This window comes from Flavobacterium sp., from assembly GCF_043722275.1.
GTDB lineage: Bacteria > Bacteroidota > Bacteroidia > Flavobacteriales > Flavobacteriaceae > Flavobacterium.
The window spans coordinates 1-115343 of the sequence record NZ_JAYSPC010000155.1 but is presented as its reverse complement, the minus strand read 5'-3'; the positions used below and the strand labels follow the sequence as shown (position 1 = coordinate 115343).

General features: G+C 32.4%; 102 protein-coding genes and 2 tRNA genes. 62 read left to right on the top strand and 42 right to left on the bottom strand.

Going from position 1 to position 115343, the window contains the following annotated elements:
- The first annotated feature begins 137 nt into the window (after window positions 1–137).
- From purH to rodA, 6 genes are all read left to right on the top strand, one after another.
- On the top strand, window positions 138–1664 hold the full coding sequence (gene purH, locus ACHZDT_RS19865) for a bifunctional phosphoribosylaminoimidazolecarboxamide formyltransferase/IMP cyclohydrolase (RefSeq protein WP_394776438.1): 1527 nt from the start codon (window positions 138–140) through the stop codon (window positions 1662–1664).
- Window positions 1665–1718: 54 nt separating this feature from the next.
- Entirely contained in the window at window positions 1719–2747 is a 1029-nt protein-coding gene (locus tag ACHZDT_RS19860) for a rod shape-determining protein (RefSeq protein WP_007804822.1), read from the top strand.
- A gap of 109 nt (window positions 2748–2856) precedes the next feature.
- Window positions 2857–3681, top strand: coding sequence for a rod shape-determining protein MreC (gene mreC / locus ACHZDT_RS19855; protein WP_394776437.1), 825 nt, complete (start codon window positions 2857–2859; stop codon window positions 3679–3681).
- Window positions 3674–4180, top strand: a complete 507-nt coding sequence (locus ACHZDT_RS19850) for a rod shape-determining protein MreD (protein WP_394776436.1) — start codon at window positions 3674–3676, stop codon at window positions 4178–4180. The genes mreC and ACHZDT_RS19850 overlap by 8 nt, the downstream gene beginning before the upstream one ends.
- Window positions 4177–6126: a penicillin-binding protein 2 gene (gene mrdA / locus ACHZDT_RS19845; protein ID WP_394776435.1), complete on the top strand. Its 1950-nt coding sequence runs from the start codon at window positions 4177–4179 to the stop codon at window positions 6124–6126. The genes ACHZDT_RS19850 and mrdA overlap by 4 nt, the downstream gene beginning before the upstream one ends.
- 14 nt (window positions 6127–6140) lie before the next feature.
- Window positions 6141–7376 (top strand): rod shape-determining protein RodA, encoded by a 1236-nt coding sequence (gene rodA / locus ACHZDT_RS19840; protein WP_394776434.1) that lies wholly within the window; start codon window positions 6141–6143, stop codon window positions 7374–7376.
- A 234-nt stretch (window positions 7377–7610) separates the two neighbouring features.
- On the opposite strand, the gene ACHZDT_RS19835 is transcribed toward rodA, so the two are convergent.
- The 6 genes from ACHZDT_RS19835 to xrtF form a co-directional block, all read right to left on the bottom strand.
- Complete coding sequence (locus ACHZDT_RS19835) at window positions 7611–8291, bottom strand: DedA family protein (RefSeq protein ID WP_394776433.1); 681 nt, start codon at window positions 8289–8291, stop codon at window positions 7611–7613.
- 130 nt (window positions 8292–8421) lie between these two features.
- Entirely contained in the window at window positions 8422–8811 is a 390-nt protein-coding gene (locus tag ACHZDT_RS19830) for a heavy-metal-associated domain-containing protein (RefSeq protein WP_394776432.1), read from the bottom strand.
- 44 nt (window positions 8812–8855) lie between these two features.
- Window positions 8856–10862, bottom strand: a complete 2007-nt coding sequence (locus tag ACHZDT_RS19825; protein ID WP_394776431.1) for a TonB-dependent receptor plug domain-containing protein — start codon at window positions 10860–10862, stop codon at window positions 8856–8858.
- Window positions 10863–10976: 114 nt separating this feature from the next.
- Entirely contained in the window at window positions 10977–11351 is a 375-nt protein-coding gene (locus ACHZDT_RS19820; protein WP_394776430.1) for a hypothetical protein, read from the bottom strand.
- 69 nt (window positions 11352–11420) lie between these two features.
- Complete coding sequence (locus tag ACHZDT_RS19815; protein ID WP_394776429.1) at window positions 11421–11867, bottom strand: exosortase F system-associated protein; 447 nt, start codon at window positions 11865–11867, stop codon at window positions 11421–11423.
- Window positions 11857–12393 (bottom strand): exosortase family protein XrtF, encoded by a 537-nt coding sequence (gene xrtF, locus ACHZDT_RS19810; protein WP_394776428.1) that lies wholly within the window; start codon window positions 12391–12393, stop codon window positions 11857–11859. The genes ACHZDT_RS19815 and xrtF overlap by 11 nt, the downstream gene beginning before the upstream one ends.
- A 71-nt stretch (window positions 12394–12464) precedes the next feature.
- Here xrtF and ACHZDT_RS19805 point away from each other — a divergent pair, with 71 nt between their 5' ends.
- From ACHZDT_RS19805 to rpe, 13 genes are all read left to right on the top strand, one after another.
- Window positions 12465–12920: a GAF domain-containing protein gene (locus ACHZDT_RS19805; protein ID WP_394776427.1), complete on the top strand. Its 456-nt coding sequence runs from the start codon at window positions 12465–12467 to the stop codon at window positions 12918–12920.
- 165 nt (window positions 12921–13085) lie between these two features.
- On the top strand, window positions 13086–13352 hold the full coding sequence (rpsO, locus tag ACHZDT_RS19800; RefSeq protein WP_041516556.1) for a 30S ribosomal protein S15: 267 nt from the start codon (window positions 13086–13088) through the stop codon (window positions 13350–13352).
- Window positions 13353–13574: 222 nt separating this feature from the next.
- Window positions 13575–15710: a polyribonucleotide nucleotidyltransferase gene (locus ACHZDT_RS19795; protein ID WP_394776426.1), complete on the top strand. Its 2136-nt coding sequence runs from the start codon at window positions 13575–13577 to the stop codon at window positions 15708–15710.
- A gap of 234 nt (window positions 15711–15944) precedes the next feature.
- Window positions 15945–16337, top strand: coding sequence for a hypothetical protein (locus ACHZDT_RS19790; RefSeq protein WP_394776425.1), 393 nt, complete (start codon window positions 15945–15947; stop codon window positions 16335–16337).
- Between the two features lie 276 nt (window positions 16338–16613).
- Entirely contained in the window at window positions 16614–18155 is a 1542-nt protein-coding gene (locus tag ACHZDT_RS19785; RefSeq protein WP_394776424.1) for a tetratricopeptide repeat protein, read from the top strand.
- A complete protein-coding gene (locus tag ACHZDT_RS19780; RefSeq protein ID WP_394776423.1) occupies window positions 18148–18894 on the top strand; it encodes a LytR/AlgR family response regulator transcription factor in 747 nt (248 codons plus the stop codon). The genes ACHZDT_RS19785 and ACHZDT_RS19780 overlap by 8 nt, the downstream gene beginning before the upstream one ends.
- A gap of 193 nt (window positions 18895–19087) precedes the next feature.
- Window positions 19088–19339 (top strand): hypothetical protein, encoded by a 252-nt coding sequence (locus ACHZDT_RS19775; protein ID WP_394776422.1) that lies wholly within the window; start codon window positions 19088–19090, stop codon window positions 19337–19339.
- A 248-nt stretch (window positions 19340–19587) separates the two neighbouring features.
- Window positions 19588–20259: a hypothetical protein gene (locus ACHZDT_RS19770; RefSeq protein ID WP_394776421.1), complete on the top strand. Its 672-nt coding sequence runs from the start codon at window positions 19588–19590 to the stop codon at window positions 20257–20259.
- Window positions 20260–20279: 20 nt separating this feature from the next.
- Window positions 20280–23021, top strand: a complete 2742-nt coding sequence (locus ACHZDT_RS19765) for a carboxypeptidase-like regulatory domain-containing protein (protein ID WP_394776420.1) — start codon at window positions 20280–20282, stop codon at window positions 23019–23021.
- A 5-nt stretch (window positions 23022–23026) separates the two neighbouring features.
- Complete coding sequence (locus tag ACHZDT_RS19760) at window positions 23027–24259, top strand: DUF4249 domain-containing protein (protein ID WP_394776419.1); 1233 nt, start codon at window positions 23027–23029, stop codon at window positions 24257–24259.
- On the top strand, window positions 24247–25974 hold the full coding sequence (locus ACHZDT_RS19755; RefSeq protein ID WP_394776418.1) for a hypothetical protein: 1728 nt from the start codon (window positions 24247–24249) through the stop codon (window positions 25972–25974). Before ACHZDT_RS19760 ends, ACHZDT_RS19755 begins: the two co-directional genes overlap by 13 nt.
- A gap of 99 nt (window positions 25975–26073) precedes the next feature.
- Complete coding sequence (locus tag ACHZDT_RS19750) at window positions 26074–26937, top strand: RNA polymerase sigma factor RpoD/SigA (protein ID WP_140508168.1); 864 nt, start codon at window positions 26074–26076, stop codon at window positions 26935–26937.
- Between the two features lie 445 nt (window positions 26938–27382).
- Complete coding sequence (gene rpe / locus ACHZDT_RS19745; RefSeq protein WP_213294640.1) at window positions 27383–28045, top strand: ribulose-phosphate 3-epimerase; 663 nt, start codon at window positions 27383–27385, stop codon at window positions 28043–28045.
- Window positions 28046–28135: 90 nt separating this feature from the next.
- On the opposite strand, the gene ACHZDT_RS19740 is transcribed toward rpe, so the two are convergent.
- On the bottom strand, window positions 28136–28975 hold the full coding sequence (locus ACHZDT_RS19740; protein WP_394776417.1) for an AraC family transcriptional regulator: 840 nt from the start codon (window positions 28973–28975) through the stop codon (window positions 28136–28138).
- A 77-nt stretch (window positions 28976–29052) separates the two neighbouring features.
- Between ACHZDT_RS19740 and ACHZDT_RS19735 the strand changes: the two genes are divergently transcribed.
- Window positions 29053–30609: an MFS transporter gene (locus ACHZDT_RS19735; RefSeq protein ID WP_394776416.1), complete on the top strand. Its 1557-nt coding sequence runs from the start codon at window positions 29053–29055 to the stop codon at window positions 30607–30609.
- Here the strand turns inward: ACHZDT_RS19735 and ACHZDT_RS19730 are convergent.
- A complete protein-coding gene (locus ACHZDT_RS19730; RefSeq protein WP_394776415.1) occupies window positions 30606–31388 on the bottom strand; it encodes a DNA/RNA non-specific endonuclease in 783 nt (260 codons plus the stop codon). The genes ACHZDT_RS19735 and ACHZDT_RS19730 overlap by 4 nt on opposite strands.
- A 94-nt stretch (window positions 31389–31482) precedes the next feature.
- Complete coding sequence (locus ACHZDT_RS19725) at window positions 31483–33669, bottom strand: carboxy terminal-processing peptidase (protein WP_394776414.1); 2187 nt, start codon at window positions 33667–33669, stop codon at window positions 31483–31485.
- Window positions 33670–33882: 213 nt separating this feature from the next.
- Between ACHZDT_RS19725 and surE the strand changes: the two genes are divergently transcribed.
- The 5 genes from surE (at window position 33883) to ACHZDT_RS19700 (ending at window position 38694) form a co-directional block, all read left to right on the top strand.
- Window positions 33883–34662: a 5'/3'-nucleotidase SurE gene (surE, locus tag ACHZDT_RS19720; protein ID WP_394776413.1), complete on the top strand. Its 780-nt coding sequence runs from the start codon at window positions 33883–33885 to the stop codon at window positions 34660–34662.
- Entirely contained in the window at window positions 34655–34927 is a 273-nt protein-coding gene (locus ACHZDT_RS19715; protein ID WP_213294625.1) for a hypothetical protein, read from the top strand. Before surE ends, ACHZDT_RS19715 begins: the two co-directional genes overlap by 8 nt.
- Window positions 34928–34994: 67 nt before the next feature.
- Window positions 34995–36113: a lipid-A-disaccharide synthase gene (gene lpxB, locus ACHZDT_RS19710; RefSeq protein WP_394776412.1), complete on the top strand. Its 1119-nt coding sequence runs from the start codon at window positions 34995–34997 to the stop codon at window positions 36111–36113.
- A gap of 11 nt (window positions 36114–36124) precedes the next feature.
- Complete coding sequence (locus tag ACHZDT_RS19705; protein WP_394776411.1) at window positions 36125–36616, top strand: C40 family peptidase; 492 nt, start codon at window positions 36125–36127, stop codon at window positions 36614–36616.
- A gap of 56 nt (window positions 36617–36672) precedes the next feature.
- Entirely contained in the window at window positions 36673–38694 is a 2022-nt protein-coding gene (locus ACHZDT_RS19700; RefSeq protein ID WP_394776410.1) for a ComEC/Rec2 family competence protein, read from the top strand.
- Window positions 38695–38705: 11 nt separating this feature from the next.
- Here the strand turns inward: ACHZDT_RS19700 and ACHZDT_RS19695 are convergent, their stop codons facing one another.
- The 7 genes from ACHZDT_RS19695 to ACHZDT_RS19665 all read right to left on the bottom strand — a co-directional run bounded on the left by ACHZDT_RS19695 (window position 38706) and on the right by ACHZDT_RS19665 (window position 46702).
- Entirely contained in the window at window positions 38706–39158 is a 453-nt protein-coding gene (locus ACHZDT_RS19695) for a thioredoxin family protein (protein ID WP_394776409.1), read from the bottom strand.
- Window positions 39159–39417: 259 nt separating this feature from the next.
- A complete protein-coding gene (locus ACHZDT_RS19690) occupies window positions 39418–39864 on the bottom strand; it encodes a thioredoxin family protein (RefSeq protein WP_394776408.1) in 447 nt (148 codons plus the stop codon).
- A 274-nt stretch (window positions 39865–40138) separates the two neighbouring features.
- Window positions 40139–40591: a thioredoxin family protein gene (locus tag ACHZDT_RS19685; RefSeq protein ID WP_394776407.1), complete on the bottom strand. Its 453-nt coding sequence runs from the start codon at window positions 40589–40591 to the stop codon at window positions 40139–40141.
- A gap of 219 nt (window positions 40592–40810) precedes the next feature.
- Window positions 40811–41278 (bottom strand): thioredoxin family protein, encoded by a 468-nt coding sequence (locus tag ACHZDT_RS19680; protein ID WP_394776406.1) that lies wholly within the window; start codon window positions 41276–41278, stop codon window positions 40811–40813.
- Between the two features lie 53 nt (window positions 41279–41331).
- Window positions 41332–42816, bottom strand: a complete 1485-nt coding sequence (locus ACHZDT_RS19675) for a peptide MFS transporter (RefSeq protein WP_394776443.1) — start codon at window positions 42814–42816, stop codon at window positions 41332–41334.
- 1 nt (window position 42817) lies between these two features.
- Window positions 42818–44494, bottom strand: coding sequence for a peptide MFS transporter (locus tag ACHZDT_RS19670; protein WP_394776405.1), 1677 nt, complete (start codon window positions 44492–44494; stop codon window positions 42818–42820).
- Window positions 44495–44530: 36 nt separating this feature from the next.
- Complete coding sequence (locus tag ACHZDT_RS19665) at window positions 44531–46702, bottom strand: S9 family peptidase (protein ID WP_394776404.1); 2172 nt, start codon at window positions 46700–46702, stop codon at window positions 44531–44533.
- Between the two features lie 183 nt (window positions 46703–46885).
- Here ACHZDT_RS19665 and ACHZDT_RS19660 point away from each other — a divergent pair, with 183 nt between their 5' ends.
- Both ACHZDT_RS19660 and ACHZDT_RS19655 read left to right on the top strand, forming a co-directional pair.
- Window positions 46886–48199, top strand: coding sequence for a hydroxymethylglutaryl-CoA reductase, degradative (locus ACHZDT_RS19660; RefSeq protein WP_394776403.1), 1314 nt, complete (start codon window positions 46886–46888; stop codon window positions 48197–48199).
- A gap of 134 nt (window positions 48200–48333) precedes the next feature.
- Window positions 48334–49254 carry a GYDIA family GHMP kinase gene (locus tag ACHZDT_RS19655; RefSeq protein WP_394776402.1) on the top strand — a complete coding sequence of 307 codons (921 nt, stop codon included), beginning with the start codon at window positions 48334–48336 and terminating at the stop codon, window positions 49252–49254.
- Between the two features lie 67 nt (window positions 49255–49321).
- Here ACHZDT_RS19655 and ACHZDT_RS19650 read toward each other — a convergent pair whose 3' ends face one another.
- The 7 genes from ACHZDT_RS19650 to ACHZDT_RS19620 all read right to left on the bottom strand — a co-directional run bounded on the left by ACHZDT_RS19650 (window position 49322) and on the right by ACHZDT_RS19620 (window position 56239).
- On the bottom strand, window positions 49322–49732 hold the full coding sequence (locus tag ACHZDT_RS19650; protein WP_394776401.1) for a hypothetical protein: 411 nt from the start codon (window positions 49730–49732) through the stop codon (window positions 49322–49324).
- A gap of 267 nt (window positions 49733–49999) precedes the next feature.
- A complete protein-coding gene (locus tag ACHZDT_RS19645; protein WP_394776400.1) occupies window positions 50000–52099 on the bottom strand; it encodes a peptidylprolyl isomerase in 2100 nt (699 codons plus the stop codon).
- Window positions 52100–52207: 108 nt separating this feature from the next.
- The gene (locus ACHZDT_RS19640) at window positions 52208–53470 is read right to left on the bottom strand and encodes a hemolysin family protein (protein ID WP_394776399.1); all 1263 of its coding nucleotides are present in this window, start codon (window positions 53468–53470) and stop codon (window positions 52208–52210) included.
- A gap of 2 nt (window positions 53471–53472) precedes the next feature.
- A complete protein-coding gene (locus ACHZDT_RS19635; protein WP_394776398.1) occupies window positions 53473–53667 on the bottom strand; it encodes a hypothetical protein in 195 nt (64 codons plus the stop codon).
- Between the two features lie 2 nt (window positions 53668–53669).
- Window positions 53670–54227 carry an LPS export ABC transporter periplasmic protein LptC gene (lptC, locus tag ACHZDT_RS19630; RefSeq protein WP_394776397.1) on the bottom strand — a complete coding sequence of 186 codons (558 nt, stop codon included), beginning with the start codon at window positions 54225–54227 and terminating at the stop codon, window positions 53670–53672.
- A 52-nt stretch (window positions 54228–54279) separates the two neighbouring features.
- A complete protein-coding gene (locus ACHZDT_RS19625; RefSeq protein WP_394776396.1) occupies window positions 54280–55512 on the bottom strand; it encodes a hypothetical protein in 1233 nt (410 codons plus the stop codon).
- The gene (locus ACHZDT_RS19620; protein ID WP_394776395.1) at window positions 55505–56239 is read right to left on the bottom strand and encodes a type III pantothenate kinase; all 735 of its coding nucleotides are present in this window, start codon (window positions 56237–56239) and stop codon (window positions 55505–55507) included. The genes ACHZDT_RS19625 and ACHZDT_RS19620 overlap by 8 nt, the downstream gene beginning before the upstream one ends.
- Before the next feature lie 98 nt (window positions 56240–56337).
- Between ACHZDT_RS19620 and ACHZDT_RS19615 the strand changes: the two genes are divergently transcribed.
- The 4 genes from ACHZDT_RS19615 to ACHZDT_RS19600 all read left to right on the top strand — a co-directional run bounded on the left by ACHZDT_RS19615 (window position 56338) and on the right by ACHZDT_RS19600 (window position 59466).
- Window positions 56338–56413: transfer RNA gene (locus tag ACHZDT_RS19615), tRNA-Phe, on the top strand.
- A 373-nt stretch (window positions 56414–56786) separates the two neighbouring features.
- Window positions 56787–57203, top strand: a complete 417-nt coding sequence (locus tag ACHZDT_RS19610) for a helix-turn-helix domain-containing protein (RefSeq protein WP_394776394.1) — start codon at window positions 56787–56789, stop codon at window positions 57201–57203.
- 526 nt (window positions 57204–57729) lie between these two features.
- On the top strand, window positions 57730–59226 hold the full coding sequence (locus ACHZDT_RS19605; RefSeq protein ID WP_394776442.1) for an MFS transporter: 1497 nt from the start codon (window positions 57730–57732) through the stop codon (window positions 59224–59226).
- A gap of 12 nt (window positions 59227–59238) precedes the next feature.
- A complete protein-coding gene (locus ACHZDT_RS19600; protein ID WP_394776393.1) occupies window positions 59239–59466 on the top strand; it encodes a DUF6814 family protein in 228 nt (75 codons plus the stop codon).
- Between the two features lie 92 nt (window positions 59467–59558).
- Here ACHZDT_RS19600 and ACHZDT_RS19595 read toward each other — a convergent pair whose 3' ends face one another.
- The 4 genes from ACHZDT_RS19595 to ACHZDT_RS19580 all read right to left on the bottom strand — a co-directional run bounded on the left by ACHZDT_RS19595 (window position 59559) and on the right by ACHZDT_RS19580 (window position 68269).
- The gene (locus ACHZDT_RS19595) at window positions 59559–62435 is read right to left on the bottom strand and encodes an alpha-amylase family glycosyl hydrolase (RefSeq protein ID WP_394776392.1); all 2877 of its coding nucleotides are present in this window, start codon (window positions 62433–62435) and stop codon (window positions 59559–59561) included.
- A 78-nt stretch (window positions 62436–62513) separates the two neighbouring features.
- Window positions 62514–63611, bottom strand: a complete 1098-nt coding sequence (locus tag ACHZDT_RS19590) for a SusE domain-containing protein (RefSeq protein ID WP_394776390.1) — start codon at window positions 63609–63611, stop codon at window positions 62514–62516.
- A gap of 17 nt (window positions 63612–63628) precedes the next feature.
- The gene (locus tag ACHZDT_RS19585; RefSeq protein WP_394776388.1) at window positions 63629–65257 is read right to left on the bottom strand and encodes a RagB/SusD family nutrient uptake outer membrane protein; all 1629 of its coding nucleotides are present in this window, start codon (window positions 65255–65257) and stop codon (window positions 63629–63631) included.
- A gap of 36 nt (window positions 65258–65293) precedes the next feature.
- On the bottom strand, window positions 65294–68269 hold the full coding sequence (locus ACHZDT_RS19580; RefSeq protein WP_394776387.1) for a SusC/RagA family TonB-linked outer membrane protein: 2976 nt from the start codon (window positions 68267–68269) through the stop codon (window positions 65294–65296).
- A gap of 235 nt (window positions 68270–68504) precedes the next feature.
- Here ACHZDT_RS19580 and ACHZDT_RS19575 point away from each other — a divergent pair, with 235 nt between their 5' ends.
- From ACHZDT_RS19575 to ACHZDT_RS19525, 11 genes are all read left to right on the top strand, one after another.
- Complete coding sequence (locus ACHZDT_RS19575; protein ID WP_394776385.1) at window positions 68505–69536, top strand: LacI family DNA-binding transcriptional regulator; 1032 nt, start codon at window positions 68505–68507, stop codon at window positions 69534–69536.
- A gap of 179 nt (window positions 69537–69715) precedes the next feature.
- Complete coding sequence (locus ACHZDT_RS19570; protein WP_394776384.1) at window positions 69716–71071, top strand: MFS transporter; 1356 nt, start codon at window positions 69716–69718, stop codon at window positions 71069–71071.
- Window positions 71072–71089: 18 nt separating this feature from the next.
- Entirely contained in the window at window positions 71090–71743 is a 654-nt protein-coding gene (pgmB, locus tag ACHZDT_RS19565; protein ID WP_394776383.1) for a beta-phosphoglucomutase, read from the top strand.
- A gap of 187 nt (window positions 71744–71930) precedes the next feature.
- Window positions 71931–74234 (top strand): glycoside hydrolase family 65 protein, encoded by a 2304-nt coding sequence (locus ACHZDT_RS19560; protein ID WP_394776382.1) that lies wholly within the window; start codon window positions 71931–71933, stop codon window positions 74232–74234.
- A 27-nt stretch (window positions 74235–74261) separates the two neighbouring features.
- Window positions 74262–76376 carry a glycoside hydrolase family 97 protein gene (locus tag ACHZDT_RS19555; RefSeq protein ID WP_394776381.1) on the top strand — a complete coding sequence of 705 codons (2115 nt, stop codon included), beginning with the start codon at window positions 74262–74264 and terminating at the stop codon, window positions 76374–76376.
- A 182-nt stretch (window positions 76377–76558) separates the two neighbouring features.
- Window positions 76559–78421 (top strand): glycoside hydrolase family 13 protein, encoded by a 1863-nt coding sequence (locus tag ACHZDT_RS19550; protein WP_394776380.1) that lies wholly within the window; start codon window positions 76559–76561, stop codon window positions 78419–78421.
- Window positions 78422–78587: 166 nt separating this feature from the next.
- Window positions 78588–80177, top strand: coding sequence for an alpha-amylase family glycosyl hydrolase (locus tag ACHZDT_RS19545; RefSeq protein WP_394776379.1), 1590 nt, complete (start codon window positions 78588–78590; stop codon window positions 80175–80177).
- A 218-nt stretch (window positions 80178–80395) separates the two neighbouring features.
- The gene (locus ACHZDT_RS19540; protein WP_394776377.1) at window positions 80396–81073 is read left to right on the top strand and encodes a glycerophosphodiester phosphodiesterase; all 678 of its coding nucleotides are present in this window, start codon (window positions 80396–80398) and stop codon (window positions 81071–81073) included.
- A gap of 151 nt (window positions 81074–81224) precedes the next feature.
- Entirely contained in the window at window positions 81225–82433 is a 1209-nt protein-coding gene (locus tag ACHZDT_RS19535; protein ID WP_394776376.1) for an NAD(P)/FAD-dependent oxidoreductase, read from the top strand.
- A gap of 3 nt (window positions 82434–82436) precedes the next feature.
- Complete coding sequence (locus ACHZDT_RS19530; RefSeq protein WP_394776375.1) at window positions 82437–83084, top strand: HAD family hydrolase; 648 nt, start codon at window positions 82437–82439, stop codon at window positions 83082–83084.
- 298 nt (window positions 83085–83382) lie between these two features.
- Window positions 83383–84132 carry a hypothetical protein gene (locus tag ACHZDT_RS19525; protein ID WP_394776374.1) on the top strand — a complete coding sequence of 250 codons (750 nt, stop codon included), beginning with the start codon at window positions 83383–83385 and terminating at the stop codon, window positions 84130–84132.
- Between the two features lie 3 nt (window positions 84133–84135).
- Here the strand turns inward: ACHZDT_RS19525 and ACHZDT_RS19520 are convergent, their stop codons facing one another.
- Window positions 84136–84612 carry a TspO/MBR family protein gene (locus tag ACHZDT_RS19520; RefSeq protein ID WP_394776373.1) on the bottom strand — a complete coding sequence of 159 codons (477 nt, stop codon included), beginning with the start codon at window positions 84610–84612 and terminating at the stop codon, window positions 84136–84138.
- A 151-nt stretch (window positions 84613–84763) separates the two neighbouring features.
- On the opposite strand from ACHZDT_RS19520, the gene ACHZDT_RS19515 reads away from it, so the two are divergent.
- The 7 genes from ACHZDT_RS19515 (at window position 84764) to ACHZDT_RS19485 (ending at window position 90287) form a co-directional block, all read left to right on the top strand.
- Window positions 84764–85876 carry a diphosphomevalonate/mevalonate 3,5-bisphosphate decarboxylase family protein gene (locus tag ACHZDT_RS19515; RefSeq protein ID WP_394776371.1) on the top strand — a complete coding sequence of 371 codons (1113 nt, stop codon included), beginning with the start codon at window positions 84764–84766 and terminating at the stop codon, window positions 85874–85876.
- A 29-nt stretch (window positions 85877–85905) separates the two neighbouring features.
- Entirely contained in the window at window positions 85906–86124 is a 219-nt protein-coding gene (locus tag ACHZDT_RS19510) for a hypothetical protein (RefSeq protein ID WP_394776370.1), read from the top strand.
- A complete protein-coding gene (locus ACHZDT_RS19505; RefSeq protein WP_394776369.1) occupies window positions 86124–86363 on the top strand; it encodes a type II toxin-antitoxin system RelE/ParE family toxin in 240 nt (79 codons plus the stop codon). The genes ACHZDT_RS19510 and ACHZDT_RS19505 overlap by 1 nt, the downstream gene beginning before the upstream one ends.
- A 64-nt stretch (window positions 86364–86427) precedes the next feature.
- Complete coding sequence (locus ACHZDT_RS19500) at window positions 86428–87366, top strand: mevalonate kinase (protein ID WP_394776368.1); 939 nt, start codon at window positions 86428–86430, stop codon at window positions 87364–87366.
- A gap of 71 nt (window positions 87367–87437) precedes the next feature.
- Window positions 87438–88028, top strand: coding sequence for a DUF502 domain-containing protein (locus ACHZDT_RS19495; protein WP_394776367.1), 591 nt, complete (start codon window positions 87438–87440; stop codon window positions 88026–88028).
- Between the two features lie 65 nt (window positions 88029–88093).
- Complete coding sequence (locus ACHZDT_RS19490; RefSeq protein WP_394776366.1) at window positions 88094–89050, top strand: geranylgeranylglycerol-phosphate geranylgeranyltransferase; 957 nt, start codon at window positions 88094–88096, stop codon at window positions 89048–89050.
- A gap of 328 nt (window positions 89051–89378) precedes the next feature.
- A complete protein-coding gene (locus tag ACHZDT_RS19485) occupies window positions 89379–90287 on the top strand; it encodes a pseudouridine synthase (protein ID WP_394776364.1) in 909 nt (302 codons plus the stop codon).
- A gap of 62 nt (window positions 90288–90349) precedes the next feature.
- Here ACHZDT_RS19485 and ACHZDT_RS19480 read toward each other — a convergent pair whose 3' ends face one another.
- Window positions 90350–90952 (bottom strand): DUF937 domain-containing protein, encoded by a 603-nt coding sequence (locus ACHZDT_RS19480; RefSeq protein WP_394776363.1) that lies wholly within the window; start codon window positions 90950–90952, stop codon window positions 90350–90352.
- 264 nt (window positions 90953–91216) lie between these two features.
- Window positions 91217–91717 carry a DUF456 domain-containing protein gene (locus ACHZDT_RS19475; protein WP_394776362.1) on the bottom strand — a complete coding sequence of 167 codons (501 nt, stop codon included), beginning with the start codon at window positions 91715–91717 and terminating at the stop codon, window positions 91217–91219.
- A gap of 49 nt (window positions 91718–91766) precedes the next feature.
- Here ACHZDT_RS19475 and ACHZDT_RS19470 point away from each other — a divergent pair, with 49 nt between their 5' ends.
- Window positions 91767–92150, top strand: coding sequence for a hypothetical protein (locus ACHZDT_RS19470; protein WP_394776361.1), 384 nt, complete (start codon window positions 91767–91769; stop codon window positions 92148–92150).
- A gap of 48 nt (window positions 92151–92198) precedes the next feature.
- A complete protein-coding gene (locus tag ACHZDT_RS19465; RefSeq protein ID WP_394776360.1) occupies window positions 92199–92684 on the top strand; it encodes a hypothetical protein in 486 nt (161 codons plus the stop codon).
- A gap of 416 nt (window positions 92685–93100) precedes the next feature.
- Here the strand turns inward: ACHZDT_RS19465 and ACHZDT_RS19460 are convergent, their stop codons facing one another.
- Window positions 93101–94204: a glycosyltransferase gene (locus ACHZDT_RS19460; RefSeq protein WP_394776359.1), complete on the bottom strand. Its 1104-nt coding sequence runs from the start codon at window positions 94202–94204 to the stop codon at window positions 93101–93103.
- Entirely contained in the window at window positions 94201–95145 is a 945-nt protein-coding gene (locus ACHZDT_RS19455) for a hypothetical protein (RefSeq protein ID WP_394776358.1), read from the bottom strand. The genes ACHZDT_RS19460 and ACHZDT_RS19455 overlap by 4 nt, the downstream gene beginning before the upstream one ends.
- A gap of 140 nt (window positions 95146–95285) precedes the next feature.
- Between ACHZDT_RS19455 and ruvC the strand changes: the two genes are divergently transcribed.
- From ruvC to ACHZDT_RS19420, 7 genes are all read left to right on the top strand, one after another.
- Window positions 95286–95840, top strand: a complete 555-nt coding sequence (gene ruvC / locus ACHZDT_RS19450) for a crossover junction endodeoxyribonuclease RuvC (protein WP_394776357.1) — start codon at window positions 95286–95288, stop codon at window positions 95838–95840.
- Window positions 95841–95911: 71 nt separating this feature from the next.
- Window positions 95912–97063 (top strand): radical SAM family heme chaperone HemW, encoded by a 1152-nt coding sequence (gene hemW, locus ACHZDT_RS19445; protein ID WP_394776355.1) that lies wholly within the window; start codon window positions 95912–95914, stop codon window positions 97061–97063.
- Window positions 97064–97141: 78 nt separating this feature from the next.
- Window positions 97142–97915, top strand: a complete 774-nt coding sequence (locus ACHZDT_RS19440) for a cyclase family protein (protein ID WP_394776354.1) — start codon at window positions 97142–97144, stop codon at window positions 97913–97915.
- A gap of 106 nt (window positions 97916–98021) precedes the next feature.
- Window positions 98022–98420: a GNAT family N-acetyltransferase gene (locus tag ACHZDT_RS19435; RefSeq protein WP_394776353.1), complete on the top strand. Its 399-nt coding sequence runs from the start codon at window positions 98022–98024 to the stop codon at window positions 98418–98420.
- Window positions 98420–98770, top strand: a complete 351-nt coding sequence (locus ACHZDT_RS19430) for a DUF4260 domain-containing protein (protein ID WP_394776441.1) — start codon at window positions 98420–98422, stop codon at window positions 98768–98770. Before ACHZDT_RS19435 ends, ACHZDT_RS19430 begins: the two co-directional genes overlap by 1 nt.
- Window positions 98771–98778: 8 nt before the next feature.
- Entirely contained in the window at window positions 98779–99150 is a 372-nt protein-coding gene (locus ACHZDT_RS19425; RefSeq protein WP_394776352.1) for an MmcQ/YjbR family DNA-binding protein, read from the top strand.
- Window positions 99151–99221: 71 nt separating this feature from the next.
- Complete coding sequence (locus tag ACHZDT_RS19420; protein WP_394776351.1) at window positions 99222–99938, top strand: PH domain-containing protein; 717 nt, start codon at window positions 99222–99224, stop codon at window positions 99936–99938.
- A 118-nt stretch (window positions 99939–100056) separates the two neighbouring features.
- Here the strand turns inward: ACHZDT_RS19420 and ACHZDT_RS19415 are convergent, their stop codons facing one another.
- The 3 genes from ACHZDT_RS19415 to ACHZDT_RS19405 all read right to left on the bottom strand — a co-directional run bounded on the left by ACHZDT_RS19415 (window position 100057) and on the right by ACHZDT_RS19405 (window position 103837).
- Window positions 100057–101157 carry a DUF4407 domain-containing protein gene (locus tag ACHZDT_RS19415; RefSeq protein ID WP_394776349.1) on the bottom strand — a complete coding sequence of 367 codons (1101 nt, stop codon included), beginning with the start codon at window positions 101155–101157 and terminating at the stop codon, window positions 100057–100059.
- Window positions 101158–101545: 388 nt separating this feature from the next.
- Window positions 101546–103150 carry a phosphoenolpyruvate carboxykinase (ATP) gene (gene pckA / locus ACHZDT_RS19410; RefSeq protein WP_394776348.1) on the bottom strand — a complete coding sequence of 535 codons (1605 nt, stop codon included), beginning with the start codon at window positions 103148–103150 and terminating at the stop codon, window positions 101546–101548.
- A gap of 300 nt (window positions 103151–103450) precedes the next feature.
- The gene (locus tag ACHZDT_RS19405; protein ID WP_394776347.1) at window positions 103451–103837 is read right to left on the bottom strand and encodes a DUF423 domain-containing protein; all 387 of its coding nucleotides are present in this window, start codon (window positions 103835–103837) and stop codon (window positions 103451–103453) included.
- Window positions 103838–104028: 191 nt separating this feature from the next.
- Between ACHZDT_RS19405 and ACHZDT_RS19400 the strand changes: the two genes are divergently transcribed.
- Window positions 104029–105393, top strand: a complete 1365-nt coding sequence (locus ACHZDT_RS19400) for a saccharopine dehydrogenase family protein (RefSeq protein ID WP_394776346.1) — start codon at window positions 104029–104031, stop codon at window positions 105391–105393.
- A 305-nt stretch (window positions 105394–105698) separates the two neighbouring features.
- Here ACHZDT_RS19400 and ACHZDT_RS19395 read toward each other — a convergent pair whose 3' ends face one another.
- The 4 genes from ACHZDT_RS19395 to ACHZDT_RS19380 all read right to left on the bottom strand — a co-directional run bounded on the left by ACHZDT_RS19395 (window position 105699) and on the right by ACHZDT_RS19380 (window position 109915).
- Window positions 105699–106922: a M56 family metallopeptidase gene (locus ACHZDT_RS19395; RefSeq protein ID WP_394776345.1), complete on the bottom strand. Its 1224-nt coding sequence runs from the start codon at window positions 106920–106922 to the stop codon at window positions 105699–105701.
- The gene (locus ACHZDT_RS19390; RefSeq protein WP_194620443.1) at window positions 106919–107290 is read right to left on the bottom strand and encodes a BlaI/MecI/CopY family transcriptional regulator; all 372 of its coding nucleotides are present in this window, start codon (window positions 107288–107290) and stop codon (window positions 106919–106921) included. The genes ACHZDT_RS19395 and ACHZDT_RS19390 overlap by 4 nt, the downstream gene beginning before the upstream one ends.
- Before the next feature lie 215 nt (window positions 107291–107505).
- Window positions 107506–107688: a hypothetical protein gene (locus ACHZDT_RS19385; protein ID WP_394776344.1), complete on the bottom strand. Its 183-nt coding sequence runs from the start codon at window positions 107686–107688 to the stop codon at window positions 107506–107508.
- Between the two features lie 838 nt (window positions 107689–108526).
- Window positions 108527–109915 carry a dipeptidase gene (locus tag ACHZDT_RS19380; RefSeq protein WP_394776343.1) on the bottom strand — a complete coding sequence of 463 codons (1389 nt, stop codon included), beginning with the start codon at window positions 109913–109915 and terminating at the stop codon, window positions 108527–108529.
- 108 nt (window positions 109916–110023) lie between these two features.
- On the opposite strand from ACHZDT_RS19380, the gene ACHZDT_RS19375 reads away from it, so the two are divergent.
- Window positions 110024–110105, top strand: a tRNA-Leu gene (locus tag ACHZDT_RS19375).
- Window positions 110106–110331: 226 nt separating this feature from the next.
- On the opposite strand, the gene ACHZDT_RS19370 is transcribed toward ACHZDT_RS19375, so the two are convergent.
- From ACHZDT_RS19370 to ACHZDT_RS19360, 3 genes are all read right to left on the bottom strand, one after another.
- Entirely contained in the window at window positions 110332–110865 is a 534-nt protein-coding gene (locus ACHZDT_RS19370) for a hypothetical protein (RefSeq protein ID WP_394776342.1), read from the bottom strand.
- A 6-nt stretch (window positions 110866–110871) separates the two neighbouring features.
- Window positions 110872–111705 carry a hypothetical protein gene (locus ACHZDT_RS19365; protein ID WP_394776341.1) on the bottom strand — a complete coding sequence of 278 codons (834 nt, stop codon included), beginning with the start codon at window positions 111703–111705 and terminating at the stop codon, window positions 110872–110874.
- Between the two features lie 88 nt (window positions 111706–111793).
- On the bottom strand, window positions 111794–112804 hold the full coding sequence (locus tag ACHZDT_RS19360; RefSeq protein WP_394776340.1) for a hypothetical protein: 1011 nt from the start codon (window positions 112802–112804) through the stop codon (window positions 111794–111796).
- Window positions 112805–112928: 124 nt separating this feature from the next.
- Between ACHZDT_RS19360 and istA the strand changes: the two genes are divergently transcribed.
- Window positions 112929–114476, top strand: a complete 1548-nt coding sequence (gene istA, locus ACHZDT_RS19355; RefSeq protein WP_056249607.1) for an IS21 family transposase — start codon at window positions 112929–112931, stop codon at window positions 114474–114476.
- A gap of 22 nt (window positions 114477–114498) precedes the next feature.
- A complete protein-coding gene (gene istB, locus ACHZDT_RS19350) occupies window positions 114499–115239 on the top strand; it encodes an IS21-like element helper ATPase IstB (RefSeq protein ID WP_056249603.1) in 741 nt (246 codons plus the stop codon).
- Window positions 115240–115343: the final 104 nt, after the last annotated feature.

Sequence of the window (115343 nt, the reverse complement as noted above, 5' to 3'; positions counted from 1 at the left end):
TCAATAATTTAAAATCAAAAACCTAATAAAAGTTAACTTACTCATAAGTAGATTTATTTAGCATAATGTTACATTAATTTTCTTTAAAATAATATTTAAAAAAACTACTTTTGCAGTCTGAAAATCATAACTACACAATGAGCACAACTAAAACAATACAATCTGCATTAATATCTGTTTTTTCGAAAGATGGGCTAGAGCCAATCGTTAGAAAATTACATGAACAAAACGTAACACTTTATTCGACTGGAGGAACAGAAGATTTTATAAAAAACCTTGGAATTCCTGTAGTTCCTGTTGAAGATATTACTTCATTTCCTGAAATTCTTGGCGGAAGAGTAAAAACGTTACACCCAAAAATTTTTGGCGGAATTTTAAACCGTCAGGATAACGAAGGTGATGTTCAACAAATGAAGGAATTTGACATTCCTCAGATTGATTTGGTTATTGTTGATTTATATCCATTTGAAAAAACGGTTGCTTCAGGCGCAAGTGAACAGGATATTATTGAAAAAATTGATATTGGCGGAATTTCATTAATTCGTGCCGGTGCAAAAAATTTCAAAGACACTGTAATTGTGGCTTCGGTAAATGAATATAGCTTGCTTCTTGATTTGATTACAGAACAAAACGGGGCAACAACTCTTGAAAACAGAAGATTGTTTGCTACAAAAGCATTCCACGTTTCATCTCATTATGATGGTGCAATTTTTAATTATTTCAACACTGACGAAACGATATATAAAGAAAGTATTGAAGGTGGTCAAATTTTAAGATATGGAGAAAATCCTCATCAAAAAGGTTTCTTTTTTGGAGATTTTGATGCTGTTTTCAAAAAAGTTCACGGAAAAGAATTGTCATACAACAACCTTTTAGATGTTGATGCGGCAGTAAACTTAATCAATGAGTTCAAAACCGACGGACCAACTTTTGCAATTTTAAAACATAATAATGCTTGCGGTTTAGCTTCAAGAAAAACAATTAGCGAAGCTTATTTAGCGGCGCTTGCTTGTGATCCTACATCTGCTTTTGGCGGAGTTTTGATTGCAAATACTAAAATTGACTTAGCTACAGCACAAGAAATCAACAAATTGTTTTGCGAAGTAGTAATTGCTCCAAGTTATGATGATGATGCAATTGCAGTTTTACAAGAAAAGAAAAACAGAATTATATTAGTTCAAAATGAAGTTGAATTACCTTCAAGACAAGTGAGAACATGTCTTAACGGTTTGTTAATTCAGGACAGAAATAATATTACAGATACTAAAGAGCATTTAAAAACCGTTACAATTAGTGAGCCTACTGCTCAGGAAATAGAGGATTTGATATTTGCATCTAAAATTTGCAAAAACACAAAATCAAATACGATTGTTTTTGCTAAAAACGGAACATTAATTTCTTCCGGTACAGGTCAGACATCGAGAGTTGATGCTTTGGTACAAGCTGTAGATAAAGCAAAAGCTTTTGGATTTGATTTAACCGGCGCTTCAATGGCGAGTGATGCATTTTTCCCGTTTCCGGATTGTGTAGAATTAGCTAAAAATGCAGGAATTACAGCTGTAATTCAGCCCGGAGGCTCGATAAAAGACGAATTAAGCATAAATTATTGCAACGAAAATAATCTTGCAATGGTATTTACAGGAACACGTCATTTTAAACATTAATTTGTTTAACTTTGTTCAAAATAATTTATAACATTTTAAACCCCTAAAAAACTTATGGGATTTTTTGATTTCATGACCGAGGATATTGCGATAGACCTTGGTACCGCAAACACTTTAATCATACATAATGATAAAGTTGTTATTGATAGTCCGTCAATCGTTGCACGTGATCGAATATCAGGCAAAATCATTGCTGTTGGTAAGGAAGCCAATATGATGCAAGGTAAGACGCATGAAAATATCAAAACCATAAGGCCTTTGAAGGACGGTGTTATTGCTGATTTCGATGCTTCGGAAAAGATGATCAACATGTTCATCAAAAGTATACCGGCTTTGAAGAAAAGAATGTTTACTCCGGCTTTACGCATGGTAGTATGTATTCCGTCTGGTATTACTGAAGTTGAGATGCGTGCTGTAAAAGAATCTTGTGAAAGAGTAAACGGAAAAGAAGTTTACTTAATTCATGAGCCAATGGCAGCAGCAATTGGTATTGGTATTGATATCATGCAGCCAAAAGGAAACATGATTGTTGATATTGGTGGTGGTACTACTGAAATCGCAGTTATCGCTTTAGGCGGAATTGTATGTGACAAATCTGTAAAAATTGCAGGTGACGTTTTTACAAACGATATTGTTTATTACATGCGTACACAACACAATCTTTTTGTGGGAGAAAGTACTGCTGAAAAAATAAAAATTCAAATTGGAGCCGCTATCGAAGATTTAGATGGTCCTCCGGAAGACATGTCAGTTCAGGGTAGAGATTTACTTACAGGTAAACCTAAACAAGTTGATGTTTCCTACCGTGAAATTGCTAAAGCATTAGACAAATCTATTCAACGTATTGAAGATGCTGTAATGGAAACGTTATCTCAAACTCCTCCTGAATTAGCTGCAGATATTTACAACACTGGTATTTATTTAGCTGGTGGTGGATCTATGTTAAGAGGTCTTGACAAACGTATTTCGCAAAAAACAGATTTACCTGTTTATATTGCCGAAGATCCGTTAAGAGCTGTAGTTCGTGGAACCGGAATGGCACTTAAAAACATTGCAAAATTCAAAAGCATCTTAATTAAATAAGATTCACATAATCAAATATATTTTTATAAAAGTCAAATTGATCGAATTTGACTTTTATAAAATTTGAAAACTTAATAGCATATCCTGAAACAAAATAACCAAACAAGAAATGCAGCAAATTTTTAATTTTATTATAAGAAACAGTAATCGATTGCTGTTTTTGCTGCTTTTAGGTATTTCGTTGGCTCTCACAATTCAATCTCATTCCTTTCATAAAAGCAGAGTAATCAGTTCCGCTAATTTTTTAAGCGGCGGTGTTTATGAAAAAATTAATCATGTAAATGAATATTTGAATTTAAGAACCGAAAATGACGAACTGGTACTTGAAAACGCAAGATTAAAAAGTCTTTTATTTAATAAAGAAGACACCACAAAAGCACCTTTACCAGACAGCGTTAAAGGTGTAAAACCTGCCGATATTATTGTTTCAAAAGTAATTCATAACTCATACAATACACACGAAAACTTTATTACATTAAATTCAGGATCTAATGAAGGTGTAAAACCGGATATGGGAGTAATAAACAGTTTAGGAATTATTGGTATTGTAGATGATACATCACCAAGATATTCTACTGTAATAAGTATCCTGAATATGAAATCTCAGATTAATGCTAAGTTAAAAAAATCAAATCACTTTGGTTCTTTAACCTGGGATGGTGTTAGTACTGGATTCGTGCAACTTAGGGATGTTCCAAGGTTGGCATCTGTTAGAAAAGGCGATACTATTGTAACAGGCGGACAATCTGTAATTTTCCCGGAAGGAATTAATATAGGAACTGTTGAGACTGTTTATACAGAAGCTAAGACAAGTTTTTATGTTATAAAAGTGAAATTATTTAATGACATGACGAACTTGGGCCATGTTTATATTATCAAGAGTAAGGACAGAGAAGAACTTATTAATTTAGAAAACAAGAAAAAAAATGAATAGCGCTTTGTTAGTCAATATTTTTCGATTTATTATGTTACTAGCAATTCAAATTGTTATTTTCAATAATATGAATTTTTTAGGGTACATAAGTCCCTTTCCATACATCCTATACATTATTTTGTATCCGGTAAACAGCAATAGAGCGGGTTTAATTATCTCTAGCTTTTTACTTGGACTTACAATGGATATGTTTTGCAATTCAGGTGGAATTCATGCAACAGCATGTGTGATCCTCGCCTATTACAGACCGTATATATTTAAATTCTCATTTGGATTGAGTTATGAATATCAAACCATTAAATTAAACGAGTCTTTGACTCCTGAAAGGTTTTCATTTATTTTAGTATCTGTAGTATTACATCATATTGTATTATTTGTACTCGAAGCTTTCCAGTTTAAATTTATTTGGGATATTTTACTCCGAACTTTATTTAGCTCTATATTTACAATAATCACTTCAATTATAATAATTTACCTTATTAAGCCCAATAAACGATGAGAAAAGTTCTGCTGCCCTCTTTAATTATTATCGCAGCATCTTTGCTGGTGATGAGGGTATTCTATTTGCAAATTGTAGATGATTCTTTTAAATTAAAATCAGAAAATAACGCAATAAAGAAACAGTATGACTATCCTGAAAGAGGTTATATTTATGATAGAACCGGCAAATTATTAGTTGCTAATCAGGCTTCTTATGATATCATGGTTATTCCCAGAGAAATCAAGGAAAACCTGAATATTAATGAATTTTGTACTTTACTAAACATCACAAAAGAAGACTACGATAAAAGAATCGCAAAAGCTAAAGTTTATAGTCCGCGATTGCCTTCTGTATTTTTAGCACAATTAAACAAAAATGAATTTGCCGCTTTCCAGGAAAAGATCAGAAAATATGAAGGTTTCTATTTTCAAAAACGTTCTCTTCGTGATTATGAAGTAGATTACGGCGCTAACATTTTTGGTTTCATTACTCAGGTAACCGAAGGACTAATTGCTAAAAACCCATACTATAATAGTGGAGATTTAATAGGTCAGCAAGGAGTTGAGCAAAGTTATGAAGAAATTTTACGTGGTATAAAAGGTGTAAAATACATTCAAAAAGACAAATACAACAGAGAAATTGGTTCTTATAAAGAGGGTAAATACGATACTATTGCTGTTGCCGGAGAAGATATTAATTTAACAATTGATGCTGAACTTCAAAAGTATGGTGAGGAATTAATGATCAATAAAAGAGGAGGAATTGTTGCCATCGAACCTAAAACCGGTGAGATATTGGCATTAGTTACTGCGCCATCTTATGATCCCGGAATTTTAGTTGGAAGACAAAGATCTAAAAACTATACCCTTTTATATCACGATTCAATAGCAAAACCATTATACGACAGAGGACTTTTAGCCGAATATCCTCCTGGTTCTCCTTTTAAAATCTTAACTGGTTTAGTTGCATTACAAGAGGGTGTGATTAACGAGCAAACGACATTTATGTGTCACCACGGATTTAGCTACGGTCGAGGTCGTTTTATGAAATGTCACGGTTTTGGTCCGCATCAATTACATAACGGAATTTACAATTCCTGTAACACATACTTTGCACAGGCGTATATGTTGACTATCAACAAATATAACAATCCGGGTAAAGCAGTTGATGTTTGGAGCGATCACGTAAAAAGTTTTGGGCTTGGTCAGTTTATGGGATATGATTTACCAATCGGTAAAAAAGGAAATGTACCAACATCTAAAACCTATAAAAAAATCTATCCTAACGGAGGTTGGAGAAGCACAACAATTGTATCGAATGCTATTGGTCAGGGTGAAGTTTTGATGACGCCTATTCAATTAGCAAATATGATGGCAACGGTTGCCAATCAAGGTTATTATTATACACCTCATATCATCAAAAAGATTGAAGGAAAAAAAATAGATGCTAAATTTACAACCAAGCACGAAACTACAATCGACAAAAAGTATTTTCCACCGGTTATTAGCGGTTTGTTTGACGTATATAATATGGGAACAGCACACGCGCTTCGTGTAGAAGGTATTGATATTTGTGGAAAAACAGGAACAGCTGAAAACTACGCAAAAATTGACGGAGTCAGAACAAAACTTAAAGATCACTCTATTTTTGTGGCTTTTGCGCCAAAAGACAATCCTAAAATTGCTATAGCAATTATGATTGAAAACGGAGGTTTCGGTGCTACAGTTGCGGGTCCGATTGCAAGTCTGATGATAGAAAAATATCTTAGAAAGAAAATCACACGAAATGATTTAGAAATTCGAGTGCTTAACAAGAGTTTAGTAAGCGAATATGCAAAATTAGGAGGAATGACTGAAGCTAGTGCAATTGAATCTACTCCAAAAGATTCTGTAATGAAAGCCAAAATCGTTAAACCAAAAGTAGAAATTAAAAATATCCCTGTAGACACCACTAAGGAAAACTAATAAGATTATTTCAAATGAAAAATCAAAGTGTAAAAAATAACATTGACTGGATAAGCGTTTTTATCTACATTTCGTTAGTGATATTAGGGTGGCTAAATATCTATTCCTCATCACTATTATCAACGGAAGGAACATATCAAAAACAACTAATTTTCATTGGATGTACTATTCCTTTAATTTTCGTCGTACTTTTTGTTGACGGAAAATTTTATGAAAAATACGCCAGTATCATTTTTGGAGTTTCTTTATTATCATTAGCCGGTTTATTTCTTTTTGGAAAAACTATTGCCGGTCAAAGATGCTGGTACGCAATAGGAAGTTTTACCATACAGCCTTCTGAGTTTGCAAAAGCTGCAACATCATTAGCATTGGCAAAATATTTAAGTGACACACAAATAAACCTAAAAGATGTAAACAGGCAAGTTCAGGCATTGGCTATTGTTTTTTTACCTGTTTTACTGATTTTACCACAACCCGATCCCGGAAGTGCCTTGATATATAGCATCTTTATTGTTGTTTTATATAGAGAAGGATTACCTTCATGGTATGTTTGGACTGGTTTTATTACTATTTTATTATTTGTACTAACACTCGTTTTAGAACCCTATGCCGTTATTTTAATTGCTTTGGGAGTTTTAATTATTATACATTTTAAAGGAAGAGCCGTCGATAGAAACATTCTTTTAAGTGGTATTTTACTCGCTATAATTTCTGCTTTTGTACTATCCGTAGATTATGTTTTTGATAATATTTTCAAGCAGCATCACCGCGATCGTTTTAATATATTATTAGGTAAAACTGTCGATATGAAAGGTATTGGATACAATACAAATCAATCAGAAATCGCTATTGGTTCTGGAGGCTGGATAGGAAAAGGTTTTCTGGAAGGAACTCAAACCAAAGGTGGCTTTGTACCTGAGCAACATACAGATTACATCTTTACCACAGTTGGTGAAGAATGGGGTTTTGCAGGTTCCTTAGTTGTTATAATTCTTTTTGTATGTTTGTTTTTAAGAGTTATTTATTTAGCAGAAAGACAAAAAACAAAATTCAGCAGGGTTTATGGTTATTGTGTTGCCGGAATTTTATTCACTCACTTTTTTGTAAATATAGCAATGGTTATTGGGATTTTTCCAACAATTGGAGTTCCCCTGCCCTTCTTTTCATACGGAGGTTCCGGACTTTGGGGATTCACTATTTTGCTATTTATCTTCCTGAAGATGGATGCAAATAAAGTAAATGAGTGGTAATCTTTTTAAGAAATTCCAATATAAAAAAATTCCAAATTCCAACCAGATCGCGCGTTGTCATTAAGAAAAACAAATAGTCAGTTTTTAATTTTAGTTTGTAGAGCTTTAAATCATTGTTTATACAACCTTTATTATATCTAGACAATCTTTTATAAATGATTTATCAAATCATTTCGAACATAAAAAAGTCCGAAGTTTAAAACTTCGGACTTTTTTTATGCTATATTTTTTTAATTAAATCTTTTCGCTTGGTCTCTTTTTTAAAAGCTTTACCAATACTGGAAATGTAGAAATAATAACAATTATAATAATGATGTATTCAATGTGGTGTTTTAGATCAATTCCTTGTTTTAAAAATACACCATATAAATAATGACCCGCAAAAATCAAGATAAAAGACCATAAAAAAGAACTCAAAACATTAAAAAACATGAACTTCTTTTTATCCATAGAAACTATACCCGCAATAATTGGAGCGAATGTTCTGAATATTGGAAGAAAACGAGCATAAATAATTGCTTTTCCACCATATTTTTCAAAGAAATCTTTTGATTGTAATAAGTACTTTTTCTTGAACCAAAAAGTATCTTCTTTTTTAAATAAGTAATAACCGCTTTTTGCTCCAAACCAATATCCTGTCATATTCCCAAAAACGCCCATTAACGCGACCAAAGTTGAGAGTAAAAAAACATTTATGAAATCAGATGGAATATCAACAACATTGAGCATTAAATCACGACTGTAGATACCTGCCAAAAAAAGCAAACTATCTCCAGGAAGAAAGAAACCTGCAAAAAGTCCTGTTTCAGCAAAAACTATAAACAAAACAATAAATAAACCAATTTGAAAACCTCCGATACTTAATGTTATATAAAATTCGGGGTTGATTAATTGAGTCCAATCAAAATTATTCATAAATGCGTTGGTTATATTTATAAGTTCGTGAAATTAACAATAATTTGCTTCAACACCAATAAAATGCTATATTTTAAAGATAAATTAACTATTGAAAAGCCCAAGTTTTACACTTGGGCTCTCAACATTATTATTCTCTTACATACTTGCAGCAAGAATGTAAATTGTCATAATCGGTTTCTGTTGCCTTAACATCCTTAGTATCATGGCCTACTTTTGCGATCGCATTATTTAAATCTGCCGGAGATGATTTCTCTTCATTTAAAATCACCGCTAATTGATGTGAACTAATATCCCAAGTCGCCGTTTTTACTCCGGGAACACTAAAAGCTGCTTTTTCAATACGCTTTTTGCATTGCTCGCAATTACCATTTACCTCTGTAGTGTATTTTAAATTTTTATTTTTTTTAGTTTGAGCCTGAGCCGAAAATCCTAAAAAAGTTATCATTGCAATTAAAATTAAATTTTTACTCATGCTTTTTATATTGCTTTTTTTGTATTCGTGAATCGCTGATTTCATTTTTATTATATTTATTGTTATTGAAATTGATTTTTGAAATTGAATTATTTTATTTTAAATCGTAAACCTGCATAATACATTTGTCCAAAAATTGGAGCGTATGCAATAGATGCATCAAAATTAGGTCCAAAAGGATCTTCGGAACCTAAAATTGCTTTTTCCTGTTTATAATTCCCAATGTTTTCTCCGCCAGCATAAACTTCTAAAACCGGTGAAATAACTCTAGTAACCTGAACATTCATAACAGCGTAAGAAGGAGAAAAATCATGAAACTGATCTTCAACAGGATTTGATGCCGTATAAGGCAATTGCTGTTTTCCGGACCAATTAAAGGTATAATCAAACTTCCATTGTTTGCCATCGTTCAGATTCGTTTCATATTCCAGATTTCCTAAAAAACGATGTTTAGATTGTAACGGACGCTGAAAAGTTCCGGTTAAATAATCTGTTTGGATATCATAATATTTGTACGCTGTTCTCAAATTAAAATTATGAGCAAGCTCATAGTTAAATTCAATCTGTAAACTATTTGCAAACGAATTTCCTCTTAAATTATAGAAAGAAACCTGCTGTGGACTTTGCATCAAATCAACCACGGCTTGATTCTGAAAATCGGTGCGATAGAAATCAAATCCGGCTTCGGCACTTTTATTGAAAATTTTAAATTTCTGAGAAAAACTTACGCCATAATTCCATGCAATTTCAGGATTTAATCCATAAATTTTTCCGTTTGTATCTAAAATTGAGAACGTTCTTGAACTAGCAAATAACTGTTGATTCTCGGCAAAAATATTGGCAGAACGTTTTCCTCTTCCGGCAGAAAAACGAATTACCCCATCTTTCCACGGGTTGTATCTCATGTGTAAACGAGGTGTCACGAAAAAACCCAAACGATTATGATTATCAACTCTTCCGCCTAAAATCACACTGAAATTATCGGCATTATCATACGTATATTCAAAAAATGCTCCTACTGAGTTATCAATTCTGCTGTAATCATTCACATTTACAAATTCCTGATATTGGTCGTAGGTAAAATTCAAACCGGTTGAGAATTTATGCATCGTGTTGTTGATAATCGAATTGAAAATCAAATTTGAATAAAAGCTATTTTGCTTAATATCATACAAATTTAAACCAAAATAAGAATTTTGATTATGACTATTAAAAGCATTCTGGAAACCAATACTTTGATAAGGCATATCTTTAAAAACATATCCTATTTTTGTAGAAAGATCAAAACGTTCTGTATTGATTTCTGAACCCCAGTAATTTGTTGTTCCGCGATCTCTGTCTTTATCAAAATCAACTTCTCCGGTTTGTTTTTTATCATTCATATATCTGAAATTGATAAAACTCACCACACCGCTATCAGGATTATAATATTGATAACGATTCAAAACATTGATTTGTTTCCCTAACGGATTATCCAGAAAACCATCATCGTTCATGTCATTTTTTGCAACACGGGCATTTCCATGAACAAACAAACTTGTTGCCCATTTATCAGATAATTTTTTATTGAAATGTGTATTTACCTCAAAACGAGCATCGGTTGAACCATATATGTTTAAAAAGAATGGGATATCACTCAAAGGCTTCAAAAGTTCAGTATTAATTTGTCCCGAAATACTTTCGTAACCATTAATAACACTTCCGGCACCTTTAGTAATTTGTACACTTTCTATCCATGTTCCAGGCGTAAATGATAATCCGTAAGCCTGAGAAGCTCCACGAACCGAAGGAATATTTTCTTCGGTAATCATTAAATACGGACTTGTTAAACCAAGCATTTTGATTTGTTTGGTTCCGGTCAAAGCATCAGAAAAATTGACATCGATTGATGGGTTTGTTTCGAAACTTTCTGCCAAATTACAGCAAGCAGCTTTTAGTAACTCTTTGCTCGTAATCATTGTAGTATTGGCGGTAAGCGTATAGGATTTTTTAAGTCCTTTTTGCTTTTTGGTGATTTTCACTTCTTCTAAATCTTCTTGCGAAAAAGCAGAGACAGAAAGTAAAATCATACCCAAAAGCATAATATGTTTTTGCATAAAAAAGATTTTAATGTTAATAGAAAAGCTGCTTTTAAGATAAATTCTCAAAACTGAGAAATAAGCAAACAGCATAATGCAAGCCTATAAATGGCTTGATTCTAAACATTAAAATCAGGAATAAAAAATATATTGACTATATAATTTAAATAATGGAGGTGCATTCGCATCAGAATAATACGATGTGATTTGATTGCTTTTGAAATTCGGGATTGATAAAAAAGCAATTGGTTTAACTTCCTGAATTACGGCTGGAAAGGCAAATTGAAAAAAGAAAAACTTAATAGTTGCATTATCAGATTTTTTCTCAATATGAACCACTTTGTCTTTACAACAAGATGATTTTTTTTGTGATGCGCCACAACATTTCTTCTCAGGAGATGCAGAAACAGAAGTGTTTAATGAAACAGAAGCAATTTTTCCTCCGCAATAATGCACATCAAAAGCAAACCCAATGTTGGAAACCAACAATAGGAACGCTAAAAACAATCCAGTGCACTTTTTAAAATTCATGTTGCAAAACTACCTAAAAGACTTGAAAAAAGATTTAATTATTTGTTATTTTTTAAGATTCTGTTGCTGATAATAGAATGCCGGAATAAATAACAAGACAAATATGGGCTGTATGATGAATCTTCGAACGTAAAAAAGAAGCCAATTTGCCTCAGGGAAATAATTAAGAATGATAAAAAACATTCCTAAAAGTATCACTAAAAAGAATCCATATATTAAGGTACTAAATTTTAAGATTTCAAGATCCTGAAACAAAGTGTAAATTAACAGCAATGATAAAATGGTATTTAATATAAACCGAACTAAAAGTCCGAAAAATAGTTTAAGCGGATCTACTTCGGGAAAAGGCAAGTCTTTAAAATCAGATTCGAAATAAATTAAAAACGGATCATAAAATATTCTATTCTCTAAAGCTCTAATAATTCCAAAACATACTATAATAAGAACCGCAATCAGTATTTTGAATTTATGTTCAATCAGTTTATTTAGCATATTTAGAAAATTTATTTATCCAGATTACCCATAAAATAAAAACTGCTCCATAAATAATTAAGGGAAAAAGAACGCCGTGCAATATATGCTGGTATTGAGGGAAATAAAATAGTAAAACTGCGAGTAAAGCGATTCGGATAACATTAAGGATGTAAATAAACAAAATACCAAACAGGATATAAAGTACTGTCGTTCTTAGTTTTCCTGAAAAAGCAAGTATAAAAGAAAAAAACAAAATAAAAATACTTACTGCATTACAACCTTCAACAATTCTAATGACATATTTTTTATTGTACCAAACTTCTAACCAAGCATTAGAAACACTTTCATGAATTTTGATATCACAATTAAACAAATTCATTAATTGGTATACATTTTTACCAACAACATAAGTTATTCCGTCTACATCAGTTGTTTTAAAAGTATCTAAATAAAACTTATAAACTATTGTAAGCAAAATATATGCGGAAAAAAAAGTACCTATAAATATAAGGAAGGGCTTAAATTGTGTAAGATATTTTTTCAATGGAAATTTTTTTCAAATTTATGTATTTTTTGAGATTTGCTTTAAATACTTTTGTATAAAATTTTCACATCATGACATTTCAGGAATTACAACCAAAAATAAGCGCTATTATAGCTGATAGCAATACTCTTAGAGACGAAAAATTATTAGCCATCTGCCAACTTTTAAACGAAAACATAGAATATTACAACTGGGTTGGATTTTATTTCGCCAATCACGAGGCTAAAACTTTACATTTAGGCCCTTATGTTGGAGCAGAAACGGATCATACTGTAATCCCTTTTGGAAAAGGAATTTGCGGACAAGTAGCTGAAAGTAACGCAAATTTTGTGGTACCGGATGTTGCTGCACAAGACAATTATATAGCTTGTAGTTTTACGGTAAAGTCTGAAATCGTAGTTCCTTTATTTGTTAATGGACAAAATATTGGTCAAATTGATATTGACAGCCACGTAATTGACCCATTCACGGAAGCTGACGAAAGATTTTTAGAATTTGTAAATGAGGAAGTTGCCAAATTATTCTAAAAAAATTGACTTTTAAAGATTCATATAAAAAGATTTTCAGGTCTTAATTGCTAAATCTTCAAATTTTTCAATCTTTAAATTTATTTTTTCGGAAAAAAAGTATTATTTTTGCACCGTCTTACAAAAGATGTATGACATACATAAAAATCATTAAATAATATTGGAATGTATTTAACTAAAGAGAAAAAAGAAGAGATTTTTGCACAACACGGTGAAGCAACAAACACTGGAAAAGCAGAAGCTCAAATCGCATTGTTTACTTACAGAATTAGTCACTTAACTGAGCACTTGAAAAAAAATCGTCATGATTATAACACAGAGCGTTCACTAGTACTATTAGTAGGTAAAAGAAGATCGTTGTTAGATTACTTGAAAAAGAAAGAGATCAACAGATATCGTGAGATTATCAAAGTATTGAATATCAGAAAATAATCAATATAGAAAAGAGGTGCGAAAGTGCCTCTTTTTGTTTTTAGCCCCCTAACCCCCAAAGGGGGAAATATCAAAAGATATTTTTATGATTATAAGCTCCCCCTTTGGGGTTGGGGGGCTAAAAAGTTTGGTTTTTCATTGGGTTTTAGAATAAACAACAACTACACACAACAACTACAACACAACTAAAACCCATTGTATAACCCATAAGGAAAAAAATTTATGATTCCACAATTATTTGTAGAAAGTATCGATTTAGGTGATGGCAGAAGCATCACAATCGAGACAGGACGTTTAGCAAAACAAGCTGATGGTTCTGTAGTAGTAAGAATTGGTAAAACTGTTATTTTAGGAACAGTTGTATCATCAAGAAAAGCAAGTCCTGGTATTGACTTTTTACCGTTAACGGTAGATTACCGCGAAAAATTTGCAGCAGCAGGTCGTTTTCCAGGTGGTTTCTTTAAAAGAGAAGCTCGTCCTAGTGATAGCGAAGTATTAACAATGAGATTAGTTGACCGTGTTTTACGTCCGCTTTTCCCAAGTGATTATCACGCAGAAGTTCAGGTTATGATTCAGTTAATGTCTCATGATGATGAAGTTATGCCAGATGCATTAGCAGGATTAGCAGCTTCGGCAGCACTTGCTTTGTCTGATATTCCTTTTGAAACTTTAATTTCTGAAGCAAGAGTTGGAAGAATTGACGGTAAATTTATCATCAATCCATCTCGTGCACAATTAGAATTATCAGATATTGATATGATGATTGGTGCTTCAACTGATTCTATCGCAATGGTAGAAGGAGAAATGAAAGAAATTTCAGAAGCTGAAATGTTAGAAGCAATTAAATTTGCTCACGAACATATTAAAGTACAAATCGCTGCTCAGGAAAGATTAGCAGCTGCTTTTGGAAAAAAAGAAGTTCGTACGTATGAAACTGAAAGAACAGACGATGCTATTTACGCAAAAGTAAAAGCAGCGGCTTATGATAAAATTTACAACATTGCTAAAGTTGGTTCGGCTAAACACGAACGTTCTGCCGCATTTGATGCTGTAAAAGAAGAAGTACGCGCCTTATTTACAGAAGAAGAATTGGCAGAAAACGGAGATTTAGTTTCTAAATATTTCTACAAAACCAATAAAGAAGCTGTTCGTAACGTAACTTTAGATTTAGGAACTCGTCTTGACGGAAGAAAAACTACAGAAATCAGACCTATCTGGTGTGAAGTAGATTATTTACCATCTGTTCACGGTTCTGCATTGTTTACACGTGGAGAAACTCAAGCTTTGGCAACTGCAACTTTAGGAACATCAAGAGAAGCAAACCAAATTGATTCACCATCTGAACAAGGAGAAGAAAAATTCTATTTGCACTATAATTTCCCACCATTTTCTACAGGAGAAGCTCGTCCGTTAAGAGGAACTTCAAGAAGAGAAGTTGGACACGGAAATTTAGCACAAAGAGCATTGAAAAACATGATTCCTGCTGAAAATCCATACACAATCAGAGTTGTTTCTGAAGTATTGGAATCAAACGGTTCGTCTTCAATGGCTACAGTTTGTGCCGGAACATTAGCGTTAATGGATGCTGGTATTCAAATGATTCGTCCAGTTTCTGGAATTGCAATGGGATTGATTACTGATGGAGATCGTTTTGCAGTTTTATCTGATATTTTAGGTGATGAAGATCACTTAGGAGATATGGATTTCAAGGTAACAGGAACTTCAGTAGGTATTACAGCTTGTCAAATGGACATCAAAATTGACGGATTGAAATACGAAATCATGGAGCAGGCTTTGGCTCAGGCTCGTGATGGACGTTTACATATTTTAGGAAAATTACTTGAAACTCTTGCTAAACCAAATGCAGATGTGAAAGCGCATTCTCCAAAAATCATTACCAGAACTATTCCTGGAAACTTTATTGGAGCATTAATTGGACCTGGTGGAAAAGTAATTCAGGAATTACAAAAAGCTACAGGAACAACTATCGTAATCAACGAAGTAAACGAAGAAGGTGTTATCGAAATTTTAGGTACAGATCCTGCTGGAATTGAAGCGGTATTGGCAAAAATCCAATCTATCACTTTCAAACCTCAAATGGGAGAAGCTTATGAAGTTAAAGTAATTAAAATGCTTGATTTTGGAGCTGTAGTTGAATACAGTGCTGCACCAGGAAATGAAGTATTACTTCACGTATCTGAACTAGCTTGGGAACGTACTGAAAATGTTACTGACGTTGTAAACATGGGAGATGTATTCCAGGTTAAATATTTAGGACTTGATCCTAAAACAAGAAAAGAAAAAGTGTCAAGAAAAGCACTTCTTCCAAGACCTCCACGTGAGGAGAAAAAAGAGTAATCAGATCTTAGTTTACTAAAGGTTTATTCATAGAAAACCCCAATTCATTAGTTGAATTGGGGTTTTTCGTTTTTTGTCTAATGCGGAAATAGTAATAAAATTACAAGAAGATTCAGTACTATATTTTTTAACGAGAATAAAACTAAAAAAATATATCAATTTCACCTTTTATTCAAAGAAAAAAAATAACTTTAACCCACCAAAAATAAAATTATTAACCCTAAAAACCCTATTATGGACTTTAATGTTATCCAAATCACAAGAATCAACGCAGATCCCTTTACCTTCTCAGACAAATACAATCTTATCTTTCCAGTTTCGCCCTTGGCCTCAGCAAAGATTTACAAAAATCAGGGCGTTAGCACGCTAAAAATATGTGCTACTTTATATATTAATTCTAAAGATTCACAAAATCCAGTAGTTGGAAAACTAACAGAAAACGATACTTCGGTCGATATTTACTTTGACTATGACTGGGATGAAGACACACCTGAAACTTATGATGTTTGGTATGTTGAAATAGATTATACTTCTGATACAGTTAGAAATATAAAGACCGTTATGTCTTACTTAAGAGATATTGATCCTGAAACCTCTAGAGGAACAGAAACAGGTGTAAATGGATAGTAAATAATTTTCATGATATGGTTTGATTTAAACTTATAAATCAAACCATATATCTTAAATAAAAAAGACACTTACAAAAAAATGCAAGCAATTAAATTATTTTTTTTGTTAATACTTTTTCAGAACTCTTCATTTCTTTTTTCTCAAGTAAATAACTATGGCAATGTAGATGAGATATTTCATAAAAAAGCTGAGGAATTTAAAACCGAGATAAACTTTAGAAAGGCTCAATATTTTTTTAATAAAAAAAATTGGGATTCTACTTTAGTATATTCTATGAAACAACTAAGCTTAAGTAAAAATCAGGAGTTAATTAATTATTGCCATTATTTTAGAGGATATAGCTTTAGAGAATTAAAACTATTGCAAGAAGCAAAAACTGAATTAAACTTAATTTCAAAAAAATTTGCGCTCTATCATTTAGTAAACTATAAATTAGGAGCAATTTCTTTGGAGTTGAAAGAATTTGAAAAAGCAATAAGCTTTTTTCATAATGCGGAGATTGCATATACAATAAAGGCAAAAGACTATAAATTAAGTTCAATTTATGCAAATTTAGGAACGTGTTACTTACATCTTAATAAATTTAAGTTAGCTGAGATTTATCTCTTTAAAAGCATTAAAATTCAGGAAAAAGAAAAGGATTCGATACCAATCATAAACTCATATTTCAACATTGCAAATCTATATTATTTGCAATATAAAGACAAAGAAGCTATTTCATATTTTGAAAAAGCATATGATTTATCAAAAAAAATAAATGATTTTGACCTAAAAAGAAAAGCTTCAAAAAACATGTCTGCTATCGAAGAAAACAGAGGTGATTTTAAAAAAGCATTAATCTATAGAAAAGAATCTGAACAATGGAAAGATTCTCTCAACAATCAAAATAAAATATGGGCAATTGCCGATTTTGAGAAAAAATTTACCGTTGCACAAAAACAAAAGCAAATCAAAGTCTTGGAAGTCGAGAACAAGCTAAAAAACACTCAGAGAAATAGTTTATTTTTCTCAGCAATTGGCTTATTATTAATTTTAACCGGCGGCGTTTATTTATACGGTCAAAAAGTAAAGAACACTAAAATTATTGTATTACAAAAAAATAAGCTAGACGAACTCAACGCCACTAAAGATCAATTATTCTCTATTGTTAGTCATGATTTAAGATCATCTGTAAATGCCTTAAAAACGAGTAATGCAAAATTATCTGCTACGCTGGAAACTAAAAATTATGATGAATTAAATCAGCTTATTATTCAAAATAGTACTATTGCAAATGGCGCTTACAGTTTATTAGACAATTTATTGCATTGGGCGATGCTGCAAACCAAACAATTGTATTTTCATAAAGAATCAGTACATTTATATTCTGTAGTACAGCAAATCGAATACAATTACAAGCCTTTACTTCTTGACAAATCGATTACTTTTGAAAATTCGGTTTCAAAAAATATTTTCATCTTCGTTGATCTGGATTCCTTAAAAATTATCCTTCGTAATTTATTGGATAATGCTATTAAATTTTCTAATGAAAACGGAAGTATCAATTTCTACACTCAGGAAACTAATCCTGATTTTTGTGAACTTATTATTAATGATAACGGAATTGGAATGAATAAAAACACAATTAAGGAATTACTGCAAGAGGGAGAAATATTAGCCAAAAAAAATAACTCTGAAATTATAGGAACTGGTTTAGGCATGCAATTGTGCAAACAAATGATCAGGAAAAATAGCGGAACAATAGCTATAGAAAGTGAACTTAATAAGGGAACTAAAATGATATTAACTTTTCCAAAAACAAGAAATAATGGATAATATTAACGTTTTAATTATAGAAGACACTCCTGAGCAAAGTGATGCACTTGTCAAAGTTCTGACTGAAAATAATTATACTGTTACAGGAGTTGCGACCAATTTTACAGCTGCATTAAAGCTTTTTTATGAAAGTACTGTTGACATCATTATTATTGATGTTTTTCTGGACGGGAAACCAGACGGAATAACTTTTGCAGAAACTATTAATATTATTCCAAATTCATCTAAACCATTTGTGTTTTTGACGAGCTCGCAGGATCGTCAAATTTTTGAAAGAGCTAAACTTACAAAGCCTTTTAGTTTTTTAATGAAACCATTTAACGAACTTGAAATTTTGTATGCTATCGAAATGGCTGTTGAAAAATTCTATGCGCAAACAAATGTATTTATGAGCGAGGAACAAGACACCGTAATTAGCAATGATTATTTATTTATAAAGAAAAAGAACTCATTAAAAAAAGTAGCTTTAAACGAAATCCTATACATTGAAGTCGAAGAACGTTATTGTAATATTATCACCGAAAAAGAAAAATTTGTCATTCAAATCTCGCTAACCAAAATCAGTAATTTATTGGATAAAAATAAATTTGTCAAAACACATCGAAATACGATTGTGAATACGGATAAAATTGAAGAAATTATCCTGGCCGATAATCTTATTATTCTAAAAGGAGATCACAAAATTAACTTAAGCGATACTTATAAAGATTTTCTAAAAAAAATGAATATTCTATCTTAGAAATCAAATCGAAACTAAATTATACAAATCCTTTCAGTAATCTGAGAGGATTTTTTTTACAAGAGATTAATCTAGTTATTAGTGCCTTAACTATTTCATGACAAGAAAAATGGCTTTCGTGACATTTTTAACTTCAAACTAATAAATCGAAATTACTTTTATGCTCAGAAACCCCAAAATCTAATATACATAAATGAGAATCGCACTAATTAAACAACCAGAAATGAAAATTTTATCAATTTTAAAAAAAATAAAAAATAATCCTTGGGTTGGTATTGCTGTTTCATTAATGCTGATTATTCCGAGTTTATATGAAATTTTAGACGATGTTACTATTCTAAGAAAAGAATATATATTATTAGTTCTTGGATTTCCTCTGTACATAAAATCGCTAAAAAAAATCTTTGACGATATGCTTGATGTATATGATGACCTATCCGAATAAATAAAGTTTGCCCTTTTTTCAATAGACACTTCAACTTATTTTTTTAGGTTGGGTGTTTTTTTGTTTAATTCAGAAATTATTGATCCAAAATCATCTAAATATAAAAAAATAACATATTTAAACAATAATAAGTCACATATTAACATTTTTTTGATATTTTTGAAATGCTTTAATCCAAAACATTCAAATAAACCATTCCTTTGAAAAAAAATCAAAAAAAGCCTCTTTACTTTGTAATAATCGGAATATTGTTAAATTTTTGCACTGCTTATTCTCAAAGCAGCAATGAAATCTTTGTATACAATTGGTTTGATAAAAATCTTGGTGTCGAATCATTAGATTTTGAAAATGGACCAGCCCATTTAAATTTTGACAAAACGATTAACAACAATAATCGCTATTATATTTCGGAAGATTTTAAAAAAGGAAGTATTAATTATAATGGCCAGGATTATTTTGATCTATTATTGAATTATGATACTTATAATGATGAAATTGTTTTAAAACCTTACGGAGAATCGAACACTACAAAAATCAACATCATTAAGGAGAATGTCAGCTATTTTAAATTAGGAAATGAAAGATTTGTCAAACTTGAAACGCTAAATATTCCTAATTTCAGAAAAGGATATTATGAAGAAGTTTTGACGGGAAACGATATAACGCTTTTTGTAAAATATTATAAAGAGAAGAAAAAGATCAATAAAGATGAAATTGATTTAGTTGAATTTATTCCTAAATATGAATTTATATTATTAAAAGATTCCAAATCTTACCTTGTTAATACTAAAAAAGAAATCCTGGCATTATTCCCCAATAATAAAAGAAAAATAAATGATTTCTACCTTTTACATAGAGACTTAAAGACTGAAAATCCCGCACTATTTACGAAGAATCTATTAAAATACATCAATAATTAAAATCAGTAGAAATTATTACAATGAGAATATTTATCATCTTTTTATTATTTTTCGGTTTTAATCCATTCACCTATTCACAAGATCAAAAAAGCAATATTACTGTTAGTTACAGTAATATAAACAGAATTGATGTTTTAAAAAAAATAGAAACCTCTACTAAGTACAGGTTTTATTTTCAGGATGACTGGTTCGACAAGAATGTCTTAATATCCGGCGATTATACAAACAAAACAATAGAGGAAATTTTAAATAAGGTTTTTGCAGATACGGAGCTTAATTTTTACATCAACAAAAACAAAATCATCTTAACGAAGAATAGCATTATTTACGATAAGTTTCAAAACAACAAAACAAAGGATGGCAATATTCCAATCTTTTTTCAACAATATGATTCGGTTAAAAAAAACAAGACAGAAAAAGCAGATCCAATCGCATTAATTGGTAAGGAAACTGTAGATTCTGAAATTGAATTTTACACACTTTCCGGTCATATAACAGATCTGAAAGACGAAAAATCTTTGGCAGACATAACTGTAAAAGTTAAAAACACTGCAATCACAACTATCACAAACAAAGAAGGATTTTATAGTGTAAAACTTCCTGTAGGATTAGCAACGATCGAAATTGAATCGTTATTATACAACAATACTTCCCGAAAAATAATGATCTACAGTAACGGTACTTTAGATTTTTCTATAATTGAAAAAATAAATCAATTAAATGAAGTTTTGGTAAAAGGAAAAAATAGCCAAAACATTAGAACTGCAATAACGGGAGTTACAACAATTGAAGCCGAAGGAATAAAAAACATTCCGCTAGTTCTTGGAGAAAGAGATGTTTTAAAAATTGCTTTAACAATTCCCGGAATAAAAACTGCGGGAGAAGGTTCATCAGGATTTAACGTTAGAGGAGGAAAAGAAGATCAAAACTTAATGTTACTGGATAATGGAACGATATATAATCCTGCGCATCTTTTTGGATTTTTCTCTTCTCTTAATCCTTATACAATTAACAAAGTTGATATTTATAAAGGTGGAATACCATCAGAATTTGGCGGTAGGTTATCATCTGTTTTTGATATAACTTCTAAAAACGGAAACACAGAGAAATTTTCAGGCGAAGGAGGTATTGGTCCGGTAACGAGTAATCTTACGGCTTCGATTCCTGTTGTTAAAGGAAAAGCGAGTTTATTGGTTGGCGGAAGAGCAACTTATTCTGATTGGATTTTAAAATCATTAGATGATGAAAACCTAAAAAATAGTCAGGCTTCTTTTTATGATTTATTCGCAAAATACACGCATAAAATAAACAAGAACAATTCGGTTGAAGCCACAGGTTATTATAGCAAAGACAAATATAGTATCACTCCGGATTCTTTGTACAGCTACAGCAATAGTCTTGTTTCTTTAAAATGGAAACATTCGTTTAACGAAAAAAATAACAGCGAATTGAATGTCACAAATAGTGAATATAAATTCAGTATTGATTATGAATCTGTTAATCCTGAATCATTTCTTTTAAAATATAAGATCAATGAAACTCAGGCAAGTTTAAAATTCAATAGCGAATTTAACAGTAAAAATAAATTCACTTACGGAATTACAAGTAAATTATATAAAGTTAATCCGGGGGAATTATCTCCTAATGGATCATCGTCATTAATTACGCCCATTAAAATTGAGGATGAAAAAGGATTGGAATCTGCTGTATTTTTTTCGGATAAATTTAAAATTTCAGAAAAATTATTGTTAGATATTGGTGCCAGATATTCATATTATTTAGCACTTGGACCTTCAACCCAAAAAATCTATGAAGATGGCGTGCCTAAAACTCCATCAACAGTTACTGAAGAAAAAGTATATGCAAATAATGAAGTTATCAATTCTTCGGGAGGTTTTGAACCCAGAATAGCATTACGTTATATTTTTGATGAAAGTTTATTTGTAAAAGCAGGCTTTGATAAAAACTATCAATACATTCATTTACTGACAAATAATACTACACAATCTCCTACTGATACCTGGAAATTATCTGATATAAATGTCAAACCCGAAAGCGGTTTACAGTATTCATTGGGTATTTTCAAAAAACTGGAATATAATGATCTGGAACTAAGTCTGGAAGGTTATTATAAAACATCTAAAAATATCCTTGACTATAAAGTTGGGGCGAACATACTTTTAAATGAAAATCTAGAGACAGAATTACTTCAGGGTGATGGTAAAGCTTATGGAATTGAATTTTTATTGAAAAAATCAATCGGAAGACTTAATGGCTGGATTGGATACACATATTCAAGAACATTTATCAAATTAGACAGTCAGTTTAATGATGAAAAAGTAAATAACGGCGCATACTTTCCAACTAATTTTGATAAACCTCATGATTTGAGTATTGTAATGAACTATAAATTTACACATCGGTATAGTTTTTCTTCTAATTTTGTTTACCAAACCGGAAGACCAATTACTTATCCTATAGGCAAATACTCTTATAATGGTGCGGAATACACGCTTTATAGTGATCGAAATAAATTTAGAATACCTGATTATTACAGACTGGATATTGGGTTAAACATTGAAGGAAATCACAAAATAAAAAAGTTAGCGCATAGTTTCTGGAATATATCTATTTATAATGTATTAGGAAGAAACAATCCTTATTCTATCTTTTTTGTGACAAAAGAAGGTCAGGTAAAAGCTTATCAGACTTCTATTTTTGCAGTACCAATACCAACTATTACTTATAATTTTAAATTTTAATCGTTATGAAAAAAATCTTTTTAATTAGATTTCTGATAACAATAATTCTTGTATCGGTATTTGGCTGTACAACACCTTACTCCTATCAAACAAACGGAGATGAAGATGTCATTGTAATTGAAGCAACGATAACGAATGAAATTAAAAATCAAGAAGTAAAAATTTCGAGATCTTATAAACTGGATGACAATAAATCAAAATTTGAAACCGAAGCCGTTGTTTACGTAACGGATGATTTAGGCAATAAATATGAATTTGACCAAAGTGACGAATCTTATAAATCTGTAAATACTTTTCAGGCAAATCCAGACAGACAGTATCAATTGCATGTACTTACAAAAGATGGCAGATCGTACATTTCAAGTACAGAAACATTGCCACAGCAAACCGAAATCGAAAGTTTAAATGCTACAGCAATTACTAAAAATGGTCAACTTGGTGTTGAAATTACCCTAAATAGTACAGATCCAACTAATAAATCTAAATACTATAGATATGAGTATGAGGAAACATATAAGGTCGTCGCTCCTAAATGGCTTAATGAAAAAGCGGTCGTTCAACTATTTGCTCCAGGTTCAATACCAAGAGGAAAAGTTACTTTTGTACCAAGAACAGAAGAAGCCCGCGTTTGTTATTTAAGTCAAAAATCAAATGAATTACTTTTGACCAGCACAAATGATATGTCTGAAGATAAAGTAATCAATTTTCCTGTTAGATTCCTTTCAAGTAAAGATCCTATAATTAGAAACAGATACAGCATATTAGTGAAACAATATATACAAACTCTTGCTGCCAATACCTTTTATAATACGTTAAAAGAAATCTCAAATTCAGGAAGTCTACTATCTCAGACACAACCCGGATTCTTTTACGGAAACATAAAATCAATTGATAATCCGGGAGAAAAAGTAATTGGTTATTTTGGCGTATCTTCTTATTCTGAAAAAAGACTATTTTTCAATTTTACTGATCTTCTTCCCGGGCAACCTTCTCCTAAATATCAATATGAATGTCCGGCACCAATTCCTGAAAGCGAAAGCAGTGATTATATCTTCACTTATTGTTTCAGCAAAACAAATCCTGATTGTCAGGGAGATCAGATTTTAAATCTTCTGGAAAGTGGTGTCAAAGTTTATTTTCCAACAGAAGCGCCTGGATCATATATCCTGTATCCAGTAGAATGCGGAGATTGTACTTCATTTTCATCAAATATAAAACCATCATTTTGGATAGATTAATACATATTATACTTATAACTTTGGCAGTTAGTTTTCAGCAAATTTCGTTTGCTCAAAAAAGCAATCCTGTAAGTGAACTGAATGAAATTGACAAAAAACTAAATGAGTCAATTTATATCAGCACAAATGCTAATTCGTTTTTAACGGGAGAAACTTTATTATACAAGATTTTCTGCATCGACAAATCAACAAATATCGGGTCAAAATATAGTAAAATTGCTTATTTGCAACTTGTAGACAGCAATAAAAAAACCGTTTTTGTTCATAAATTATTTCTTGAAAACTTTACTGCTAATAGTGATTATTTTATTCCGACGACTTTAGAAACCGGAAACTATAAATTAATTGGATACACGAACTGGATGTTGAACAAAAAAGCTGTAGAATATTTCGATGTAGACATTTATATCGTAAATCCATATAAAGAAAAATCAACGAATGTGATTTCTGAAAAAGAATCAAGCCCGTTAGAAAATATAACGAATGAAAGTATATCTTTTGATTTAAGAAGTAAAACATACCTAAATAGAGATTTAATCGACTTTAAAATCAATACAACTTCTGAGGAATTCAAGCAAGGTAATTATAGTCTTTCGGTACGAAAAGCAGATGGTTTTTTATCTCAGGACAAAACTAAATTTAGTGAACTTCAAACAAATAGAAATTCTACGACTGAAATAAACAATACAGAATTTGTTCTGCCAGAATTACGTGGAGAAATAATTTCGGGAAAAATATCCGCAACTAGTGCAGAAGTAAAAAATAAAAAAATTGCGCTTTCTATCGTTGGAAAAAATAATATCTTAAAGTTGACTAAAACAGATGCTGAGGGTAAATTTATTTTTAACTTAGAAAAATCGAATTCAGGATCAAATATAGTCGTTCAGGTTATTGAGGACAACAAACAGGATTATTCTATTGAAATTGACAAAACAAAGAATATTGATTTTTCAAATTTAACATTTCCAAATCTTCAATTCAATTCAGCTTTTAAGCAAAATATATCTGAAAGACTAATTTCAAGCCAAATAGAAAATGCGTATTACAACATTAAAAAAGATAGCACACTGGCTGCTACCGACACAGTTCCGTTTTATAATAAATTGTCTGTAGAATTTAAATTAGATCTTTTTACAAGATTCCCAACTATGGAAGAAACGATTACCGAGGTTGTAAAAGGAGTTGTTTTTGCAAAAAACAAAAATAATTATTCGATAAACGTTTACGACTACGATCCTAATTACGAATCTGAAATGCCGGCTTTAATTGTAGTTGATGGCTTAATCATTGAAGATCTAAAGGAATTTTTTACTTACAATCCTAAAAACATTTATAAAATTAATGTTGTAAAAGGAATTTACTATTATGGCGCAAAATCTTTTAATGGCATTGTTTCTTTTACTACCAAAAACGGAGATTATGAGACTAAACTTAATGGAAATTTTATCTTAAGACCTGAACTTTTAAGACCTCAGTCAAAAAAAGAATATTTTCAACCTGATTATGCAAATAATAAAAACGAAAGAATTCCTGATTACAGACATCAGTTATTATGGATACCAAAAGTTGATTTAAACAATCCTGAATCTGCAATAAAGTTCTATGCATCAGACGTATCAGGTAAATACGAAATAATATTAGAAGGATTTTCAGCTAATGGAAAACCCGTATTTATTAAAGAAATTATAGATATAAAAGATTCAAATCTGAATTAAATTTTAATAAAATAAAACTTTTTTCAATATAATTGTAACCTTTTCACATCTCTTTACGTATAACTACTTGTACACTTAAAAATTGAGGAGACAAAAAACATGAGACAACTTAAAATCACCAAGCAGGTAACAAATCGTGAAACTGCATCGTTAGACAAATACCTACAAGAAATTGGAAAAGTTGACCTAATTACCGCTGATGAAGAGGTAGAATTAGCACAAAGAATAAAGGCTGGTGATCAAAAAGCTTTAGAAAAATTAACAAAAGCCAACCTACGTTTCGTTGTATCGGTTGCTAAACAATATCAAAATCAAGGATTAACTCTTCCGGATTTAATTAATGAAGGAAACTTAGGTTTAATTAAAGCGGCTCAACGTTTTGATGAAACTCGTGGTTTCAAATTCATTTCTTACGCTGTATGGTGGATTCGTCAATCGATTCTTCAGGCTTTGGCTGAACAATCCCGTATTGTTCGTTTACCATTAAACAAAATTGGTTCTATCAATAAAATCAACAAAATGTATGCTTTATTAGAGCAATCTAACGAGCGTCCACCTTCTGCTGAAGAAATTGCAAAAGAACTTGATATGACTGTAAATGACGTAAAAGAGTCTATGAAAAACTCTGGTCGTCACTTATCTATGGATGCTCCACTTGTTGAAGGAGAAGATTCTAACCTTTATGACGTTTTACGTTCTGGAGAATCTCCAAACCCTGACAGAGAGTTAATTCACGAATCATTACGTACTGAAATTGAGCGTTCATTAGAAACATTGACTCCAAGAGAAGCTGATGTTGTTCGTTTGTATTTTGGTCTTGGGGATCAACACCCAATGACTTTAGAAGAAATTGGAGAAACTTTCGACTTAACTCGTGAGCGTGTTCGTCAGATTAAAGAAAAAGCGATCCGCAGATTAAAACATACTTCAAGAAGTAAAATTCTTAAAACGTATTTAGGATAATATTTATAAAATAAGTTCCAATATTTTAAAATTCCAAACTCCAACTTTTATATTGGGATTTGGAATTTTATTCGAAAACTATAATATTTGGAATTTTACAGTAAACAACAGTTTGATTGACTGTTCGTTTTTTGATTGATGATTGAAACTCCGGCTGATTACCGGAGTTTTTTATTTTTTGTTGGATTGTTATTTTTTACCACAAAGTTTCATTTAACAGCAAAGCCTACAAAGATTTACGCAAAGTTCGCTAATATTTTTGATATACGTTTTCTTAAAAAATGTCAAGTTCACAAAGCTTTGCGAACTCTGCGTTTTTATAATTGCAAAAAATAAAATAAAACTTCGCGAACTTTGCGATTAAATAAACTTTGCATAAATCCTTGCGAGCTTTGTGTTTAAAAAAATTACCTTTGCAAAAAAAATAACAACACACAACTACACAATGAAGAATACACTTATTGCACCATCTGTTCTTGCAGCTGATTTTGCGAATTTACAACGTGATATCGAAATGATCAACAACAGTCAGGCAGATTGGTTTCATATCGATATTATGGACGGGGTTTTTGTTCCGAATATATCATTTGGAATGCCGGTTTTAGAAGCAATTTCCAGACATGCTAAAAAAACAATCGATGTACATTTAATGATTGTTGATCCGGATCGATACATTAAAACTTTTGCAGATTTAGGCGCAAATATTTTAAGCGTTCATTATGAAGCTTGTACTCATCTTCACAGAACACTTCAGGCCATTAAAGCCGAAGGAATGAAAGCTGGAGTTGCTATCAATCCTCACACTAATATTGACTTGCTTGAAGATGTTATAAACGATATTGACTTGGTTTGTATCATGAGTGTAAATCCAGGTTTTGGAGGGCAATCATTTATAGAAAATACTTATGATAAAGTTAAGAAGTTAAAAGCTTTGATTACTCGTAAAAATGCTTCAACAATTATTGAAATTGATGGTGGCGTAACTAGTAAAAATGCAAAACAATTAGTAGAAGCCGGAGCAGATGTTTTAGTTGCAGGAAGCTTTGTTTTTAAAGCAGAAAACCCAACTCAAACTATTGCTGAATTAAAAGCTTTGACTGCTTTTTAAGTTTCAAACAAAAAATAAATACAAAAGCCGAAGAGAAATCTTCGGCTTTTTTTATAATCAAATCCACACTAATCATAATCGGCTTAAAAATCAATTCAGTAAAATTTTCGCCTTTCTATATCCTGTCAGACTAATATTTCTATGTTTCTTAAAAAACTTATTGAGATGACTTTCGTCAGAAAAACCAAATTCAGCTACAATCTCATTAATTCTCATATCACTAAAACTCAGACGATGTTCTATTAATCGAATTTTATAGTTTGCAATAAAAGACTGAATAGTTTCTCCACAATGACTTTTAAAATAACTTCCCAGATAAGTGTCAGAAATATCAAATTTCTCTGCTATAACTGAAGCTTTTAATTTTTGAGGCTCAAAAATATTTGCCTGAATATAATTAATGATTTCCAGAATTCTTTTATCGGCACTTTCCTTTACACCTGATGGCTTTATTTTGGCAATATTTCTGGCAGCAATTACAATGAGTGCATTTACATAATGAATAGTTAAATCTTCATCATAAATATCCGTATTATCTATAGAATGTATCAAGGATTCTGCTATTGATTTCACCAGGAATTCATCTGCTTTTTGTTTCAAAATACATCCTGATAAATGTGTCGCATAATGCAACAAACACCCTATGTGATCAATACTTCTTGATTTATATTCCTTTACATATTCACTATTAATCTTAACCAGCAAAAACTCTGTTGTATTTACAATATCAAAAGTATGGTAATCATTTGGAGTCAGTAACATTAGATTTCCCGTTTGATACGTTATTGCATTTCCATTAATATGGAGAAATCCATTTCCTGAAAGAACATACACCATCTGAAAAAAACTGAACTGGGAATTTACAATTGGGCATTCGTCTACCTTTTTATAAAGCACTTCTACTGATTGATGCATGTTTTCTTTTCTCATATCACAAAAGTACTTTTTTATCATTTAATTGTACCGAAAAACAAATATTATTCAGTTTATTTTTGCTAAAAAAAAATATGAAACAAAAATTTTATTCAAGCAAAAATAACATCGTTTTAATCGCTATATGTCTTGCAACATTAATGTTTTCGCTCGAAATTTCAAGTGTTCCTGTTATACTTCCAACACTTGAAAAAGTACTAAACGCTAATCTTAACGACATGCAATGGATCATGAATATTTACACAATAGGCTGTACTACTGTTTTAATGGCAGCAGGAACTTTGGCTGATCGATATGGGAGAAAACGCATTCTAATTATAACTTTAATTTTATTTGGAATTTCATCTTTAATTTGTGGCTTGTCAAATAATATAGCTTTACTAATTATTAGTCGCTTCTTTCAGGGAATAAGCGGCGGTGCAATGTTAATTTGCCAGATTGCTACTTTATCGCATCAATTTCAAGAAGGAAAAGAACGCAGCAACGCTTTTAGCATTTGGGGAATTATTCTAGGTATCGGTTTAGGATTTGGCCCTATTATAGGCGGATCAATCATAGCAATATTATCGTGGAAATGGGTATTTCTAATCCATGTTCCGTTGGCTTTACTTGCCGTAATTTTAGTTTATGACTATGTAGATGAGTCGAAAGATCCTAATGCTAAAAAAATCGATATTTGGGGTATGATTACTTTATCTGTTGCTGTTTTTGGACTCACTTATTTTATCACTCAAGGACCTAATTTAGGTTTTTTGAGTCCAATAGCTTTATGCAGCATAACGATTGCAATAATTAGTTTTATTCTATTTTTATGGGTCGAAAAAACAACATTATATCCCATGTTTGATTTTTCGGTATTTAAAATTCGCAATTTTTCAGGTGCTATTTTTGGATCAATTGGTATGAATTTTAGCTTTTGGCCATTTATAATTTATTTACCTATTTATTTCCAAAGCTGTTTAGGATATGATGTTGTTGCAGTAGGACTTTCTTTGCTCGCTTATACACTTCCTACCTTAATCATTCCACCATTTGCGGAACAACTTTCAGATAAATATCGTTCAGGAATTGTAATTCCAGCAGGATTGTTTATAATAGGCATTGGTTTTATAGGTATGAGATACGGGATTATCGCCAAAGATCCTAGTTGGCTAACAATGCTTCCTGGTTCTTTATTAGCAGGAATAGGATTAGGCTTAACCAATACGCCGGTCACTAATACAACCACGGGTTCAGTCTCATCAAGTCGTTCCGGTATGGCTTCCGGAATAGATATGAGTGCAAGGCTAATTACTTTGTCCATTAATATTGCCTTAATGGGTTTTATTCTTGTAGAAGGCATTTCATCCTATTTAAATACTTCTTTTTCCAGAACAATAAATAAAACAACATTACATGCGATGGCAGAAAAAATAGCCGCAGGAAATTTTTTATCATTAAATCAGGACTTTCCTAAACTAGCGATATTAGATTCTTCAGGAATAATTGTGCATAATGCACTTGCTCATGGTTTTGAAATAGTACTTTTTTATGGCGGTATTGGTGTCTGGATCTTAGCTTTGTTAAGCTTTATAACATTTAACACACGAAAAACACAAAGTAGTTTTAAACTTTTATCAGATAAACTTTAAAAATCCTTATCGCTTTTTAAGCCTTTTAAATTCGGGAAGAAATCAATTCCTGTCATTTTTTCCAATGTTTCAATTGGAACCACAAAATCATAAAGTGATTTATCACTATCATTGTTTGGCACTAAAAAAGCAATTGCTTTATGTTGTTTTCCAGTTTTAGTCAAAATGATTTTATAAAAATAGTTAGGGACGGCCACTTTTTCTGTCCCTATTTTTTTATCAGAATCTTTCAAAATTCCGCCGGTTACAACATAAATATCATTGTATTTACTTGCCCAATATCTTGTTTTTTGTTCTAATCTATTCCAGATTCCGCTATTAAAATCATGATTTTGAGGTGAAATATTTGAGGTATAAAATGTATCATTATACGCCTCTTTATCAAACTCCATGTCTCCGGCAGGACAAAGATGTCCTTTATCATATCCTGATTTTTTATAATTTCTCCAATCAGCAGAACCTGTTGTGACTTTTGGATCTTCAATAAAATAAGGACGTTTATAATCCTCGTTTTTTAAATATTCTTTCTTTAATTCATACGCAACCCATTCGGCTTGCTCGAATTTTTCATTATATGAAAGTGTATAATATTTATGTTTTACAATTTGTTTTGTTGTTGACGTAGGCAAATAAGTGTAATTATACAATGAATCAGTACTACTTTGATTTGAAACAAAAGTCTCGTTTTGAGTTTCGATCATTTCATTTTTCCCGTTACTTTCTTTTTTACAGGAAATCAACAGAAAACTTATAACAATTAACACAATAAAATTCTTCATCTATTAAAATTTATATTCGCTAAACTACAAAAAAAATGCTCCAAAAAGGGGAACTTTTTGGAGCATTTCAATAACAAATTAATTCTTGAAAGAACTAAGATTTTACCAATTTATCTTTTTTCATTTTAGGAGAAACAGAACCTTTTACAACACTGCCTTTAGATTGCAAATCATCTAAAACATTCAATGCTTCTTCAACATAAACGTCTTTAGCTAATGCCTGATGCCAAACATCTCTTTTCTCTTTTAATGTTGCATCACTTTTCATTTCAAGTTCTTCGTATGGCAAAGATTTAAAACTCAAATTATTTTTATAATCTGAAATTGGTTTGTATTTTTTGCCTTCATTTTCAACTTGCTCCTGAGTAGCTTTAAAACTATTAATATTTAAACTATAAGTGTTTTCTTTATTTTTAATGTCAATCCATTTTGCATTGTCTTCAATTAATTTGAATTGAGCATTTTGAGCAATTCTTCCTTTACTGTTTTCAACTGCTTTAGTGAAATTCTCATTAGATTTCCATGTGCTGTAATCTGCCGGATCAATTTTATCCCACGGCATTGCATTGTCAATATCACGTTCTCCCATTTTTAAGTAAGCGTAACGATCCGGCATAACCACATCACTATGAACTCCTTCTAATTGAGTTGAACCTCCATTGATTCTGTAAAATTTTTGTCCGGTAATTTTCAAAGCACCTAAATCACCATAATTCGCATTACGAACAAATTGATTTAAATCAAGAACATTTTGAACCGTTCCTTTACCATAAGTTTGTTTACTGCCAATGATAACTCCACGTTTGTAATCCTGAATTGCAGCAGCCAAAATCTCTGATGCCGAAGCCGAGAAACTGTTTACCATAATTACTAATGGTCCGTCCCACTCGATTTTTTTATCTTTATCGTATAAAACTTCTTTCTTTTTTCCTGCTGATTTTACCTGAACAATTGGTCCTTCTTCAATAAATAAACCTGCAATATCAACTACTGTAGATAAAGATCCACCTCCGTCATCACGAACGTCAAGGACAATACCATTAATATCTTCTTTTTTCAGTCTTTCAACTTCAAGAGCAATATCTTTTCCGGCATCACGACCGTCTTTATTTTCAAAATCGATATAAAATTTAGGTAAATAAATCACACCATATTTTAATCCGTTTCTTTCTACAATACTGGATTTAGCATACGTTTCTTCAATTTCAACAACATCTCTGATAATCGAAATCACCTTAATTGTACCGTCTACTTTTTTAACCGTAAGTTTTACTTCAGTTCCTTTGTGACCTTTAATTTTTTTCACAACATCGTCTAAACGCATCCCTACAACATCTACAGGCTCTTCGTTTCCTTGTGCTACTTTCAAAATTAAATCTCCCGCTTCAAGTTGTTTTCCTTTCCAAGCCGGTCCACCGGAAATTAATTCATCTATTTGAGTAAAATCATTTTTCTTAGTTAATCTCGCTCCAATACCTTCCAGTTTTCCGCTGATATTAACATCAAAACGATCTTTTTCTTCCGGAGCAAAATAACTTGTATGCGGATCAAAACGAGTCATGATTGAGTTTACGTAAACAGAAAACCAATCTTCTTTATTCAAATCTTTAATAAGACTAAAATTATCATCTAAAGATTTTAGTGAACTATCACGAGTTTCTTTCTCTAAAGTTTCAAAAGATTTTACTTTATAAGCAGGATCTGTTTTCTTTTTATCTTCTTCTAATTTTTGCTTGGTTACAAGCGAAGAAAGAGTAGATAATTTAATTTGTTTTCTCCATCTTTCGTTGATTTCTGTTGCATTTTTTGCATAAGGCAACTTATCATAATCAGCATTAAATGTTTCATCAACATCATAATTGAAAGGTTGGGCTAAAATAGTTTTATAACGTTTTTTGCTTTCTTCCATACGTTTCATCAACCTTGTATAAGTAAGGTTGAAAAATGTCAAGTCTTTATTCAAAAACTGATCGTCTAATTGCAGCTCATATTGTTTAAATTCATCAATATCAGACTGCAAAAAGAATCTTTTTGAAGGATCTAATGCATCAATATAATCTTTAAAAATTCCTTTTGAGAATTCATCGTTTATTTCAGCGGGACTATAATGTCCTTTTTCAATAACAAATGCAAGCAATTCTAAAAGCGTTTTATCTCTATTCGGGTCCGGATCAGCACTCTTATCTGCATTAATTTTAAAAGCAAATAAGGTTAAAGACAAGCATAATACGGCTATAAGTATTTTATAATTTCTTTTCATAAACTTAATAATAGCATTCATCAAATTTTTTAATCTAAGTTAACGGTAAAATTAATGTCGACTTGCCAAGTTCTCTATAATTTTTTGTTAAAGATATAAAAATGTTTGATGCCTAAAAGTCTTCTTGAATTTAGTTTATAATTTTTATCTATTTGTTAGTATTCTACCAAAATCTGTTATTACATTTGCTTTTACAAGCTTTAATTTTGATAAATCAGAATAATATCCCCAGCAATGAAAAATGAAAAACCTTTAATATTAGTCACCAATGATGACGGAATTCTTGCACCGGGAATTAGAGCTTTAATCAGCGTTATGGAAACAATTGGAGATGTAATTGTTGTCGCTCCGGATAAACCTCAAAGCGCAATGGGACACGCAATTACAATAAATAATACTTTATTTCTTGACAAAATTTCAAAAAATGAAGATGTAATTACTGAATACAGCTGCTCCGGAACTCCTGTTGATTGTGTAAAATTAGCTGTAAATGAAATTTTAAAACGAAAACCTGATTTGTGCGTTTCGGGAATTAATCACGGTTCAAACTCCTCTATAAATGTAATTTATTCAGGTACAATGAGCGCCGCTGTAGAAGCTGGAATAGAAGGTATTCAGGCAATTGGTTTCTCCTTATTAGATTTTGACTGGAATGCAGATTTTGAGCAAATAAAATCATTTGTAAAAAAAATAACCTTAGAAACGCTAAAAAACAAATTACCTCCGGGCGTAGTTTTAAACGTAAATTTTCCGAAATTAAAAGAAAAAGAAATCAAGGGAATAAAAATTTGCCGTCAGGCGAAAGCCTATTACGCGCAGAAATTTGACAAACGACAAACCCCGTACGGCAAAGATTATTACTGGCTTACCGGAAAATTCACAAACGAAGATCAGGGCGAAGATACTGATGAATGGGCCTTAGAAAACGGATATATTTCTGTAGTTCCTGTTCAATTTGATTTAACGGCGCATCATTCTATGCAACAACTTAATACCTGGAATTTAAATGAATAAAAAAGACCTACTTATTGGATTTATAATCGGGATTTTTACCGCTTTACTTGGGAGTTATCTGTTCGTTACTTTTTTTACAAGATTTGATATTTCAACAGGAATTCAAACCATAAAACAACAAGGTTATATGGGAAAAGTAATTACTATAGGTACCGTTTTAGATCTTGCTGTTTTTTGGCTTTTATTAAAAAGAAATGAAGAAATGAAGGCAAGAGGTATCATTTTGGCAGTGATTGTTCTGGCAATTTCAACTTTATTTATTTAAATCTTATCTTTGCTAAGCAAAAAAAATGTTGTGTTTAAAATTGAAACACACTTTCAATAAAATTCATATGAAATATTACATAATCGCAGGTGAAGCCTCTGGAGATTTACACGGTTCAAATTTAATGAAAGCTATTTATGAGGAAGATCCTCAGGCTGATATTAGATTTTGGGGAGGTGATTTAATGCAAAAAGCCGGAGGAACTTTAGTAAAACACTATCGCGAATTAGCATTTATGGGTTTTGTGGAAGTGATTTTTAATCTAAAAACCATTTTAAGCAATATCAAAATCTGCAAAAAAGATATCTTAGAATTCAAGCCGGATGTTTTGATCTTTATCGACTATCCCGGTTTTAATATGCGTATTGCAAAATGGGCAAAAGCTTTAAATTATAAAACCCACTATTATATTTCGCCTCAGATCTGGGCATGGAAAGAAAACCGAATTAAAGCAATCAAGGAAGATGTCGATAAGATGTTTGTGATTTTGCCTTTTGAAAAAAGCTTTTATGAAGACAAACACCATTATCCGGTAGATTTTGTTGGACATCCTTTAATTGATGCAATTCAGAATCAACCTGCTTTTGATGAAACTGTATTTAGAAAAGAAAATCAATTAGGTGACAAACCTATTATTGCCGTTTTACCCGGTAGCAGAAAACAGGAAATCACTAAAATGTTAAGCGTGATGTTGAGCGTTGTAGATGATTTTCAAGAATATGAATTTGTAATTGCAGGCGCTCCAAGCCAGGATTATGAATTCTACCAGCAATTAATCAGCAATAAAAACATCAAATTTATTTCGAATAAAACGTATGATTTATTGCGTTCTTCGACTGCAGCTTTGGTAACTTCCGGAACTGCAACTCTGGAAACTGCTCTTTTTAAAGTTCCTGAAGTGGTTTGCTATAAAGGAAGTTCGATTTCGTACCAAATTGCAAAACGCATTATTACTTTAAAGTATATTTCGCTTGTCAATTTAATTATGGATCAGGAAGTTGTAACCGAATTGATTCAGAGTGAATGTAATACCAAACGTATTAAAGAAGAATTACAAAAATTATTAGAACCTGATTATCGTGAAAAACTACTTAAGAATTATGATATTCTGGAGCAAAAATTAGGCGGAGTTGGCGCAAGCAAAAAAACGGCAAAACTTATTGTAGCTGATTTAAAACAAGTTTAAATATTTTTGATTTGAAAAAAATATTCATTTTACTGCTTTTAGCAATCACTTTCATTTCTTGTAAATCAACTTCAAGTGCAACCGTTGTCAGCAAAAAGGAGTCGAAAAAAGAAAACAGATCTGTCGTTAAAAACCTGATTGAAAAAGCCACGGATAATATTGGCGCACCTTACAAAGCTGGCGGAACAACAAAAAGTGGTTTTGATTGTTCAGGATTGGTATTTACTACATTTGCCTCAGAAAATATCAAATTGCCAAGACCTTCTTATGAACAAGCAAAAGTGGGTAAAATAATTAAATTTGGCGATGCTGAAAAAGGTGATTTAATCTTTTTTAAAACCAATAACAGCAAATCAATCAATCACGTAGGACTTATTACAGAAGTCAATTCAAATGAAATTAAATTTGTTCATTCTTCCACTTCAAAAGGAGTTATAATATCTTCGACTAAAGAACCGTATTATCAAAATTCGTTTGTTCAAATTAATAGAATTGTCGAGTAAACAGAATTAATTAAAATATATAATTTTTCTTACAAAATATTTAATACTTTTAAACCATGAAAGTATTAGATTTTCCTTTAGCCAAAATTACAATTTGGTTTCTTATTGGTGTTTTATTTTGTTATTATAGTCAGCCATCACTTAATATCGCTTTATCAATATTTATTATTGGTTTAGCTGTTTTTGTACTTTCTTATTTTTTAAATAAAAGAAATAAAAAATTCAATTCGTTTTTTGGATTGAGCACTTATTTCGTTTCTTTTTTCATTGGTGTTTTAACTTTATTATTTCATACAGATTCACTTCAAAAATCAAATTATATTCATTGCACAAAAGCATTTGAAACTCCGCAAACCATAACATTTACTTTACGTGAAAAACTTAAAAGCAACAGTTACAATGATAGATTTACAGCCTTAATAAATACTATTGACGGGAAAGTGTATTCCGGAAAGATAATTGTCAACATACAAAAAGACAGCGCCGGAAATCCTATAATTGGCGACATAATAAAGATTAAAACTACTCTTCAACGCAATAGTATTAATAAGAATCCTAACCAATTTAATTACAGTAAATATCTGGCAGACAAGCAAATTTTCGGACAAGTTTACAGCAACAAAGTCGAAATTAGCATTAATAAAAACGTAAAAAAAAACATTTGGTATTATTCAGGACGACTACATTCGAGAATAGTCCGTAATCTTGAAAAATCGAATTTTAACAAAGGAGAAATGAATGTTGCATTGGCGCTTATTTTAGGTCAGCAACAAGACATTTCGACCGAGATTATTCAGGATTATCAGTATTCAGGAGCCACACATATACTTTCTGTTTCCGGATTGCATGTTGGTTTTATTATGATATTTATTAATTTCATTTTAAAGCCAATTCCAAATACCCGGAAAGGATCTTTTATAAAATTAATCTCAATCCTGATTTCATTAACCTTTTTCGCTGTCATTTCTGGTTTATCACCATCTGTTTTGCGATCTGTAGTAATGTTTTCATTTTTAGCAATTGGAAATCATTTACGCAGAAGCGGAAGTATTTATCATACTTTATTAGTTTCAATGCTATTAATCTTGCTTTTTGAACCTTATTTTCTATTTGATGTTGGTTTTCAATTAAGTTATTTAGCATTATTTTTTATTGTCTGGTTGCAGCCTTTATTAAAAACAATGTGGACTCCAAAATATAAAATCCTAACCACAATCTGGAACGCATTAACCGTTTCATTCGCAGCGCAAATAGGTACGCTGCCATTGTGTTTGTATTATTTTCATCAGTTTCCCGGATTATTCTTTGTCACAAACATTGTGATTATTCCGTTATTGTCATTCATTATGATTGCCGGAATTATTGTAATGATATTTGCCGTTTTTAGTTCTCCTCCTATCTTAATAATTGGAATTTTCGAAAAAAGCATTTATCTCTTAAACAAAACAATCCATATCGTCGCTTCGTTTGAATGGTTTGTGATACGTGATATCAGTTTTAATTCTTATTACCTGCTTACTTTCTATTTGTTTATTATTTCAGTAATTATTTGGAATAAAAAACGTGATTATAATAAATTAGTATTTTTCCTGATCTCAGTAATCCTGCTACAAATTTCAATTATATACACAAAAAAAGAAGTTGAAAACAAACACGAATTAATTGTTTATAATACGAAAAGAAACACTTTAATCTCCGAAAGAAAAGGTAAGGAAATTACACTTTTTACAACCGATACTATTTCAAAGAATACTATTTTAAACTCCTATCTGGTTGGAAATTTCAGCAAACTAAAATCAACTCAAAAAATTAAAAACGTTTTGTTTTTTAACGGAAAAAAAATAGCTGTAATTGACAGCACAGGTATTTATGAGAATAAAATTCAGCCCGATATTCTTATACTTACTCAATCTCCTAAAATAAACCTGGATCGAATTTTAGAAAATTTACATCCTAAAATAATAATTGCCGATGCTTCAAATTCATATGCGGTATTGAAAATCTGGAAAATCTCCTGCCTTAAAAAAAATATCCCTTTTCACTCAACAAGTGAAAAAGGATATTACAAATTAAACTAGGGAAATTAATTTTATTCCTCTCCGCGCAACATTGTTTTTGCTTCAGAGATCCATTTTTTCACACCTCCCATTTTATATTCTAATAAGCCTAGTTTATTTATGGTAGGTTTATTTCGCCTGATAGAAGCTGTCGCAAGACAAACCTGTGGTAATTCGTCAACCCCTAAAGCTTCTTTCAATTTGACATTCTGCTCTTTCTCTTCACTGGATATTGAAGGATCAGACAAATCAAGTTTTAGTAAAATGATGTTTTCGCTTGACCAATCTATAAAATCTGATGTCGCAAAAATTTCGTTCTGGATTTTTTGTGAAGTTCCGGAAGCAGTAAAAAAAATCAATAAAGGTTTTCGTTCATCATCGCACATTTTAATAGCATCATTCATATTGGTCTTCCAAACTAAATTTTGCGCTTGCAGAAAAAATGAACCTAAAAAAAACAGTAAAATTAGTAGTTTTGGTGTCATGTTCGTTTTTGGTTTTAGATTGTATTTATTCAACCAATTTAACACAAATACATTATAAAACAAACATAATAAAACAATTAAATGATTAATACATAACACAAATGATATTAAATCAATAAATTGATAATATTTTTAACAAAATAAAGAAAAAACGCCCTTTAAATAGTAAAGTACTGATTAACAGCTAAAATATACCACAAAAAAAATCCCTTATCGCTCGTGAGAGATAAGGGATTAATAAATAGCTCGATTTAAAATTTTATGGATTCAAAATTAAATTTGCATCAGCAATCCAGCCTTTAGCTCCGCTTTGTTTAAAAGGCACTATACCTAAGTTATTAAAAGTCGTTTTGCCTTTTTTAACAGATGCTAGTAAAAGGCACACCTGAGGTAATTCATCAATACCCAAAGCATTTTTTAACCTTACATTTTGCTCTTTTGCAGTGTCAGACATGTTTGTGTCAGCTAAATCAAGTTTAACTAAAATAACATTATCACGTGACCAAACTGCAAAATCCGGCGTTGCAAAAATATCATTCTGAATTTTCTGTGAAATACCGCTTGCAGTAAAAAAAATCAATAATGGTCTTCTTTGAGCATCACTTGCAATTATAGCGTCATTCATATCGGTCTTCCAAACTAAATTTTGTGAATGTAGAAAAAATGAACCTAAAAAGAAGAATAGGATAAGTAGTTTTCGGGTCATATTAAATTGGTTTAAAGTAGGTTTACGCGACTAAATTAGCATAATATCTTTATGAAACAAATGATATTCAAACAAAAAATACTAAAAAAACAATAAAAACGATAATTCATTAATAAACCCTTAATTTTTTAATAAAATCATAAAAATATATCTCCTAAAATAACAAAAATCGTTATTTGACATGGCACATATTTACTACAAAAAAAATATCCCCTTCCGCACAAGGCGAAAAGGGATCTACAAATTAAACTAAGAAACTTAATTTAAATTTAAATTATTCACTAGGATGTAAAATCAAATTAGATTCTGCGATCCATGCTTTTGCTCCTCCCGGCTTATAGGCAATTTTTCCTAAAGCACTAAATGTTGTTTTATTTTTTCGAACTGAAGCACTTGCAAAACATACTTCGGGTAAATCCTCAACACCAAATGCATTTTTCAGTTTTATATTCTGTTCCTTATCACTTTGATCAGCAGAAGCATCAGATAAATCAAGTTTGACAAGAACTACGTTGTCACGCGACCAAACGGCAAAATCAGGGGTTTTAAAAATTTCGTTTTGTAGATTATCCGATACGCCTGAGGCAGTGAATAAAATCAACATTGGTTTTCTTTGTTCATTACTTATTGCGATAGCATCAGTCATGTTTGTTCTCCAAACTAAGTTTTGCGAGTGCAGAAAAAATGAACCTAAAAAAAACAGTAGGATAAGTAATTTTTTAGTCATAATACAATTGGTTATGGTTAGTATAGTATGACGAAATTAACATATTATTTTAATTTTCCAATTTTTATTAATATAAAAAATACATTATATGTTTTTTTAACCGTAATTAAATATCAAAGTCTTAAAACAACAAAAACAACCAAAGAACTTTTCTTACTAAACAAAAAAACTCCTTACGTTGCCGTAAGGAGTTTTTGAAAATATTTTAAAATTTTTGTTTTAAGATTTTTTAGGATGAACAATTCCTTCTGCAACTGTCAACCAAGCAGATGGTCCACCTGCAACGTAACCAGTTTGACCAAGTCCTTTAAAATTTACTTTTCCGTCCTTAGATTCTGCACTGGTAAAATAAACAGTTGGAAATCCCTGAATCCCGAATGCTTGCTGCAGCTCATTATTCTGATTTTTTATTTCAGGAGTCTGAGGCGTTCTTCTGGGATAATCCAGTTCAACTAAAACAACATTATCTGTAGCCCATTTTTTAAATTCCGGAGTTTTCAAAACTTCATTCTGCAAACGAATACACCATCCGCACCAATCACTTCCCGTAAAAAACATCAACATTGGCTTTTGTTCCTTATTACTAACTGTAATTGCTTCTTTTACATCAGTGTACCATTTTAATTCTTGCGCTTGTGTTGCAAAGGCTCCAATTAAAAACAATGCTATTATGTATATTTTTTTCATTTTATTATTATTTTGGTACAAATTTAAACAAAAAAAGAATTGGTAAATGTCATCTATTTTACTTCTTGCATTAATTTTCTAATAATTGGCGAAATTGCTATTAAAATAACTCCGGCAATAATAGAATAAATGGCTAATTGATAATATCCTTCAGTATAGGATTGCAGCTTAGAAACTAAATCAGTACCTGTATTTGACCTTGATATTTCTGCACCTAATTTTCCTGCAAACAATTGTCCAAATGCACTTGCCAGGAACCATAATCCCATCATCATACCAAATAATCTTTTTGGAGATAATTTAGTAATGATTGACATCCCAATTGGACCTAAACAAAGTTCTCCAATGGTCGTTATCAAATATGCAAAAGTAAATACATTTAAAGAGGCAATACCTTTAGAATTTGCAAAGAATTTAGTCAAATAGAAGACATAAAATGAAGCTCCTAAAAACAAGAATCCAATTCCGAATTTTATTAATGTATTAGGTTCTATTCTTCTTTTCCCCATCCAAATCCATAACAAACCAATCAGCGGACTTAAAACAACTACAAAAAAAGTATTCGAACTATTATTTACAATGTTTGGATCAATGGAGAAAAACAATAATTTATCATTTAGATTATCTTTTGCAAAAAGCGACAACGATCCACCACTCTGCTCATAAATTGCGTTGAATAAAAGATAAAAGAATACAAACAAAAATGCTGCAAAAAGCTTTTTCTGTAATTTCACGTCACCTAACTTAATCAATTCATAAGCAAAATAAGCAACAGCAACTATTCCAATTGTGTACATGAAATAATCTGTATAATCTGTATTTTTTACCATTATAAAAATAAATGGTAAACTTAAAATTGATAAAGTATATACGGCAATCTCACGAATTCGTCTTTTCCCTGGCGCTAAATCCAATAAGGGAGAATCTCCAATTGGACCTAAATATTTTTTGGTAAATAAAAACGTAACTAAACCTAAAAACATTACTATAGCAGCAGATAAAAAGCACAATTGCCAGGAATAATATTTTCCTAAATAAATGCATAAGGCACCTCCTAAAAGACCTCCAACATTTATTCCGGCATAAAACATTCCGTAACCCGCATCTCTTCTGCCATCATCTTCATGATATAATTCTCCAACCATTGACGAAACATTTGGCTTAAAAAAACCAGTTCCAATAATTGAAAATGCAATACCATAATAAAACAAAGTTTGCGGAGAAAAAGCAATCAATAAATTCCCCAGAATCATAACGATTCCACCAAAAAATAATGACTTTTTAAATCCTAAAACCTTATCTGCAAAAATACCTCCAATAAAGGTAAAAGCATATACAAAAGCCTGAATAGCCCCGTATTGTAAATTGGCGTGTTCATCTTTTAAAAAAAGCTGATCTACCATAAAAAATGTAAGCACTCCACGCATTCCGTAAAAACAGAAACGTTCCCACATTTCAACAAAAAACAAATACCACAATTGTTTTGGATAATTGCCTTTAAAATTTTGAATTTCTTCTAAGGTAATTTTGTGTTCCATCTTATCTAACACCATGCATCATTTTTTTCAAGAACGGAGTCAAAGCAAACAATACTATTGCAGCAATACCTGTAAGAACTACAAATACGATGAAAAACTCATATAAGTTATGGATTTCAAATCCTGCAAAAAAGTGATTATGAGCACTAATCTGATGTTTTTCTAAAAGTGATAATTGCTCAGTCGTTGGTACAACTTTATTATCTAAAACTGCCTGAAGATCGATTCCTAATTCTTTTGCTTTTGCAAATTTATCTCCAGTTGCAGGTAAAATAGAACCTAAAGTTCCTCCTAAAGCATAACCAGATGCATTTGATAAAAAGAATACTCCGTATAATAAGGATGCAAAACGTTTTGGAGATAATTTCCCTACCAATGATAAACCAATTGGAGATAAACATAACTCAGCACAAGTATTTAAGAAATATAATAAGATAAGCCATTTAACCAATAACAATCCAGAAGTTCCAATGTATGAAACCTGAGTAGCAATCATGAAGAAACTTATAGAAATAACCACTAAACCAACAGCTAATTTTACCGGTGAAATTGGCTCTTTATCTTTAGCTCTTAAAGTATCCCAAAGTATACTAAAAGGCACCGCCAATAAAACCACAAATAATCCGTTAAAAATTTGAACCATTGACGGCGGCATTAACCAGCCAAAGAAGTTTCTATCCGTTTGATTGTCTGCAATAAAAGTTAATGATGAACCCGCTTGTTCAAAAGCCGCCCAAAAGAAAATAATAAAGAACGAAACAATATAAATTACAATAATTCTGTCTCTTTCGATTTTAGTCAAAGATGTATCAGAAATAATTAATCCGGCTAATGAAATACCACTGGAATAAATCAATGTATAAATTAAATTCTGACCTACTAAATAATGAAAAATGAATCCTAAACCAATAAATGCAATTCCTGCAATTGCTAAAGATTTACTAGAAAAATTAGCTTTTTGAGCTTCTCCTTCTTCAAAATCAGAAGCTTCATTTTTAGATGGTAAACCTCCCAATGGTCTTCCTTCCGGAGTAACCACATATTTATTTTTCAAAAAGTAAAAAAGAATCGTTCCTAAAAGCATCGCAACAGAAGCCGCCATGAATCCCCATCTAAAAGCATGGATATCTCTAATTCCGCCAGCATCTTTAACATCTCCTAATAACGGGCAAATAGACTGACCTAAAAATGCTCCAATATTAATTCCCATATAGAAAATAGTAAAAGCACTATCTAATTTTGTTTTTTCCTGTTTAGGATATAAACTTCCAACCATACTGGAAATGTTTGGCTTGAAGAATCCGTTACCAAAAACAATAACTCCTAATGCAGAATACATGATAGTTTTAGCTAAAGGCAAATTCCCCTCAAAAATACTACCACTTGTAAACAATAACATTTGTCCAATCGCCATTAATAATCCACCTAACATGATACAGTTTCTGTTCCCTAAAAAACGATCGGCAACAAAACCTCCCAACATTGGCGTTAAATAACAAAGTCCAAGGAAACCTCCATATATTAAAGAAGCTTCTTCTTCCTTCATCAATAATGAATTCACAAGAAATAAAGTTAATAAAGCTCGCATTCCATAAAAATTGAATCGCTCCCACATCTCCGTCCCAAACAATACCCAAAGTCCTTTTGGATGCGCAGTTTTTACTTGAGTTTCTCCCATATTCTTCATTATTTATTTAAGGTTTAAAGATTTATATTATAAATTTTCTTTGATAAAGTTAGTCATTTTATTATAAAGCTGAATTCTGGTTTGACCACCAAAAATACCGTGGTTTTTATCCGGATATATCTGAGAATCAAATTGTTTGTTCGCCTGAATTAACGCTTCCATCATCTGCATTGAGTTTTGCACATGAACGTTGTCATCACCAGATCCGTGAATCAATAAAAACTTTCCTTTTAATTTATCAACGTGGTTTATTGGCGAGTTTTGGTCATAACCGCTTGCATTTTCCTGAGGCGTTTGCATATATCTTTCCGTATAAACACTGTCATAAAAACGCCAGTTCGTTACCGGAGCAACTGCAATTGCCATTTTGAAAACATCGTTTCCTTGAAAAATACAGTTTGAAGCCATAAATCCACCATAACTCCACCCGAAAATTCCAATTCTTGAAACATCAACATACGGATAAGCCCCAATTACTTTTGCAGCATCAATCTGATCTTCAACTTCGTATTTTCCTAATTCTTTTTGAGTCACTTTTTTGAAATCAGCACCTTTAAAACCAGTTCCTCTACCATCAACACAAGCTACAATATAACCTTGTTGCGTAAGTGATAAAAACCAATAATCATCAGAGTTGTTCCAATCATTATTTACCTGTTGAGATCCCGGACCAGAATATTGGTACATGAAAACAGGATATTTTTTTGAAGGATCAAAATCTTTTGGCTTCAAAATCCATGCATTTAGTTCGTTTCCTTTAGCTGTTTTTAAAACAAAAAACTCTTTTGCCGGTAAATTATACGATACTAATTTTGCCGAAAGGTCTTTATTGTTTTCAATAACCTGAATTTCTTTTCCTGTTTTTGACTCATTCAAAGTATAAGTCGTAGGTTGTAAATTACTAGAAAAAGTATTGATGAAGAATTGGAAGTTCGGACTAAAAGTTGCCGTACTAGTTCCCACTTTCGAAGTTAAACGTACTTTGCTTTTTCCGTCTAAACCAATTCTGTAAATATCTCTGTTAATAGAACCATTCTCTGTAGATTGATAGAAAATAGTTTTGTTTTTTTCGTCGAAACCATAGTAAGATACTACTTCCCAGTTTCCTTTTGTAACCTGATTTTTAAGTTTTCCTGTTTTATCATACACATAAATATGATTAAAACCGTCTTTTTCGCTTGTCCAGATAAAACTATTGTCTTTTAAAAAGGTTAAATTATCTGTAACATCAACGTAAGCTTTATCTTTTTCATTCAAAACTACTTTTGCCGCAGCTGTAGTTCCGTCAACAAATAATAAATCAAGATTATCCTGATGGCGGTTTAAAACCTGGGCTGATAATACGTTATTATCATTTGTCCATTGTAATCTTGCAATATAAAAGTCGTTGTAATTCCCTAAATCAACTTTTTTAGTACTATTTCCAGCCGGATCATAAATATGTAATGAAACTACCGAATTTTTTTCGCCCGCTTTAGGATATTTAAACGTTTCAATTGTTGGATATAAATCTTTATGAAACATAGACATTGAAAATTCCGGAACAGCGCTTTCGTCAAAACGAATATAAGCTAGTTTTTTACTGTCTTTACTCCAGTCAAAAGCCCGGACAAAAGCAAATTCTTCTTCATAAACCCAATCCGTAATACCGTTAATGATGGTATTTTTCTTTCCGTCAGTTGTAACAGCCGTCGATTTTTTTGACGCTACATCATAAACATATAAGTTATTTTCTTTAGCATAAGCAATTTTAGTTCCATCAGGAGAAAAAGTTGGTTCCTGAACCTGAAAATCAAAAAGCTTAGTCAATGACTTTGTCGTTATATCATATAGGAAATAATCCGCAGTAAATGAGTGACGAAAGATTTTATTGGAATTACAGGCAATCAGAATCTTTTTTTCTGAAGCATCAAACGTATAACTATCAATTCCCTCAGAAAGTTCTCTATGATTTTTAGTATCAATTAAGTTTGAAACCTTTTTTAGAGTAGCAAAATCATATAAATCAATCTGCATACTTCTGCTTGCCTGATCTATGTTTAAAACAGTATATTGATCCGTATTTTTTAATGATTGCAACTCATCCATTCCTTTTGCACGAAATGTTCCATTATAAATATCTTCAACAGTAATTTTTTGTTGACCAAAAACAGTAGCAATTAAAAATAAAAATATTACAGTAATTTTACTCGTATTCATTGAGAATTATTTTAAATATAAAAAAGACCCCAATTTTAGTAAAAAAAATGAACATAATACACATTTCATGTGTTAAATGTTAAAAAAAATAACGATTGCGTACTTTTCAAATTTCAAATACATTATAAACAAAACTCTTAAAATGGTATCTTTGCCGCAACATTATTATTTAAAATACTGAGAATGAACAACGCCGTTGCCGGATTTTCGAAATTATCCAAAAAAGAAAAAATAAACTGGATCGCAAATACCTATTTTTCAAACCCTGAAGAAGCGCTTACGATTATAAGAAATTACTGGAATTCAGACGAAAAGCTACAAAAATTGCATGATGAATTCATCGAAAACACCATTACAAATCTTTATATTCCACTAGGAGTTGCTCCTAATTTTTTAATCAACGGAAAATACAAAACAATTCCAATGGCAATTGAGGAAAGTTCAGTGGTTGCAGCAGCATCAAAAGCAGCAAAATACTGGTCAACTCGCGGAGGTTTTAAAGCAACCGTAATTGACACTCAAAAAATTGGCCAGGTGCATTTTACCTATAATGGAGATGCCGAAAAACTACAATCTTTTTTTGACCAAATAAAGCCAAATTTTTTATCTGACACGCAAAGCATTACTAAAAATATGCAGCAACGCGGTGGCGGAATTTTAGATATTAAACTAAAAGACAAAAGAAGTTTACTTGAAAATTATTTTCAGCTTCATGCTACTTTCGAAACCAAAGATAGTATGGGCGCCAACTTTATCAACTCATGTTTAGAGCAATTTGCGACAACTTTAAAAGATGAATTTCAGAATTCTGATTTATTTTCAGAAGATGAAACACTAAAAGTTGTCATGAGTATTTTATCTAATTATGTACCAAATTGCATTGTTAGAGCCGAAGTTTCCTGCCCAATAGAAGATTTAACCGATAAAAACATTCAAAATCCACAAGAATTTGCCGAGCGTTTTGTGCAAGCTGTTCAAATTGCCGAAGTCGAACCCTTTAGAGCCGTAACCCACAACAAAGGAATCATGAACGGAGTTGATGCCGTGATTCTCGCCACCGGAAATGATTTTAGAGCTATCGAAGCCGGAGTTCATGCTTACGCTTCAAAAAATGGTCAATATGCCAGTTTGTCCCATGCAAAAATCGAAGACGGAATTTTTACTTTCTGGCTTGAAATTCCTCTGGCTTTAGGAACCGTGGGCGGATTAACCTCTCTGCATCCTTTAGTTAAGTTATGTTTTGAAATACTCGAAAAACCATCCGCCAAAGAGTTAATGGAAATTGTTGCCGTTGCAGGTTTGGCGCAGAACTTTGCGGCTTTACGTTCCTTAACTACCACCGGAATTCAGGAAGGACACATGAAAATGCACTTAAACAACATCATCAACCAATTTGAAGCCAACGAAGAAGAACGACGTTCAATTAAATCACATTTTAAGAAAAATGTCGTTTCACACAGTGTCGTAGTTGAATTTATCGAGAATCTTAGAAAATAAAATTAGTCATCCTGATCAATTCCTAAACTTGGGGATAATAATATGGAGCTATTCCCGCTATTCGTTGCAATCTTTTACTTTTTAAAGAAAAAAGCAAAAGGATTTCCACTTCTATCGGGGCTAAAAAACACAGAATGAAAACAACCTTTTACAGTAACGGAAAACTTTTAATTACAGGTGAATATTTAGTTTTAGATGGTGCCAGAGCTTTTGCGTTACCCACAAAATTTGGACAGAATTTAATTGTAGAAAACGGTTCAAACCAGGAAATACAATGGAAAAGTTATGATTTTGATGAACATCTTTGGTACGAAGACACTATTTCATTTTCTGAAATTATAAATAATACAGATTCAAAAATAGAAAGCGTAAAAACAACTTTAATAAACATTCTACACGAAGCGTATCTTTTAAATCCTGATTTCATCAATAATTCCGATGGATATATAATTAGTACACAACTTACATTTCCAAAAAACTGGGGATTAGGAACATCTTCTACCTTATTAAACAATATTGCTCAATGGACCAATATTGATGCTTTTACGCTCTTAAAAAACAGTTTTGGAGGAAGTGGTTACGATATTGCCTGCGCACAAAACAATACACCAATTGTATATCGTTTACAAGAGAATTTACCAATCGTTGAAACCGTTGAATTTCATCCTGATTTTACAAAAAACATCTATTTTGTCTATTTAAATAAAAAACAAAACAGCAAAGCTGCGATAAATGCGTATTACAATAACAGAAATGGCAATCTTGAGAAAATCATTTTAGATAATAATAAAATTACGGATTCAATTTTGAATGCACAAACTGAAAAAGAATTTGCATTAGCTTTAGAAAAACACGAATTACATTTGAGTAACATTCTGGAAATGCAAACTATTAAAGAAGCTTCTTTTTCGGATTTTAATGGCGTAATTAAAAGCCTTGGCGCCTGGGGCGGAGATTTTGTAATGGTAATTTCAAAAGAAGACCCAACAATATATTTTTCTTCAAAAGGATACAAAACTATTCTTTCTTATGATGAAATGATTTTACAGAAATAAATTAGTTATTTACTAAATCGTCTTAAAACAAAAAAAGCAAACTTTTCAGTTTACTTTTTTGTTCTTATTATGATGATTTTTCAAGTCGTCGAACTTTTTGCGTTTCTAACTCATTAGATTCTATAAGCGTATTATGTAAACGCTCCGCCATTTTTTCAATACTATTTGTAATAGAATCATACACCACTTCCATTCTGCGGTGCTTCTCCTCTTTTACAGCTTTCAGGACATCTTCAACAAAAAGCTTGTCATATTTTTCAGCTACAGAATCGCGAGTATTTGTTAACCTGATCACATAATCGTTACTCATAATAGTAACTTTAAAATGCTGTTCTTCGTTACTTAAATAATACTTCCCTCCCAATTCATCACTATTGATTTCAGTACTGCCGAGTTTTAAAAGCTCCGTAATTATTCCAAAAATATGATTTTCAATTTTAGAATACACTCTCGGTCTTTTCTTTAATAAACTAAACATAAACATTTAATTCCCCATAATTAAAGTATTCACTCATAGCTCTTTTGGTCATTTTATTTAAATGTTAAAATAAAAAATTTTAACAAATTAACTGCAATATTTTGAATATCACAAATTTTTTAATTGTATTTCGATTATTCCTATATAATTAAAGAAAATACGTAGATTATTATTACAAAAACAATTAATATTTTAGCAAAAAGAAAACCCGAAACATCGATAAGGACGTTTCGGGTTTTTATATTTAGATTTTTAATCTACTAAAAACTAGTAGTTAAATTGTAATCTGTTATCTTCAATTTTAGCATTGCTTTTCAAAGCCGGTAAAATTCTGCTTGCGTCAGATGCGCTTTGAGCTTTTACTTTAGCAACATACTCAGCGTGGTTTGTTAAAGCAGGTGCTTTTACAGTACTAATATTTTTTACAACATAAACTCCTGTGTTTCCTTCAATTGGAGCAGAAATTTTATTTGCAGCTAATGCAAATGCATTTCCAACAACTTTAGGCTCTTGTCCAACTCCACCAGGTAAAACCGGATTGTCTAAAGTTACATTAGTTGCTTGTTGAACTGCTACACCAGCGCTTTTAGCAACAGCTTCGATTGTTGAACCTGTTAATTTAGCTTTTAGCATTTCAGCTTTTTTCTTGTTTTTCAAGATAGACTCAACATACGGTCTTGCCAATGTTACAGATACTAAACCTGATTTGTTTTCGCTTTTGTACTGAGCAATTACGTGACCAACATTAGCAATCTCAAAACGTTTAACATCTCCTACATTAGTTTCTTTATCATATGCCCATCTTACAATGTTACGTTGATTTCCTAAAGGACCAAACGCTTCATCCATAGCTTTTGCAGTTACTGGAGGAGATACTTTTAAACCTAATGCTTTTGCAGTAGCATTAAAATCTTTATCAGCAGCATCCATTTCAAATTTAGTTGCCAATGTAAATACTTTATCAGAAGTAGCTTCAGAAGGCTCAATTTTTTGAGCAATTGTAGCTAAACGAATTCCGTCTTGTTTATCAGTAATTTTGATAATGTGAAATCCAAAAGGAGTTTCAACTAAACCAACTTTTCCAATTCCGTTATTGAATACAAAATCATTGAATGGTTTTACCATTTGGTTTGGACTAAAATATCCTAAATCACCACCTTGTTGTGCAGATGAATCATCAGAACTTGTAAAAGCCAACATCATGAAACTATCCGGATTTGCCTGAACCTGAGCAAGAATTTCTTCTGCTTTTGCTTTAGCTTCTTCTTTTGTTCTTTTTTCTTTTGCATTTGGAGTCTGTGATCCTTCGTATGCAATTAAGATATGACTTGCTTTTGCGTTAACACCAGCTTTAAATCCTAAAGATTTAGAAATAGCATAATATCTTCCAAAAACATATGGACCGTAAATTGAACCGGCTGGCAAACTGAATAATTTATCAGCATCTACTGCAGGTAAAGAATTTTTAGCTACGTAAGTTGAATCGTAAGGAACATCAGAATTTGAGTTTACAAATTCAGCAATGTTAGTTGCATTTCTAAAACCTGGCAAAGTATCATTTTGTTTGGTTTTTGCATTGTATTCTACTCTTCCGTTAAGTAAACCTGTAATTTTAGCTTTGATTTCAGCCTCGTCTTCTTTTGACGCTTTATCTTCAACTAAAACATATTGAATTTCACGAGTTGCATCCGCTTTGAATTTTTTCTCGTTTTTCTTCATATAATCAACAATGTCAGAATCAGAAATTTTAACATCGCTGTCTTTAATAGAAGAATATAATGCAGCAGCATAAGCAAAGTTTACTTTGTTAGCTTCCATTTCATATTTCAGTTTTCCTTCACTAGCTGTAGTATAAAGACCTGATTTTACTAATGTATTGTAGATTTGAAATTTTGCATTTAATTCAGCATCTTTTTCTTTTTCAGAAAGATATTGAGCTGCTTCAGGATTAGTTTTGAAGTATTCTTTAAATTTCACAACATCAAAACCGCCTGCTGCGTTTAAGAACATTGGGTTTTTACCAATATTTGGATCTGATTTTAAAACTTCAAGTAAGTGTTTTTCACCAACTCTTAATCCTAATTTATCAAATTGAGCTGATAATAATGCGATTGAAACCTCTTGGTCCCAAACTCTGTTTGCAGCTTCAGTGGAAGTAATTCCTTGCCCACTTTTTTCAACATTACTAACTTTAACTCTAAAGTCTTCAAATGAAATATCTTTTCCATCGATGCTTCCCACATCTTTTGAACTTTGACCGAAACTTCCTCTAGTGAAAAGATCTTGTATTATAAATGCAAATAATGCAAGTGCAATAACTCCTATCAATAAAGCGGAACGCTGTCTAATTTTTGCTAAAACTGCCATTTTTATTATCGTTAATTTTATATTCAGTTTGCGAAAATACAATTATCTAGTTAATAACAATACAACTAGCGTTTTATTTTACACAATTTTTTTTATTAATTTAAAAAATCACTCTTTTATTGTCAATTTAACCAATTCGATTTTCTTATTTGTTGCCTCTTCAATTACAAAATGATAGCTGTCAATCACTATTTCCTCTCCTTTTTGAGGGATTTCCTTAGTAGAATTTACAATAAATCCTCCTAATGTTCCGTAAGAATCTTCTTCAGGAATATTCAATTTATAGGTTTCGTTTAGGTATTCAACATCTAAGCGCGTTGAAAACAAATATTTACCTTCGCCTAACTCCTTTTCAATCAGCTCTTCTTCTTCTGAATCGTGTTCGTCTTCAATTTCACCAAAAAGTTCTTCGACTATATCTTCTATTGTAATTATCCCCGAAGTTCCTCCATATTCATCTAAAACAACAGCTACGTTTTTTCGTTTTTTGATTAATAAATTCAACGCGTCTTTAATCAAAATGGTTTGCGGAACAAATTCAACGGTCATTAAAACCGATTTTATTGTTTTTGGCTTTTTGAATAAATCAAATGAATGTACATAACCCACAATATTGTCCAGCGAATTCTGACTTACTACGATTTTAGAATATCCTGTTTCTACAAATAGTTCTTTTAAGTCGGCAATACTATCAAATAAATCAATATCTACTATTTCAGTTCGTGGCGTCATAATGTCGCGCGCTTTTACGCCTGAAAATTCTAATGCATTCTGGAAAATCTGAATTTCTGAATCTACTTCTTCGTCATCTTCAACAGAATTCATTTGTTCTGTAATATAATTTCCAAGTTCTATTTTACTAAAATACAATTGTACCTGATCGCCTTCTGTTTTGAAAAATTTTCTCAAAACAAAATCCGAAATCCAGATAAAAAAAGTGGAGATATAATAAAATAATCTGTAAAAAAGATATGCCGGAATTGCAAAAATCTTAATTAATGAATTGGCATAAATCTGAAAAAATACTTTCGGGAAAAACTCTGCGGTTATTAAAACGATAAAAGTCGAGAGAATCGTCTGAACCAGTAAACTTGTCAAATTAGAGAAATGAAAGCCCAATTTAATAATGCATTCCAGAATCAAATCTCCCATATAAAAACCATAAACTACTAATGCGACATTGTTACCAATAAGCATTGCAGCAATAAATTTTGAGGGATTCTCTGTAAGTTTGGTTAGAATTTGGGATAAAAAATTATCTTGTTTCTTTTCGATTTCAAGATAAATTTTATTCGAGGAAATAAAAGCTATTTCCATTCCTGAAAAAAAGGCTGATAGTATTAAACATAGTATTATAATACCAATTTCCATTTTTATTGTTTTTTATAATGGTCATCAAATTTCTTGGCATATTTTCTCCTGAAAAAAAACATAAAAACACTCACACCTGCAATTATAAAGCTTAACCACGCATTTTCAGCAGGTGAATTTAGCTTTGTAACTCCATCATAAATGAAAGCAGCTGCAATTAATAAATAAAGATATTGTGTATATTTTAAAATGCCCATAATTATATTTTTTCGTCTGATTCTATTTCACCGCTTACACGCTGCGAATTAATCACTTTAAAATCTTTACTAAAATCAATTCCCTGACCGTAAGAAACGCCTTTTGCATCAGTAAGCTTGAACTTTCTTTCGGTGTAAAACCATTCGTTTTTCTGATCAAAAAACAATTGCTCAGTTTCGAGCATTTGTCCAGTTTCTGAGGTAATCTTTACCTTTCCCTGCAAATCTATTATACTGGTTGGTTTATATGATACAGCATAATTTGACACTATAAAAGTACGCTTTTGTTTTTTATCATATAAAGTAACGTCAATTCCTTTTGGAAATTCGGTAAAAGGAAAATCCAGATTAGAATAATCCAGCATCTTCGGACTTTTTAAAACTCCTGTAATGCGGCCGGAATCGGTATATTTTATATTAACGGTATCTGCGTCACTTCCCGGAACAAACTCTGAGAAGTTGATTTTTTGAACATCCTTAAAATTACTTTCGCATCCAAAAAACAGTGTCACAGCAATAACTGTGACAACGCTTATAATATATCTCTTTGGTAAATTCATTTGCCAAATGTAGTAAATTGTAATGAGCTTAGAAAAACATAAAAACGTATGCTTAGTTGAATTTACTTTTCACGAACCATCTGTCGTTAAAAGAAAAACTCAAACTAACATTGAAATAATTTTCCTGAACTAAATCGGCAGACATTGTTCCTCTTTTTCCAAATTCCAAACCTATGTTTACGTTTGAAAAAGAACCATTCCCAAGAGGGATTCCTGCTCCTAAATTCATTCCAATATCATTGATTGATTGATTATTAACCACCAAACCAAGTTTTTCATATTTAAGTCCGGCTCTGTATGTAATTCTGCTTAAATAACTGGTAAATGATGCATAATTAGGAATAAAATATCCACCTACTGCATATTTTTGATACTTTTCATAACTTACATTATCTGCTGCATTGTAATAATTTGCCAGTTGTCCGTTACCCTGAAATGAAGCTGTTGTACCTACTAACCATTTTCTTGGCTCACCAATACCTACACCAAATGTGACTTTATTAGGCAACTTTAATTTATCCTCGTGCGGATCACCTATAACAGGATCTGCATCACCATCTACTGCAATAACTCTTGTATTATTTGAAGTTAAATTAGTAGCAAAAGCATAACTTAAACTAGTAAATAAGGTTAATTTTTTATCAATCTTAGTCTGATACATTGTACCAAGGCTAAAACCAACACCAGATAATTCAGACGTATTTGTTTCTGCGGTAGCATTTTGAACTCCCGTAACTAACTCTACGCTTGTTGTTGTGATTTTACCAAAGTTATATTGAGCATCAGCTCCAATAGTCCAGTTTTTTTTAATTTTATATCCTAAACCAAAATACACTTTATTAACTCCGCCTTTTCCCTGAAGTTGTGTACTTGTAGCGCCGTCTGTTCCTGTATTGTCATTTTGAATTTTATATCCAACTGAAGTTACGGGAATCAAACCAAATGATGCTCCGAATTTTCCCATTGGAATTCCTATCGCTAAATAATCAAAAGTTGATCTTTGCGCTTTAGCAGATCCTTCATTAGTTTTTAATGTAGATGATCCAAAAGTTCCTCCAATTGTAAAAGTAGTCTGTCCCAAACTAGCATAACTTGCCGGATTTTCAATATTCAAATGGATACTATCCTGCTCTACCGAAACTCCTGCCATAGACCTGTTTTCAAGAGTTCCTTTAAATCTGACATCACCAATCCCGAAGAAAGAATAAGGAGAAGCAGTACCCTGTTGAGCAAATGAAACGAACGAGATAAGCAAACATGCGCTTACTATAATTTTTTTAATCATTGTCGATTTTATATTGAAATGTTTGGTTCAAACTCTCTAAAAGAAAATTTGAATTGGCAAATATGGTATTTTTTAATCGTTTAGCCAAAAAATCTGCATCTCCTCCCGTTAAAATTATTATAAAATTTGCAAAGTTTGCTCGATATTCATCGATAAAACCGTCAATCTCATAGACGAAGCCATTGACAACTCCGGAATGAATCGCCTGTGCTGTGGAGTTTCCTATATATAATTCTGGTGTTTCAAAAGTCAGTAAGGGCAGTTTAGCCGTATAGTTGTGCAAAGCTTCATAACGCAATCGTAAACCCGGAGAAATCGCTCCGCCCAAATAATTGTCGTTTTCGTCGATGAAATCATAGGTTATGCAAGTTCCTGCATCAATTACTAACCTATTTTGTTTGGGAAATTGCAAAGTAGCTCCCGAAGCCAAAACCATTCTGTCAATTCCTAAAGTTTTTGGGGTTGCATATTTATTTACAAAAGGAAAAACATCTTCGTGAGTTAAAAAATGAATATTCAATTGTTTTTCGAAAGCTAAAAAAGATTGTTTTTCAATATTTCCTACCGAAGCAACAACCAAATCTGAGCAGTTTTGAAATTTTTTTAAAATATTTTCTATTTTTTCCTGAAGCTCATTTTTGTAAAAAACAAAATTTTCAAGAACAGTATTTCCCTCAAAAACAGCTGCTTTAATTCTGGTATTCCCAACATCGACAGTTAAAATCATGTTTCCTATTTTGAAACGCAAAGATACGAATTGATTTTTTTTTAAAAATGTTTTGGATAAACGAAAAATGATTCTATCTTTGCACCCGCAATCAGCACGGTGCCTTAGCTCAGATGGTAGAGCAATGGACTGAAAATCCATGTGTCCCTGGTTCGATCCCTGGAGGCACCACCAAAACCCGAATAGTAATATTCGGGTTTTTTGTTTTTAATATTTTCCTGCTCCCAAAGTTTTTTAAATTCTATTTTTTGCTAGCAGATTTAGCAGATTTTCTTTTTTAGATTTTAACTTAATAAAAAAACAATCTTTGCGACTTTGCATCTTTGCGAGCAAAAAACATCGCAAACTTTGCGTTAAGTAAAAAATCGCGCAAAGACGCAAAGTTTTTAAACTCTAACTTTTTTTTTGCTCGCAGATTGAGCAGATTTTCTTTTTAGATTTTGACCTTAATAAAAAATCATTTCTATTTAAATTCATTTACTTCATAAAGTTTATAATTATATTTTGTCAACTTTGTAGGTTGATACTTAATTATTATCTTTGAATTATGAGCACACTAACAAAACCAATTCATATAGGGCGAAAGATAAGCCGTATTCGTGAACTTCGTGATATGAAACAAGAAGCTTTGGCGCAGGCTTTGGGAATTAGCCAGCAAACAATATCGGCTATTGAAAACAGCGAAACCATAGAAGAAGAAAGACTTATTGAAGTTGCAAATGCACTTGGGGTAACTGTTGAAGCCATTAAGAATTTTTCGGAAGATGCGGCTATTAATTATTTTAATAACATACATGACAATGAAATTACCGGTGGCGTCACTAATCAACCTAATCATTGCTCATTCAATCCATTAGACAAAATGATGGAGATTGTTGACGAAAATCGAAAGCTTTACGAACGTTTATTGCAAGCCGAAAAAGAGAAGAATCAATATTTAGAAAAATTATTAAAGGAAAAATAATCTTTTGAAATTATATCAATTAAAACATTAAGAGACCCAAATAGAGTCTCTTTTTTTTTTTGCTCGCAGATTTAGCAGATTGAGCGGATTTTCTTTTTTAGATTTTGACTTAATAAAAAAATCCAACCTTTGCGTCTTTGCGAGGAAAAAAAACATTTCGAACTTTGCGTTAAGTAAAAAATCGCGCAAAGACGCTAAGTCGCAAAGTTTTTAACTCTAACTGTTTTTTGCTCGCAGATTGAGCAGGTTTTCTTTTTAGATTTTAACTTAATAAAAAAACCAACCTTTGCGACTTTGCGTCTTTGCGAGCAAAAAAACATTGCGAACTTTGCGTTTTTTACTTTGCGCTCTTTGCGGTAAAATCAGCCCAATCTTAAAATTTGTAAACTTTTAATTACCAAAAAATTCAAAGCCAATAATTAAGTGATATTTGTTAAAAAAGTATCAACTAAATAAAAAAATATCTTATATATTCGTAAAATGATATTTAATGATTTTATTCATTGTTAATAACACATCGGATTTTATGGGTAAAAATTCTACAAAAGGCATTTGGAAAGTAATTTCGGCTTCTTCAATGGGTACAATGATCGAATGGTATGATTTCTATATTTTTGGAAGTTTGGCCGTTGTAATTTCCACAAAATTCTTTCCGAGCGATAATCCAACAGCAGCATTTTTATCTACTTTGGCAACCTTTGCCGCAGGATTTGTAGTACGTCCTTTTGGTGCATTATTCTTTGGAAGACTTGGCGATATCATTGGCAGGAAATATACTTTTATGGCGACTTTGCTATTAATGGGAGGATCAACTTTTTTAATAGGCTGTATTCCCAGTTATGAAACCATTGGCTTTCTTGCTCCATTATTAGTTTTAATTCTGCGTTTATTGCAAGGACTTGCACTTGGCGGAGAATATGGCGGAGCGGCTACTTATGTCGCTGAACATGCGCCTGTAGGACAAAAAGGATATTGGACTTCCTGGATTCAGACTACAGCCACAATTGGTTTATTTATTTCCTTAATGGTTATTCTGGCAACAAAAAATATACTTTCGGCTGAAGATTTTGATTCATGGGGCTGGCGTGTTCCGTTTTGGGTTTCTATTGTAATGGTTGGAGTTTCGTATTTGATTCGGAAAAATATGGATGAATCTCCGGCATTCGCCAAAGCAAAAAAAGAAGGAAAAACAAGTACGAATCCGTTAAAGGAAAGTTTCGGCAACAGATATAATCTAAAATTTGTGTTGCTGGCTTTATTTGGAGCCACAATGGGACAAGGCGTTGTATGGTATACAGGACAGTTTTATGCCATGAGTTTCATGAAAACGGTTATGAATATCGATTCATCCCAAGTTGACGGATTGTTGGGAATTTCATTATTATTAGGAACTCCGTTTTTTATTGTTTTTGGATGGCTGAGCGATAAAATAGGACGAAAATATATTATGATGACCGGAATGTTGCTGGCTATTTTGTTCTACCGGCCTATTTATAAAATGATGTACAACACGACTGATGTCAACCATAAAACCGAACTTACTCAGGCAACAAAAGAAACAATTGAGATCACAAACAATAAGGATTCTATTTACACGACAAACAAGGAATATAGTGACGGAACTATTTTTATAGAAAAAAAGACGCATTTTGCGAATAAAAAAGAGGCTCAAACTAATATTTCCATAACCATAAATTCAAACGATGAATGGACTTTAATTTTATTGGTTTTCATTCAGATTTTATTTGTAACGATGGTTTACGGACCAATCGCGGCATTTTTAGTGGAAATGTTTCCAACAAAAATCAGATATACTTCGATGTCGCTTCCTTATCATGTGGGGAATGGAATTTTTGGAGGTTTACTACCTGCTATTTCAACTTATTTTGTAACACATTCTAAAGAAGCCGGGAAACCTGAGTTTTATCTCGACGGACTTTGGTATCCTATTATAATTGCTTCGGTTTGCTTTGTAATTGGAATGATCTATATCGATAATAAAAATAAAACTAATCACCTTTAATATTATATAATTATGAATGCGATCAAACAAATTTTAGGTGTTTTATGGATTATTCTTGCGGTTGCAGCTGCTTATTTTTGTGTATTTGAATTTGGCTTACCCAAACTTCTTTCAGACAAACAGGATGATTTAGTCTTCGGAATAATTATCCTTTTTATTCTTACTCCGTTGATTGTTTTAGGATTGGGAACTTTTGGCTATTTTGCTGTTATTGGCGAATATAACAAAGAAAAATTGTAGAAAATAAAAGGGCTGTCTATTACAGACAGCCCCTTTACATTACTAACAAAACCATTCTTCTACCTTTGTCAGGTGTATTTTTATCCGAAATATTACTTCTTAATAAACTTCATAACCTGAACTTTACCATTTTCATCATTAGCTTTAACTACGTATAAACCGGTTTTTAATTCGCTTACGCCAAATTGAAAATCTGAATTTTTATTGGCATTAAAACTTTTTACCAATTGACCAGAAATACTATAAATCTGAACCTTAGTTGTGGTTATATTCAATGTAAAATAATCTGAAACCGGATTTGGATATAGATTAATTGAGCTTCCTTTTTCGAAATCGGCGATTGCTAAATTGGCTTGTTTATTTCCGTAAATTCTGTATTCGCCGGCAGGAATATTTATAGGCGAATTTACATCTGTAACATTAATCGTTGTATTATCCATTAAATCATACCAGGTTCCGGTATATTGAAATCCTGTTGGAATATTTTGTGCAATTACATCAAAATTTGCTACGATTAAAACATCTTTTAATTGTGTTGCTGATAAATTATTATCGCTGATTTTTATGTTAATAGCTAATGAACTTACGCTTGCCATTGTAGCAGTTCCTGAAAACACAGGCTCTTTTATTTTAAGCGTAATCATTTTTGCCCAATCGTTGTAAATCTTATTTCGGTTTGAGTTTCCTAACCAATTATTCACCCATTGAGGCTGTGGTTTTTTATCTAATTTACAATCTCCTGAAATAGCATCAAAATCTGAATTTACAGTATTATCATTACAAGTAAAAATGGAGTTTTCCCAGCCTAATTCTCCAAAATGCCAAATCATTTTAGGCCCCGGAACTAATAATGAAACCGCGCCAATTGCAGACATTCTTGACAAAGCTGTATCTAAATTTTTTACATTATAGGTTCCGCTTGAATTTCCGTATTGCACGTTTTTATACATCAAACGTTCTTCGTCATGACTTTCGGTATAACCCATTAAACGATTTGCTGTAAAACCGCGACTTGTACTCGTCATTCTCGAAATATCACTGTCAGATGCATATCCCATTGATAATTGATTGTACTGATTTGTCATTTTTCCCCACATCATAACTCCTTTACTTGGCGTTTCGGCAATTCTGTAATTTGCCCATTGCTGTTCTTCGGGATCAGAACCTAAATGTTCAAAAATCGTGTAATGTGTAGGATCTAAACTCCATGAATAATCAGCATATTTTTTTAGTATATCTACTCGATCTTGTTGATATGCATCTGTACATGAACCATCATTTGCCGTGCAATTTTGCGTAAATCCTTTGGTTAAATCCCATCGGAAACCATCGATTTTATATTCCTCAATCCATTGTTTTACTACGCGTTCTACATAATTCTGCGTTTTTAATGATTGATGATTAAAATCTTCACCTACATTATAAGCATGTTTTGCAACTGTATTGAAATACGGATTTTCAATTGTTGGCGAACCAAAACCATCTCCATCAGGATCATTCATCCACATTCTTACCATAGGATTTCTTCGGAAAGCGTGATTTAGCGCCACGTCAAGAATAACAGCGATTCCGTTTTGATGACATAAATCAATCAATTCTTTTAATTTATCCGATGTTCCGTAAAATTTATCCAAAGCCATATGAAACGACGTATTATAACCCCAACTTTCATTGCCTTCAAACTCCATTACTGGCATTAATTCGATTGCATTTATTTTTAATGTCTTAAAATATTCGATCTTATCAATTAAGCTTTGGTAATTTCTGGCTGCATCAAAATCCCGAACTAAAACTTCATATACTACTAATTTTTCCTTTTCAGGTTTTGTAAAATTAGTTACTTGCCAGTTATATGGTGTTTGTCCTGTTTTTAATACCGAAACTTCAAAATTTTGTCCTGCCGGATAAACAGGCATATTTGGGTATGAAGTTGCCGGAATCGAAGCATCATCATAAGGAGACAAAACTAAAGTGGAATAAGGATCTGCGGTTTTAACCAATGAAGGAGAATTTGCTATTGGCGTTGTCTCGACCACCCAATATTGATAGGTATTATTTTCCCCCGAAACCAATCCCGTTAATTCTAACCAGAATTTACCCGAAACAGGATCTTTTTTCATGGCATAAGCCGATGAAGGATTCCAGTTATTGAAACTTCCGGCAACGTAAACAAAATCTTTTAAAGGCGCATCCAGAACCAACGTCGCTTTTGTAATATCGGCAGCATTATAATTGATTCCGTCAACTAAACCTGATGGCATAGTTTCTGAAACCGTATTGGGATTTACAACAACCGAAAACTTTTTTACAACCGTCGTCGTTCCTTGCGTTACCGATAATTCATAAGTTTGGTTATTGGTAATATTAATATGAGAATATGTGTAATTTGAAGTGCTTGCGTTTGTGTCGATTACATTTCCGTTTGCTTTTAATGAATAACTTGCTGTTCCATTTGTATTGGTAGCGGTAATATTAAAACCTGAACCCGAAGTTATAATTGAAGCACTATTTTCAGCAGGATTTGTTAAGCTTACCTGAAACGATCCCACTTTTACAAAAAAATCAGAACAGGAAGGAGCTTGCTTTAATGTTTGAGAACCAGCTGAATTTCTAAACACTAAACCCATTTTCGTAGCTTCGTTTTGCTGAGTAATTGTCAGTCCAAAATAAATACTTGGAGTAATTACAATACTCCAGGTATCATCTGGATTTCTGGTCATTAAACCAATTCCGTCATCAGCGCCCCAATTTCCTTTTGCAGATGCCCACGGATTTGCTTCTGATCCAATTCCGGAATGCATATATACTTTTGCGGGATTAGTTCCCATTTCATTACAAGTTGGTGACGCAAATGAAACCGTAATTGTAACAGGTTCATCGACCTGAAATATCGCTGGTGAAACTGTAATTTGCTGCGAATTCGCAACAACCGACAGTAGAAGTAAAAATAATAGTACAGTTTTTTTCATAATGTGGTTTGGTTGATTGGTTAGTTGGTATAAAAAAGGGCTACCTCACAGATAGCCCTAATTAATTTCAAGAAAAAATTACTCTTGATTTGGAATCATTAAATAGCTTCCGTCTAAATCATTGAAATAAACAACATATTTAGATTTTGAAACTAGTATATTATCACCTGTTCCTCCTCCTGAAAATGGAGTATTTCCTCCCCAGGAAACGTCCCAGTTGTCATTTGCTCTAAATTTAAGTCCGCCATCTTTTAGAGATGTTATGCCTAAACTCCAGATATGACCATTAAAAGAAGATTTTGTCATAGCTGTTGATGCATCCCAGCCTCCTGGTGTACTATCTCCAATAATACCAACTGTTGTAAATGATTTTGCAGCAGTGGCATCATAAGAAACTAATTTATAAGTTAGTTTTTGCACATCCATTGTAAAGGTGTAATACCCATCAGCTGCAATGACAAAGCTAGCCGGATCAGGATCAGAATCTTTTCCTCTATATGCTAAAGTACCATCTGCACCACCATACATTGGAGCCCAGCTGCCTAAAGTATTAATAGTTTTAAAAGCTCCTGCTTTAAAGAATCCTGTAAAAGTATATTCGTTAGCATTTTTTGGACTTCTGAATAAAATTTGGTTTCCTTTATTATTATCCCAACCAGAAACTGTTGCATCACCTACTAAATACCATTCAATAAAGTTATAATCAACTTTACCTGTATAAGGAGTTACACTTATTGTTATTACTGTTTTAGAAACTTGCGGAACTCCTCCGGAAACACTTGAAGCAATTTTTACATCAAATAATGAAGCAACTTCTGTTGCTGCTCCCAGATCAATTGCAGCCTGATTTAATTCTTTAACAAGTATAGAAGCTTCAGTAATGTTACTTGTTGAAGCAAGAGTTTTTGCAGCTGTAAAATCTCCACCTTTTTTATCAATTAACAATGTGTATTTTACTACTACAGCAGCAGAATATTCTGCTTTTGACCAAGTAAATTTAGCAGCTTCTTCTAAACCTTTATCTACTTCCAGAACAAAAGCTTTTCCTGTTGCAGGCGCAGTAATTTCAGGTGTTACAACTGCCGAAACAATTTGTCTGTTCTCCACATCATCGGCATTACATGAAACAGCTAAAACACCAATAAATGCGATTAAAATTTTATATATATTTTTCATTTTAATGTTTTATAAAGTTAGTATCCGGGATTTTGTTTCAAAGTTGGATTTGCCTGGATATTTCTTGCAGGAATAGGCATTAAATCTCTGAAAGATTCTGTTGCGTTACCATTTACAGAACCACCTTTCCATTGCCAGATTTTAGAAGCACCACTAAATTTTCCAAAACGAATCAAATCCGTTCTTCTATGACATTCCCAGAATAACTCTCTTCCTCTTTCATCTAAGATAAAATTAAGTGTTAACTCAGGAAGCGTAATTGTTGTTGCACCGGCTCTTGCTCTAATTTGGTTTATATAACCTAAAGCTGTATTAATGTTTCCGCTTGAAGCTCCTCTAAGCGTTGCTTCAGCATACATTAAATAAACATCAGTTAATCTGAACATTGGGAAATCGATATCCGGAATATCATTTCTTTGTGCTGCAGAACCATCAGCATTTTTATTGATGTATTTTGTTACAGCATAACCATCTGTAAAAGTTCCTACGTTATTAATGTCTTTTGATTGACCATCTGTGTAAAACGTTCCTCTTTTATCTCCGGTTGCAGTAGCATCAGGAAAAAGATTTACAAACTCTCTACGAGTTCTAATCCCTTGCCATCCACCATCCATACCTCTTGAAGCAGCATCCATGCTGCCTCCAATAGAAGCGTGCATGATAAAACTCATTCCTCCACCTGTTGCTCTAATTGCGTTACCATCACCAACAATTGGGAAAATAACTTCAGACTGAGCACCATTTCTATTATTATCCGCAGAGAATAAATAACGGTAAGGAACATTTGCAAATGTATATTGTGAACCCGTAATAATATCATTACATACTATCGCAGCGTCATTATTTCTGTCTACACCTGTATATACTTTAGAATTTAAATAAATTTGTGCCAATAAAAATTTAGCAGCAGTTTTATCAACTCTTCCGTATTCATTTGCTTTTGAAGCCACTAAACTATTGTCTAAGTCTTTCAATTCAGATTCAACAAAAGCAAAAACTTCTGCTCTTGTTTTTTGTTCCGGATAAAAGAATCCAACTGGATCTTTTTCGGTAGTAATTGGCACATTCCCGAATAAATCCATTAAGTTATAATAAGAGAAAGCTCTTAAAAAACGAGCTTCGGCTCTAAAATTAGCGATTTCAGTTTTTAACCCTGCATCAACTCCTCTTGCAGTTAATTTCTCATCTGTAGTTTGTCTTAAAAACTCATTAGCAACACTAATGTGGTAAAATGCTCTTGAGAAAGTTCCTTCTAAAAATTCATTAGCCGGAGCCCAAGTCTGCGCGTTTAATGTTGGTAAAGTACCATCAGCCCAAGCAATAATTGCTTCATCTGTAGTAAATTCCTGTGTTACAAAAAGTAATCTTAAGTAACTGCTAAAGTCACCGCCAAGTCCTGCAATATCAGGGTTTTTTCCAGGGGTCAAAGGATCACCATCTCCATCATTACCACCCACGTACAAACCTGCGTATAATTTAGCCAATACTTCTTTGTACGACTTAGGATCTTGAAAAAAGGTTTCAGATAAAAATTCATCATCATCCTTTGGCGTCACGTTTAAGTCGTCCGTACACGAAGTAAGCGTCATACTTAATCCTAAAACGAATAGGAAAAAATAAGATATATATTTAAATGATATTTTCATTTTGTTTGTTTTTAAATTTTTGATTTCAGTCTACTATTAGAAATTCGCATTTACTCCAAACAAGAATGTTCTTGCTCTTGGATATACATTATTATCAATTCCGTTGAATTTCTCAGGATCTAAACCATTGTATTTTGTTAGAATGAAAACATTCTGAACTCCAGCTGTAAATCTTAAAGAAGCAGCTTTTATGATTGTTTTATCAAAAGTGTATCCAAGTGTAACGTTATCTAATTTTATGAAAGAAGCATCTTTTACAAAATAGTCAGACAAGTAACGTGATGTACCATTATCTTCAAAAGTAAAACCAGTATTATAGTAATCTGAACTTACGTTAGATAAATCAGTTTGTCTTCTTAACCCTGCATCCGAATAACCTAAATTAGAACTTACGTTATCAAAAATCTTGTTTCCAACACTTGCTCTCCAGTTCATTGTAAAATCAAACTTTTTGTAGTTTAAAGTAGAGAACAAACCAAAAGTATAATCCGGTGCAGCTTTTCCTGCTCTGTAACGGTCAGCGGTATCAATTTTTCCATCTCCGTTTCTGTCTACATAAGCTCCCGCAATTGGTCTTTTGTTTGCATCGTATAATTGCTCATATACAAAAAATGAATTTGGCGAATATCCTACTGAGTTGATCAGGATTTTATTTCCGTTACCACCAGCGATATTATCTCCGGTTAAATAACCTTGAAAGCCAGGAACCGTAATTCCTAACTCAGAAATATTCTGATCAATATAAGTTGTATTAAAAGCTACATTCCAAGTTAAATTATCGTTTTTAACAATATCAGAAGCAATACTAAATTCAACCCCTTTTGTTCTTACGCTACCAATATTAAAGAAACCTTGATTTCTAAGATTCGCACCATCAGGAACTGCAATATCTGCTAATAAATCTGTCGATTTTTTATCAAAATAGTTAATAGATCCTGTAATTCTGTCGTTAAGGAATCCGTAATCGATACCAACGTTACCTTCAGCCAATTCTTCCCATTTGATATTTTCGTTATATCCTTCTGGTCTTGCAGTTGAATAAACAGTATTACCAAAAACATACTGTGAGTTAATTGTTCCTAAAGTTACTCTTTGTAAATAATCATACTGAGCAGAAATATCCTGTTGACCAGTTGTACCGTAACCAACTCTTAATTTTAAAGTCGAAATAGTAGCATTATCTTTTAAGAAAGCTTCTTCAGACAAATTCCATGCAAAAGCACCACCTGCAAAATTTCCCCATCTGTTATCTTTAGAGAAACGGGAAGTTCCATCTCTTCTATAATTTAAAGTCAGTAAATATCTGCTGTCATATCCTAAATTCAAACGTCCGAAGAACGATTGTAAGTTAACGTCCGGATCTGTAGCAACATCCTCATTAGGATTTGGCTGTCTTGTTTCACCAGATGAATATTTTTGTTTTTGAAACAATTGGTAGTTATAACCCGCAGTTGCATCAATTTTAATTTTTCCTATATCTTTAGTATAATTAAAATAAGCATTTAAGTTTTTATTTTGAAGTGCATCTGTATAGCTTGAGTAGTTTCCTAAATTCACATAAGCCGGATCACTAAACGCTTTTGGCTGATATCCTAAAGCACTTTGAGTACTTACTTCTGTATAACCGCTACTGTCAAATCTATCAATACCTGCTTCAGCAACAACTCTTAAATCTTCAAAAAAGTGAAGTTTATAATCTACTCTAACATTTCCCCATTTTCTGGTAGAAGTTGCTCTGCGGTCATCCTGATTTAATCTTGCAACAGGATTTCTTGCCGGTAATAATGGTAAGTTTCCAGTTGGCTCTAACCATTCATAATATCCTCCGTAACGAGAACCTGCCTTATATACAGATTGAGTAGGATCAAATCCGATAGCGCTTCCAATAATTGCACCTTCATCCTGAAATTGGTTTTTACCAAAAGATAAATTTCCGCTAATATCAATTTTTAAATGATTATCAAATAAAACAGGATTTAACGATATCGATGTCGTAGTTCTTTCAAAAGAAGTGTTTCTCAGGATTCCGGGATTATCAACATTTCCAACAGATAAACGTACCGGTAATTTGTTAAACAAAGCACCACTTACAGAGATATTGTTGTTAGTCGTCAAAGCAGTATGAAAAATTTCATTTTGCCAGTTTGTATTTGCAGTTCCCAATAAAGCTTGTTGTGCCGGAGATCCTTTTGTTTTTACCAATTCACGGAATTGGTCTGCACTCATTACATCCACCGTATTAGCTACAGTATTGATACCAATTTGAGAACTAAAATTAACTTTTACAGCACCTTTTGATCCTTTTTTAGTTGTAATAACAATTACACCATTTGCAGCACGAGAACCATAAATTGCAGCAGCCGAAGCATCTTTAAGAACAGTAAATGATTCAATATCATTAGGATCAATTGTAGATAAAATACTAGTTGCACCACTTGGAACCGCATTACTTAACGGAAGTCCGTCTAATACAATCAAAGGCTCATTTGAAGCATTTAATGATGATCCGCCACGAATTCTAATATCAGCTTTTGCTCCCGGAGCTCCCCCTCCAGTTACATTAACACCCGAAATACGACCGCTAATTAAACTTTCAGGAGTAACATTAATTCCTTTATTAAAGTCCTTAGCCGCGATTTGTGATACAGAACCTGTTGCATCTTTTTTCTTAACAGTACCATAACCTACCTGTACAACAACTTCTTTAAGTTGGTTTGTATCTTCTTCTAAAGTAACCGGTAATGTTTTTTGTCCGTTAAAGACTATAGTTGACGTTTTATATCCAATAAATGAAACCAAAATTTTGTCTCCATTTTTTAAATTCGATAACTGAAATTTACCGTCAAAATCTGTTGATGTCCCGCCCGGAGCACCTTGTACACTTACATTTACCCCTGGGATTGGTTGTCCCGTTGCCAAGTCGGCAACTGTTCCGGATAAAATACTTTGAGCTAGTACACTAAACGGTAACAGAAGGAATAAAAATAACAACTTTTTGTAAATTGTTTTCATACTTTTTGTTTAAATTAGTTTGAGTTTTTGATTGTTAGTTAAGTTTTTAATTTTACTTCGAATTTCAAAATTAGGAATTTATTAACATGGTCAACCACTTACAATTTTTAATGAGTTACGAAAACGTGATAGTGTTGAAAACTTTCTATATTTTGTAATCTTTTCAGTCAAAAAATGACAAATCGAAAAATAAAAGATACCTTTATTAACAATTAGATTTTTTTCAATAATAACTATGAAACGCAAAATAACCTTAAAACAGATTGCAAGGGAACTTGACGTCTCTATTTCAACTGTCTCAAAATCACTTAGAAACAGTCTGGAAATAGGAGAAGAAACACGTTTAAAAGTTCAGGCTTTTGCAAAGTTTTACAACTACAAACCCAACAATATTGCCCTTAGTTTAAAAAATCGAAAAACCAAAAGTATTGGTATTATCATTCCGGAAATTGTACATTATTTTTTCTCTACCGTAATCAACGGAATCGAACAAGTTGCAAACGAAAACGGATACAGCGTTGTCATTTGTTTATCTGATGATTCATTCGATAAAGAAGTCTTAAATATGGAAATGTTAGCCAATGGAAGTATCGATGGTTTTATCATGTCGCTATCAAAAGAAACCCAATACAAAGGTGATTTTCACCACATTACCGAAGTTATAAATCAGGGAATGCCCGTTGTAATGTTTGACCGTGTTACCAATGATATTTTATGTGATAAAGTAATTATTGATGATAAAGCTGCCGCTTATGAAGCCGTACAAAGTTTAATTGATAATGGCCGAAAAAAAATCGCTCTTGTTACAACGGTTGATTATGTAAGCGTTGGAAAACTAAGAACCGATGGTTACGAAAAAGCGCTGCTGGACAACGGATTACCATTCAATGAAGATTTAATTATAAAAATTGAAGACGTAGATACTTGCGAAATCACAATAAGCCAACTTTTACACGACAGGGCTTTTGATGCTGTTTTTGCAGTAAATGAACTTTTTGCCGTAACAATTATCAAAACAGCCAGCAAAATGGGACTTAAAGTTCCTGAAGATCTTGCCGTAATTGCTTTTACTGACGGAATTATCTCGAAATATTCAACGCCAAGTATTACAACCGTAAGCCAAAGTGGTGAAAAAATGGGAAATAAAGCCGCTAAAATGCTGATCGAAAGACTGGAAGCCGGACATGATGACGACGAAGAAGAAAACGAAAATTACACTACAGAAGTTATAGAAACACATTTGATAAAAAGAGAATCTACTGATTAATTTTCTAAAAATCAACACATTCTAAGACCATAAATTTTATTTATGGTTTTTTTATGATTTGAATTAAAAAAATAATTAATACTTTTACGCCTGCTCAAAGCTTTTACTTTTACTTCGAACCATAAGTAAGTTTTGATAAGCAAAGCGCTTATCGTCTAATTAATTTTTTAATTACGATAATGGAAAAGCGTAAATTAAGTTTCTGGGAAATTTGGAACATGAGTTTCGGTTTCTTGGGAATACAAATGGGGTTTGCACTTCAGAATGCAAATGCCAGCAGAATTCTTCAAATTTTTGGTGCCGACGTACATGAACTATCATGGTTCTGGATTATTGCTCCCCTGATGGGATTAATAGTTCAACCCGTTATTGGTCATTACAGCGATAAAACCTGGGGACGATTTGGTCGTAGAAAGCCCTTTTTTCTTGTTGGTGCAATATTAGCTTCGGTAGGATTAATTTTAATGCCACAAGCTAATATTTTCATTTCAGTATTGCCTGCTTTATGGGTTGGAGCCGGAATGTTAATGATTATGGACGCTTCTTTCAACATTGCAATGGAACCTTTTCGTGCATTGGTTGGAGATAATTTAAGAACAGATCAGCGTACAGCAGGTTTTAGTATTCAAACTTCATTAATTGGTTTTGGAGCCGTAATTGGTTCGGCTTTGCCTTATGTTTTAACCAAGTATTTTCATGTTTCAAATAGTACAGTTCCGGGAAGTGTGCCATTAAACTTAACGCTTTCTTTTATTATTGGAGCGGCAGTTTTAATAGCCTCTATTCTGGTAACTTTATTTACAACAAAAGAATATACTCCTGAAGAATTAGCCAATTTTGAAGATCCTCAAAGTGAAGTCGATATTCCATCTGAAGAAAAATCAAAGCTTTCAGACATTTTTACTGATTTTGCAAAAATGCCAACAACAATGCGTCAGCTAAGTTGGGTACAATTTTTCTCCTGGTTTGGATTATTTGGTATGTGGGTTTTTACAACTCCTGCAATTGCACATCACATTTACGGATTACCATTAAGCGACACTTCAAGCCAGCAATATCAAGATGCCGGAGATTGGGTTGGAATTTTATTTGGAGTTTATAACTTAGTTTCTGCTATTATCGCACTATTTTTCCTTCCGTACATCGCTAAAAAAATCGGAAGAAAATCAACTCACGCAGTTTCATTAATCATTGGAGGAATTGGATTAATATCGATTTATTTCATGCCAAATGAAGATTGGGTTGTATTACCAATGATTTTAGTTGGAGTTGCCTGGGCTAGTATTTTAGCGATGCCTTACGCAATTCTTGCCGGATCAATTGCCCCTAAAAAAATGGGGGTTTACATGGGGATTTTCAACTTTTTCGTTGTTATTCCGCAAATTGTAAATGCACTTATTGGCGGTCCAATTGTAAAATATCTTTACAATGGAGACGCAATTTATGCCTTAATCACAAGTGGAGTCAGTTTTTTAATCGCTGCTCTTTTAGTCTACAAAGTAAAAGATGTAGATGATACTATTCAAAAATCATAAAGAACAATTTCTAATATAATGAACAAAAAAGCATTCATATTCGACCTTGATGGCGTAATTGTCGATACCGCTAAATACCACTTTTTAGCATGGCAGAAAATCGCTCAATCATTAAATATAAATTTTACACACGAAAATAACGAATTACTTAAAGGAGTAAGTCGCATACGTTCGTTAGATATAATTCTTGAATTAGGAAACGTTCAGGCTTCGCAGGAAGACAAAGACAAATGGTTAATTCAAAAAAATGACGATTACTTAACTTATTTAGTTGACATGGACGAAAGCGAGATTCTTCCCGGAGTTTTTAAAATTCTGCAACTATTAAAAGAAAAAAATCAAGGAATTGCGTTGGGATCTGCGAGTAAAAATGCCCGACCAATCCTTGAAAAAACAGGAATCCTTTCGTATTTCGATGTTATTGTTGACGGAAACGACGTTACCAATGCCAAACCAGATCCGGAAGTTTTCCTGAAAGCGGCTCAATTATTAAACATTGATCCAAAAAATTCAATTGTATTCGAAGATTCTGTTGCCGGAATTCAGGCAGCAAACATAGGCGAAATGGTAAGTGTGGGAATTGGTGAGGAAACAATTTTACATGAAGCTAAATACATCTTTAAAGATTTTACCGTAATAGACGAAAACTTTATCGACAAGTTGATTAATTAAAAAATGTGTCAATGAGGCAATTAGAAAATTAGATAATGACTAATTGCACGATACATTTTTCAATTCGTAAAATAGTAAACAACATCAATCAAAGGATAAAACAATTAAAAAATTCAATAGGAAAATAATTATCTCATTTTTCTAATTGACACATTTTCTAATTATCCAATTATCTAATTAAAGAAAAATGAATCAAGATTATATAAAACCAGACAACTGGTCCATCATAGAAGAAGGATTTGATGTAGAAAGAGTAAAATCGTCTGAAAGTCTTTTTAGTATCGGGAACGGTGCTATGGGACAACGCGCGAATTTTGAAGAAACCTATTCCGGAGAAACTTTTCAGGGAAGTTACATTGCCGGAATTTATTACCCGGACAAAACAAAAGTGGGCTGGTGGAAAAACGGATATCCTAAATATTTCGCAAAAGTATTAAATGCTCCCAACTGGATTGGAATTGACGTAGAAATCAACGAAGAAAATCTTGATTTAAATACGTGTACCGAGGTTAGAAATTTCCGTAGAGAATTGAATATGAAAGAAGGATGGTACAATCGCTCTTTTGAAGCTACGTTGAAAAACGGAACTGAAATTGCCGTAAACATTCGTCGTTTTCTTTCTCTTGATTTAGACGAAGCGGGAATTATCAAATATGAAATTACGCCTTTAAACAAAGACGCTAAAATTGTTTACAAACCTTATATTGATGCAGGAGTAACCAATGAAGATGCAAACTGGGAAGAAAAATTCTGGGAACCATTAGAAGTAAAAAAATCAAATAGTGATGCATTTGTAACCGCGCAAACGTTTAAAACGCATTTTAAAGTTACGACTTTCATGCACAATACGATTTTTGCAAACGGTGAAAATGTGAATATTTCACCTTCAACAATAGATTCAACAGCTGATAAAGTTCAGTTTACTTATGGAACTATTATCGCAAAAGGACAAACCTCATCAATTCAAAAAATTGGAGGATATACCGTTTCTTTAAACCACGATAATACTTTGGCTGCAGCCGAAAAATGTATAAAAGCTGCCGTAAATTTAGGTTATGAAACTTTGCTTCAAAATCAAATTGATGCATGGGCAAAAATCTGGGAAATGTCAGATATTACGATTGATGGTGATGTAAAAGCACAACAAGGAATTCGTTTCAACATCTTTCAATTAAACCAGACTTATTTAGGAAAAGATTCCCGTTTGAATATTGGTCCAAAAGGTTTCACCGGAGAAAAATACGGCGGATCTACTTATTGGGATACTGAGGCATATTGTATTCCGTTTTACATGGCAACTAAAGATCAGCAAGTTGCGAGGAACTTATTGACGTATCGTTTCAATCAATTAGACAAAGCGATTGAAAATGCTAAAGACAATTTAGGTTTCAAAAATGGCGCAGCATTGTACCCAATGGTTACCATGAACGGTGAAGAATGCCATAACGAATGGGAAATCACGCACGAAGAAATCCACAGAAATGGTGCGATTGCTTTTGCGATTTTCAATTACAATCGTTTTACCGGAGATTACTCTTATATTCCTGAAAAAGGTCTGGAAGTTTTAATTGGGATAGCGCGTTTCTGGCACCAAAGAGCTTCGTTTTCTAAAGATAAAAATCAATACGTTATTCTTGGCGTTACAGGTCCAAACGAATACGAAAACAACATTAATAATAATTTCTACACCAATTATATTGCAAAATGGTGTATTGATTATGCATCGGAACAAATTAAAAAAGTGGCTGTAGAATATCCTTCAGATCACAAACGTATTTTAGAAAAAGTAAATCTTTCGGTTTCAGAAATTCAGGAATGGAAAAAAGTAGCGGATAATATGTATTTCCCAAAATCAGAAGAATTGGGAGTTTATTTACAACAAGATGGCTTTTTAGACAAAGATTTAGTTCCTGTAAAAGATTTAGATAAAGCACAACGCCCAATCAATCAAAAATGGTCTTGGGATCGTGTTTTACGTTCGCCTTACATCAAACAAGCCGACGTTTTACAATGTTTTTATTTCTTCGAAGATCATTTTTCTAAAGAAGAATTAGAAAGAAATTTCGATTTTTATGAATCATTTACCGTTCATGAAAGTTCACTTTCGCCTTGTGTGCACTCGATTCAGGCAGCCCATTTAGACAAAATGGATATGGCATATACTTTCTATTTAAGAACTTCTCGTCTTGATCTTGATGATTATAATAAAGAAGTTGAAGAAGGTTGTCATATTACCTCAATGGCAGGAACATGGATGAGTATTGTAGAAGGTTTTGGTGGAATGAGGGTTAAAAATGACCAACTTCATTTTTCTCCAAAAATTCCAAAAGAATGGGAAGGTTACTCTTTTAAAATCAACTTTAGAAATCAAATTTTAAAAGTTTCCGTGAATCATAATGAAACCAATTTTACTGTAGATGGAGATCAGGATTTAACAATCATAGTTAACGGAAATCCCGTAATCGCAAGTAAATTGTTACAAATAAATTAAATTAAAATACTCTAAAAACTAAAAAACATGAAAAACTTATTTTTCGCAAGTTTAATCTTGTTTGCTTTTAGCTCAATTGCAAAAGCGCAACAATTAAAATCACCCGAAGGCAAGTTTGTAATGGAATTTTCTCTTCAAAACGACGGAACTCCAACTTACACTTTAAAATACAAAAATAAAGACGTTATCAAAACCAGTAAATTAGGTCTTGAACTTAAAGATGATAAAAAATCTTTATTAAACGATTTTACAGTTGTTGACACAAAAACTTCGACTTTTGATGAAACCTGGAAACCGGTTTGGGGAGAAGTTGACAACATTAGAAATCATTATAATGAACTGGCGGTTACTTTAAATCAAAAAGGAACTGAAAGACAAATCATAATTCGTTTTCGTTTATTTGATGACGGTTTAGGATTTAGATATGAATTTCCGGCTCAAAAGAATCTTACTTATTTCGTAATCAAAGAAGAAAGAACTCAATTTGCAATGGCGGGCGACCACACGGCATTTTGGATTCCAGGAGATTATGACACGCAGGAATACGATTATACAAAATCTAAATTATCTGAAATTAGAGGTTTGTCTGAAAAAGCATTTACAGCAAATGTTTCGCAAAAAAACTTTTCACCAACAGGAGTTCAGACTTCTTTGATGTTGAAAACAAATGATGGTTTATACATCAATTTACACGAAGCGGCACTGATCAATTATTCGTGTATGCACCTGAATCTTGATGATAAAAACATGATTTTCGAATCTTGGTTAACGCCGGATGCAAAAGGTGATAAAGGTTATATGCAAGCGCCAAGTCACTCGCCTTGGAGAACGATTATGGTAAGTGATGACGCGAGAGAAATCCTGGCTTCAAAAATGACTTATAACTTAAACGATCCATCTAAAATTGATGATACTTCGTGGATTAAACCCGTAAAATATGTTGGTGTTTGGTGGGAAATGATTACAGGAAAAAGCTCTTGGTCGTACACAAACGATTTCCCAACAGTGCAATTGGGCGTTTCTGATTTCTCAAAAGCAAAACCAAGCGGAACTCACGGAGCAAACAACGCAAACGTAAAAAAATACATTGATTTTGCTGCTGCAAATGGTTTCGACGCTGTTTTGGTTGAAGGCTGGAACGAAGGTTGGGAAGATTGGTTTGGTCACTCAAAAGATTATGTTTTTGACTTTGTAACACCTTATCCTGATTTTGATGTAAAAGGTTTGCACGAATATGCAAAATCTAAAGGAATCAAAATTATCATGCACCATGAAACTTCTGGTTCTGTTAGAAACTACGAGCGTCATATGGATAAAGCATACCAATTCATGAAAGACAACGGATATGATGCTGTAAAAAGCGGATATGTTGGAGATATTTTGCCTCGCGGTGAAAATCATTACGATCAATGGATTGTAAACCATTATCAATATGCGATTGAAAAAGCAGCTGATTATAAAATTATGGTAAACGCTCACGAAGCTGTTCGTCCAACCGGAATTTGCAGAACATATCCTAACTTAATTGGAAACGAAGCAGCAAGAGGAACAGAATACCAAGCTTTTGGAGGTTCAAAACCAAATCACGTAACGGTTTTACCATTTACACGTTTAATTGGTGGTCCAATGGATTATACGCCTGGAATCTTCGAAATGGATATCAGCAAAATGAATCCTGATAATAAATCTCATGTAAATAGTACAATTTGTAATCAATTGGCTTTGTACGTTACAATGTACAGTCCGTTGCAAATGGCGGCTGATACTCCAGAGAATTACAACCGTTTTCCAGACGCATTCCAGTTCATTAAAGATGTGGCTGTAGATTGGTCAGAAAGTAAATATATCGAAGCTGAACCAGGTGATTTTATTACCGTTGCCCGTAAAGCAAAAGGAACAAACAATTGGTTCGTAGGAAACGTAAACGGAGAAACATCTCGTACCTCAAACATCGATTTCAGTTTCCTTGAAAAAGGTAAAAAATACACTGCTACAATTTATGCTGATGCAAAAGATGCGAACTACAAAACAAATCCGCAAGCTTACACCATCAAGAAAATTGCTGTAACAAACAAATCAAAATTATCGCAGTTATCTGCTCCAGGCGGAGGTTATGCAATTAGCATAATCGAAACTAAATAATTTTTTTAAAGACAAGTAATTTTCCCTAAGATTACTTGTCTTTTTTTTAATCATCAACCTTTTTGTCACATCGAGCGGAGTCGAGATGCCGCAAAGGTTCTCGACTCCGCTCGAACTGACAATACTTTAAATCAAACCTACAAGGTTTTGGAAACCTTGCAGGAAAAACTAAACTATAAATTATGAGAACTCAAACAAGCCATATTATTTATAAAATACTCCTCTTCATTCTTGTCTTTTCTGCTTCCGCGAAAGCGCAAATCCAGAAAGTAGAACCACCATTTTGGTACGCAGGAATGAAAAATCCTGAAGTACAGATAATGTTCTACGGAAAAAATATTGCGCAATATGAAGCTTCGGTTTCAAACAATGTGGTGATTAAAAATGTAGAAAAAACAGAGAATCCAAATTACCTTTTTGTTACAATCGACACACAAAATCTAAAAGCTTCTGAATTGGTTTTCTCTTTCAAAACTAAAAACAAAGTCGCATTTACACAGAAATATTCCCTTAAGGAAAGAAGAACAAATTCGGCCGACAGAAAAAGTTACGATGCATCGGATATGATTTACTTAATCATGCCGGATCGTTTTGCTAATGGAAATCTGAAAAATGACAGCGATGCCGCTTTAACCGAAAAAGGAAACAGACAAGATCCTAGCGGACGTCATGGCGGCGATATCGAAGGAATTATTAAAAACTTAGATTACATTTCGTCTCTTGGCGCAACAACAATCTGGAGCACGCCTTTATGTGAAGACAATGACAAACAACATTCGTATCATACTTACGGACAATCTGATGTTTATAAAATTGATTCTCGTTACGGAACTAATGAAGATTACGTTCGTTTATCTTCAGAAATGCATAAAAAAGACCTTAAACTGGTGATGGATTATGTGACCAATCACTGGGGAATTACACATTGGATGATAAAGGATTTACCAACTAAATCGTGGCTTAATCAATTCGAAAATTACACACAAACGCATCACAGACGCGAAGTACTTACAGATATTCACGCCTCAAAACTAGATCAGGAAGTTTGCGTTGATGGATGGTTTGTACCTTCTATGCCGGATTTGAATCTTAAAAATCCTTTGGTTGCAAAATATCTTACTCAAAACGCAATTTGGTGGATAGAATATGCAAATCTTGACGGTTTCAGAGTTGATACCTACAATTATTCTGATGCTACAGCAATGGCAAATTGGGCAAAATCGATCACAACCGAATATCCAAACTTTAATATTGTTGGAGAAATCTGGATGCACAATCAGGCGAATTTAGCATATTGGCAAAAAGACAGTAAAATTGGCGCGATCGAAAACTATAATTCGAATTTGCCAAGTGTAATGGATTTCACTTTAAACGATCAAATTACTTCTGCATTTAATGACGATGAAGCAAATTGGGATAACGGAATGATTAAATTCTATAACAATTTCGCAATGGATTTTTTATATCCAAACACAAATAATATTCTGATTTTTGCTGAAAATCACGATACAGATCGTATCAACGATAAGTATAAATATGACTTTACAAAATACAAACTGGTAATGACTTTGTTGGCAACCGTTCGCGGAATTCCGCAATTGTATTACGGTTCAGAAATTGGGATGGGCGGCGATAAAAGTAAAAATGGCGATGCAGGCATTCGTCAGGATTTTCCGGGCGGATGGGCTGGCGATAAAAACAACGCTTTTACAAACGAAGGAAGAACTGCTGAACAAGCAAAATATTTCGATTTTACTTCAAAATTATTCAACTGGAGAAAATCAAATGAAGCGGTTCACTTCGGGAAAATGACACATTATATTCCGGAGAATAACACTTATGTTTATTTTAGATATACTGATGCTAAAACGGTTATGGTTGTTTTCAATAATAATACAAAGGAACAATCTGTAAAAACAAATCGCTTTAAAGAAAACATCAAAAACTTTAAATCAGGAAAAGATATTCTAACCGGAAAAACATTCGATTTAGCTACTGAAATTACTTTGGAACCAAAATCAGCAATTGTTTTAGAATTGGAATAGTTTTTAAACACATAGTATATAATGTAGATGCACACAGCAGTGCGTCTACGCAAAGTTTTTCCGCCACGAATTCACGAATATTATAAGACAATAATTCGTGAATTCGTGGCGGAATTTTTTATTATGAACTTTTCTTTCTTTATCTTTAAGATTCATAATAATTTCAATGAATAACGACAATACTTCAAAAACACCTTTCGTTTGGGAAGGAGCAAATATTTATTTTTTACTTACAGATCGTTTTTATAACGGAAATCCTTCGAACGATATAAACTTCAACCGAACAAAAACTACCGGAAAACTCCGTGGTTTTGAAGGCGGAGATATCCTGGGAATTATAAAAAAAATCGACGAAGGTTATTTCGATCAATTAGGAATAAACGTAATTTGGCTTACGCCGATTGTAGAACAAATTCACGATGGCGTTGACGAAGGAACCGGACTTACTTATGGATATCATGGTTATTGGGCAAGAGACTGGACGGCTTTAGATCCAAACTGTGGAACTAAAGAAGACTTGTCAAATCTTGTCAAAAAAGCACACGAAAAAGGTATCAGAATTATGCTTGACGGCGTTATCAATCATACGGGACCCGTAACTCCCGAAGATCCTATCTGGCCGGAAGACTGGGTTAGAACCGGAATTGTTTGTGATTACAAATCATTCGAAAATACTACAATGTGTACTCTTGTAGATAATCTTCCGGATGTAAGAACCGAAAGCACACAGGAAGTAGAATTGCCATCTTTTTTAATTGAAAAGTGGAAAAACGAAGATCGTTATGATAAAGAAATTACGTCGTTAAATGAATTTTTCGAAAGAACAAAATACCCAAGAACACCAAAATATTATATCATAAAATGGTTAACCGATTATATACTGGAATTCGGAATTGACGGTTACAGATGCGATACCGTAAAACATACCGAAGAAATTGTCTGGGTCGATTTTAAAAAAGAATGCGAATACGCTTTTGAAACCTGGAAAAAACATCATCCTTTACAAGTTCTGGATCAAAACCCGTTTTACACAATTGCTGAGGTTTACGGTTATGAAATTAGTGGCGGATTAGATTATGATTTTGGAGATCGAAAAGTAAATTACTTTCAACATGGTTTTAACTCGATGATTAATTTTGAGTTTAAACTAGATGTACAAAATGATTATGAAATAATATTTTCGAAGTATTCAGAAAAACTTCAAAATGAATTAAAAGGTTTTAGCGTTCTTAATTATATATCCTCGCACGATGATCCTGATCCTTTTGATGCAAATCGTAATCGAACTTTTGAATCTGGGACCAAGTTATTGCTTTCTCCTGGAATCTCACAAGTTTATTATGGTGATGAATCAGGTCGTTCTCTTGTCATTGATGGCACAGAAGGCGATGCAACATTAAGATCATTCATGAATTGGGAAGACATTGAATCCAAGGAAGAAACTCAAAGAATACTTTTGCATTGGCAGAAACTAGGGCAATTCCGAAGAAATCATCCAGCAATTGGCGCCGGAATTCACCAACAGATTTCAGCAAAACCATATATCTTTTCCAGAATTTATACGAATGAAAATTATACTGATGAAGTTATAATTGGCTTAGATTTAGGAACTGGTTCCAAAGAACTTCCTGTAGATTCCATTTTTAAAGACGGAACGCGATTAAAAGATGCTTTTTCAGGAATTGAAACAGAAGTTCAAAACGGAAAAGCAATAGTTGATTCTGAATTTGGACTGGTTTTATTAGAACTTGCTTAAAAAAAAGAAACGCGAAATTGCAAAGTTTTTTTTCACGCAGATTTTGCAGATTTGAGCAGATTTAAATTTTAAGATTTATCTGCTTGATCTGCTTAAATCTTTTAAAATCTGCGTGAAAAAAAAATCATTTTAATCCTATAGTCTGTTGTTAACTTTTTATCTAATCCTTAGCGCACTTTGCGTAAAACTTTGCGACCTTTGCGGTTAAATCTCAATACATGCTAAAAATAGCGCATCGCGGTGCAAACGGATACGAACCTGAGAATACTTTAAAATCTTTCCAAAAAGCATTAGACTTAAATGCTGACGGAATCGAACTCGATGTTCACCTTAGTTCTGACGGCCATATTATAGTCATTCACGATGAAACGATCGACAGAACGACCAACGCTACAGGTTTTGTAAATACTTTTTCTTTAGCTGAATTAACAACGTTTTTGATTGATGGAAAATATCAAATTCCGACTTTAAATGAGGTTTTTGATTTAGTAGATAAAAAATGCCTAATCAATATTGAATTAAAAGGTTTAGGCACCGCAGGTAAAGTTGTTGCTTTAATTGAAGAATATATTTCGGATAAAAACTGGAATTATAATCATTTCATTGTTTCAAGTTTTAATTGGGATTTACTGCAAGAAACATCAAATCTAAATTCAAATATTAAAATTGGAGTTTTGACGGAAGAAGATCTGGATAAAGCTTTGGCTTTCGCCGAATCAATTAAAGCATATGCCATTCATCCGGATTTTCAATTGCTAACTTTGGAAAACACGAAAGAAATGCAGGAAAAAGGATTTCTGGTTTTACCCTGGACAGTAGATGATTCAGAAGATATTCGAAGAATAAAAAGCTATAACGTAGACGGAATCATATCTGATTTTCCAGATAAAATATAAAATAGCCACAGATTAAAAGGATTTAAAAGATTTAAAATCTATACTAATCTTTTTAATCTGTGGCAAAAAATAATACAACCCATCAGATTTAAAATTTGTGCTAATTCGTGCAATTCGTGGCAAAAAACAAACTCATGGCAAACCAAATAATATGATCATAAATTTCGACATAATAATTGTTGGCGGAGGCGCTGCAGGTTTTTTTACAGCGATTAATATTGCAGAGAAAAATCCGAAACTGAAAATTGCCATTTTAGAACGAGGGAAAGAAGTACTTTCTAAAGTTCGTGTTTCCGGTGGCGGAAGATGCAACGTAACGCACGCTTGTTTTGAACCAAATGAATTGGTCAAATTTTATCCGCGTGGCGAAAAAGAGCTTCGCGGACCTTTTCATCAGTTTTGTTCCGGAGATACAATTGAATGGTTTGAAAAACATGGTGTAGAATTAAAAATCGAAGATGACGGAAGAATGTTTCCGGTTTCAAATTCATCTCAAACCATAATCGATTGTTTCCTGGAAGCAACCGGAAAATTCGGAATTAAACTACTAACCGGACAAAGTGTACAATCGATTTTTAAAGCCGAAAATCATTGGAAAATTGATACTCAGGATACAAATTATGCTACAGAAAAATTAGTTCTTGCAACCGGAAGTAATCCTAAAATCTGGGAAATGCTGCAAACACAAGGACACGCGATTGTAAGTCCTGTTCCTTCCCTATTCACTTTCAATATTAAAGATTCCCGTATAAAAGAATTACCCGGTGTTGCGGCACAAGTTACTGTAAACGTAAAAGATACCAAACTTGAATCAACCGGTCCTTTATTAATTACACATTGGGGAATGAGCGGTCCGGCTATTTTAAAGCTTTCGGCTTGGGGAGCGCGCACTTTATTCGATAAAAATTATCAGTTTACCATTTATGTCAATTGGTTAAATGATGTTGATACTGAAGATGCCGAAAAAATCCTGAAAGACTTAAAACAGGAACACGCTAAAAAAGCAGTTTCGAAAAAATCTCCTTTTGATTTCCCAAATCGTTTATGGGAAAGTTTGGTTTTGGCTTCAGCAATTGAAACTGAAACTAAATGGGCTGATTTATCGAAAACACAATTACAAAATTTAGCTTCTCAATTGACAAAAGCAACTTTTCAGGTAAACGGAAAAAGCACTTTTAAGGAAGAATTTGTAACCGCAGGCGGAATTGATCTCAAAGAAATCAATTTTAAAACTATGGAAAGTAAATTGCATCAAAACATGTATTTTGCCGGAGAAATAGTAAACATCGATGCAATAACTGGAGGATTTAATTTTCAGAATGCCTGGACAAGCGGGTTTATAGTGGCAAATAATATATAAAGAATGAAATTTAAAGGAATTATTTTTGATTTAGACGGAACGTTGGTCAATTCATTAGAAGACATTTCGGACGCGATGAATGTCGTACTAACAAGTCTAAATCATCCAACTCATACTTACGACACCTATCAATATTTTATAGGAAGCGGTTTGCGAAATTTGGTAAGCAAAGCTTTACCGGCATCAAACAATAGTGACGAGCAAATTGAAATATGTTTTGATTGTATGATTAACGAATATCGCGAAATTTGCACGCTAAAAACAAAACCATACGAAGGCATTGTTGAATTATTAAATAATTTGATTTCAAAGGATATTAAATTGGCTGTTTTTTCAAATAAAGCGGATGAACTTACTAAAAAAATAGCGACAGAAATATTTCCTGACTATTTTGAGAATGCCGTTGGACTAAGTACTGAAGCCCTTAAAAAACCAAATCCGTTTGAAGCATTACAAATAAGTAAAAGCTGGAATTTAAAACCCGAAGAAATCCTTTTTGTTGGAGATTCTGATATTGATATGCAAACAGCCAAGAATGCTAATATGTTAGCTGTTGGAGTAACCTGGGGTTATCGAACAGAACAAGAACTGATAGAAAGTGGGGCAAAATTGGTAATAAACAATCCTTTGGAATTAATTGAAATATTGTAAAATTTATAGTCGCAGTTTTCAGTCACGGTCTGAAACTTCGACTGTGAGTGAAAACTATTCAAATCCGAATTAACAAGATTTTACAGATTTTCTAAGTTTTCATTAAGACAATTCTAATAATTTTACTTTCCGTTACATTCAAATAAGTTAAAGTGAAATCATTACAATAATTTCTTTTTTTGACTTACCAAATTTTCTATTTCTCAAACAGAAAACTCTTAAAGGAAGTTTTCTGTAAAAAAATCTAAATATGAAAGTAGCTAAACAACCAAACCAAGATTAAACAAAATACCACTAAATGAAAGTAATATTATTTACAATAATTTCTTTTTTAACCTATCATCTTTCAATTTCTCAAACAGAAAAATTAATCCACGGAAGAGTCTTTTCCAATAATTATCCGATAAATAAAGTTGAGGTTATAAACAAAACAGCGAAAATCAGTACAACGACAAATTATTTAGGAGAATTCTCAATTCAGGTACAAGCAAAAGACAGTTTACTATTTTTCTCTAAAGATTACTTTTTTACAAGATTAAAATTAACTCAGGAAAATATTGATCAAAACAATCTTGTTGTCAATATGAGCGCCAAGGCATTTGAGTTAGATGAGGTCGTAATAACCAATATCAAATTTGATCCCGTACACACTTCCCAAAGAGATATTGATGGAATAAAATTTGCAAAAGACAACCAATCTTTACAAAAATATACTGGCGTTTACGACGGAAGTATTGCAAATGGTATGGACTTTACCAGAATGGGTAAAGGACTTTTTAATTTATTTAATAACGATAAAAAGGACGAACTCAAAAAGAAAACTTCGGAAACTGTTTTCAAAAAGCTGGTAGCGGCATCAATCCCTCGTGACTTTTTTACAAAACAATTAAAATTAAAACCCGAAGAAGTTGATTTATTTATTGATTTCTGTGATGCTGATTCAAGATCTGCAAAACTTATAGAAAACAATAATATCTTAACCACAATGGATTTTTTATATGCTAAAAACGAAATGTTTAAGAAAGCAAAATTAGAAGTTCTAAACTAAAAATTATCTGTTAAGCCACCAAATACTGGCATTTAAAATTGCTGCAAAAGCAACCCACGCCATATACGGAATTAATAAATATCCGGCTGTTTTATTGGTTTTCACGAACTTTAAGTACGTCTCGTAGATCATTAACCATAAAAGTGCAATCTCAATTAAAGCCAACATCGGGTTTTTTAATCCGAAGAATAAATACGACCAAATGGCATTTAATGTCAATTGAATCAAAAAGAAACCTAACGCTTTTTTTACTTCTTCGTTTTGTTCTTTTATTTTATCCCAAACTAATCCGGCCGCAACCGCCATTAAAATATATAGCAAAGTCCACATTGGCATAAAAATCCAATTGGGCGGATTAAAAACTGGTTTTATAATAGTTGGATACCACGTTTCAACACTTGGTCTTGTAACCGTGCTCGCAGAATATCCTACCATTAAACAAATAACCAGCGCTATGATAATTTTGACAACTTTATTCATTCTATTCAATTTTTATCCAAAAATAGTTAAAAAGAAATGTAAACCATATAAGAGATAAAGTTCATTTTAGTTCAAGCCCAACTTATATTTTCTTATATAACTTATATGGTGAAATATTATAAAAACTATCTTTGCCAAAATTTTATAATTCATGTTTACAGTAACTGATTTTATTCCAAAAAAATATACTTCGACCATAGAAAATGGAAATTTTGAATGGAGCGCTCCCAGCAATATTGCATTAGTAAAATATTGGGGCAAAAAAGACAATCAAATTCCGGCAAATCCTTCGGTTAGTTTTACACTTAATAACTGTAAAACGATTACTAAGTTGGGATTTTCTAAGAAAAGCATTTCTCCCGACGCCTCGGGATCGCTTAGTGAAATAAACGGTTTTTCGTTTGATTTACTTTTTGAAGGAAAACCAAAAGAAGATTTCAAACCAAAAATTCAGAAGTTTTTAGAACGAATTGAAGTTTATTTACCTTTTTTAAAAGAGTATCATTTTACGATTGATACACAAAATACGTTTCCGCACAGTTCAGGAATTGCTTCTTCGGCATCAGGAATGGCAGCTTTGGCAATGAATTTTATGAGTTTAGAAAAAGCGTTAAATCCTGAAATGACAAATGAATACTTTTATCAGAAAGCATCTTTTTTAGCGCGTTTAGGGTCCGGAAGTGCTTGTCGAAGTGTAAAAGGAAATGTAGTAGTTTGGGGAGATCAGGAAAACATTAAAGGAAGTTCGGATTTATTTGGAGTTGAATTTCCATATACTATTCATGACAATTTTAAAAACTATCAGGATACTATTTTATTAGTCGATAAGGGAGAAAAACAGGTTTCTAGCACAGTTGGACATGATTTAATGCACAATCATCCTTATGCTGAAAGACGCTTTGCTCAGGCACACGAAAACCTGGATCAGTTAATTGCCATTTTCGAAAACGGAAATTTAGACGAATTTATTAAAGTTGTAGAAAGTGAAGCTTTGACTTTGCATGCAATGATGATGACATCAATGCCGTATTTTATTTTGATGAAACCAAACACTTTGCAGATCATAAATGCGATCTGGAAATTTAGGAATGAAACCCAAATTCCGGTTTGTTTCACGCTTGATGCCGGCGCAAATGTTCATGTTTTATACCCCGAAAACGTTAGCGCCAAAGTACTACAATTTATTAAGGACGAATTAGTTGTATTTTGTCAGAATGGTCAGTACATTTGCGATCAAATTGGAGACGGTGCAATTGCAATATAATTTCCGTATCTTTAATTAAAATTTTGATTATGGACATTCAATTAGAAAAACGAGAAGTGATAGATATTCTGGAAGGAACAGATGACCTTTCAATCATTTTGGCGGTCAAAAAATTGTTAACCAAAAAGAAAAAAGATTGGTGGGATGATTTAACTGAGGCGCAGAAAGAGGAAATTAAAGAAGGGGAAAGACAAATTGAACGAGGTGAATTTGTTTTGTATGAAGATATGATGAAAAAGCATCGTTAATGAAAAGAACAATAATCTTTTCAAAAAATGCAGAAAAAAGTTTATTTGAATTATTTAAGTACCTAGAAATTAAATGGTCAAAAACAGTAAAAAATAAATTTATATCAAACCTCGACAAAGTAATTTATCTAATACAAAGTGATCCTGAAATTTTCCCTAAATCGGAACTAAATATCAAATATCGCAAATGTGTGTTGTCAAAACAACAATCTATTATAAATTCAACACAAAAAGAGTAGATATAATTACATTTTTTGACACCAGACAAGACCCAAATAAAATAAAGAAAGACATTAAATAAATATGAAAGGACCATTATTTTACTCAAAAATATTACTCTTTGGAGAATACGGAATCATCCGCGACTCTAAAGGACTTTCTATTCCTTATAATTTTTACAATGGTGCTTTGAAAAAAATCGAAGATCCTTCGACTGAAGCAATAGCATCAAACGCAAGTTTAAGACGTTACACAACCTATCTTGAAGCTTTACAAAATGAGCAGCCTGATTTGGTTTCTTTTGATTTGCTAACTTTAAAAAATGATGTTGAAACTGGTATGTATTTTGACTCAAGTATTCCGCAAGGATACGGAGTTGGCAGTAGCGGCGCACTTGTAGCGGCTATTTATGATAAATATGCTACACATAAAATAACGGTTTTAGAGAATTTGACTCGCGAAAAACTGTTACAGTTAAAAAATATATTTGCTCAAATGGAGAGTTTTTTCCACGGAAAAAGTTCTGGTTTAGATCCTTTAAACAGCTATTTAAGCATTCCAATTTTAATTAATTCTAAGGATAATATTGAAGCAACCGGTATTCCGACTCAAAGTTTTGACGGAAAAGGCGCTGTCTTTTTATTAGATTCAGGAATTGTAGGCGAAACAGCCCCAATGGTAAGCATTTTTATGGAAAACCTAAAAGACAAAGGTTTCCGTGCAATGCTTAAGAACCAATTTGTAAAATATACTGATGCCTGCGTAGAAAACTTTTTGCATGGCGACATGAAATCGTTATTTACCAATACTAAAAAGCTCTCAAAAGTCGTTTTAAATAACTTTAAGCCAATGATTCCTGAACAATTTCACGGAATATGGCAAAACGGAATTGACACAAATGATTATTACCTAAAACTTTGCGGTTCTGGCGGAGGTGGTTACATTCTTGGTTTTACTGAGGATTTAGAGCGCGCAAAAGCATCTTTAAAAGATTATAAATTAGAGGTTGTTTACCAATTTTAAAATTTAAACTTCTTTAAAAACCAAGCTTATTGAATACGCTTTTAATAGAAATCATCACCTGAAAGTTTAATATGAATAATATTTTAAAGATTATCAAAACAACTTTTTTAGGTGGAATTCTGTTTCTGGCGCCGTTAGTTTTATTACTGATTATTCTTGAAAAAGGATATCACATAATTCAGAAAATCACGCTTCCGATTATAAGCCATTTCCCAAAAGTAAAATTTTTAGGATTGGCGATTGAAGAAATAGCAGCGATATTAATTATCTTCATTCTTTGTATTTCTGCTGGTTTAATTGCTAAAACAGCGTATGCAAAAAAACTGATTCAGAGATTAGAAAACGGAATTTTAAGTTTTGTTCCCGGTTATTCGTTTATGAAAAAAACGAATGAAAACATCATGGGTTTTGAATCTAATGAAAACTTAAAAGTTGTCTTAGTTCCTACAGACGCAGGTTTGCAATTTGCTTTTTTGATCGAGGAGATAAACGAAAACAACTTTGCAGTATTTGTTCCCGCGGCACCAAATCCATGGAGTGGTTCTGTTTGCTTTGTAGAAAAAAAAGACATCAAAGAAGTTGACATTTCTCAAAAAGAAGCATTAGCTTGCATTCGGAAATTAGGTTTTGGTTCGAAAGCATTACTAAAAAACAAGCTTTAATGTTTTTATTCTTAAACTCTAAATTAAAACAAGCGCTAAATTAAACCCCAAACTAACTTTAAAAAATGTTAAGCAGACAGCATAAACTTTTAGTAATGAAAATTGTTAGTTTGTTCTCAGTAGTGAGAGGTTACAACATTCCTATTATTGTTTTAGCACAATATTTATCTGCTATTTTTATATTGGCACCGGAAAAAAGAGCACTTGATATTTTACTTGATCTCAACTTATTTTTTATTGTATTTGCCTCAGCGATTACTATTGCTTCAGGTTATATTATTAATAATTTTTATGACAGTCAGAAGGATTTAATTAATAGACCTAATAAATCAATGTTAGATAGATTGGTAAGTCAAAAGACAAAACTTTCTGTTTATTTTGCGCTTAATTTCATTGCTGCTTTAATGGCTTTGATTGTTTCCTGGCGTGCTTTTTTATTCTTTTCTGCCTATATTTTCCTGATTTGGTTTTACTCTCATAAAATAAAAAAATATCCAATTGTTGGTAATCTTACTGCAGCTTTTTTAGCTGTTTTACCATTTTTTGCGATTCTGCTATATTTCTACAACAAAATTTTATTTGAAGAAATTGAGGATCATATGAGTCATTTTATGGTAATTTCGGCGCATGCGGTTTTCTTGTTTTTATTATTGTTGATTCGTGAAATGATTAAAGATCTTGAAAATTTAAAAGGTGATCTCGCCAACAATTACAGAACAATTCCGATAATTTATAATGAAACGGTTTCTAAGCAAATTATCACTGTTTTGACGATATTAACGATTATTCCGGTTTATATCTTAATCAACATTTATGATGTAGGTTATATGGATATTTACTTTTATGTATGTTTTGCAGTTTTATTATTTTTCCTGATTTATTTATGGAAATCAAATTCTAAGGAGCAGTTTTTGTTATTGCACAATGTGCTTAAATTTTTGATTGTTTCAGGTGTTTGCTGTATTGTATTGATTAATCCGAGTGTTTTATGGCATGGCAAAAACTTGCTTTTAAAGTTCTAAAAATAGCCCACAGATTATGCGGATTTAGGCAGATCTACACAGATTTCTTTATTTTACCTTTGTGAACTTGGCGTATCTCTCTGCGAAATAGCTTTGTTTAAAATGTTTAAAAGAATCCAATTGTTTGAATTTAGCCCCGATTGAAATGGAAATCCTTTTATTTTTTCTTTAAAAATAAAAGATTGAAATGAAAAGCGGGAAAAAATGTCTAAAAAAAGCCCATTGTAATGCTCCAGCAACTCTAAAAATTAATAGCTATTAATCTAAGAACAATGAACTTAGGATTATTTAGCAAGAATAAACTATCTTTGCACAAATTACAGAATTTATGAACAATAAGGAAGGCAATAATAAAGGAGGCGGATCGAGACCAAATAGCTCAAGATCAAACTCTAACAAGCCAAAACCTCCTATGGCGAAGCGCGCTCAAGGGCCAAAAAAAGTGAAACCTGCTGTTAAGGCTGCCGAAGAAGAAAAGGCTGAAAAAATCAAAAAACAGAATCAGGCTCCAAAAAGACAAAAAGCTGCAGACGAAATTCGTTTGAACAAATACATCTCTAATTCTGGAGCTTGTTCACGTCGTGATGCTGATATATACATTCAGTCTGGAAACGTTAAAGTAAACGGTATTCCGGTAACTGAAATGGGTTATTTAGTAAAATTAAATGATGTTATTAATTTTGATGGGGTTGTGTTAACTCCTGAAAAGAAAGAATACATCTTGTTGAACAAACCTAAAAACTTTACAACAGCTCTTGACGAAGGTCAGGAATACCGTAACGTTCTTGAACTTGTTCGTGGTTCTACAACAGCAAAAATTGCTCCGATTGGTAGAATGGACAAAAACACAACTGGTTTATTGTTATTTACAAACGATACAGATATGATTCGTAAATTTACTTTACCGACTCAAAAATCATCTAAAATCTATCAGGTTTCATTAGATAAAAACTTGAAATTCGAGGATTTAGAAAAAATAAGCAAAGGTTTAGTTCTTGACGGACATCGCGTATTTGTTGAAGAAGTTAGTTATATTGAGAAAGAAGCAAAAAGCGAAGTGGGTCTTAAATTACGTTCATCAAATGTAAAAGTGGTTCGTGCGATTTTTGAAAACTTTGATTATGATGTTTTACGTATTGATCGTGTCTCATTTGCTGGTTTGACCAAAAAGAATTTACCCAGAGGTAACTGGCGCTTTTTGACCGACCAAGAAGTTATCAATTTGAAAAACGTTTAAGAAACACTTCAAATTACTTAAATATAAATCCTGTTTTACTTTTGTAAAATGGGATTTTTTATTTAGAAACTGAAAAAGTTGTGACCAAATAAGGTAAAAATTGATCTTCCGATGGATTGATTTTTTTCTTCGACTGTTTCAAAACATGAAAAACCAAGGATGATTTTGATTCCCGGTGGAATGCTATTTAAAATATCTCTTTTTTGATCGTCTAACAGTAATTTTAAACTGTCTAAAAGTTGGATATTATTTTTAAGATAAGATATAACTAATAAGGCTGAAAAATTTAGGATCTCTCTTGCAGTCTCGCTTTTAATTCCGACTTCGTTTGAAATCATTTCAGAAATTCGTCCTTTTTTATTAGTAAAAATTTCTTTCAGCAAATCGTTTCCTTCTAAACGGTAACAATCATCTACTGCTAAAATTCGGCCAGATGTAAAATCGACTTCCTGATAAAATGTCGAATCTTCCTGCAGAAGCGAAATCATTCCTTTGCAAAAATCCGATTCCTCGGTTCGATTATACAACCCCATTAAAACTGTACCTATTGAAACATCGATTCCCTTGATTAAAAGGGCATCATTTTCAAAATAAAATTTGTTCAATTTCGAAACAACATTAGAAGAAATAAAACGTCTAAGTTCAATTTGTAGGTTTGGGGTCATACTTAAATTGTTTTAAAAATTATTTAAATCTATTCAAAATAACCGATAAAGTGAGGCTTTTTATCGTTTATCAGGATAAAAATATAAAATATTTTAACATTTCCAAAAAAACAAGTCAAAAATACAATTGTACAATTAACAGTTGTTTAACGAAAAAACCAAGTAGAACCAGTAAACATAACCCTTTAGGTATCAATTCAAAGTGAAAATAATTTTTCCTAAAATTATAAAAAATAAGAAAAAAGCTTAATCTCTGTTACATAATTAAAACAAAAGGTTTCGATATTCCCATGTTGTATGTAAAAATATGCCTAGAAAAATGATACAAAACATAAAATTGATAAAACTCGATGCCAAAAAACCAAGTAATGAACCCGTAGCAGCTTTTAATGCCCACTTATGATTTTTAGAATCGTAAATTAATTCTCCTATAAAAGCCCCAACAAAAGGACCAATGATAACTCCAAAAGGTATAGGAGCCAGAATACCAACAATTAACCCAATATTTGTACCCCAAATTCCGTAAGAGCTTCCGCCAAATTTCTTCGTCCCTTTTGCCGGAATTACATAATCCAGAACTGTAATAATTATCGTTATCACAAGAGTAATTCCTAAAATCCAGTAATTATTTTCGACCGCTTTTGTCATATACAACAAGAGCAAACCCACCCAACAACTGGATAAACCTGGTACAACAGGCAGAAAACTTCCAAAAACCCCAACAATCATACATATAAAACCAAGTAGCAACAAAAGTAAATCCATATTTTTTTTGTAATTTTGCACCTACAAATTCCCAGTAAAAAACCAGTTAATGCGTAGACTTTTTCAATTAGTATTATTATTTTCTTTGATAATTATAATCAATGAAAGCAGCTATGCGCAAGTTAAAAAACTTTATATAGATGATCAATTACTTCAGGATAGCATATATAAAAGTAATAAGAAAAAAGTTTTAAATTTTTCTATGAAAGAATTTGATACTCTTTTCTTTGAATACTTTAAGCGCAAAAATGATGCAAATGTTGTTTTAACAAAAAAAGACTTTTATACTTACACGGTTCAAATTGCAACTTTTTCAGATCGATTATCCACTTTATATCCTGAAGAAAAAGAAGTTGCAGCACAAAACAAAGAAAAATGGCTTTCAGAAAGCTATGAAGATTATCTTGGATACAAAGCTTCTCAAAAAAAATAATTGTATTTTTATAACGTTATTTTAGTTTATCAATTCAACATCAAAATCTTGAAGCAGTTTTTCCTTTTTTTAGTTATTTTATTTTTCAATTCTTGTCAATATTTTGAGAAGCAGGTTCCGTCTGAAAAAGAATTACTTCAAAAAGAATTAAAATCAATCAACTGGAAAGAAGTTGATGAATATCCATCAGTATCCAATTGCGAAAAAATTGCCGATAAAAAACTGCGCCAGCAATGTTTTTTTCAGGTGATGGCACAACTTATTCAGGAAAAATTAGATATTGATACACTTTCGATATTATATCCGGAACTTGATACAATTGATGTAAAAGTGACCGTTTTCCCTAATGCCACTATGCAATTTGAACCACAATTCCCTAAGGATTCCGTTGCTTATGACACCATCAAAATCGACAGTATTTTACGCGCTCGTTTAGTTGATTTCCCAAAAGTAAATCCTGCTTTAAAACGCGGACTTCCAGTAAAAACCCAATTTATTTTACCTGTGATTTTAAAGGTTAAAGAAAAGAAATAGTTTTTTTGACCACATAAGTGATATAAGTTCATTTAAATTAGCGGTTAAGACTTTATTCTTATTGGAGTTTTCAGGAGCTATTTCCTGCTATCCGCTTGTATCTTTTCCTTGCTAAAGAAGCAAGAAAAAGGATACCGCTTCTATCAGGGCTATAACTCTCATTTTCATAAGAAATTTACTTTTATCGTATCATTTATCATCATTTAAATCACGAGAAATCACACTAGTAACTCGACAAAGATTGGTAAATTTAGGTACGGAATTACTTGTGTGATTTCTCCCTTCGGTCTGAATGACAAACTTTGTGTTTCACTTTGCGCGACTTCGACTACGCCTAGTCTGACAAAAAATGAGAAAAAAAAACAATTTAAATCTGTGTCTTCGCGAAACGAATCCGCGTCACCCGCGTTCCGTCACTATTTCCCGAATCTTCTTCCTTTCCACTCATAAGAACCAAATAAACTATATAACGCCACACCAACACTGAAAAAAGGGTAGAACAAACTACTTAAAACCAAGTTTTTAATTCTTGTTTTAGTCAAAAATTGGTTTGTTTTATAAAGTAATATAAAGTCAATTATGAACTTTGAAAAAGCAAACAAAAAGAAGAATTGATAATGCAAGAATCTGAGTAAAAAAAATAAAAATCCAATTACAAAACTTAAATTTCCAAAGAAAACAATCAATCCTAAAATCTTTCCGAAATTACTTTGATATGACGTAGTTTTTGCTGCCCAACGAACTCTTTGATAAAATAAAGACTTCCAGTTTTCTGTTGGTTTTGTACTTACAATTGCTTCCTCTGATTTTAAATAATGGACTTGATCCGGAAATAAATTTGCCGCTTTTTGTAATAAAAAAACATCATCTCCGCTTGCAATTTTATCATTTCCATCAAATCCATTTAGTTTTTTGAAAAACCTTTTCGTATACGCAAAATTAGCTCCGTTACACATAAAAGCTTTTTTAAGTCCAAAACTTCCAATCGTTGCGCCTTGTAAACTTATTAAATCTAATTGCTGAAAGTGATGCAAAAATGAATTTTCGCATTCATAAGTAACTGCGCCCGCAAGCATTGAAACATCATTCTGCTGAATGTAATTATCAAATGTTAAAAGCCAATTTTCAGGAACCAAACAATCAGCATCTGTAGTAATTATCCAATCTGATTTTACGTGTTGCATTGCTGTTGAAATAGCATCTTTTTTAGGCGAATTAGAAATCCTAATATTATCGATTATCGAAACTTGGAATTTGGAATTTAAAATTTGGAATTTCTCGTTCGAATTATCGTCCACCAAAATCACTTCAAACAAATCTTCCGGATAATTAAGTGCTGAAAAACTCCGTAAAAGATTCGGCAAATTTTCGGCTTCATTTCTAAATGGAACTATAATCGTAAAACTAGTATGAGGATTTAAGTTTGTTTTTTTATATGTTTTTACTTTGGTAAAGCCATAAATAAGCAATGCAATAGCAATTATATAAATGGTCAATATGATTCCTAGAACCCAAATCATTTTACATTTTTTGTTTTAAAATTCAGCACATAATATGCTCCAATTATAACTGGTAAAACCACATTAAGAAACCACATTAAAGTACTGATAAAAACTACAATCCATTCATTAACACCTAAAATACCGAAGAAATAAATCGCCACACTTCCTTTTACAGCAAAATCTAAAAACTGAAAAGTAGGCAATGAAGATGCTAAAAAATAAACTACAGCAATTGTCGCAATCAGAGTAAAATATGGCAAATGAACATCAAAAGCCAGAAACAAAAAGTAATATTGATGTGAGAAAACCAAATAACGCAAAGTTCCTAAAACAATATTTTTACGATGAATTGGTTTTGGGATTTCATTAATCTTATGTAATAACTTTTCAATCGAATATCCTTTGATTTTAATTTTCTTCAGAGAAAACAAAACGATAAAAAGCAAGACAAAAATTCCAAATAAAACAGCAACGGTTTGGGTTGTAATTACTTCATATTTTGCATTGAAATATAGCAACCCGAAAATCCCGAAAATTACGGTTAAAATCATTTGGATTCCATTACAGATCAAGTTCAGGAAAACCACTTTCTTCGCTTCCGACTTGGGATAAAACAACGCTTTTCCTGCATACTCTCCTACTCCGTTTGGCGTGAAAATTCCAGCTGTTAGCGCAGCTAGAACTTGTTTTGTAGCTTCTCCAAGAGAAATTTCATGAATTACTTTGGCTAAATTCTGCCACTTTAAAATTTCGAAATAGCGATTCAAAATACTCAAAAGTAATATAAACCCAATTCCTAAAACTGACTGATTTTTACGAAACAATGTAATAAACTTTTGCCAATCCAGTTTATCATTGTGCGCCAATTGATTATAAATAAAATAAAATGCACCGCCTATAATCAAAAGTTTGATTAGAAGAACAAGGAATTGTTTAGCTTTGTGAGGAATTAAAATCATGCTGCAAAGTAAAGGAAAAACTATTACACAGAGTCACGCAAAGCCCCACAGAGTTTCGCAAAGATTTTATACACGATAATAGAAAATTAAACTTTGTGAATCTTCGAGTTTCTTCGTGAATCTCTGTGTAATTACAAAAAATGACAAAAGAACGCATCATATTGGGTATTGACCCGGGAACAACCATCATGGGTTTTGGATTGATAAAAGTTATCAATAAAAAAATGGAATTTTTGCAATTAAACGAGTTGCAGCTTTCCAAATATGACAATCATTACCAAAAACTAAAAATTATTTTTGAGCGTACAATCGAATTAATCGAAACGCATCATCCTGACGAAATTGCAATTGAAGCTCCTTTCTTTGGTAAAAACGTACAATCGATGCTTAAATTAGGTCGCGCGCAAGGTGTTGCAATGGCAGCGGGACTTTCAAGAGATATCCCGATTACCGAATACGAACCTAAAAAGATAAAAATGGCAATAACCGGAAATGGAAATGCCAGTAAAGAACAAGTAGCTAAAATGCTGCAACAGCTTTTAGGATTGAAAGAATTACCTAAAAATCTCGATTCAACTGATGGTTTAGCTGCCGCGGTTTGTCATTTTTTTAATTCGGGAAAAATCGTCGCCGGAAAAAATTATACAGGTTGGGATGCTTTTGTAAAACAAAATGAAGAGCGAGTTAAAAAATAGTTTTCAGTCTCGGTCGCAGTTTACAGTTAAACTGAGATTGAAAACTGAGACTGAAAACTGAAAACTAAAAAATGTCCGGAATATACATTCACATACCATTCTGTAAGCAGGCTTGTCATTATTGCGACTTTCATTTTTCAACTTCAATGAAAAAGAAAGACGACATGGTTTTGGCTTTAGCCAAAGAAATAATCATGCGCAAAAATGAGCTTCTCGACTCTGCTGGAAATGAAAACCAAATTGAAACCATATATTTTGGCGGAGGAACTCCATCGGTTTTAAGCAATGACGAAATAAATTTTTTAATTTCAGAAGTTTATAAAAATTATAAAGTTGTAGAAAATCCTGAAATTACGCTGGAAGCAAATCCTGATGATTTATCTACAGAACGAATTATTGAATTGTCTAAAAGCCTAATAAACCGTTTAAGCATTGGAATTCAGTCTTTTTATGAAGAAGATTTAAAGATGATGAATCGTGCTCATAATTCGGCGGAAGCCATAAATTGTTTGACAGAAGCCACTAAATATTTCGATAATATTTCGCTCGATTTAATTTACGGAATCCCGGGTTTGACGGACGAAATGTGGAGAAAAAATATTGAAATCGCCTTAAGTTTTGGCATTCCGCATATTTCAAGTTATGCTTTAACGGTTGAACCAAAAACGGCTTTGAGAAAACTAATTGATACCGGAAAAATTGCCGAACCGCAAGATGAAGTCGCTTCGAATCATTTTATGATTCTGGTTGAAATGCTTCAAAAAAGCGGATTTATTCATTACGAATTATCGAATTTCGGAAAGGAAAATTATTTCTCAAAAAATAATTCGGCGTATTGGTTAGGCAAAAAATATATTGGTATCGGACCTTCGGCACATAGTTATGATGGCGAAAAAAGAGGTTGGAATATTGCTAATAATTCTCTTTATCTAAAATCTATTCAGGAAAATATTTTACCTATAGAAACCGAAACTTTATCAAAATCTGATCGTTATAACGAATATATAATGACAGGATTAAGAACAATTTGGGGCGTTTCGTTAGAACGAATTGAAACTGAATTTGGCTTGGATTATTGGAATTATCTCAAAAAACAAAGTCAGAAATTCTTAAATGATGATTTGCTTTTCATTGAAAATAATATTTTAAAACCAACCGCAAAAGGAAAATTTTTAACGGATGGAATTGCAAGTGATCTGTTTTACTTAAATTTGGAAGACTAAAATTAGCCAACGAAGCACAAAGGCGCAAATTATTTAAACTTTGTGACTTAGCGTCTTTGCGGCATAAAACCCTAATTTGTGTTAGCAAAAATAAACAACTTCGAAATAGACTTATCAAAACCCATTGATATTTCGATTCCATTAACAAATACAGACGAAAATCCGATTGCCTGGTATATTGAAAAACCAGTTATTGAACCCGTGGTTTTTGGCGATTGGATCGGGAAAGTTTCTGAAGGGAAATCATCGACAAACTTCAATAATATTTTCTTCAATCCGCATGGACACGGAACGCACACGGAATGTTTGGGCCATATCACAAATGACTTTTACAGTATTAATCAATCTTTAAAGCAATTTTTCTTCTTTGCAAAACTGATTACGATTGAACCTGAAAAAATTGGGGATGATTTTGTGATCACGAAAGAGTTAGTTGAAAAAGCAATGCGCACTTCGACTTCGCTCAGTGGGACAAACTTGGAAGCAATTATCATTCGTACACTTCCCAACCAAAAAGAAAAAAAATCCAGAAAATACTCGAATACAAATCCGCCTTATTTGTCTGAAGAAGCCGCGATTTTTATCCGCGAAAGCAAAATTCAGCATTTATTAATTGATTTGCCCAGTGTTGACAAGGAACATGATGAAGGAAAATTACTGGCGCACAAAGCATTTTGGAATGTAAAAGATACTCTGCACTTAAATCCAGATGCAAGATTAAATGCTACAATAACCGAAATGATTTTTGTTCCGGGTGAAATCGAAGATGGAGATTATATACTAAATCTTCAAATTGCTTCGTTTGAAAATGATGCAAGTCCAAGCAAACCAATTCTATATAAGATTATATAAAAAAGTTCGCCACGAATTACACTAGTTTGCACTAATTTTTATATGCAAAAACAGAAAAAAATAATTCGTGATATTTCGTGTAATTCGTGGCAAAAAAAACAATACTATGATTAACGTTTCAACAGATAAAACAAAACTTGATGTTCCTTTTATACAAAACTTTTTAAAGGATATTTATTGGGCTGCCGGACGAACTATTGAGGAAGTTCAAACTACAATTGATGCTTCGGTTTGTTTTGGAATTTACTTAAACGACAAACAAATTGGCTTTGCCAGAGTAATTACTGATTATGTGGTTTTTGGCTATGTAATGGATGTTTTTATTGCCGAAGGATATCGTGGAAAAGGATATTCGTCTGTTTTAATCGATGCAATGATGAAGGAACCCATTCTTAAAAATATTCAGATTTGGAGATTGGCTACAACCGATGCTCATTTTTTATATCGTAAATTTGGTTTTACCCAATTAGAACATCCTGAAAAATTAATGGAGAAAAAACTATGATGAAAACTGCTATTAAACTTGAAGAATTTGGTTTATTTGTTCTGGGAATTTATTTATTTAGCCTTTTAAATTATCAATGGTGGTGGTTTTTGGTTTTGATCCTCGCACCGGATCTTTCTATGATTGGTTATGCCTTTGGAAATAAAGCAGGCGCTTTATTCTACAACGTATTTCATCATAAAGGAATTTCCGTTTTACTTTATATAGCAGGTTGTTATTTTCAAATTGAAATTTTACAGCTTATTGGAATTATTCTATTTTCGCATTCAGCTATGGATCGGATTTTTGGTTATGGCTTGAAATATGAAAAAGGTTTTAAATACACACATTTAGGTGAAATTGGTAAATAAAAAATGATATGAATCTGGAAACGTATTATGAATATTGTCTTTCAAAAAAAGGAGTCAGTGAACATTTTCCTTTTGATGAAGATACTTTGGTGTTTAAAGTGGGCGGAAAAATGTTTGCTTTGTCCTCCTTATCTCAATGGGAGAAAAATGAAGCTTCGGTCAATTTAAAATGTGATCCTGAACGCGCTGAGGAATTACGGGCAGAATATGATGAGATAAAACCAGGCTTTCATATGAGCAAAGTGCATTGGAACACAATTGCTTTAAACGGAAGTTTACCGACTGCTTTTGTCAAGGAATTGATCGACCACTCATATGAATTGGTTTTCAAAAGTTTGACAAAGAAAATTCAGAATGAAATTATTGAATTAGAAAATTAGGCATTACATTTGCAACGTAAGATAAAAAACTTAACCACTCAATTAATTTGCAACTTAGCAACTTATAGAACATGAAAGAACAATTTAAAAAATTTCTGAACGAAGAACAAGATCCAAAAGCGATTGAAAAAATCACTTCAAAACTCAATGATTTATTGATGAAAGGTGAAGAAATTGGATATATTGCTGTTCAAAAAAAACCGGCAATTACTGTTTTTCCTGATAGTATTGTATTAACAAATAAAAGAATCATCATTTGTGAGCCTAAAAACTTAGGCCTTTCAATGAATTTTACAGATTATACCTGGGATGCTGTCGCTGGTGCTTTTGTAAAAGAAAACATTTTAGGTTCTGAATTCTCATTTAACACCAATACTGATTTATCGATTTCTATTGATTATATTCCGAAGATTCAGGCCAGAAAAATATATACTTACGCAAAAGAGCAATTGGATTTACTTAAGAATCCTGCTTTTGCCGAAACTCCAATTGTAGAAACTGCACAAATTATTGAAGAAGAAGATGATCTTGAAGATGAAGTTGAAGAAGTTGAAGCTGAAGAAGTAACGAATTATGCTGAAATTATGCCGGCAACCATACCTTCTTACACAGAAACTTATGAGCCAATTCAACAAACTCAACCTTCAACGGGAGATCGAAAATTAAGCGATTTATCTAAAGAAGAACTTTTTGATAAATTACAGAATTATAAAAAACTGCTTGATAATGGTTTAATCATGCAAGGTGAATATGATTCTTATAAAAAAGAAATATTGAGTTACATGTAAATTTATTCTGAAAGTCAAAAGTCATAAAGTCACAAGAAAGCCCGAGATAGAAATTCTATTTCGGGCTTTTACTTTTATATATTCAAAGTGACTTTCAGACTGACTTTAAACTTTCAGACTACAATGTAGCTTTCTGTTTTTCTACAAAACTATGTGCTTGAAGTTCTAATAATTCCGTTGCTTTTCTGCGCTGAAGATCATACAAGCTTTTATCTCCGGCGATATCAGCGTACACTTTATCATGCATTTGAGCACTTGTTTTTACCAATAATTCACGTTGGTATTTATTTTGTGTCAAAGTTGCTTTCATCGCCGTTTCAGCTTCTTCTTGTTTAAAATCAAATTCGCCTTTTGGAGCTAATAATTTTGCTATAATTGGGGAAGTTTCAATCGCCAGAAACAACAACATAATAAAAAAGGAAGGCAGCCACGGTAATTTATCTAATGCATTAATGCGCGCCATTAATCCGTCAAAACCTTCAATAATAGGTTGAGTCTGCATTACTTTTTTATCCAAATCGGCTTGTAATTTTTGCCCGGTTTTTTCTTTTTCGGCTATTTTAGCTTCGTTTGCTGCTTTTAATGTCGCAAATTCTTTTAAAGAGGCATCGTGTTTTTCTCTTTTTTCTTTATAAACTGGTCCTTTTCCGAGTCTTTTAGTTCCTGTAGTTCCTTCGGCTTCTGTGATATAAGTTGAGTAAAGTGCATTTACTTCTTTTTCTTTTTTCAGAATATCATCTTTTAAAGCGGCGATTTCGGATTTGTTTTTATCGACATCTGATTTGAAATAATTGCCAACTTGCTTTTTATTCGCCAATTCCATTTCATTTTTTTCTTTCAATAAAACGGTGTTGATTTCTTTTTCGAAAATTTTAATTTCTAATGGCTTAGAAATTACGATTGCAATAATAACAGCCAACATAATTCGAGGTGTCGCCTGTAGAAATTCATCAAAAAAACGATCTCTTTTTTTGATTGTCGAAACAATAAACCGATCCAGATTAAAGATCAGTAAACTCCATACAAATCCAAAAGCTAAAGCAGGATAAATGGAATCAAAAACAGTAAAAAGTGCATAAGCACTGGCTAGGAAAGCCATAACTGCGGTAAAAAAAACGGTAGCGCCAATACCAACATATTTGGTTTGTTCGCCTTCTGAGCAATTGTCGAGTAAGTCCCGATCAGCACCAGAACATAGGATAAAAAATTGTTTTAACATGATTGATGATTTTGATTGTGATTGATAAGGCAAATTTAGCGCCAAAAATTTAATTCTGAGTTAATTAGTTGATTTGTTTTGATTGCGTTTACATTATTGAGGTTTAACAAAAGTTATTTTAACATTAATTTCTTCCTTTTTTGTTTGTTAATCATAACATTATTTGATTTTTTCTAACGTCTTTAGTAACATTAAGGTTCTAGTTTCGCAGCAAATCGAACTAAAATACACTAAGACTGAGACTAAGGCTTGAAAACACACGTATTGTCAGGCTGAGCGGAGTCGAAGCCCCCCGCACAGAAAAGCCCTTTGACTTCGCTCAGGATGACACAAAAAAAAAGCTGTTCATCACTGAACAGCTTTTCTTAATTTGAATTAGTAATCTTCCTTATTCTGTAATTGGTGCGCCGGCTAAAATTTCAGCATTGGCAAACTCTTCAAATTTGGCGAAATTAGCTTTGAATTTCTGTGCCAATTCGATTGCTTTTTTATCGTATAACTCAGGATCTTCCCAAGTATTTCTAGGATTTAAAATTTCACTTGGAACATTCGGGCAGGATTGTGGTTTTGCTATTCCAAATACTTTATGATTTTCAAATTCTACATTATCAAGTTCTCCGTTTAATGCCGCGGTAATCATGGCACGAGTATATTTTAGTTTCATACGGCTTCCTGTTCCGTATGCTCCACCTGTCCAACCAGTGTTAATTAACCAAACTTTTACATCTGCATCTTTCATTTTTTTAGTCAGCATTTCGGCATAACGTGTTGGGTGTAATGGCATAAAAGGCGCTCCAAAACAAGCCGAAAAATTAGGTTGCGGCTCTGTAACTCCTGCTTCTGTTCCTGCAACTTTTGCCGTATATCCTGAAATAAAATGGTAAGCCGCCTGACCTGGAGTTAATTTAGAGATTGGAGGCAAAATTCCGAAAGAATCTGCCGTTAAGAAAAATATATTTTTTGGATTATGTCCAATAGATCCTGGCTGAATATTATCAATATGTGTTATTGGGTAACTTACACGTGTATTTTGAGTGATAGAAACATCATCATAATCAACCTCGTTTGTACCTGCTTTGAAAACCACATTTTCTAAAAGCGCACCTTTTTTGATTGCTCTAAAAATATCCGGTTCGTGTTCTTCTGTAAGATTAATTACTTTTGCATAACAACCGCCTTCAAAGTTGAAAACAGTGTTTTCTGAAGTCCAACCGTGTTCATCGTCTCCAATTAATTTACGTGCAGGATCTGCTGATAAAGTTGTTTTTCCCGTTCCTGATAATCCAAAGAAAATTGCAGTATCTCCGTCTTCACCAACATTTGCGCTGCAATGCATTGGCAAAGTATTCTCGAAAACCGGTAAAATGAAATTTAAAGCAGAGAAAATCCCTTTTTTCATTTCTCCTGTATAACCTGTTCCGCCAATAAGTGCTACTTTTTTAGTAAAATCTAAAATAGCAAAATTAGACTGGCGCGTTCCGTCTACAGCAGGATCTGCCATAAAACTTGGAGCACAAATTACAGTCCATTCCGGAGTAAAATTAGCTAACTCAGATTCTTCCGGTCTTAAAAACATATTGTAGCAAAACAAGTTTGACCACGCAGTTTCTGTAACTACACGAACATTTAATCTATAATTGGCATCAGAACAAACATAAGAGTCACGAACAAAAACTTCTTTATTTGATAAAAACTGAGTTACCTTATTATACAATTTTTCAAAAGCAGCTGGCTCAAATGGGATATTTACATTTCCCCACCAAACCTGATCCTCTGTAATACTATCTTTTACAATAAAACGATCCTGAGGGGAACGTCCTGTAAATTCACCCGTATTAATTGCCAATGCGCCTGTAGAGTTCTCAACACCTTGGCCTGATTGCAAAGTGATTGCATGCAATTCATCAGCAGATAATTGGTAACGAACTTTTGCATTTTCAATTCCTAATTCATTTAACGAAATCGATTGCGTGAAAACTGTGTGACTGTCCATAAATTTTTAGTTGTGTGTGATAATTTATAAGATGCAAAATTATAGATTTATTATTAATCCTCTAAAAATATTTAGATTTTACTTTTATTTATATCAATAAAGTAAAATCTGACCTTTTAAATTAGTAAAACAAAAAAATAACCGCCTCTAATTTGTTTTCTTATAATCTACTCAATGAATTTGTTATATAATTTACTCATTAAAGTAAAAAACAAAATAAATTCACATAAATAAGATTATATGTTATTTATGTGACAAAATTAAAGATTAATTTTTAGATAGAATTTTTTATTCGGGATTTTATGATTTTTTCCTAAAAATCGTAACCAATAATACCGCCCAAGCAATAATTAATAGAAATCCTCCCAAAGGAGTTGCGAATACAATAATTTTAAAATCGAATAATGTAAGACTTTTAGTTGCTAATAAATAGATTGAACCACTAAACAGAAGTACACCTGAAACAACTAAATTATAGATTGCTTTTAAAGTCTTTTCGGCAATATCTTTTCTGGTAGAAAGAAAAAGTAAAAACAAGGCGTGATACATTTGGTAACGAACACCAACTTCAAAAGTATTTAACTCTTCGACAGCTAAATATTTCTTTAGCAAATGCGCGCCAAAAGCACCAAAAATGATGGAGATCATTCCCATAAAAGCTCCTGCTAAAACAATTCTTCTTTTCATGTTTTCTGTAATTTAATTCTCCAACAAAAATACTTCAATACATTTTTAAAAAGCATTTTAGTTTCAAAAAACTTTTCCGGAAAAAGAAATCCATGATGTTTTAGCTTTAAAATAAAAAATAATGCATTTTTATAAAATTAAAATTGTTACATATTTAACAATTTAATATATTTGTGTTATATATTTAAAACATGAGAAGCATTTTAATCATTGGAGCCGGTAGATCTGCATCGTCGCTGATACGTTATTTACTATCAAAATCAGAGACTGAAAATCTACATCTGGTTGTAGCGGATTTATCTTTGGCATTAGCCGAAAAAAAGACACAAAATCATCCTAATGCGACTCCCATTGCTTTAAATATTTTTGATACTGATGAAAGGAAATCAGCAATTGAAAAAGCTTCGATAGTAATATCGATGTTGCCTGCTCATTTACATATCGAAATTGCAAAAGATTGTCTTGAATTTAAGAAACATCTTGTAACCGCGTCCTATATAAGTGATGCGATGCAAGGACTTGATGAAGAGGTTAAGAAAAGCAATTTAATTTTCATGAATGAAATTGGTCTTGATCCTGGAATCGATCATATGAGCGCCATGAAAGTTATTGACGAGATCAGAGAAAAAGGTGGCAATATGTTACTTTTTGAATCTTTTTGTGGCGGTTTAGTCGCTCCGGAATGTGACAACAATTTATGGAATTACAAATTTACATGGGCGCCCAGAAACGTAGTTTTAGCAGGACAAGGCGGCGCAGCAAAATTTATTCAGGAAGGAACTTATAAATATATTCCGTACGGAACGGTTTTTCGCAGAACCGAATTTCTTGAAGTCGAAGGTTACGGAAAATTCGAAGCTTATTCTAACCGCGATTCGCTTAAATACAGATCGATTTATGGTTTAGATGAAATTCTGACTTTATATCGCGGAACCATTAGAAGAGTTGGCTACTCGAAAGCATGGAATATGTTTGTGCAATTAGGAATGACCGATGATAGTTACATCATGGAAGGCTCAGAAAATATGAGTTACCGTGAGTTTGTGAATTCGTTTTTACCTTATCATCCAACAGATTCTGTAGAAATCAAAACCCGATTGATTTTAAAAATTGATCAGGATGATATTATGTGGGATAAACTCCTTGAATTGGATTTATTTAATCCGGACAAAAAGGTGAATTTACCTAATGCAACTCCGGCACAAATATTAGAAAAAATATTATCCGATAGTTGGACTTTAGAACCTAACGATAAGGATATGATTGTCATGTACCACAAATTTGGATACATATTAAATGGCAAAAAACAGCAAATAGATTCCAAAATGGTTTGTATTGGCGACGATCAAACTTATACCGCAATGGCAAAAACCGTTGGATTACCGGTTGCAATGGCGACATTATTGATTTTAAACGGAAAAATCACAACTCCCGGCGTACAATTGCCAATAAAAAAAGAAGTGTATTTACCTATTTTACAAGAATTAGAAGAATATGGGGTTATTTTTAATGAACAGGAAATGCCTTATTTTGGATATAATCCAGACCTATTTTAGTTCTGGGCTCGTTAGTTTTTTAGAATTTTTTTTTTAGTTTTTTATTTATCCGCTTCTAAAATATAGAAGCGGATTTTTTTAAAAAAGGTACAAAGGTACAGAGTCACATAGGTACAAAGGTTTTTTGAATAGACTCCAGCTTTAGCTGGGATATAAAAATAGATAAGCAGGCAATGGCTTTAGCCAAATAAACACATTCTGATGATTAAAAATTTCGGCTAAAGCCAATTTTCTTCCCCATAAAAAACTATTCACCCTTAAAGAAACCTTTGAACCTATGTGACTCTGTACCTCTGAACCTTTTTTTACTTTTCTGGCTGAACCATAATTGGCAAACTATACATTACTCGAACAGCTTTTCCTTTTTGAGTTGCAGCGATCCATTTTGGCGAAAGTTTCAAAACCCGAATCGCCTCATTTCCTATTCCGTAACCGGCATCTTTCAGGATTGTAATATCTGATAAACTTCCGTCTTTTTCAATAATGAATTGCATATCAGTTTTTCCCTCAATCTTATTGTTACCAACTTCTTTTGGCATTTTAAAGTTTTTACCAATAAATTTATAGAACTCTTCAATACCGCCCGGAAATTCTGGCAATTTTTCAACTTTGGCTAGTTCATAAAGGTCTTTGTCCTTAACTTCGGCTTTGTTTGTCACTTTTTGGGCAATCGATTTTGTACTAAAAGCAATCAATAATACAACCGAAATAACACCAACACTAAATACTTTAAATACAATTTTAATAGGAGATTCTTTTTTGGTCATCATGAGTAAACGTTTTTTAGTTATTAAATAGTTAATATTACTCGCCAAGGCAATAGTGGTTTTATTGGAAGCAAAGTCAAGTAATAGATTTTGATAATTTCGAACCGAATTAAACTGTTTATTTACAGCTTCATCTGCCAGAAATTCGTGATTGAGTTTAATAGATTTTTTATAAAGTAAAAGCAATGGATTGAACCAAAATACAATTTGTAAAACTTCAAGAAATAGAATATCCAAAGTATGTTTTTGCTCTAAATGTGCTTTTTCGTGCGCTATTAATTCTGACGGGATTTTGCCTTTTTCGAATTCATTTTTATTGATAAAAATTGATTTCCAAAATGAATGGGGCAAAATAGATTCTTCGATTAAAACTATTTTTTCTCCGTTTATAAATTGCGCTTCATTATTCTGTATTAGCTTATAAAATGAATACAAATTAAACACAAACCGAATCGTCAAAAGCAAAACCATAAATCCATAAACAACTCCAGTTAAAACAATTATAAAATCATTTGTTGAAATCATTCCTATATTTTGATTGTTTTTCTGAATCACTAATTCGTCCAGTTGAATCAATCCAATTTTATCCGAAAATGTCGCGCCAAACGAGATAATTTGCAACGGAATCACGAAACTAAAAACCAAACTTGCCAACAAATAAGCGCGATTAAAACGAAACATTTTCTCGTTTTCTAATACTAATTTATATACTGCATAAAAAACTAAAAGCAGTATTCCTGATTTTAAGAGATAGAGTATCATTTTTTCTTTTTTTGAATTTCTGAATCAATTATTTTTCTGAGTTCTTCTAATTCTGATGTTGATAAATTGGTTTCTTTCGTAAAAAAAGAAGCAAATTGTGACGCCGAATTATTAAAAAAACTGCTAATTAATCCGTTTACATGTTTAGAGAAATAAACGGTCTTTTCGACTAAAGGATAATATTCCCTTGAATTTCCGAATTCGTTATACGCAACGAATTTTTTATCGATCATTCGTTTCAAAAGCGTTGCAACAGTTGTTGTTGCAGGTTTTGGTTCGGGGTATGCTTCAAGCAAATCTTTCATAAAAGCTTTTTCAAGCTTCCAGAGATGTTCCATTAATTGTTCTTCTGAGTTTGATAATTGCATGTTTTTATTTTTGAGGTTATAATTTGCTGAGATGCTAAGTTTCTAAGTTTTTTTGCCACGAATTACACTAATTTTCTCGAATTTTGATTCTTTATGATGACTTCTTGTTCCTTGCGTCTTGCGTCTTGATTCTTGCGTCTTGATTCTTGATTCTAACTTCTTAACTAAAAAAAGAAAACCCGCGCCAATCCGTTTAATCTGTAGAAATCCGTGGGCTATTTTATCTGTGTTTCCAAAATCAATTCGCCATTTCTGTAATTTTTAATTTCAATCAATTTTCCTTTATCCGAATAGAATTTCCAATCTCCAAAATAAAACCAATGTGTTTCGACTGAATTAGCTTCTAATTTTGTATTTCCTTTTGATTGCACTTTTCCGTTTTCATAATAATATTTCACGAAGCAAATTCCGTTTTTGTATTTCTCGGTTTTGTAGATTTTTCCGTTAATGTAGGATTTCCACTTTTTTACTGGTTCGTCGTGTTTATAATATTCAAATGATTTGTATGTCGTACTATCTTATTTGTAATTATCAATCCAAACGCCTTCTTTTTTATGATCAATCTTTTGATTGATTGGTTTGCTTTTACATCCTGAAAACAAGATTCCGAAAAACAAGAATATTAAAAGTTGACGCATTTGTTTTGTTTTGCTCTACATTTATAGATGTTGTTCTACAAATGTAGAGATTAATTTTTAATAGACAAGGTTTTTTTAAAGTTTCTGAGGCTCTAAGTTACTAAGCAACTAAGGTTCAGAGATGTAAATACACAAAGGTTTGAATAGGCTCCAGCTTTAGCTGGGGTTTACAATAAAATACAGGCAATGGCTTTAGCCAAATAATACATTTTAATGATTAAAAATTTCGGCTAAAGCCAATTCCTTTTCTTAATATTTACCTCCAGCTAAAGCTGGAGGCAATTCAATTAGAGGCTAAAACCTTTGTTGCTTTGAACCTCTGAACCTTAGACGCACTGCTGTGCGCCTCTACAAAAACCTTTGTCCCTTTGCACCTTTCCTAAGCGTTAGGGATTGAGGCGGTATCCTTTTATGAAGTGGAACGGAATAAAAGATATAGCCGAAAGCCCGACCGAAGGGAACGCCCATAAATATATTAAATTCCAAAGCTTTAAAATTTTAATAATTAAACTCCAAATTCCAAAAAAAAAATCCGTTCAAAACTGAACGGATTTATATCTAAAAAACTTTGTGTCTTAGCGCCTTCGTGGCAAAACTATTACTTAGAAAGCTCTACAAAATATTTGTAAAACAACGGAATAGTTTCGATTCCTTTTAAGAAATTGAAGATTCCGAAATGTTCGTTTGGTGAATGAATTGCATCAGAATCCAAACCAAAGCCCATTAAAATGGTTTTGCTTTTTAGTTCTTTTTCGAACAAAGCAACTATAGGAATACTTCCTCCAGAACGAACCGGAATTGCCGGAACTCCAAAAGTTTCTGTATAAGCCATGTTTGCGGCTTTGTAGCCAATACTGTCAATTGGCGTAACATAACCTTGTCCGCCATGATGAGGCGTTACTTTTACAGTAACTCCCGCTGGTGCAATATTGGTGAAATGTTTTGTAAAAAGCTCTGTGATTTCATGCCAATCCTGATTAGGAACCAAACGCATGGAGATTTTTGCGAAAGCTTTGCTAGCAATAACCGTTTTTGCTCCTTCGCCCTGATATCCGCCCCAGATTCCGTTTACGTCTAATGTTGGACGAATCGAGTTGCGTTCGTTTGTTACATATCCTTTTTCGCCGTAAACATCGTTTAAAGCTAATGCGTTTTTATATTTTTCTAAGCTAAAAGGTGCTTTTGCCATTTCGGCTCTTTCCTCTGTAGATAATTCCTGAACTTTATCGTAGAAACCCGGAATGGTAATATGATTGTCTTCGTCGTGCAAAGAAGCGATCATTTTTGCCAAAACATTAATTGGGTTCGCCACTGCTCCACCGTATAAACCTGAATGTAAATCACGATTAGGACCTGTAACTTCGACCTCAACATAACTCAAACCACGTAAACCGGTCGTAATCGATGGTTGTTGGTTAGAGATCATTCCGGTATCTGAAATTAAAATAACGTCATTTTTCAGTTTTTCCTGATTGCGTTCTACAAACCAGGCTAAACTTGCTGAACCTACTTCTTCTTCACCTTCGATCATAAATTTTACGTTACAAGGCAATGTATTGGTTTGCACCATAAGTTCTAGCGCTTTTACGTGCATGTACATTTGTCCTTTATCATCACAAGCTCCACGAGCGAAGATTGCGCCTTCGGGATGAATTTCGGTTTTTTTGATTACGGGTTCGAATGGTGGCGATGTCCATAATTCGATTGGATCTGGCGGTTGAACATCATAATGACCGTAAACTAAAACGGTAGGTAAATTTGGGTCGATTATTTTCTCTCCGTAGATGATTGGATAACCCGGAGTATCGCAAATTTCGACTAAATCGCAGCCTGCTTTTGATAAACTTTCCTTAACAGCCTCGGCAGTATCAATAACATCTTGCGAATATGCAGTGTCAGCACTTACCGACGGAATTTTTAATAATTCGATCAATTCGTTGATAAACCGATCTTTATGTTGTTGAACGTATGACTTTATATTTTCCATTTAAATGATTTTTATAGAATTTCAAAAATACAAAAAATAGAATTAATATTTTTTTACAAAAATGCTTTGAAAATTAGAAGTTATGTTTATCTTTGCACCCACAATTGAGCGGATATGGTGAAATTGGTAGACATGCCAGACTTAGGATCTGGTGCCGCAAGGCGTGTAGGTTCGAGTCCTATTATCCGCACTTCACAAATGCAATTATCTTATTTTTAGATAATTGCATTTTTTAGTTTATAAATCTGCCCAACCATTGCCCAACGATTTTCATTTTGGCTCAATTTTAGTTTTAATTTCAAAAGCAATAAGATTTACGTGAGTGTTAAATGTTGTATTTCTTCAATTAAATATTTAAATAGAATCTAAGGTCTTATTAAATAAAAAAGAGCAACCTCTCAGCTACTCTTCATTTGTCATTTATTTGTCTTTTTTTTTGACACTTCCTTTTCTATCCGTTCCTTTTCTAATCTTTCCTTTTCAGCCCTATCGTTTTCAGCCTTATCTTTTTCAGCCAAGAGTAATTCCATCTTCATTAGTTTATTTTTTAAATCTTCATTTTCTTTCTTTAAATCGGCATTTTTGAATTTGTTTAAGATACTATTAGGATTATTTTCTTCTTTAATTCTTTGTTGTTCTATAAGACTCCTTCTTTGTTCCTGAATTCTTAGGTTTTCAATTCTATTTTGATTTTCTATAATTGCTTTTGTGTTATTTCTCTCAGACTCTATTTGAGCGTTTATTTGTTGAGTTTGAATGATATTGTTTTGAACTTGTGTCAATGCATCACCAACATAATTTGGCGATTTAGCCGGCGCCGTTTGTTTGACAGTATAAGTTGTAGGTGTATATTTAGGGTCTAGCCCATACGTTGGTTGCTGTACAACTGTATAAGTCTGAGCTAATCCTATAAAAGGAAATATAATTAGAAGTAAAGAATATTTTTTCATAATTAATTATTTTTTAGGATACAATTTCAATAATTTAATATCCTCATTTTCTCCAGTTTTGCTTTTAAATTCAATTGTAAACAAGCCTCCTTCTAAATTAGCAAAGGTTTCAACAAAGGTTTTATCCCCCATAAAATATTTAGCTGAAAAAACACCATCAACCGCAGTACTCTCAAAAACAGCTTTAACATCTCCTTTTTTCCATTGAGGTAAATCACTTTCCACTACAATTGCCTTAAATTTATCACCAACTTTTATTATACCTAATTTATAATCAGATTCTGATTTATAAGTTTTATAAACACCTTCAAGCAATTCCAATTCTGTAGAATCAAAATATGCTTTTAATTGATTCTCATCCATATTAATACTTTCAACTTCAGGATAAGAAATTATTTCCGTAAGTGATCTATCATAGCGATATTTAAAACCTTCAAAATTATCAAAAGCTCTATTTACAGCAACATTCATATTTTTATCAAAAGACGCCCCAAAACCAGAAGCCGTATTTGTCTTATCATAAACAACAACTTGGAAACAATTTGAAATTTGTAATGTCGCTTTTGCACCTGATCCAAAACCACTATTGATCAATAAATTCCAATACCCAACAAAAGAAGGATTAAACTTAGCCTCTTTTGGCCATTCATTTGTATCACGAGGAAGCACTATTAAACCAATTTTACTAATTTTAGCTGTTGCAATATACTCAAACTCTCCTGGGCCACTATAACTAGCATACTTCATTCCGTTTAGAAAATTTAAACTGTTTTTTTGAGCAAAATTATTATTAGATGATAATAATGTAACAAATATTAGAAAGGAGTAGAAAGGTTTCATATTGTTCTAGTTAGTTTAAAATAATACCAAATCTAGTCAAAAAAAACTATTCATAATTGAGGTTTACCGTAATGATTTTCTTTTTTATTTATAAATTAAAAAAAGAAAACATATTAATCTGTTCAATTTTATAAATCCTATTTTGCTTAATGTTTTTATTATTGTTTTTATTTCTAATATTGTGAGCAATCTCTTTAACCTGAATTTCGAAATCTGCATCAATCCACTTTTTTGACAAATATTTTCTTTTGATTTGCTCAAATAACTTTTTATCCATTTTGTAATAATATTTTAACCCCGTATGAGAAAGTAAAACACTTTCTTCTTTTTGCATTGAAATATCAAATCCTGTCACTTTACAAACACTTTTTGAAACTACCTTTTTTGACAATATAGTTAAAGTGTCAATATGGGTAGTTTTCAAATTTAGATAATCTACTTTTTTACAAATTAATTCACTAATTAAAGCTTGAATATTAATAGAAAATTGAAGAGTAATTTTTCTTAATTGCTTTCTATGGTATTTAAAGTTTTCAATTTTTTTATTCTCTAATAAACCAGTCCAATAGTTTGGGTTTGAGTATTCAAGCAATGTTTTTTGACTTCCTTTTGCTAAACTGTCAATTCGGGTAGTCTTGTCATAAAAAATCACATTTTCCCATTCTATCATCAATTCTTTCTTAAAGTTATAAAGGCCAAAATCAATTAATTCTTGCAAACTAAAAATTCCGAGCTTATTGAGTTTTTCCATTTTTGTATATTTAATTTCAAAACGCATTATCTCATTATTAATATCAAAACCTTTCGATCTATAATGTAATGCCTTATTATAAACCTTGATTACATATTGAGAATGTTGCACTTGCTTATACTTTCCTTCATCTGAATTTTTTTGATATTCAAAAGACTTAGTCTTATGCAAGAAACAATTATCTAAAATTTCATTTGTAGAAATGGGCGGAACAATATTTACTCCAATTTCTAAGCATTTTAAAATACATTGCTCCGGAACTATATTAAATTTTGTCTTTAAGTCATTCAAAACCCAATCTGCAAATTCTGGTAAAAGTGAGCACCCCATTCCGGTAAAAGAGAGCAATTGATTCCGGTTCAAAGTGAGCACCCTATTCTTGTGAAAGAGATCAATTGATTCCGGTTCAAAGTGACCACCTCAAAAAGTAGTGTTTATAAAGAATATCTTACTTGTTTTTAAAACAAAAGATATGGCAAATAAACGACTGGATATGAGAAACATTTTGCAATTATTACGTTTATATACTCAAGGAGTAAGTAAGCTCCAAATAAGCAGACAATTAGGCTTATCGCGCAATACTGTAAAGAAATATATTGAATCATTTCATCAAAATTCTTTTACATATCAAGAGTTATCAGGTCTTAGTAATGAAGATCTGGAAGAACTCTTTGATGGCCAGATAAAACCCGTTCCCGAAAAAAACATAGTTTTAGAATCCTTATTTCCCACGATAGAAAAAGAATTAAAGCGAGTTGGTGTTACCCGCCAATTGCTCTGGGAAGAATATAGGGAAAATCATCCTGATGGCTACAGTTATTCTCAGTTTTGCTACCATTATCAAAATTGGCGAGGCAAACTCAAGCCATCTATGCATATGCATCACAAGGCAGGGGATAAAGTTTTTGTAGACTATACAGGAAAGAAATTATCCGTTATTGACCAGTCTACAGGAGAACTGTGTGAAGTAGAAGTTTTTGTAAGTGTACTGGGAGCAAGCGGACTTACTTTTGTAGAAGCTACCAGAACCCAAAATAAAGAAGACTTTATGGGAAGTCTGGTAAAAATGCTAGACTATTATCAGGGTGTTCCAAGCGCTATTGTAACTGATAATTTAAGAACAGCTGTTAAAAAGAGTGATAAATATGAGCCCTTGGTAACGGAATATTTATTAGACTTTGCTTCTCATTACGGAACCACAATACTGCCTACCAGAGCTTATCATCCAAAAGATAAGGCTCTGGTTGAAAATGCAGTAAGAATAATTTATACCAGAATTTTTGCCCCTTTACGCAAAGAAGATTTTTTTACTATAGAAGCCCTTAATGATGCTATTTTACCACTTTTAGAAAAGCATAATACAATGTCTTTTAAAGGCAGGAAATACTCAAGATTAGACTTGTTTAATGAGATAGAGAAAGAAACACTATCATTTTTACCTGTCAATCCCTATCAGCTCAAAGGTTTTGCTAAAGCAACCGTTCATAAATCCAGCCATGTTTATCTCAATAAAGACAAACACTATTACAGTGTGCCTTTTATTTATATGGGCAAGAAAGTATTGATTATTTACAGTAAAACTACCGTTGAGATTTATCATGGACAGCGCATAATAGCCAGTCATCAGAGAGACTACTCCAAATATCTTTATACAACAAATAAAGAACACATGCCCACATCACATCAGTTTGTGGCAGAGTGGAATCCTGAGAGGTTTATCCAATGGGGAGCTTCTGTTGGAGAATTTTGCAAATCATTTATTATACAAATATTAGATAAAAAACAGCATCCCGAGCAATCTTATAAATCCTGTACCGGTGTATTAAGTTTAGCCAATAAAGTAGGCAATGACAGATTAAACAATGCTTGTAAGAGAGCGATGGATTATGAAAAAATCAATTACCCAATCATCAAATCTATCTTGGAGAAAGGATTAGACTTAATCGATGAAGATCCTACTATTGAAGACAAAGAAATACCCAAACATAATAATATCAGAGGTCGGGAATATTACAAATAATAACCATTAATAAAATAACAATATGAATGATCAAACATTAGAAAAAATGAAACAATTAAGACTCTACGGAATGTCCAGAGCCTTTAATACTACTTTAGAAGCAAGTACCATCGATTATACAAATGATGAACTTATCGCCTATTTAATTAACTCTGAATACGATGACAGAGAAAATCGAAAAGTTGAAAGATTAATCAATACTGCCAAGTTTAGATATAAAGCTTTTATGGAAGAAATCGATTTTGACAGTTCCAGAGGAGTAGATAAAAACTTGATAAACAGACTTGAGTTTTGTGATTTTATAAAAAACAAACAAAACATCCTTGTCTGTGGAAGTACGGGTGTTGGTAAAAGCTTTATAGCTACCGCAATTGGCTATAAAGCCTGTATGATGGGCTACAAAGTAATGTATTTTAATATCAATAAACTTTTTTCCAAACTTAAAATGGCTAAAGCTGACGGCTCTTATATAAAAGAAATTAATAAAATAGAAAAGCAGGATCTCATTATTCTAGATGATTTTGGGCTGCAGTCATTAGATAATCTTAAAAGGCAGGATCTTATGGAGATAATTGAAGACAGGCATGGGAAAAAATCAACTATTATTGCTTCGCAGCTCCCAGTTGAATCCTGGCATGAAGTTATTGCAGAACAAACCATTGCAGATGCAATTTTAGATAGAATCGTTCACAATGCTCTTCGGATAGAATTAAAAGGAGAATCAATGAGAAAAAAGAAAATAGAAAAACAACCAATAGAGTAAAATAATTTTATATTTTTAAACTACTTTTTAGACACCTTTTTGAGTTCATTTATACTGCTCACTTTTATCCAGAATTAGGTGCTCACTTTATCCAGAATATCCAC

What these genes read in the sequence shown, in the direction of transcription:
- purH (WP_394776438.1), top strand. Translation starts at nt 138, where the DNA reads ATGAGCACAACTAAAACAATACAATCTGCATTAATATCTGTTTTTTCG.
- ACHZDT_RS19860 (WP_007804822.1), top strand. Translation starts at nt 1,719, where the DNA reads ATGGGATTTTTTGATTTCATGACCGAGGATATTGCGATAGACCTTGGT.
- mreC (WP_394776437.1), top strand. Translation starts at nt 2,857, where the DNA reads ATGCAGCAAATTTTTAATTTTATTATAAGAAACAGTAATCGATTGCTG.
- ACHZDT_RS19850 (WP_394776436.1), top strand. Translation starts at nt 3,674, where the DNA reads ATGAATAGCGCTTTGTTAGTCAATATTTTTCGATTTATTATGTTACTA.
- mrdA (WP_394776435.1), top strand. Translation starts at nt 4,177, where the DNA reads ATGAGAAAAGTTCTGCTGCCCTCTTTAATTATTATCGCAGCATCTTTG.
- rodA (WP_394776434.1), top strand. Translation starts at nt 6,141, where the DNA reads ATGAAAAATCAAAGTGTAAAAAATAACATTGACTGGATAAGCGTTTTT.
- ACHZDT_RS19835 (WP_394776433.1), bottom strand. Translation starts at nt 8,291, where the DNA reads ATGAATAATTTTGATTGGACTCAATTAATCAACCCCGAATTTTATATA.
- ACHZDT_RS19830 (WP_394776432.1), bottom strand. Translation starts at nt 8,811, where the DNA reads ATGAAATCAGCGATTCACGAATACAAAAAAAGCAATATAAAAAGCATG.
- ACHZDT_RS19825 (WP_394776431.1), bottom strand. Translation starts at nt 10,862, where the DNA reads ATGCAAAAACATATTATGCTTTTGGGTATGATTTTACTTTCTGTCTCT.
- ACHZDT_RS19815 (WP_394776429.1), bottom strand. Translation starts at nt 11,867, where the DNA reads ATGCTAAATAAACTGATTGAACATAAATTCAAAATACTGATTGCGGTT.
- ACHZDT_RS19805 (WP_394776427.1), top strand. Translation starts at nt 12,465, where the DNA reads ATGACATTTCAGGAATTACAACCAAAAATAAGCGCTATTATAGCTGAT.
- rpsO (WP_041516556.1), top strand. Translation starts at nt 13,086, where the DNA reads ATGTATTTAACTAAAGAGAAAAAAGAAGAGATTTTTGCACAACACGGT.
- ACHZDT_RS19795 (WP_394776426.1), top strand. Translation starts at nt 13,575, where the DNA reads ATGATTCCACAATTATTTGTAGAAAGTATCGATTTAGGTGATGGCAGA.
- ACHZDT_RS19790 (WP_394776425.1), top strand. Translation starts at nt 15,945, where the DNA reads ATGGACTTTAATGTTATCCAAATCACAAGAATCAACGCAGATCCCTTT.
- ACHZDT_RS19785 (WP_394776424.1), top strand. Translation starts at nt 16,614, where the DNA reads ATGAAACAACTAAGCTTAAGTAAAAATCAGGAGTTAATTAATTATTGC.
- ACHZDT_RS19780 (WP_394776423.1), top strand. Translation starts at nt 18,148, where the DNA reads ATGGATAATATTAACGTTTTAATTATAGAAGACACTCCTGAGCAAAGT.
- ACHZDT_RS19775 (WP_394776422.1), top strand. Translation starts at nt 19,088, where the DNA reads ATGAGAATCGCACTAATTAAACAACCAGAAATGAAAATTTTATCAATT.
- ACHZDT_RS19765 (WP_394776420.1), top strand. Translation starts at nt 20,280, where the DNA reads ATGAGAATATTTATCATCTTTTTATTATTTTTCGGTTTTAATCCATTC.
- ACHZDT_RS19760 (WP_394776419.1), top strand. Translation starts at nt 23,027, where the DNA reads ATGAAAAAAATCTTTTTAATTAGATTTCTGATAACAATAATTCTTGTA.
- ACHZDT_RS19750 (WP_140508168.1), top strand. Translation starts at nt 26,074, where the DNA reads ATGAGACAACTTAAAATCACCAAGCAGGTAACAAATCGTGAAACTGCA.
- rpe (WP_213294640.1), top strand. Translation starts at nt 27,383, where the DNA reads ATGAAGAATACACTTATTGCACCATCTGTTCTTGCAGCTGATTTTGCG.
- ACHZDT_RS19740 (WP_394776417.1), bottom strand. Translation starts at nt 28,975, where the DNA reads ATGAGAAAAGAAAACATGCATCAATCAGTAGAAGTGCTTTATAAAAAG.
- ACHZDT_RS19735 (WP_394776416.1), top strand. Translation starts at nt 29,053, where the DNA reads ATGAAACAAAAATTTTATTCAAGCAAAAATAACATCGTTTTAATCGCT.
- ACHZDT_RS19730 (WP_394776415.1), bottom strand. Translation starts at nt 31,388, where the DNA reads ATGAAGAATTTTATTGTGTTAATTGTTATAAGTTTTCTGTTGATTTCC.
- ACHZDT_RS19725 (WP_394776414.1), bottom strand. Translation starts at nt 33,669, where the DNA reads ATGAATGCTATTATTAAGTTTATGAAAAGAAATTATAAAATACTTATA.
- surE (WP_394776413.1), top strand. Translation starts at nt 33,883, where the DNA reads ATGAAAAATGAAAAACCTTTAATATTAGTCACCAATGATGACGGAATT.
- ACHZDT_RS19715 (WP_213294625.1), top strand. Translation starts at nt 34,655, where the DNA reads ATGAATAAAAAAGACCTACTTATTGGATTTATAATCGGGATTTTTACC.
- lpxB (WP_394776412.1), top strand. Translation starts at nt 34,995, where the DNA reads ATGAAATATTACATAATCGCAGGTGAAGCCTCTGGAGATTTACACGGT.
- ACHZDT_RS19700 (WP_394776410.1), top strand. Translation starts at nt 36,673, where the DNA reads ATGAAAGTATTAGATTTTCCTTTAGCCAAAATTACAATTTGGTTTCTT.
- ACHZDT_RS19695 (WP_394776409.1), bottom strand. Translation starts at nt 39,158, where the DNA reads ATGACACCAAAACTACTAATTTTACTGTTTTTTTTAGGTTCATTTTTT.
- ACHZDT_RS19690 (WP_394776408.1), bottom strand. Translation starts at nt 39,864, where the DNA reads ATGACCCGAAAACTACTTATCCTATTCTTCTTTTTAGGTTCATTTTTT.
- ACHZDT_RS19685 (WP_394776407.1), bottom strand. Translation starts at nt 40,591, where the DNA reads ATGACTAAAAAATTACTTATCCTACTGTTTTTTTTAGGTTCATTTTTT.
- ACHZDT_RS19680 (WP_394776406.1), bottom strand. Translation starts at nt 41,278, where the DNA reads ATGAAAAAAATATACATAATAGCATTGTTTTTAATTGGAGCCTTTGCA.
- ACHZDT_RS19675 (WP_394776443.1), bottom strand. Translation starts at nt 42,816, where the DNA reads ATGGAACACAAAATTACCTTAGAAGAAATTCAAAATTTTAAAGGCAAT.
- ACHZDT_RS19670 (WP_394776405.1), bottom strand. Translation starts at nt 44,494, where the DNA reads ATGGGAGAAACTCAAGTAAAAACTGCGCATCCAAAAGGACTTTGGGTA.
- ACHZDT_RS19665 (WP_394776404.1), bottom strand. Translation starts at nt 46,702, where the DNA reads ATGAATACGAGTAAAATTACTGTAATATTTTTATTTTTAATTGCTACT.
- ACHZDT_RS19660 (WP_394776403.1), top strand. Translation starts at nt 46,886, where the DNA reads ATGAACAACGCCGTTGCCGGATTTTCGAAATTATCCAAAAAAGAAAAA.
- ACHZDT_RS19655 (WP_394776402.1), top strand. Translation starts at nt 48,334, where the DNA reads ATGAAAACAACCTTTTACAGTAACGGAAAACTTTTAATTACAGGTGAA.
- ACHZDT_RS19650 (WP_394776401.1), bottom strand. Translation starts at nt 49,732, where the DNA reads ATGTTTAGTTTATTAAAGAAAAGACCGAGAGTGTATTCTAAAATTGAA.
- ACHZDT_RS19645 (WP_394776400.1), bottom strand. Translation starts at nt 52,099, where the DNA reads ATGGCAGTTTTAGCAAAAATTAGACAGCGTTCCGCTTTATTGATAGGA.
- ACHZDT_RS19640 (WP_394776399.1), bottom strand. Translation starts at nt 53,470, where the DNA reads ATGGAAATTGGTATTATAATACTATGTTTAATACTATCAGCCTTTTTT.
- ACHZDT_RS19635 (WP_394776398.1), bottom strand. Translation starts at nt 53,667, where the DNA reads ATGGGCATTTTAAAATATACACAATATCTTTATTTATTAATTGCAGCT.
- lptC (WP_394776397.1), bottom strand. Translation starts at nt 54,227, where the DNA reads ATGAATTTACCAAAGAGATATATTATAAGCGTTGTCACAGTTATTGCT.
- ACHZDT_RS19625 (WP_394776396.1), bottom strand. Translation starts at nt 55,512, where the DNA reads ATGATTAAAAAAATTATAGTAAGCGCATGTTTGCTTATCTCGTTCGTT.
- ACHZDT_RS19620 (WP_394776395.1), bottom strand. Translation starts at nt 56,239, where the DNA reads ATGATTTTAACTGTCGATGTTGGGAATACCAGAATTAAAGCAGCTGTT.
- ACHZDT_RS19610 (WP_394776394.1), top strand. Translation starts at nt 56,787, where the DNA reads ATGAGCACACTAACAAAACCAATTCATATAGGGCGAAAGATAAGCCGT.
- ACHZDT_RS19605 (WP_394776442.1), top strand. Translation starts at nt 57,730, where the DNA reads ATGGGTAAAAATTCTACAAAAGGCATTTGGAAAGTAATTTCGGCTTCT.
- ACHZDT_RS19600 (WP_394776393.1), top strand. Translation starts at nt 59,239, where the DNA reads ATGAATGCGATCAAACAAATTTTAGGTGTTTTATGGATTATTCTTGCG.
- ACHZDT_RS19595 (WP_394776392.1), bottom strand. Translation starts at nt 62,435, where the DNA reads ATGAAAAAAACTGTACTATTATTTTTACTTCTACTGTCGGTTGTTGCG.
- ACHZDT_RS19590 (WP_394776390.1), bottom strand. Translation starts at nt 63,611, where the DNA reads ATGAAAAATATATATAAAATTTTAATCGCATTTATTGGTGTTTTAGCT.
- ACHZDT_RS19585 (WP_394776388.1), bottom strand. Translation starts at nt 65,257, where the DNA reads ATGAAAATATCATTTAAATATATATCTTATTTTTTCCTATTCGTTTTA.
- ACHZDT_RS19580 (WP_394776387.1), bottom strand. Translation starts at nt 68,269, where the DNA reads ATGAAAACAATTTACAAAAAGTTGTTATTTTTATTCCTTCTGTTACCG.
- ACHZDT_RS19575 (WP_394776385.1), top strand. Translation starts at nt 68,505, where the DNA reads ATGAAACGCAAAATAACCTTAAAACAGATTGCAAGGGAACTTGACGTC.
- ACHZDT_RS19570 (WP_394776384.1), top strand. Translation starts at nt 69,716, where the DNA reads ATGGAAAAGCGTAAATTAAGTTTCTGGGAAATTTGGAACATGAGTTTC.
- pgmB (WP_394776383.1), top strand. Translation starts at nt 71,090, where the DNA reads ATGAACAAAAAAGCATTCATATTCGACCTTGATGGCGTAATTGTCGAT.
- ACHZDT_RS19560 (WP_394776382.1), top strand. Translation starts at nt 71,931, where the DNA reads ATGAATCAAGATTATATAAAACCAGACAACTGGTCCATCATAGAAGAA.
- ACHZDT_RS19555 (WP_394776381.1), top strand. Translation starts at nt 74,262, where the DNA reads ATGAAAAACTTATTTTTCGCAAGTTTAATCTTGTTTGCTTTTAGCTCA.
- ACHZDT_RS19550 (WP_394776380.1), top strand. Translation starts at nt 76,559, where the DNA reads ATGAGAACTCAAACAAGCCATATTATTTATAAAATACTCCTCTTCATT.
- ACHZDT_RS19545 (WP_394776379.1), top strand. Translation starts at nt 78,588, where the DNA reads ATGAATAACGACAATACTTCAAAAACACCTTTCGTTTGGGAAGGAGCA.
- ACHZDT_RS19540 (WP_394776377.1), top strand. Translation starts at nt 80,396, where the DNA reads ATGCTAAAAATAGCGCATCGCGGTGCAAACGGATACGAACCTGAGAAT.
- ACHZDT_RS19535 (WP_394776376.1), top strand. Translation starts at nt 81,225, where the DNA reads ATGATCATAAATTTCGACATAATAATTGTTGGCGGAGGCGCTGCAGGT.
- ACHZDT_RS19530 (WP_394776375.1), top strand. Translation starts at nt 82,437, where the DNA reads ATGAAATTTAAAGGAATTATTTTTGATTTAGACGGAACGTTGGTCAAT.
- ACHZDT_RS19525 (WP_394776374.1), top strand. Translation starts at nt 83,383, where the DNA reads ATGAAAGTAATATTATTTACAATAATTTCTTTTTTAACCTATCATCTT.
- ACHZDT_RS19520 (WP_394776373.1), bottom strand. Translation starts at nt 84,612, where the DNA reads ATGAATAAAGTTGTCAAAATTATCATAGCGCTGGTTATTTGTTTAATG.
- ACHZDT_RS19515 (WP_394776371.1), top strand. Translation starts at nt 84,764, where the DNA reads ATGTTTACAGTAACTGATTTTATTCCAAAAAAATATACTTCGACCATA.
- ACHZDT_RS19510 (WP_394776370.1), top strand. Translation starts at nt 85,906, where the DNA reads ATGGACATTCAATTAGAAAAACGAGAAGTGATAGATATTCTGGAAGGA.
- ACHZDT_RS19505 (WP_394776369.1), top strand. Translation starts at nt 86,124, where the DNA reads ATGAAAAGAACAATAATCTTTTCAAAAAATGCAGAAAAAAGTTTATTT.
- ACHZDT_RS19500 (WP_394776368.1), top strand. Translation starts at nt 86,428, where the DNA reads ATGAAAGGACCATTATTTTACTCAAAAATATTACTCTTTGGAGAATAC.
- ACHZDT_RS19495 (WP_394776367.1), top strand. Translation starts at nt 87,438, where the DNA reads ATGAATAATATTTTAAAGATTATCAAAACAACTTTTTTAGGTGGAATT.
- ACHZDT_RS19490 (WP_394776366.1), top strand. Translation starts at nt 88,094, where the DNA reads ATGTTAAGCAGACAGCATAAACTTTTAGTAATGAAAATTGTTAGTTTG.
- ACHZDT_RS19485 (WP_394776364.1), top strand. Translation starts at nt 89,379, where the DNA reads ATGAACAATAAGGAAGGCAATAATAAAGGAGGCGGATCGAGACCAAAT.
- ACHZDT_RS19480 (WP_394776363.1), bottom strand. Translation starts at nt 90,952, where the DNA reads ATGACCCCAAACCTACAAATTGAACTTAGACGTTTTATTTCTTCTAAT.
- ACHZDT_RS19475 (WP_394776362.1), bottom strand. Translation starts at nt 91,717, where the DNA reads ATGGATTTACTTTTGTTGCTACTTGGTTTTATATGTATGATTGTTGGG.
- ACHZDT_RS19470 (WP_394776361.1), top strand. Translation starts at nt 91,767, where the DNA reads ATGCGTAGACTTTTTCAATTAGTATTATTATTTTCTTTGATAATTATA.
- ACHZDT_RS19460 (WP_394776359.1), bottom strand. Translation starts at nt 94,204, where the DNA reads ATGATTTGGGTTCTAGGAATCATATTGACCATTTATATAATTGCTATT.
- ACHZDT_RS19455 (WP_394776358.1), bottom strand. Translation starts at nt 95,145, where the DNA reads ATGATTTTAATTCCTCACAAAGCTAAACAATTCCTTGTTCTTCTAATC.
- ruvC (WP_394776357.1), top strand. Translation starts at nt 95,286, where the DNA reads ATGACAAAAGAACGCATCATATTGGGTATTGACCCGGGAACAACCATC.
- hemW (WP_394776355.1), top strand. Translation starts at nt 95,912, where the DNA reads ATGTCCGGAATATACATTCACATACCATTCTGTAAGCAGGCTTGTCAT.
- ACHZDT_RS19435 (WP_394776353.1), top strand. Translation starts at nt 98,022, where the DNA reads ATGATTAACGTTTCAACAGATAAAACAAAACTTGATGTTCCTTTTATA.
- ACHZDT_RS19430 (WP_394776441.1), top strand. Translation starts at nt 98,420, where the DNA reads ATGAAAACTGCTATTAAACTTGAAGAATTTGGTTTATTTGTTCTGGGA.
- ACHZDT_RS19425 (WP_394776352.1), top strand. Translation starts at nt 98,779, where the DNA reads ATGAATCTGGAAACGTATTATGAATATTGTCTTTCAAAAAAAGGAGTC.
- ACHZDT_RS19420 (WP_394776351.1), top strand. Translation starts at nt 99,222, where the DNA reads ATGAAAGAACAATTTAAAAAATTTCTGAACGAAGAACAAGATCCAAAA.
- ACHZDT_RS19415 (WP_394776349.1), bottom strand. Translation starts at nt 101,157, where the DNA reads ATGTTAAAACAATTTTTTATCCTATGTTCTGGTGCTGATCGGGACTTA.
- pckA (WP_394776348.1), bottom strand. Translation starts at nt 103,150, where the DNA reads ATGGACAGTCACACAGTTTTCACGCAATCGATTTCGTTAAATGAATTA.
- ACHZDT_RS19405 (WP_394776347.1), bottom strand. Translation starts at nt 103,837, where the DNA reads ATGAAAAGAAGAATTGTTTTAGCAGGAGCTTTTATGGGAATGATCTCC.
- ACHZDT_RS19400 (WP_394776346.1), top strand. Translation starts at nt 104,029, where the DNA reads ATGAGAAGCATTTTAATCATTGGAGCCGGTAGATCTGCATCGTCGCTG.
- ACHZDT_RS19395 (WP_394776345.1), bottom strand. Translation starts at nt 106,922, where the DNA reads ATGATACTCTATCTCTTAAAATCAGGAATACTGCTTTTAGTTTTTTAT.
- ACHZDT_RS19390 (WP_194620443.1), bottom strand. Translation starts at nt 107,290, where the DNA reads ATGCAATTATCAAACTCAGAAGAACAATTAATGGAACATCTCTGGAAG.
- ACHZDT_RS19380 (WP_394776343.1), bottom strand. Translation starts at nt 109,915, where the DNA reads ATGGAAAATATAAAGTCATACGTTCAACAACATAAAGATCGGTTTATC.
- ACHZDT_RS19370 (WP_394776342.1), bottom strand. Translation starts at nt 110,865, where the DNA reads ATGAAAAAATATTCTTTACTTCTAATTATATTTCCTTTTATAGGATTA.
- ACHZDT_RS19365 (WP_394776341.1), bottom strand. Translation starts at nt 111,705, where the DNA reads ATGAAACCTTTCTACTCCTTTCTAATATTTGTTACATTATTATCATCT.
- istA (WP_056249607.1), top strand. Translation starts at nt 112,929, where the DNA reads ATGGCAAATAAACGACTGGATATGAGAAACATTTTGCAATTATTACGT.
- istB (WP_056249603.1), top strand. Translation starts at nt 114,499, where the DNA reads ATGAATGATCAAACATTAGAAAAAATGAAACAATTAAGACTCTACGGA.